This window comes from Billgrantia campisalis (genome assembly GCF_022341425.1).
Lineage (GTDB): Bacteria > Pseudomonadota > Gammaproteobacteria > Pseudomonadales > Halomonadaceae > Halomonas > Halomonas campisalis.
In genome coordinates, this window is sequence record NZ_JABFUC010000014.1 from 1 (window position 1) to 112605 (window position 112605).

The 112605-nt window shown below is 66.0% G+C and carries 106 protein-coding genes, 1 tRNA gene and 1 rRNA gene (1 of these 108 only partly in view); 56 read left to right on the plus strand and 52 right to left on the minus strand.

Annotation, left to right across the window (positions count from 1 at the left end):
- Positions 1-83 (plus strand): 5S ribosomal RNA (rrf, locus tag HOP52_RS19820); the annotation flags it as partial.
- A gap of 305 nt (positions 84-388) precedes the next feature.
- Complete coding sequence (locus HOP52_RS15590; protein ID WP_238978330.1) at positions 389-550, plus strand: hypothetical protein; 162 nt, start codon at positions 389-391, stop codon at positions 548-550.
- A 105-nt stretch (positions 551-655) separates the two neighbouring features.
- On the opposite strand, the gene gdhA is transcribed toward HOP52_RS15590, so the two are convergent.
- The gene (gene gdhA, locus HOP52_RS15595; protein WP_238978331.1) at positions 656-2008 is read right to left on the minus strand and encodes an NADP-specific glutamate dehydrogenase; all 1353 of its coding nucleotides are present in this window, start codon (positions 2006-2008) and stop codon (positions 656-658) included.
- 249 nt (positions 2009-2257) lie between these two features.
- On the opposite strand from gdhA, the gene HOP52_RS15600 reads away from it, so the two are divergent.
- Complete coding sequence (locus tag HOP52_RS15600) at positions 2258-2695, plus strand: DUF2721 domain-containing protein (protein ID WP_238978332.1); 438 nt, start codon at positions 2258-2260, stop codon at positions 2693-2695.
- Positions 2695-3789, plus strand: coding sequence for a 23S rRNA (cytidine(2498)-2'-O)-methyltransferase RlmM (gene rlmM, locus HOP52_RS15605; protein ID WP_238978333.1), 1095 nt, complete (start codon positions 2695-2697; stop codon positions 3787-3789). Before HOP52_RS15600 ends, rlmM begins: the two co-directional genes overlap by 1 nt.
- Before the next feature lie 51 nt (positions 3790-3840).
- On the opposite strand, the gene HOP52_RS15610 is transcribed toward rlmM, so the two are convergent.
- Complete coding sequence (locus tag HOP52_RS15610) at positions 3841-4128, minus strand: antibiotic biosynthesis monooxygenase family protein (RefSeq protein WP_238978334.1); 288 nt, start codon at positions 4126-4128, stop codon at positions 3841-3843.
- Between the two features lie 31 nt (positions 4129-4159).
- Here HOP52_RS15610 and tusA point away from each other — a divergent pair, with 31 nt between their 5' ends.
- Positions 4160-4411, plus strand: coding sequence for a sulfurtransferase TusA (gene tusA, locus HOP52_RS15615; protein ID WP_238978335.1), 252 nt, complete (start codon positions 4160-4162; stop codon positions 4409-4411).
- Between the two features lie 7 nt (positions 4412-4418).
- Here the strand turns inward: tusA and HOP52_RS15620 are convergent, their stop codons facing one another.
- The 3 genes from HOP52_RS15620 to HOP52_RS15630 form a co-directional block, all read right to left on the minus strand.
- Complete coding sequence (locus tag HOP52_RS15620; protein WP_238978336.1) at positions 4419-5141, minus strand: hypothetical protein; 723 nt, start codon at positions 5139-5141, stop codon at positions 4419-4421.
- 143 nt (positions 5142-5284) lie between these two features.
- Positions 5285-6358 (minus strand): DUF3080 family protein, encoded by a 1074-nt coding sequence (locus HOP52_RS15625; protein WP_238978337.1) that lies wholly within the window; start codon positions 6356-6358, stop codon positions 5285-5287.
- On the minus strand, positions 6330-7778 hold the full coding sequence (locus tag HOP52_RS15630) for an MATE family efflux transporter (RefSeq protein ID WP_238978338.1): 1449 nt from the start codon (positions 7776-7778) through the stop codon (positions 6330-6332). The genes HOP52_RS15625 and HOP52_RS15630 overlap by 29 nt, the downstream gene beginning before the upstream one ends.
- 142 nt (positions 7779-7920) lie before the next feature.
- Here HOP52_RS15630 and HOP52_RS15635 point away from each other — a divergent pair, with 142 nt between their 5' ends.
- Positions 7921-8493, plus strand: coding sequence for an elongation factor P hydroxylase (locus tag HOP52_RS15635; RefSeq protein ID WP_238978339.1), 573 nt, complete (start codon positions 7921-7923; stop codon positions 8491-8493).
- Here HOP52_RS15635 and HOP52_RS15640 read toward each other — a convergent pair.
- Positions 8454-9335: a LysR family transcriptional regulator gene (locus HOP52_RS15640; RefSeq protein ID WP_238978340.1), complete on the minus strand. Its 882-nt coding sequence runs from the start codon at positions 9333-9335 to the stop codon at positions 8454-8456. The two genes, HOP52_RS15635 and HOP52_RS15640, sit on opposite strands and share 40 nt — an antisense overlap.
- 107 nt (positions 9336-9442) lie before the next feature.
- On the opposite strand from HOP52_RS15640, the gene HOP52_RS15645 reads away from it, so the two are divergent.
- Together HOP52_RS15645 and HOP52_RS15650 are read left to right on the plus strand one after the other, a co-directional pair.
- Positions 9443-11650 (plus strand): thiamine pyrophosphate-dependent enzyme, encoded by a 2208-nt coding sequence (locus tag HOP52_RS15645; RefSeq protein ID WP_238978341.1) that lies wholly within the window; start codon positions 9443-9445, stop codon positions 11648-11650.
- The gene (locus tag HOP52_RS15650) at positions 11647-12687 is read left to right on the plus strand and encodes an ACP S-malonyltransferase (protein ID WP_238978342.1); all 1041 of its coding nucleotides are present in this window, start codon (positions 11647-11649) and stop codon (positions 12685-12687) included. The genes HOP52_RS15645 and HOP52_RS15650 overlap by 4 nt, the downstream gene beginning before the upstream one ends.
- Before the next feature lie 21 nt (positions 12688-12708).
- On the opposite strand, the gene HOP52_RS15655 is transcribed toward HOP52_RS15650, so the two are convergent.
- Positions 12709-14754 carry a BTAD domain-containing putative transcriptional regulator gene (locus HOP52_RS15655; protein ID WP_238978343.1) on the minus strand — a complete coding sequence of 682 codons (2046 nt, stop codon included), beginning with the start codon at positions 14752-14754 and terminating at the stop codon, positions 12709-12711.
- Positions 14755-14906: 152 nt separating this feature from the next.
- Between HOP52_RS15655 and HOP52_RS15660 the strand changes: the two genes are divergently transcribed.
- Complete coding sequence (locus HOP52_RS15660) at positions 14907-16325, plus strand: FAD-binding oxidoreductase (protein ID WP_238978344.1); 1419 nt, start codon at positions 14907-14909, stop codon at positions 16323-16325.
- A 40-nt stretch (positions 16326-16365) separates the two neighbouring features.
- Here the strand turns inward: HOP52_RS15660 and HOP52_RS15665 are convergent, their stop codons facing one another.
- Complete coding sequence (locus HOP52_RS15665) at positions 16366-16845, minus strand: hypothetical protein (RefSeq protein WP_238978449.1); 480 nt, start codon at positions 16843-16845, stop codon at positions 16366-16368.
- A complete protein-coding gene (locus tag HOP52_RS15670; protein WP_238978345.1) occupies positions 16845-17747 on the minus strand; it encodes a TatD family hydrolase in 903 nt (300 codons plus the stop codon). Before HOP52_RS15670 ends, HOP52_RS15665 begins: the two co-directional genes overlap by 1 nt.
- A gap of 105 nt (positions 17748-17852) precedes the next feature.
- On the opposite strand from HOP52_RS15670, the gene HOP52_RS15675 reads away from it, so the two are divergent.
- Positions 17853-19781, plus strand: a complete 1929-nt coding sequence (locus HOP52_RS15675) for an ATP-binding cassette domain-containing protein (RefSeq protein ID WP_238978346.1) — start codon at positions 17853-17855, stop codon at positions 19779-19781.
- A gap of 175 nt (positions 19782-19956) precedes the next feature.
- Here HOP52_RS15675 and HOP52_RS15680 read toward each other — a convergent pair whose 3' ends face one another.
- Positions 19957-20412: a universal stress protein gene (locus HOP52_RS15680; RefSeq protein ID WP_238978347.1), complete on the minus strand. Its 456-nt coding sequence runs from the start codon at positions 20410-20412 to the stop codon at positions 19957-19959.
- A 106-nt stretch (positions 20413-20518) separates the two neighbouring features.
- On the opposite strand from HOP52_RS15680, the gene HOP52_RS15685 reads away from it, so the two are divergent.
- On the plus strand, positions 20519-21061 hold the full coding sequence (locus HOP52_RS15685; protein WP_238978348.1) for a preprotein translocase subunit YajC: 543 nt from the start codon (positions 20519-20521) through the stop codon (positions 21059-21061).
- 19 nt (positions 21062-21080) lie between these two features.
- Here the strand turns inward: HOP52_RS15685 and slyA are convergent, their stop codons facing one another.
- Positions 21081-21524 carry a transcriptional regulator SlyA gene (slyA, locus tag HOP52_RS15690; RefSeq protein WP_238978349.1) on the minus strand — a complete coding sequence of 148 codons (444 nt, stop codon included), beginning with the start codon at positions 21522-21524 and terminating at the stop codon, positions 21081-21083.
- 123 nt (positions 21525-21647) lie between these two features.
- Entirely contained in the window at positions 21648-22916 is a 1269-nt protein-coding gene (locus tag HOP52_RS15695) for a DUF5924 family protein (protein ID WP_238978350.1), read from the minus strand.
- 200 nt (positions 22917-23116) lie between these two features.
- Between HOP52_RS15695 and fadB the strand changes: the two genes are divergently transcribed.
- From fadB to HOP52_RS15710, 3 genes are all read left to right on the plus strand, one after another.
- The gene (gene fadB, locus HOP52_RS15700; protein ID WP_238978351.1) at positions 23117-25300 is read left to right on the plus strand and encodes a fatty acid oxidation complex subunit alpha FadB; all 2184 of its coding nucleotides are present in this window, start codon (positions 23117-23119) and stop codon (positions 25298-25300) included.
- A gap of 27 nt (positions 25301-25327) precedes the next feature.
- Positions 25328-26506, plus strand: a complete 1179-nt coding sequence (fadA, locus tag HOP52_RS15705; RefSeq protein ID WP_238978352.1) for an acetyl-CoA C-acyltransferase FadA — start codon at positions 25328-25330, stop codon at positions 26504-26506.
- A 153-nt stretch (positions 26507-26659) separates the two neighbouring features.
- Positions 26660-26845: a CCGSCS motif protein gene (locus HOP52_RS15710; RefSeq protein ID WP_238978353.1), complete on the plus strand. Its 186-nt coding sequence runs from the start codon at positions 26660-26662 to the stop codon at positions 26843-26845.
- A 131-nt stretch (positions 26846-26976) separates the two neighbouring features.
- Here HOP52_RS15710 and HOP52_RS15715 read toward each other — a convergent pair whose 3' ends face one another.
- Entirely contained in the window at positions 26977-27438 is a 462-nt protein-coding gene (locus tag HOP52_RS15715; protein ID WP_238978354.1) for a flavodoxin family protein, read from the minus strand.
- Between the two features lie 89 nt (positions 27439-27527).
- On the opposite strand from HOP52_RS15715, the gene HOP52_RS15720 reads away from it, so the two are divergent.
- Complete coding sequence (locus HOP52_RS15720) at positions 27528-28007, plus strand: YbhB/YbcL family Raf kinase inhibitor-like protein (RefSeq protein ID WP_238978355.1); 480 nt, start codon at positions 27528-27530, stop codon at positions 28005-28007.
- 67 nt (positions 28008-28074) lie between these two features.
- Here the strand turns inward: HOP52_RS15720 and HOP52_RS15725 are convergent, their stop codons facing one another.
- The gene (locus tag HOP52_RS15725; RefSeq protein WP_238978356.1) at positions 28075-28842 is read right to left on the minus strand and encodes a class I SAM-dependent methyltransferase; all 768 of its coding nucleotides are present in this window, start codon (positions 28840-28842) and stop codon (positions 28075-28077) included.
- 294 nt (positions 28843-29136) lie between these two features.
- On the opposite strand from HOP52_RS15725, the gene ydiJ reads away from it, so the two are divergent.
- Positions 29137-32352, plus strand: a complete 3216-nt coding sequence (ydiJ, locus tag HOP52_RS15730) for a D-2-hydroxyglutarate dehydrogenase YdiJ (protein ID WP_238978357.1) — start codon at positions 29137-29139, stop codon at positions 32350-32352.
- On the opposite strand, the gene HOP52_RS15735 is transcribed toward ydiJ, so the two are convergent.
- The gene (locus tag HOP52_RS15735) at positions 32346-33296 is read right to left on the minus strand and encodes a GlxA family transcriptional regulator (RefSeq protein WP_238978358.1); all 951 of its coding nucleotides are present in this window, start codon (positions 33294-33296) and stop codon (positions 32346-32348) included. The two genes, ydiJ and HOP52_RS15735, sit on opposite strands and share 7 nt — an antisense overlap.
- Before the next feature lie 85 nt (positions 33297-33381).
- On the opposite strand from HOP52_RS15735, the gene HOP52_RS15740 reads away from it, so the two are divergent.
- Together HOP52_RS15740 and HOP52_RS15745 are read left to right on the plus strand one after the other, a co-directional pair.
- On the plus strand, positions 33382-34293 hold the full coding sequence (locus tag HOP52_RS15740; RefSeq protein WP_238978359.1) for an alpha/beta hydrolase: 912 nt from the start codon (positions 33382-33384) through the stop codon (positions 34291-34293).
- Between the two features lie 40 nt (positions 34294-34333).
- Positions 34334-35206, plus strand: coding sequence for an amidohydrolase family protein (locus HOP52_RS15745; protein ID WP_238978360.1), 873 nt, complete (start codon positions 34334-34336; stop codon positions 35204-35206).
- A 171-nt stretch (positions 35207-35377) separates the two neighbouring features.
- On the opposite strand, the gene HOP52_RS15750 is transcribed toward HOP52_RS15745, so the two are convergent.
- From HOP52_RS15750 to HOP52_RS15780, 7 genes are all read right to left on the minus strand, one after another.
- Positions 35378-36223 (minus strand): nitrilase-related carbon-nitrogen hydrolase, encoded by an 846-nt coding sequence (locus HOP52_RS15750; protein ID WP_238978361.1) that lies wholly within the window; start codon positions 36221-36223, stop codon positions 35378-35380.
- 7 nt (positions 36224-36230) lie between these two features.
- Positions 36231-37559 carry an MmgE/PrpD family protein gene (locus tag HOP52_RS15755; protein ID WP_238978362.1) on the minus strand — a complete coding sequence of 443 codons (1329 nt, stop codon included), beginning with the start codon at positions 37557-37559 and terminating at the stop codon, positions 36231-36233.
- A gap of 78 nt (positions 37560-37637) precedes the next feature.
- Complete coding sequence (locus HOP52_RS15760) at positions 37638-38519, minus strand: glycine betaine ABC transporter substrate-binding protein (protein WP_238978363.1); 882 nt, start codon at positions 38517-38519, stop codon at positions 37638-37640.
- Positions 38520-38565: 46 nt separating this feature from the next.
- Positions 38566-39297 carry an ABC transporter permease gene (locus HOP52_RS15765; protein ID WP_238978364.1) on the minus strand — a complete coding sequence of 244 codons (732 nt, stop codon included), beginning with the start codon at positions 39295-39297 and terminating at the stop codon, positions 38566-38568.
- Positions 39298-39301: 4 nt separating this feature from the next.
- Entirely contained in the window at positions 39302-40462 is a 1161-nt protein-coding gene (locus HOP52_RS15770; RefSeq protein ID WP_238978365.1) for an ABC transporter ATP-binding protein, read from the minus strand.
- A gap of 45 nt (positions 40463-40507) precedes the next feature.
- Complete coding sequence (locus tag HOP52_RS15775) at positions 40508-41173, minus strand: ABC transporter permease (protein WP_238978366.1); 666 nt, start codon at positions 41171-41173, stop codon at positions 40508-40510.
- 197 nt (positions 41174-41370) lie between these two features.
- Positions 41371-42255 carry a LysR substrate-binding domain-containing protein gene (locus HOP52_RS15780; protein WP_238978367.1) on the minus strand — a complete coding sequence of 295 codons (885 nt, stop codon included), beginning with the start codon at positions 42253-42255 and terminating at the stop codon, positions 41371-41373.
- A 102-nt stretch (positions 42256-42357) separates the two neighbouring features.
- Here HOP52_RS15780 and HOP52_RS15785 point away from each other — a divergent pair, with 102 nt between their 5' ends.
- The 4 genes from HOP52_RS15785 to HOP52_RS15800 all read left to right on the plus strand — a co-directional run bounded on the left by HOP52_RS15785 (position 42358) and on the right by HOP52_RS15800 (position 47976).
- Positions 42358-43239: a HalD/BesD family halogenase gene (locus tag HOP52_RS15785; protein WP_238978368.1), complete on the plus strand. Its 882-nt coding sequence runs from the start codon at positions 42358-42360 to the stop codon at positions 43237-43239.
- An 87-nt stretch (positions 43240-43326) separates the two neighbouring features.
- Positions 43327-44610 carry a M24 family metallopeptidase gene (locus HOP52_RS15790; protein WP_238978369.1) on the plus strand — a complete coding sequence of 428 codons (1284 nt, stop codon included), beginning with the start codon at positions 43327-43329 and terminating at the stop codon, positions 44608-44610.
- Between the two features lie 16 nt (positions 44611-44626).
- The gene (locus tag HOP52_RS15795) at positions 44627-46117 is read left to right on the plus strand and encodes a CoA-acylating methylmalonate-semialdehyde dehydrogenase (RefSeq protein ID WP_238978370.1); all 1491 of its coding nucleotides are present in this window, start codon (positions 44627-44629) and stop codon (positions 46115-46117) included.
- A 938-nt stretch (positions 46118-47055) separates the two neighbouring features.
- Positions 47056-47976 carry a hypothetical protein gene (locus HOP52_RS15800; protein ID WP_238978371.1) on the plus strand — a complete coding sequence of 307 codons (921 nt, stop codon included), beginning with the start codon at positions 47056-47058 and terminating at the stop codon, positions 47974-47976.
- A gap of 28 nt (positions 47977-48004) precedes the next feature.
- Here the strand turns inward: HOP52_RS15800 and HOP52_RS15805 are convergent, their stop codons facing one another.
- On the minus strand, positions 48005-48982 hold the full coding sequence (locus tag HOP52_RS15805) for a ribose-phosphate diphosphokinase (RefSeq protein ID WP_238978372.1): 978 nt from the start codon (positions 48980-48982) through the stop codon (positions 48005-48007).
- A gap of 56 nt (positions 48983-49038) precedes the next feature.
- On the minus strand, positions 49039-49194 hold the full coding sequence (locus HOP52_RS15810; protein ID WP_238978373.1) for a hypothetical protein: 156 nt from the start codon (positions 49192-49194) through the stop codon (positions 49039-49041).
- 104 nt (positions 49195-49298) lie between these two features.
- Between HOP52_RS15810 and HOP52_RS15815 the strand changes: the two genes are divergently transcribed.
- Together HOP52_RS15815 and HOP52_RS15820 are read left to right on the plus strand one after the other, a co-directional pair.
- Entirely contained in the window at positions 49299-49760 is a 462-nt protein-coding gene (locus HOP52_RS15815; protein ID WP_238978374.1) for an archease, read from the plus strand.
- Between the two features lie 14 nt (positions 49761-49774).
- Positions 49775-51205 (plus strand): RtcB family protein, encoded by a 1431-nt coding sequence (locus HOP52_RS15820; RefSeq protein WP_238978375.1) that lies wholly within the window; start codon positions 49775-49777, stop codon positions 51203-51205.
- Between the two features lie 85 nt (positions 51206-51290).
- Here the strand turns inward: HOP52_RS15820 and HOP52_RS15825 are convergent, their stop codons facing one another.
- A complete protein-coding gene (locus tag HOP52_RS15825; RefSeq protein ID WP_238978376.1) occupies positions 51291-51662 on the minus strand; it encodes a Rossmann-fold NAD(P)-binding domain-containing protein in 372 nt (123 codons plus the stop codon).
- 108 nt (positions 51663-51770) lie between these two features.
- Here HOP52_RS15825 and HOP52_RS15830 point away from each other — a divergent pair, with 108 nt between their 5' ends.
- Complete coding sequence (locus HOP52_RS15830) at positions 51771-52139, plus strand: thiol-disulfide oxidoreductase DCC family protein (RefSeq protein WP_238978377.1); 369 nt, start codon at positions 51771-51773, stop codon at positions 52137-52139.
- 1 nt (position 52140) lies between these two features.
- Here HOP52_RS15830 and HOP52_RS15835 read toward each other — a convergent pair whose 3' ends face one another.
- The 6 genes from HOP52_RS15835 to HOP52_RS15860 form a co-directional block, all read right to left on the minus strand.
- Complete coding sequence (locus tag HOP52_RS15835) at positions 52141-52563, minus strand: secondary thiamine-phosphate synthase enzyme YjbQ (protein WP_238978378.1); 423 nt, start codon at positions 52561-52563, stop codon at positions 52141-52143.
- Positions 52564-52763: 200 nt separating this feature from the next.
- Positions 52764-53645, minus strand: a complete 882-nt coding sequence (locus HOP52_RS15840; RefSeq protein WP_238978379.1) for a glycine betaine ABC transporter substrate-binding protein — start codon at positions 53643-53645, stop codon at positions 52764-52766.
- Between the two features lie 55 nt (positions 53646-53700).
- Positions 53701-54432 carry an ABC transporter permease gene (locus HOP52_RS15845; RefSeq protein WP_238978380.1) on the minus strand — a complete coding sequence of 244 codons (732 nt, stop codon included), beginning with the start codon at positions 54430-54432 and terminating at the stop codon, positions 53701-53703.
- Positions 54433-54435: 3 nt separating this feature from the next.
- Entirely contained in the window at positions 54436-55596 is a 1161-nt protein-coding gene (locus HOP52_RS15850; protein WP_238978381.1) for an ABC transporter ATP-binding protein, read from the minus strand.
- A 42-nt stretch (positions 55597-55638) separates the two neighbouring features.
- Positions 55639-56304: an ABC transporter permease gene (locus HOP52_RS15855; protein WP_238978382.1), complete on the minus strand. Its 666-nt coding sequence runs from the start codon at positions 56302-56304 to the stop codon at positions 55639-55641.
- A gap of 269 nt (positions 56305-56573) precedes the next feature.
- Positions 56574-57512 (minus strand): 2-dehydropantoate 2-reductase, encoded by a 939-nt coding sequence (locus HOP52_RS15860; protein WP_238978383.1) that lies wholly within the window; start codon positions 57510-57512, stop codon positions 56574-56576.
- Positions 57513-57737: 225 nt separating this feature from the next.
- Between HOP52_RS15860 and HOP52_RS15865 the strand changes: the two genes are divergently transcribed.
- From HOP52_RS15865 to HOP52_RS15875, 3 genes are all read left to right on the plus strand, one after another.
- Positions 57738-59318, plus strand: coding sequence for a thymidine phosphorylase family protein (locus HOP52_RS15865; RefSeq protein WP_238978384.1), 1581 nt, complete (start codon positions 57738-57740; stop codon positions 59316-59318).
- Positions 59318-60223 carry a ribose-phosphate diphosphokinase gene (locus tag HOP52_RS15870; RefSeq protein WP_238978385.1) on the plus strand — a complete coding sequence of 302 codons (906 nt, stop codon included), beginning with the start codon at positions 59318-59320 and terminating at the stop codon, positions 60221-60223. The genes HOP52_RS15865 and HOP52_RS15870 overlap by 1 nt, the downstream gene beginning before the upstream one ends.
- 97 nt (positions 60224-60320) lie before the next feature.
- Positions 60321-61253 (plus strand): hypothetical protein, encoded by a 933-nt coding sequence (locus HOP52_RS15875; protein WP_238978386.1) that lies wholly within the window; start codon positions 60321-60323, stop codon positions 61251-61253.
- A 22-nt stretch (positions 61254-61275) separates the two neighbouring features.
- Here HOP52_RS15875 and HOP52_RS15880 read toward each other — a convergent pair whose 3' ends face one another.
- Positions 61276-62241 carry a zinc metalloprotease HtpX gene (locus HOP52_RS15880; RefSeq protein ID WP_238978387.1) on the minus strand — a complete coding sequence of 322 codons (966 nt, stop codon included), beginning with the start codon at positions 62239-62241 and terminating at the stop codon, positions 61276-61278.
- A 191-nt stretch (positions 62242-62432) separates the two neighbouring features.
- On the opposite strand from HOP52_RS15880, the gene HOP52_RS15885 reads away from it, so the two are divergent.
- The 3 genes from HOP52_RS15885 (at position 62433) to HOP52_RS15895 (ending at position 65175) form a co-directional block, all read left to right on the plus strand.
- Positions 62433-63083 carry a hypothetical protein gene (locus HOP52_RS15885; RefSeq protein ID WP_238978388.1) on the plus strand — a complete coding sequence of 217 codons (651 nt, stop codon included), beginning with the start codon at positions 62433-62435 and terminating at the stop codon, positions 63081-63083.
- 173 nt (positions 63084-63256) lie between these two features.
- A complete protein-coding gene (locus HOP52_RS15890) occupies positions 63257-64465 on the plus strand; it encodes a Na/Pi symporter (protein ID WP_238978389.1) in 1209 nt (402 codons plus the stop codon).
- 26 nt (positions 64466-64491) lie between these two features.
- The gene (locus tag HOP52_RS15895) at positions 64492-65175 is read left to right on the plus strand and encodes a phosphate signaling complex PhoU family protein (RefSeq protein WP_238978390.1); all 684 of its coding nucleotides are present in this window, start codon (positions 64492-64494) and stop codon (positions 65173-65175) included.
- Here the strand turns inward: HOP52_RS15895 and HOP52_RS15900 are convergent.
- From HOP52_RS15900 to HOP52_RS15915, 4 genes are all read right to left on the minus strand, one after another.
- Positions 65172-66905, minus strand: coding sequence for a M14 family metallopeptidase (locus HOP52_RS15900; protein WP_238978391.1), 1734 nt, complete (start codon positions 66903-66905; stop codon positions 65172-65174). The genes HOP52_RS15895 and HOP52_RS15900 overlap by 4 nt on opposite strands.
- A gap of 96 nt (positions 66906-67001) precedes the next feature.
- Positions 67002-67907: a complex I NDUFA9 subunit family protein gene (locus HOP52_RS15905; protein ID WP_238978392.1), complete on the minus strand. Its 906-nt coding sequence runs from the start codon at positions 67905-67907 to the stop codon at positions 67002-67004.
- A 134-nt stretch (positions 67908-68041) separates the two neighbouring features.
- Complete coding sequence (locus HOP52_RS15910) at positions 68042-68245, minus strand: putative motility protein (protein ID WP_238978393.1); 204 nt, start codon at positions 68243-68245, stop codon at positions 68042-68044.
- Between the two features lie 72 nt (positions 68246-68317).
- A complete protein-coding gene (locus tag HOP52_RS15915) occupies positions 68318-68791 on the minus strand; it encodes an Lrp/AsnC family transcriptional regulator (protein ID WP_238978394.1) in 474 nt (157 codons plus the stop codon).
- A gap of 145 nt (positions 68792-68936) precedes the next feature.
- Here HOP52_RS15915 and HOP52_RS15920 point away from each other — a divergent pair, with 145 nt between their 5' ends.
- Entirely contained in the window at positions 68937-69872 is a 936-nt protein-coding gene (locus HOP52_RS15920; protein WP_238978395.1) for a DMT family transporter, read from the plus strand.
- 37 nt (positions 69873-69909) lie between these two features.
- Here HOP52_RS15920 and HOP52_RS15925 read toward each other — a convergent pair whose 3' ends face one another.
- Positions 69910-70950 (minus strand): TAXI family TRAP transporter solute-binding subunit, encoded by a 1041-nt coding sequence (locus tag HOP52_RS15925; protein WP_238978396.1) that lies wholly within the window; start codon positions 70948-70950, stop codon positions 69910-69912.
- Between the two features lie 389 nt (positions 70951-71339).
- Here HOP52_RS15925 and HOP52_RS15930 point away from each other — a divergent pair, with 389 nt between their 5' ends.
- From HOP52_RS15930 to HOP52_RS15965, 8 genes are all read left to right on the plus strand, one after another.
- A complete protein-coding gene (locus HOP52_RS15930; RefSeq protein ID WP_238978397.1) occupies positions 71340-72923 on the plus strand; it encodes a putative bifunctional diguanylate cyclase/phosphodiesterase in 1584 nt (527 codons plus the stop codon).
- 317 nt (positions 72924-73240) lie between these two features.
- Complete coding sequence (locus HOP52_RS15935; protein WP_238978398.1) at positions 73241-73705, plus strand: SUF system Fe-S cluster assembly regulator; 465 nt, start codon at positions 73241-73243, stop codon at positions 73703-73705.
- A gap of 87 nt (positions 73706-73792) precedes the next feature.
- Complete coding sequence (gene sufB, locus HOP52_RS15940; RefSeq protein WP_238978399.1) at positions 73793-75235, plus strand: Fe-S cluster assembly protein SufB; 1443 nt, start codon at positions 73793-73795, stop codon at positions 75233-75235.
- Positions 75236-75425: 190 nt separating this feature from the next.
- Complete coding sequence (sufC, locus tag HOP52_RS15945; RefSeq protein WP_238978400.1) at positions 75426-76178, plus strand: Fe-S cluster assembly ATPase SufC; 753 nt, start codon at positions 75426-75428, stop codon at positions 76176-76178.
- Positions 76175-77539 (plus strand): Fe-S cluster assembly protein SufD, encoded by a 1365-nt coding sequence (gene sufD, locus HOP52_RS15950; RefSeq protein ID WP_238978401.1) that lies wholly within the window; start codon positions 76175-76177, stop codon positions 77537-77539. The genes sufC and sufD overlap by 4 nt, the downstream gene beginning before the upstream one ends.
- Positions 77540-77542: 3 nt before the next feature.
- Positions 77543-78802, plus strand: coding sequence for a cysteine desulfurase (locus HOP52_RS15955; RefSeq protein WP_275298237.1), 1260 nt, complete (start codon positions 77543-77545; stop codon positions 78800-78802).
- A gap of 8 nt (positions 78803-78810) precedes the next feature.
- Positions 78811-79383, plus strand: coding sequence for a putative Fe-S cluster assembly protein SufT (gene sufT / locus HOP52_RS15960; protein WP_238978402.1), 573 nt, complete (start codon positions 78811-78813; stop codon positions 79381-79383).
- Positions 79384-79403: 20 nt separating this feature from the next.
- Entirely contained in the window at positions 79404-80111 is a 708-nt protein-coding gene (locus HOP52_RS15965) for a SanA/YdcF family protein (RefSeq protein WP_238978403.1), read from the plus strand.
- Between the two features lie 19 nt (positions 80112-80130).
- On the opposite strand, the gene HOP52_RS15970 is transcribed toward HOP52_RS15965, so the two are convergent.
- From HOP52_RS15970 to HOP52_RS15985, 4 genes are all read right to left on the minus strand, one after another.
- Positions 80131-80574 (minus strand): hypothetical protein, encoded by a 444-nt coding sequence (locus tag HOP52_RS15970; RefSeq protein ID WP_238978404.1) that lies wholly within the window; start codon positions 80572-80574, stop codon positions 80131-80133.
- Between the two features lie 88 nt (positions 80575-80662).
- A complete protein-coding gene (rimK, locus tag HOP52_RS15975; protein WP_238978405.1) occupies positions 80663-81571 on the minus strand; it encodes a 30S ribosomal protein S6--L-glutamate ligase in 909 nt (302 codons plus the stop codon).
- Positions 81572-81606: 35 nt separating this feature from the next.
- Complete coding sequence (locus tag HOP52_RS15980) at positions 81607-82044, minus strand: ATP-dependent zinc protease family protein (RefSeq protein ID WP_238978406.1); 438 nt, start codon at positions 82042-82044, stop codon at positions 81607-81609.
- 33 nt (positions 82045-82077) lie between these two features.
- The gene (locus tag HOP52_RS15985; RefSeq protein ID WP_238978407.1) at positions 82078-83112 is read right to left on the minus strand and encodes a DUF3549 family protein; all 1035 of its coding nucleotides are present in this window, start codon (positions 83110-83112) and stop codon (positions 82078-82080) included.
- A 257-nt stretch (positions 83113-83369) separates the two neighbouring features.
- Here HOP52_RS15985 and HOP52_RS15990 point away from each other — a divergent pair, with 257 nt between their 5' ends.
- Both HOP52_RS15990 and HOP52_RS15995 read left to right on the plus strand, forming a co-directional pair.
- Positions 83370-83702 carry a YqcC family protein gene (locus HOP52_RS15990; protein WP_238978408.1) on the plus strand — a complete coding sequence of 111 codons (333 nt, stop codon included), beginning with the start codon at positions 83370-83372 and terminating at the stop codon, positions 83700-83702.
- Between the two features lie 11 nt (positions 83703-83713).
- Positions 83714-84208, plus strand: coding sequence for a gamma-glutamylcyclotransferase family protein (locus HOP52_RS15995; RefSeq protein WP_238978409.1), 495 nt, complete (start codon positions 83714-83716; stop codon positions 84206-84208).
- 26 nt (positions 84209-84234) lie between these two features.
- Here HOP52_RS15995 and putA (HOP52_RS16000) read toward each other — a convergent pair whose 3' ends face one another.
- The 4 genes from putA (HOP52_RS16000) to HOP52_RS16015 form a co-directional block, all read right to left on the minus strand.
- Positions 84235-87900, minus strand: a complete 3666-nt coding sequence (putA, locus tag HOP52_RS16000; RefSeq protein WP_238978410.1) for a bifunctional proline dehydrogenase/L-glutamate gamma-semialdehyde dehydrogenase PutA — start codon at positions 87898-87900, stop codon at positions 84235-84237.
- 89 nt (positions 87901-87989) lie between these two features.
- Positions 87990-89480 carry a sodium/proline symporter PutP gene (putP, locus tag HOP52_RS16005; RefSeq protein ID WP_238978411.1) on the minus strand — a complete coding sequence of 497 codons (1491 nt, stop codon included), beginning with the start codon at positions 89478-89480 and terminating at the stop codon, positions 87990-87992.
- Positions 89481-89979: 499 nt separating this feature from the next.
- Entirely contained in the window at positions 89980-90606 is a 627-nt protein-coding gene (locus tag HOP52_RS16010) for an OmpW/AlkL family protein (RefSeq protein ID WP_238978412.1), read from the minus strand.
- 215 nt (positions 90607-90821) lie between these two features.
- The gene (locus HOP52_RS16015; RefSeq protein ID WP_238978413.1) at positions 90822-91406 is read right to left on the minus strand and encodes an OmpW/AlkL family protein; all 585 of its coding nucleotides are present in this window, start codon (positions 91404-91406) and stop codon (positions 90822-90824) included.
- A 297-nt stretch (positions 91407-91703) separates the two neighbouring features.
- On the opposite strand from HOP52_RS16015, the gene HOP52_RS16020 reads away from it, so the two are divergent.
- Positions 91704-92000, plus strand: a complete 297-nt coding sequence (locus tag HOP52_RS16020; RefSeq protein ID WP_238978414.1) for a hypothetical protein — start codon at positions 91704-91706, stop codon at positions 91998-92000.
- A gap of 87 nt (positions 92001-92087) precedes the next feature.
- On the opposite strand, the gene putP (HOP52_RS16025) is transcribed toward HOP52_RS16020, so the two are convergent.
- The 6 genes from putP (HOP52_RS16025) to HOP52_RS16050 form a co-directional block, all read right to left on the minus strand.
- Positions 92088-93566 (minus strand): sodium/proline symporter PutP, encoded by a 1479-nt coding sequence (putP, locus tag HOP52_RS16025; protein WP_238978415.1) that lies wholly within the window; start codon positions 93564-93566, stop codon positions 92088-92090.
- Positions 93567-93609: 43 nt separating this feature from the next.
- The gene (gene putA, locus HOP52_RS16030) at positions 93610-96801 is read right to left on the minus strand and encodes a bifunctional proline dehydrogenase/L-glutamate gamma-semialdehyde dehydrogenase PutA (protein ID WP_238978416.1); all 3192 of its coding nucleotides are present in this window, start codon (positions 96799-96801) and stop codon (positions 93610-93612) included.
- Positions 96802-96964: 163 nt separating this feature from the next.
- Positions 96965-97786 (minus strand): helix-turn-helix transcriptional regulator, encoded by an 822-nt coding sequence (locus HOP52_RS16035; protein ID WP_238978417.1) that lies wholly within the window; start codon positions 97784-97786, stop codon positions 96965-96967.
- Between the two features lie 50 nt (positions 97787-97836).
- Positions 97837-98217, minus strand: a complete 381-nt coding sequence (locus HOP52_RS16040; protein WP_238978418.1) for a hypothetical protein — start codon at positions 98215-98217, stop codon at positions 97837-97839.
- Positions 98218-98296: 79 nt separating this feature from the next.
- Positions 98297-98370 (minus strand) — tRNA-Gly (locus HOP52_RS16045).
- A 402-nt stretch (positions 98371-98772) separates the two neighbouring features.
- Positions 98773-99180 carry a CBS domain-containing protein gene (locus tag HOP52_RS16050; protein ID WP_238978419.1) on the minus strand — a complete coding sequence of 136 codons (408 nt, stop codon included), beginning with the start codon at positions 99178-99180 and terminating at the stop codon, positions 98773-98775.
- Between the two features lie 217 nt (positions 99181-99397).
- Here HOP52_RS16050 and HOP52_RS16055 point away from each other — a divergent pair, with 217 nt between their 5' ends.
- The 10 genes from HOP52_RS16055 to HOP52_RS16100 all read left to right on the plus strand — a co-directional run bounded on the left by HOP52_RS16055 (position 99398) and on the right by HOP52_RS16100 (position 108330).
- The gene (locus tag HOP52_RS16055; protein WP_238978420.1) at positions 99398-99880 is read left to right on the plus strand and encodes a YqaE/Pmp3 family membrane protein; all 483 of its coding nucleotides are present in this window, start codon (positions 99398-99400) and stop codon (positions 99878-99880) included.
- A gap of 162 nt (positions 99881-100042) precedes the next feature.
- The gene (glpK, locus tag HOP52_RS16060) at positions 100043-101548 is read left to right on the plus strand and encodes a glycerol kinase GlpK (protein ID WP_238978421.1); all 1506 of its coding nucleotides are present in this window, start codon (positions 100043-100045) and stop codon (positions 101546-101548) included.
- A 92-nt stretch (positions 101549-101640) separates the two neighbouring features.
- Entirely contained in the window at positions 101641-102510 is an 870-nt protein-coding gene (locus HOP52_RS16065; protein ID WP_238978422.1) for a carboxylate/amino acid/amine transporter, read from the plus strand.
- Between the two features lie 59 nt (positions 102511-102569).
- Complete coding sequence (locus tag HOP52_RS16070; protein WP_238978423.1) at positions 102570-103451, plus strand: NAD(+) kinase; 882 nt, start codon at positions 102570-102572, stop codon at positions 103449-103451.
- Positions 103452-103461: 10 nt separating this feature from the next.
- On the plus strand, positions 103462-104448 hold the full coding sequence (locus HOP52_RS16075) for a metallophosphoesterase (RefSeq protein WP_238978451.1): 987 nt from the start codon (positions 103462-103464) through the stop codon (positions 104446-104448).
- 239 nt (positions 104449-104687) lie between these two features.
- Complete coding sequence (locus tag HOP52_RS16080) at positions 104688-105536, plus strand: rhomboid family intramembrane serine protease (RefSeq protein WP_238978424.1); 849 nt, start codon at positions 104688-104690, stop codon at positions 105534-105536.
- Positions 105537-105549: 13 nt separating this feature from the next.
- Positions 105550-105834, plus strand: a complete 285-nt coding sequence (locus tag HOP52_RS16085) for a YeaC family protein (RefSeq protein WP_238978425.1) — start codon at positions 105550-105552, stop codon at positions 105832-105834.
- Between the two features lie 49 nt (positions 105835-105883).
- Positions 105884-106684: a DUF2797 domain-containing protein gene (locus tag HOP52_RS16090; protein ID WP_238978452.1), complete on the plus strand. Its 801-nt coding sequence runs from the start codon at positions 105884-105886 to the stop codon at positions 106682-106684.
- Positions 106685-106762: 78 nt separating this feature from the next.
- Positions 106763-107758: a zinc-dependent alcohol dehydrogenase family protein gene (locus HOP52_RS16095; protein WP_238978426.1), complete on the plus strand. Its 996-nt coding sequence runs from the start codon at positions 106763-106765 to the stop codon at positions 107756-107758.
- A 134-nt stretch (positions 107759-107892) separates the two neighbouring features.
- Positions 107893-108330: a CopD family protein gene (locus HOP52_RS16100; RefSeq protein WP_238978427.1), complete on the plus strand. Its 438-nt coding sequence runs from the start codon at positions 107893-107895 to the stop codon at positions 108328-108330.
- A 41-nt stretch (positions 108331-108371) separates the two neighbouring features.
- Here the strand turns inward: HOP52_RS16100 and HOP52_RS16105 are convergent, their stop codons facing one another.
- Positions 108372-108890: a DUF2231 domain-containing protein gene (locus tag HOP52_RS16105; protein WP_238978428.1), complete on the minus strand. Its 519-nt coding sequence runs from the start codon at positions 108888-108890 to the stop codon at positions 108372-108374.
- A gap of 57 nt (positions 108891-108947) precedes the next feature.
- Here HOP52_RS16105 and coxB point away from each other — a divergent pair, with 57 nt between their 5' ends.
- The 3 genes in view from coxB to HOP52_RS16120 are tightly spaced (each overlapping or abutting the next) and all read left to right on the plus strand, a layout consistent with a single transcriptional unit that may run on beyond the window.
- Entirely contained in the window at positions 108948-109955 is a 1008-nt protein-coding gene (coxB, locus tag HOP52_RS16110; protein WP_238978429.1) for a cytochrome c oxidase subunit II, read from the plus strand.
- Positions 109952-112477, plus strand: coding sequence for a cytochrome c oxidase subunit I (gene ctaD / locus HOP52_RS16115; RefSeq protein WP_238978430.1), 2526 nt, complete (start codon positions 109952-109954; stop codon positions 112475-112477). Before coxB ends, ctaD begins: the two co-directional genes overlap by 4 nt.
- Positions 112474-112605, plus strand: partial view of a hypothetical protein gene (locus HOP52_RS16120; RefSeq protein ID WP_238978431.1) — the 5' end (the start) only. Its footprint extends 216 nt past the window's final position; 132 of the gene's 348 nt are visible here — the first part of the coding sequence; it begins with the start codon at positions 112474-112476; its stop codon lies beyond the right edge, outside the window. Before ctaD ends, HOP52_RS16120 begins: the two co-directional genes overlap by 4 nt.

The following is a 112605-nucleotide window of genomic DNA, read 5'->3' on the forward strand; positions in this document are numbered from 1 at the left end:
CCCATGCCGAACTCAGCAGTGAAACCGCTCAGCGCCGATGGTAGTGTGGGGCTTCCCCATGCGAGAGTAGGTCATCGTCAGGCACTTATTTCGACAAAACCCCGGCCATTGGTCGGGGTTTCGTCGTTTGGGGGCTTCCCATGGAGAGTCCCGGAGCCCGGCGCGATCATCGTCAGGCACTTCTTCAGAAACCCAGCTTCGAAAGAGGCTGGGTTTCGTCGTTTGGGGGCTTCCCCATTACTGCATAATCTATCGTGACAACAGCCCCGGGCTCATTCGAGCTCGGGGCTGTTGTCGTTTCGGGGTCAAGGGTAGCAGAGATTAGACTTTAGGATATAGACAAAGGTATAATGCACTGCAGCATACACCCTGATCCGAGGACCTAGCCATGAGCCATGCCAAGATGACCTTTCCCACCATCTGGGATCAGGCCGATGCCCGTCGCCCCGTTGTCATGCCCCTGCTGCGTGGCGTGTGGCGCGGGATGATGAAGCTTGCCGAAGCTCAGTGCCGGGCACAGAGTCGCCGGGGCTTCCTTCCGTACGTTTGATGGCTGTCCCCGCCCCGTAAACTGAGCGGGTTGGTCGCAATACAGAAAAGCCCGGGCCGTAAGGACCGGGCTTTCTCGATCGTGCAGGCAGCGCCGTGTCGGGACTTACACCACGCCTTGATCGATCATGGTGTCGGCGACCTTGCGGAAGCCGGCGATATTGGCGCCGAGTACCAGGTTGGTCGGCTCGCCGAACTCCTCGGCGGTGTCGGCGCACTGCTGATGGATATTGGCCATGATCTCCTTCAGCTTGGCGTCGACCTTTTCCAGCGGCCACTGCTGCATGCTGCTGTTCTGGGCCATTTCCAGCTGGCTGGTGGCGACCCCGCCGGCGTTGGCGGCCTTGCCGGGGCCGTAGGCAATCTTGGCGTCCAGGAAACGATCAACGGCGGCGGCGGTGGAGGGCATGTTGGCGCCTTCGCTGATGCAGGTGACGCCGTTGCCGAGCAGGGTCTCGGCATCCCCATCGGTCAGCTCGTTCTGAGTGGCGCAGGGGAAGGCAACGTCGGCCGGGATGCGCCATACCGCATGGCCGTCGGCCGGGTAGTCGTTAGCCGGGATGTAGCTGGCCTCGGGATGATTGGCCAGGTACTCCTCGAGGGAGGCGCGCTTGACCTCCTTGAGCTCTTTGAGCAGGTCGAGATCGATGCCCCGCGGGTCATGGATGGTTCCGCGGGAGTCGGAGCAGGTGATGGGCGTGGCGCCCAGCTCGTAGAGCTTCTCGATGGTGTAAATGGCCACGTTGCCGGCGCCTGAGACCAGGCAGGTCTTGCCTTCGATGCTCTCCCCGCGGGCCTGGAGCATGTTCTGGGCGAAGTAGACCGCCCCGTAGCCGGTGGCTTCCTTGCGACCGATGGAGCCGCCCCAGTCGAGCCCCTTGCCGGTCAGGACACCCTCGTAGCGGCCGGTGAGACGCTTGTACTGGCCGTAAAGATAGCCGATCTCGCGGGCGCCGACGCCGATATCGCCGGCCGGCACGTCGGTGGTCGGGCCGATGTGGCGGTATAGTTCGGTCATGAACGACTGGCAGAAGCGCATGATCTCGCCGTCGGACTTGCCCTTGGGGTCGAAGTCCGAGCCGCCCTTGCCGCCGCCGATGGGCAGGCCGGTGAGGGCATTCTTGAAGATCTGCTCGAAGCCCAGGAACTTGATGATCCCGGAGGTGACGCTGGGGTGGAAGCGCAGGCCGCCCTTGTAGGGGCCCAGGGCGGAGTTGAACTGGACGCGATAGCCCTTGTTCACCTGAACCTTGCCGGCATCATCGGTCCAGCAGATACGGAACATGATCTGGCGCTCCGGCTCGACGATCCGCTCGATGATGCTGTGGTCGTGGTAGTGGGGGCTGCGCTCGAAGAGCGGGCGCAGGCACTCCAGCACTTCTTCCGCGGCCTGGTAGAACTCGGTCTGGGCGGGGCTGCTTTTCTTGAGGCGCTCGAGGGTGTCGTGAACGTAGGGCATGGTGGGTTCCTGTCGAAGAAGTGTCGCGACACTATAAGCCATGCACCATTATGCAGCAAACGCATAGGCCATGTCGGGATTAGACATTGATATGAGGCGAAATCGCTTCAAAATCCCCCAAACACGTGCACCACTATTGAGCATTAATAATCTTTCATAGACTGTAATTTAACGATGGCGTATCTCGGCACACGTCCGGGAACAGGACTGGTATCATGGGCGCCCCATTTTTGCTGGAGCCCGAGCGCCGTGACGCTGACGACACCGGCCCTGTTGTTTCCCGCCATTTCTCTGCTGTTGCTGGCCTATACCAACCGCTTCCTGGTGCTGGCCCAGCTGATCCGCAAGCTGGCTGAAGAGGAGCGCAGCCAGCATCAGGAGGTGACGGCCCGCCAGCTCCCGATGCTGCGCAAGCGGATTTCCCTGACCAAGCGCATGCAGGTGGCGGGGGTGCTGAGCTTTCTGCTCTGTACCCTGTCGATGTTTGCGCTGTTCCTGGCGTTCGAGCTGGTGGGCATGGTGCTGTTCGGCGCGAGCCTGATCACCCTCTCCATCTCGCTGGTGTATTCGCTGTGGGAGGTGATGCTGTCGACCAATGCGCTCAACGTCCAGTTGCAGGATATCGAGGCGCTCGGCGGCTCGCGGAAGCGAGCCGCGTCGTCTCGTGGCAGCCGGGAGGAGACCTGATGAAGGATGTTGCGAAGGAGCGTGACCGGCAGGCACCCGACCGCCTGGTGCTCTATTGTCGCCCGGGCTTCGAGGCGGATCTGGCCGCGGAAGTGACGGCGCGGGCGGAGGCGCTGGGCTGGCAGGGGGAGTGCGACGCCATGCCGCTGGCCGGGTATGTCAGCTACTCTCCCCGGGATGCGCGCCCGGTCAACCTGCTGCATCGAGAGCTGCCGCTGGTGCAGCTGATCTTTGCGCGACAGAGCCTGGTGGGGCTGCCGCCATTGACACTGTCGCGGGATAACCGGCTGGCGGCGATTGTCGATCAGGTGGTGGCCAGCGGCTGGAGCTTCGACTCGATCCTGCACGAGACACCGGACACCAACGAGGGCAAGGCGCTGTCCGGGCTGATCAAGGCGCTGACCCGGCCGCTGGCGTCGACGCTGAAGAAGCGCGGGGCGCTGCGGCGCAGGGCGGCGGGGCGGTGGCTTCACCTGCTGTGGTGCGACGGCGACCGGGTTCAACTGGGCATGAGTTTCCCCGGCAACCGCAGCGAGCTGCCCGGCGGGATTCGCCGTTTGAAGTTTCCGTCGGGGGCGCCGAGCCGCTCGACCCTCAAGTTGGAGGAGGCCTGGCACGAGTTCGTGCCGAAGGATGAGTGGCCGCAGCGGCTGGGCGAGGGGATGCAGGCCGCCGACCTGGGGGCGGCTCCGGGCGGCTGGACCTGGCAGCTCGTCAACCGAGGCATGCACGTTTATGCCATCGACAACGGCCCCATGGACAGGCAGCTGATGGCCACAGGCATGGTGGAGCACCTGCGCGAGGATGGCTTCGCCTGGGCGCCGCCCGGTCGGCTGGACTGGCTGGTCTGCGATATCGTCGACAAGCCGACCCGGGTCACGGCCATGGTCGAGCGCTGGCTGGTGCGGCGCTGGTGTCGCGAGGCGGTATTCAACCTGAAGCTGCCGATGAAGCGGCGCTGGGAGAGCGTCTCGGGCTGCCTGGCGGCTCTGGAGAGTGCGCTGGCGGCAGCCGGCGTGAGTGCCGAGCTGCGCTGCCGCCACCTGTATCACGACCGCGAGGAGGTCACGGTACACGTCAGGCTGTTGGATTGAGGCGCTCCGCCAGCCTGACCTGCCGAATTGAAGAGAGTGGCAAGGGCGCGCTCAGTAAGAAGGCTCGTAGACGCGAATGCTCTCGTCCTCGGTCAGCAGCGGCAAGATGCGCTGCATGACGCGGGTGCGTTCCTCGCTGGTGTACCACTCCTTCCAGGCGCGCAGGTCGCGCCACTTGGTGATCATCAGACGCCGATCACTGTGGCCCAACTCGACGAGGGTCTCGCCGCCGACGAAGCCCCTGGCGCCCAGCGACCAGCGCATGGCCTCGCGTGCGGCTTCCTCGTACTCCTCTTCCAGGCCAGGCATGATGCGACGTTCAATAATGATCTTTATCATCTAAGCTGCTCCCTAACACCGAGGTCGATCGATGGCTGAAACCGCCGACTCCCTGCCCGACTACCAGGCCGAACTGGATACCACCGGACTCTACTGCCCGGAACCGATCATGCTGATGCACAACAAGGTGCGCGACATGCGGTCCGGCGAGGTGCTCAAGGTGGTCGCCACGGATCCGGCGACCACCCGCGATGTGCCGAAGTTCTGCAGCTTCCTGGGCCATGAGCTGCTGCTCCAGCAGGAGTCGGGCGGACAATACCGTTACTTTATCCGCTTGGGCTGATGCACCGCTAGTCCTTGGGAGCTCCGGGCGAGGTCGTCGAGTTGGGAATCACCATCAGTGCCAGGGCCTCCAGCGTGCCGGGGTCCTGTTCGCGTATCCGATTGGCGATGTGGCGCTGGAAGAAATAGACCACCCGGTGGCGGCTGTGGCCGGTGTAGAGGCAGGGGTCTCCGGGAAGGATCGGGGTGGTGTCGATCAGGGTTTCGTCGGCCAGCAGGGCCTCGATGCCGCCATCATTGTAGAGGCGCCAGCCGAACACCTGCTTGAGCTGCCAGGGTTCCTGGCTCTCGTTGATGCATAGGGCATGGGTGCCCAGGGTGTCGGGGAGCTGCTGGATCAGGGTGACGTCCCGGGTTTCCTCGTAGTCGAAGTAGGCGGCGGCGTGTTCCAGCTCGAATGCCTTGTGGGGGGGCGCCGTTTCCAGCAGCTCCTCGGTTTCCGGGTCGCGGTAGCCGACGAAGCAGCCGTGCTCCGGGTCGTCGAGCTGCTGGCAGGGAGTGAGCGCTTCCATCCAGGGCACCAGGCCGACGACTTCCCCGTCTTCGCGCAGGCCCCAGGCGAGGATCGGCATGCCGTAGAGGGAGTCGGGGTCGGATGCCAGGCTGTAGACCATTTCCAGGCCATCGAGCTCCGGTGAAAGGCGCACCAGGCGCTGCCTGGCTCTGTGCCGCTGACGCATGGTCTCCAGGTCGATAACCTGGGCAGGGCGGGGTGACAGTTGGGTACCCATGATCTACCTCCAGGTTCTGCACGGTCCGTGTCGGTCACGGCAACAGCAAGGCTGACGGTATCGGCGCATGCCACCTGCCTCCACCAATAGCATAGAGTGGCCATGCAAGTTAAGCCTGGAGAGCGATTTTCACGGACCGCGACTCACGGGCAGCGCTCGGCCAGGGTTCGCCAGTGGTGGCGGTGCGTCTCAAGGGCCGCGCGATAGGCGGGCAGTGGCGCCTCGGGATCCGCCAGGGAGAGCCAGTGCCGGCGGTACTCGGCCACGGCCGTGGGCGGTTCGATATGGCTGTCCAGCAGCTCCTCCACGGCGCCCAGCCAGCGCTCGGCGAGGGTCTCGAGCCGGGTCAACCAGTCGGTCGTCGGCTGGGTTTCGAAGCGGGCCCTGAGCTCGGTGCCAGGGGCGTCCAGCCCCCGGCAGGTATCGGCTCGCGAGAGACGCGCCTCGAGCAGGGCGTTGGCCTCGCCAAGGCGCTGTTCCGCCAGCATCAGGGCGCGCAGCACTTCGGCGGTGAGTGGTCGGGAGCGCAGCGTTTTGAGGTGGTTTTCCAGGGTGGAGGAGTCGTGCTGCCACTGGGGGTTGAACTGGTTGAGGGTGGCCTCGCGCAGCCAGGCGATCGCGCTGAGCTGGGTCTCGACGGCCGCGGCATCGTCGGGCTGCAGCGGTGAGCTGGCCCGGGAGAAGCTGCCGGTCCACTCCTCGGAGTCGAACAGGCTGTTCCAGCTGACTCGCGGCAGCTGCTCGGTCTTGGTCTCGGTCAGGCGGGTCAGGCGCTCGCGATGGCTCTCGCTGAGCGTCTCGGGGATCTCGCTATGCTGGCAGGCATGCAGCCGCCGCCACAGCTCGAGCTCGTAGAGCCAGCGCTGGCTGGGGGGTGCCACCCGGCCCAGCTGGTTGTTGCGCTCGGCCACCAGCGAGGTGATATGGCACTCGCGCAGCGCATAGACGTTGAGCAGCCCGTCACGGGTCTCGGAGACCTCGAAGAGGCGCTCGTCGCGCGCGGGGAAGGCGCCGATATTGCCGGGCGAGGCCGGCTCGGGTGCCGGCAGGTCGAGGGCGCTGGCGAGCTCGCGCTGGTAGTCCTGCAGCAGGGCATCGCCTTCTCCGCTTCCCCCGCAGCCGACCAGCAGGGCGGTCAGCAGCAGTGCCGCCAGCGGCGGGAGGCGCCGCGACGCGGCTTCCGGGGGGCTAGCTTCTGGGAATCTCGATCTTTCCATGGGCCACTCCGCTCGCCATGCGCCGCAGCCGTTCGCCCAGCAGCAGCGCCGCCACGCTGAGCCCGGCAATCAGGCCGACCCAGTAGCCGTGGACGCCCATGGGGGCCAGCCAGTCGAACAGCCCATGGGTGCCCAGCCAGTGTCCGCCGCCCAGGCCGACCAGCCAGTAGGCGATCAGCGTGATCACCATGATCACCCGGGTATCCTTGTAGCCGCGCAGGGCACCGGCCAGGTTGACCTGCAGCGAGTCCGATACCTGGAAGATCATGGCCAATATGACCAGCGAAAGCGTCAGGCGTTGCACCGCCTGGTCGTGGGTATAGAGCGCGATCACCGGCTCGGCGGTGAGCCACAGCACCAGGCAGTTGAGCCCGGCCACCAGCAGGCAGAGCGCGATGCCGTTCCAGGCCACCAGGCGGGCGAGCTCGGGGCGCTGCTGGCCCAGGGTGTTGCTGACCCTGACCGTCAGCGCCATGCTCAGCGACAGCGGCAGCATGAACAGGATCGAGGTGTAATTGAGCGCCACCTGGTGGGCGGCCACCGTGACCTCGCCGAGGCTGGCGATGAACAGCGCGATCAGGGTGAACAGCGTCACCTCGACGAAGATCGCCACGCCGATGGGCACGCCGACGTAGAGCAGCTCGCCGATCATTCGCCAGCGTGGCGGGGTGGGGGAGCGCCACAGGGCGACATCGCCGTAGGCGCGGGAGCGCCGGGTATAGGCGATCATGGCCAGGCACATCACCCACATCGACAGGGCAGTGGCGATCCCGCAGCCGAAGGCGCCCAGCGCCGGCAGCGCCTGGACCCAGGCCGGCAGCCAGTCGCCGAACAGCCCGGTGAGGCCGTCGCCGCCGTAGATCAGCACGAAGTTGCTGGGCACGTTCACCCCCAGGCCGATCAGGCTGATCCACAGCGAAGGGCGGGTGTGGTTCATGCCGTCCGAGAAGGCGCGCAGCGCCTGGAACAGCGCCACCCCCGGCATGCCGAAGGCCACCGCGGCCAGGTAGGCGGCCGAGCGGGTGGCCACCTCGTCGGGAACCGCCATCAGGCGAAAGATCGGCATTACCGTGAACCACAGCAGCAAGGCGGCCAGGGCACCCAGCGCCAGCGCCACCCACAGCGCCTGGTGCACGTTGGGGCGGATGCCGGCGGTGCGCCCGCCGCCCAGCAGCTGGGCGACGATGGGGGTCAGGCCCATCAGGGTGCCGGTCATGAACAGCATCAGCGGCAGCCACAGGCTTGAGCCTACCGAGACCGCGGCCAGGTCGGTGGCGCTCAGGCGCCCGGTCATCATCACGTCGGTGACGCTCATGCCGGCCTGAGCCAGCTGGGCGCCACAGATCGGCAGGGCGAGGCGAATCAACGGCCGCGTTTCCGTGCGGCTGGCGCTCAGCAGGTCGGTGAAAAACGTTGCCAAGGGGTGCGCTCCATGCAGGCGAAGACGGGGGGCCACGGCGTCTTGCCGCGCCGGTAACCGCCTATCCTAACAACCGTTGGCGATGTTCGCCCGCCGCTTCGCGTCCTATAATGCTCGCCTCTCAGCGACCCCTGGAGCCTGCGTGACACATCGACTCGACGACATCATCGCCCTGTTCGACGGACTCTTTGTGGATACCTATGCAACTCGGCTGGTGCGTGGCGGCGACGAACCGCTCTATCGGCCGGCCGATGCCGACTGCCCCTTCCATCGGGTGATCTTCGCCCGCGGCTTCTACGCCAGCGCCCTGCATGAGATCAGCCACTGGTGCATCGCCGGCGAGCGGCGCCGCCGGCTGGAGGATTACGGCTACTGGTATCTGCCCGACGGACGCAGCGCCGAGCAGCAGCGCGACTTCGAAGCGGTGGAGATCGCCCCCCAGGCGCTGGAAATGCTGCTGTCCCGCGCCTGTGGCCATCGCTTCCATGTCAGCGTCGACAATCTCGGCGGCGACGCGGCGGTGGACCGCGGGGCCTTTCGTGCCCGGGTCGAGGCCCGGGCCGCCCGCTATGAGCGCGAGGGGTTGCCGCACCGGGCCGCCGCGCTGTGCGTGACGCTGCACGGCTACTATCGGCGCGGTCTCGCCCGGGAGCAGGCGGTGGCCGCGGGGCGCGCTCAGCTGTCGGCCGGCGTGCCGGCGGCGGCTCCGCTCTGAGCGCCGGTGTGCCAGGCCTCGCGACCCAGCGCCAGCAGTGGCGCCAGCGCGGGGGAGCAATGACGCGCCGGATAGGCCACGCCGACGGTCTGGGCGATGGCAAGTCCGCGTAGCGGGCGGCACTGGACGTCGTGGCGCTCGAGAATCTCTGGCCAGGCGGGGACCAGCGAGGCGCCCACCCCGGCCGCCACCAGCCCCAGGGTGTACTCGATGGTGCGCAGGTGGGCACGCACCTGGCAGCGGATGCCGGCCCCGTCGAGCGCCTCGGCGAGCCGTTCCATGGCCGCGCAGGGGCGGCGCCAGACCATCGGCAGGCCCGCCAGGTCGTCGAGCGCGACGCTGGCGTGGCGGGTGAGCGGGTGGCCCGTGGGCAGCGCCAGGCGATAGCGGTCGTGCCAGATCGGCTGGAAGGCCTCGCCGGGCGCCAGGTCCTGCTCGCCGATGATGCGGGCGTCGCAGGGCTCCTCGGGGTTGACCAGGGTCAGGGCCAGGTTCTCGCTGCGGCCAATGACCTCCTTGAGCAGAGCGGTCATGCGGCTCGCGCCCAGCGAGCGCATCAGCCCCAGGCGCACCGGGGTCGCGGGCGCGGGCGTGCGGAACTGTCGGGTGATCGCTTCGAGGTCCTCGCTGACCCGGCGGGCCAGCGGATAGAGGCGGTGCCCCTCCTCGGTGGCAGTGATGCCGCGGCGGTGGCGTTCGAACAGGGCGGTGCCCAGCCGCGCCTCCAGCTGCGCCAGGGCCGTCGAGATCGAGGGCTGAGCCACGTGGCAGCGCCGGGCGGCGGCGCTGATCGAGCCGCCTTCGTAGGCGGCGATGAAGTAGCGCAGGCTGCGCACATCCATAAGTCATGCCTATATCTGATCCAGGATATCGATATTATCCCTTTGCCTACCGGTCGCGCTAGGCTGTAGACACTCCCCCTTGTGAATGCCGACAGGAGCCCGCTACCGTGGCCGATTCTCTGCCCCAGGAGACGCTGTTCTTCAATGCCCTGCGTTCCGACGACTGGCCCGAACCCGAGCAGGCCTGGACGCTCGATGAGGTCGAGCTCAGCCCCGCCGGCCTGGCCGAGCTGTTCGAGTCCCAGCTGATGAGCCGCCATCTGGACCTGCATGCCCGCCGCCTGCAGGCGCGCGGCGAAGCCTTCTACACCATCGGCAGCGCCGGCCACGAGGGCAACGCGGCCATCGCCGGGGCCTTGCGCCCCACCGATCCGGCCTTTCTGCACTATCGTGACGCCGCCTTCCTGCTTCAGCGCTCCCGCCAGGTGCCCGGCCAGACGCCGCTGTGGGATCTGCTGCTGAGCTTCGCGGCCTCGGCCGAGGACCCCATCTCCGGCGGCCGGCACAAGGTGCTGGGCTCGAAGGCGCTCGCGGTACCGCCCCAGACCAGCACCATCGCCTCGCACCTGCCCAAGGCGATGGGGGCCGCCTATGGCCTCGGCCTGTGGCGACGCCTGGGCGGCGGCGGCGAGTGGCCCGCCGACAGCGTGGTGGTGTGCAGCTTCGGCGATGCCTCCTTCAATCACTCCACCGCCCAGGGCGCGCTCAACGCCGCCGGCTGGGCCGCCTACCAGGGCAGCCCCATGCCGCTGGTGATGGTCTGCGAGGACAACGGCATCGGTATTTCCACCCCCACCCCCGAGGGTTGGGTGGAGGCCAGCATGCGGGCACGCCCCGGCTTTCACTACCTGAGCTGCGACGGGCTCGACCTGCTGGATACCTGGCGGGCCGCCCGGGAGGCGGTGCGCATCGCCCGTCGCCACAAGCAGCCGGTGTTCCTGCACATGCGCTGCGTGCGGTTGTTCGGCCACGCCGGCTCCGACGCCCAGCAGGCCTATCTGGCGCCACAGCGGATCAAGGCCGACGAGGCGCGAGACCCGCTGCTGGTCAGCGCCGGCCTGCTGCGGCGCCACGGCGTGCTGGACCGCGACGCCATCGCTGAGCTCTACCGGGAGCTCGGCGAGCGCGTGGCCCATGTCGCCGAGCAGGCGATCCGCCGGCCCAAGCTGGAAACCGCCGCACAGGTCATGGCCAGCCTCGTGCCGCCGGCGCGGCCGCCGCGCATCCGCCCCTGGCAGGGCGAGGTGGACGCGACGCCGGCCCCCATGGCCAAGCTGCTCAACCAGGCGCTGGCGCGCTTGATGGATCGCTATCCGCAGCTGGTGATGGCCGGCGAGGACATCGGCCGCAAGGGGGGCGTCTACGGGGTCACCCAGCGGCTGCAGGCGCAGTTCGGCCCGCACCGGGTGATCGACACCCTGCTCGACGAGCAGAGCATCCTCGGGCTGGGTATCGGCCTGGGCCACAACGGCCTGGTGCCGATACTGGAGATCCAGTTCCTGGCCTATCTGCATAACGCCGAGGATCAGCTGCGCGGCGAGGCGGCGACGCTGAGCTTCTTCTCCAACGGCCAGTACACCAACCCCATGGTGGTGCGTATCGCCGGGCTCGGCTACCAGAAGGGCTTCGGCGGCCATTTCCACAACGACAACGCCATCGCCGTGCTGCGCGACATTCCCGGCCTGCTGGTGGCGTGCCCTTCCAACGCCGCCGACGCCGTCGGGCTGATGCAGGAGGCGGTACGCCTGGCCGATGAGGAGCAGCGCGTGGTGGTCATGCTCGAGCCGATCGCGCTCTACCATAACCGCGACCTGCTGGAGGAGGGCGATCAGCGGTGGTGCTTCGCCGACCCGGGTCCCGAGCACCGTCTGCCGGTGGGCGAGCTGGGCCAGTGGGGAGCGGGGCGGGATCTCGCCATCGTGACCTATGGCAACGGGGTCTACCTCTCGCGGCAGGCGGCGGCGCGGCTGGAGGCCGAAGGCATTGCGCTGCGCATCGTCGACCTGCGCTGGTTGACCGCCATCGACCATGACGCCGTGTATCGCAGCGTCGCCGACTGTGGGCAGGTGCTGGTCGTCGACGAGTGTCGGCGCAGCGGCTCGCTGAGCGAGGAGCTGATCACCGCCCTGGTGGAGCGGGGCATGGCGGGTCACCGCCTGCACCGGCTCACCGCCGAGGACAGCTTCATTCCGTTAGGGCGGGCCGCCACGGTGACGCTGCCCTCGGCGGATGCCATCGCCCTGCGGGCGCGTGCCCTGGTGGTCGAAGCCGGCAGTGTGGACCAGAAGACGCTGACAGGGAGCCCGCAAGCATGAGCCAGACACCTGAACGGCTGCTGATCGTCTGCCCCGGACGGGGCACCTACACCCAGGCGGAGTGGGGCAGCCTGACCCGCTATGCCGGCGACGCCGACTGGCTGGCGCGCTTCGATGCCCAGCGCCGCGAAGCGGGGCTGCCGACGCTTAGCCAACTCGATGCCGAACTGCCGTTTCGGTCGCGCCTGCACGGCCGCGGCGAGCATGCCGCGCCGTTGATCTACGCCTGCGCGCTGGCCGACCTGCTGGCCATCGACCGCGAGCGCTATGAGATCGTCGCCATCACCGGTAACTCCATGGGCTGGTACATCGCCCTGGCGGCGGGCGCCGCCCTGGGGCAAGAGGCCGCCTTCGAGCTGATCGGCACCATGGGGCAGATGATGCAGGAGCGCCTGGCGGGCGGGCAGCTGCTCTACCCCTGGGTCGACGAGCAGTGGCGCCCTCGGTGGGACAAGCGGCGGGAGCTGCTGGCGCTGATCGAGCGGCTGCACGGCGAGCAGGGCGCCGAGCTCTATCTCTCCATCGAGCTGGGCGGCATGCTGGTGTTCGGTGGCAACGAGGTGGGCCTGTCGCGGCTCGCCGAGGCGCTGCCGCCGCTGGAGCGCTTTCCGCTGCGCCTGCATCAGCACGCCGCCTTCCATACCCCGCTGCAGCGGGAGGTGCGCGATGCCGCCCGCCAGCGCCTGCCGGCGACCCCCTTCCGGGCCCCCGAGGTGCCGCTGATCGACGGCCGTGGCCATATCTGGACGCCCTGGAGCAGCGATCCGGTCGCGCTCTGGGATTACACCCTGGGGGATCAGCTGGTGACGCCCTATGACTTCACCGCGGCGCTGCGGGTCGGGCTGCGCGAGTTTGCGCCGGATCGCGTGGTGATACCCGGGCCGGGCACCAGCCTGGGCGGCGCCACCGCCCAGGCGTTGATCCAGCTCGGCTGGCAGGGGCTGGACAGCAAGACGGCCTTCCAGGCCCGCCAGGCCGAGGACCCCGTGCTGATCGGCATGGGCATCGAGGCGCAGCGTCGGCGGGTGGTCGGTTAGCGGTCCAAGCGCGGCCGGCGCTCACTCGAAACCCGCCTTGCGTAGCCCTTCAAGGTAGTGCTCGGCGTCGGCAGGACGTCGATAGGGGTCCAGTGCCGCCAGCCAGTCGAGACAGCTGATGTGCTTGGGAAAGGTGCCGCGCGCCAGCTGGTAGCGGTAGTGGCGATAGACGGTGTCGCGGTGGCTGGCGCCCCGTTGCGGGTGGCCCATGTGGGCATAGGTTGCGGCGATGAAGGCTGGGGTGTTGCAGAAGGCCTGGGGCGCGCATGCCAGGGTGTCGATGGCCTCGTCATACAGATGTGCGCTGAAGAAGGCGATCCCGGCCATGCCGGCATACCACTCCGGGCGGTAGGGTGCGAGACGCAGCGCCTGGCGGGCGGCTGCCACTCCACGCTCGGGATGGCCGATCAGCGCCAAGGCGAAGGAGGCGTGGGCCAGCACCTCGCTATCGTTGGGGTTAAGGGCCAGTGCCAGCGACAGCTCGCGCTCCGCGGCCGCGTACTGCCCATCGTAGAGCTCGGCCACGCCCAGCATGCAGTGGGCACGGTGGTCGTTGTCATCCAATGCGACTGCCTTGCGGCAAAGTGCCAGGGCCTCCTGCTGCAGGAAAACCCAGTGATGCCAGGAGTGACAGGCCCACTCATTGAGATGGGCGAGGGCCAGACCGACATAGGCACGGGCGAACTGCGGGTCCTTGGCCAGTGCCTGCTGGAAGTGGCGACGTGCCTCGTGAATGGCCGTCAGGTCAGCTCGGCGCAGGGCGTGACGACCGCGCAGCCAGAGGTCGTAGGCCTGCCAGTCCCGGGGCGGCCGGCGACGGGACTGGGCCAGGCGGTCTTCGGTGATCTGTCCGACCAGGCAGCCGACGATGTGGCGGACCAGCTCTGCCTGGACGTCGAAGAGTCCGTCGAGCCGGCAGTCAAAGCGCTCCGCCCAGACCTGGCGTGAATGGGGCGTGGCGACCAGTCGGGCGGTGATCGCAAGCCGCTGGCCGCGCTGTTGAAGGCGTCCCTCCAGAAGATACTCCACGCCGAGTTCACGGCCGATCTGTTCCGGAGAGGCCTGGCTATGGCGATAGGCCAGGGCGCTGGTCGGGGCGATTACCTCTAGCTCGCCGAAGCGGCCAAGCTCGGTGGCGAGGTCCTCCGCCATGCCGTCGCCAAGGGCGGGAGGAAGCCGTGTCCCCTCGCATGGCAAGAAGGCCAGGACGGCGAGCGAAGGGCGCTCGCTGGCAGGGCGGCGCCCGCGCTCGCGTGCCGCAGCGGCCGTTGCGATCACCCTGCGGCTCTCAGGCGGGTCATCGCTTTCGCGGGGCACGCTGCGCGAGTCGTCGTCGGGCAGCAGCGCCAACAGCTCCGCCTTCAGCTGCTCGGTCTCCGGAGCCGGGGCGACGCCGAGTTCATCGGCCAGTCGTTCGCGGCAGCGACGGTACTGGGTGAGCGCCGCACCGATCCGGTCCTGGTACAGGTAGAGCCGGATCAAAGTGCGCTGCACACCCTCATCCAGGGGGTCATGGTCCAGCAGCCGCAGGGCCAGCTGGATGCCGGCATCGATGGCGCCGGTAAGCACATAGTGGTCGAGCAGTCGATGCATCAGCTGCGCCAGCGCCTCGTCCAGCCAGCTGCGCCGCTCCATCAGCCACGCCTCGAAGGGCTCCTCGCCAGGGTCCAGGCCTTCCAGGAAGGGGCCGCGATAGAGCGCCAGCGCACGCTCGAGGGTCTCCGGCGTCCCGTCGGCCAGCAGCCGCTCGAAGGTGTCCAGGTCCACCCACGTCGTACAGGCCTTGAGCCCCACCGCCTGGCCATCGAGCGTCAGGCACTCGCGCGCCGACGGTGGCAGCGCCGACTGTAGGCGCGACAGGGTCTTGCGCAGGTTGGCGCGGGCTCGCGACTCGGGCATGGCATCCCACAGCAGCCCGGCCAGCTTGCTGCGTGAGTGTGGCCGGCCGGGAGGCGCCGCCAGGTAGGCGAGCAGTGCCGCGGCCTTGCGCGTCGGAACAGCGACCGGCTCGCCCTCGGCCGTTTGGCAGGCGAACTCACCCAGCAGCGAGACGTGCAGACGCGTCATGGCCATCTCCCTCCTGCCCCAAGCCTAAGCGCTGTTGTCGCCCTTCGCTAGGCGTTGGCGCTCCCTGTCACGACCCGGTCACGCTGCGGGGACGCGGTTTGGCTATCCCTGAAAAGACACACGCCAGATCACTCCCTGGATGAGGAGGAGCCATGATGGATATCAGACAGCAGACCGGGCCCAGCGCCTTGTCGAGCGATGCGATCCGGACGCTCGGGGAGCGGCTGCATGGGGCTCTGATCCTGCCCGATGACCCGCGCTATGACACGGCACGGCGGGTCTACAATGCCATGCATGATCGCCAGCCGGCGCTGATCGTCGAGGCGGCCGACGTGGCGGACGTGATGACGGCCGTGACCTTTGCCCGACAGCAGGAGCTTGCCCTGGCCGTGCGCGGTGGCGCGCACAGCCTGCCCGGGTTCGGCACCTGCGACGGCGGGCTGGTGCTGTCCCTCGAGCGCCTGCGCGGCATTCGAGTCGATCCCGAGGGCCGCTGTGCCCGTGCCGAAGGCGGCTGCACCTGGGCCGACCTCAACCACGCCAGCGCCGCCTTCGGCCTGGCGACGACCGGTGGGATCGTCTCCACCACCGGCATCGCCGGCCTGACCCTGGGCGGGGGGTTCGGCTTTCTGGCCCGGCGCTGCGGGCTCGCCTGCGACAACTTGCTCTCGGCCGACGTGGTCACCGCCGACGGCGACTTCCTGACCTGCAGTGAGCGCCGCCATGCCGAGCTGTTCTGGGCGATTCGCGGCGGCGGGGGGAACTTCGGGGTGGTGACCTCATTCGAGTACCGTCTGCATGCGGTGAGCGACATTCTCGGCGGGCCAACTTTCTATCCGCTCGATGCAGAGGTGATGCGTCACTACCGGGAATGGATCGCCGCGGCTCCCGAGGCGCTGGGCGCGATCCTGGGCATCACCCTTGGCCCACCGCTGCCGTGTCTGCCCGAGAGGTGGCACGGTCAGCCGGTGATTGTGGTGCTGACCTGCTGGAGCGGGCCACCGGCTGAGGATGCCGCGGTCCGCGAGCAGCTTGCCGAGCTCGGCCCCGTGCTTGGTCAGGCGGTCCAGCGTATGCCCTATCCGGCGATCAATACCCTGTTCGACGAGCTGCTGCCCGCGGGGCTCTACCACTACTGGAAGGGCTGCTTTAGCCGCTCACTCACCGACGCGGCGATCGCGGAGTACATCGAGCATGGGGCCCGAACCCCGTGCCTGGAGAGTGCGACGCTGCTGTTTCCCCTGGATGGCGCCTGCCGGCGGGTCGCCGAGGACGCTACGGCGTTTGCCTTCCGGGATGCCGACTTTGCCACAGCGGTCGGGGCGAGCTGGCCGGACCCCGCCGACAGCGAACGCAACATCGCCTGGGCTCGCGCCTATTATCAGGCGCTCAGGCCGCATTCCGAGGCGGGGGGCTACGTGAACTTCATGTCCGCCGACGACGCGGGGCGAGTGCGCGACAACTACCGCCAGCACTACGCGCGGCTGGCCGCGATCAAGGCGCGCCATGATCCGACCAACCTGTTCCGACTGAACCAGAACATCGCGCCAGCCGGCAGTGATTCGGCTTGAAGTGGCCTGAGTCGGCCTGGCGCACAGGTGGATGGGCCGGTCAGGCCTGTCCACCCAGCCGCTGGTGCAACTGCAGCATCACCGCCACCTCGTGCTCGGGGCGCAGCGGCTCGAGGCCCAGTTCGCCGAACAGCTCGCCCCGGGCGCGGGTCCACTCGCCGCCGTCCAGGTCGGGGTAGAGGCTGTCGGCCGGTGCCAGCTCGACGAAGGGGTCGATCCCGAAGGTATCGAAGAGTCGCGCCAGGGCGGCCTCGTCATCGCTCACCCCGGCGGTGAAGAGGGTGGCGTTGAAGTGGTCGTTCTCCAGCTCGCGGATCACGTCCAGGGGGCTCACGCCGAAGCTGTTGAGCTCCTCCATGCTGTAGCCGTTGAGGGCGTTCATCTCGTCGTCCAGCCAGCCGTCGTCGGGCTGGATCAGGGTGTGCTTGATGCGCCCGTCGGGGAGTACCCAGGCGATCGCCAGGGGCAGCTCGCCATCCTCGCCGGTTTCCACGGCAATGAATCCCGGGATCTCTTCCATCATGTGCTCTCCTGCCGGTGGTCCGGCGCTGCGCTGTCCTGTTGCCGCGGGTCCAGGCGGAAAAAGGCCGTAGCGGTGGTCGTGGTGGCCGTGGCCAAGTCGGCTTCGTCGATGCCCCGCCAGTGGGCGATTTCCCGCACGATCCAGGGTAGCAGCGCCGGTTCGTGTCGCCTGCCCTTGAGTTTGGCAGGTAAATTGCGCGGCAGCAGGTAGGGGCAGTCGGTTTCCACCATCAGCCGGGTGAGCGGAATCGCGCCGACCAGGTCGCGCAGGTGGTGGCCGCGACGCTCGTCGCAGATCCAGCCGGTCAGGCCGATATGCAGGTCCAGGTCGAGATAGCCGTAAAGCGTCTCGCGATCCGCGGTGAAGCAGTGGATCACTGCGTGACCGATATCGTCGCGCCAGGCGTGGAGCATCTCACGCATACGCCGGCCGGCGTCGCGCTCGTGGACGAACAGCGGCAGGCCGCTCTCGGCGGCGAGTCCCAGCTGTGCCTCGAAGGCGCGCTCCTGCTCGGCCGGCGTCGAGAAGTTGCGGTTGAAGTCGAGCCCGCACTCGCCCACCGCCACCACCTCGGGCTGGCGGTGCAGCTCGCGCATGGCGCGCGCAAGCTCGCCGCTCCAGCGGCTGGCGTCGTGGGGATGAACGCCGGCAGTGGCGTAGAGCCCCGGGTGTTCTCGTGCCAGCGCCACGGCCTGCTCGGCGTGCTCGCGGTCGGTGCCGGTGAGAATCAGGGTGGTAACGCCGGCGGCCCGCGCCCGCCCGATCACCGCCTCCAGGTCGCGGTCGAAGCTCGCGTGGGTCAGGTTGGCGCCGATGTCCACCAGCGGGGCCGGGGAGCGAAAGCGCAGCGCCTCGGGCAGGGCAGCGCCGCCGCTGTCGGGGGTAGCAGTCTCGTGCATGGCCGTGCTCAGTCTCCGGGGGCGAAAACCCGCTATTGTCACATGCCCGGTCGAGGCCCGCCATGCGTTACACTAGGGCGCTCGATGACTGGATGAGGACTGCGCGTGACCCTGCTACGTCTGGAACGCCTGCAACTGGCCTATGGCAACCATGTTCTGCTCGACGGCGCCGACCTGGTGCTCGAGCGGGGGGAGCGGCTGGCGCTGGTGGGCCGCAACGGCACCGGCAAATCGACCCTGCTCAAACTGGTGGCCGGCGAGATCCTCCCCGATGGCGGCAGCATCTGGCGTGCCCCGGGGTTGAAGATCGGAGTGCTCGACCAGGACCTGCCGGATGCCAGCGGCGAGACCATCTTCGACGTGGTGGCCCAGGGGCTGCCCGAAGCGGGGGCGCTGCTCTCGGAGTATCACCACCTGATTCACCAGGACGACCCGGACATGCGCCGCATGGCGGCGCTGCAGTCCCAGCTCGAGGCCATCGACGGCTGGTCCTTCCACCAGCGCATCGACGTGGTGCTGACGCGCCTCGGGCTGCCCGAAGACACCGCGATGGCGGCGCTCTCCGGTGGCTGGCGCCGACGCGTGGCGCTGGCCCGGGCACTGGTGGCCGAGCCCGACCTGCTGCTGCTCGACGAGCCCACCAACCACCTGGACCTGGACACCATCGCCTGGCTGGAGGAGCAGCTCGCCGCCTTCAACGGCGCGGTGCTGTTCATCACCCACGACCGCACCTTCCTGTCGAAGCTGGCCACGGCGATCCTCGAGCTCGACCGTGGGCGCCTGGGGCGCTACCCCGGCGACTACGCCAGGTATCAGGAGCAGAAGACCCACGAGCTGGAGGTCGAGGCCCGCGAGCACGCCGAGTTCGACAAGAAGCTGGCCCAGGAGGAGGCCTGGATTCGCCAGGGAATCAAGGCGCGGCGGACCCGCAACGAGGGGCGCGTCCGGGCGCTGGAGCAGATGCGCCGCGAGCGCAGCCAGCGCCGCGAGCGCCAGGGCAAGGCCTCGCTGTCCGTCGACACCGGTGAGCGCAGCGGCAAGCGGGTGGTGGAGCTCAAGGGCGTCAGCCACCGCTACGGCGACGAGACGGTGATTCGCGACCTCTCCCTGGAGATCCAGCGCGGCGACCGCATCGGGCTGATCGGCCGCAACGGGGCGGGCAAGACCACGCTGCTCAAGATCCTGCTCGGTGAGCTGGCCCCCAGTGAAGGTGAGGTTCGCCTGGGCACCAACCTGCAGGTGGCCTACTTCGACCAGCTGCGCGCCGGGCTGGAGCCTGCGAAGAGCGTCTACGACAACGTGGCCCAGGGCAGTGACCGGGTCACGGTGGGCGGCAAGGACAAGCACGTCATCAGCTACCTGCAGGACTTCCTGTTCACCCCCGAGCGCGCCCGTCAGCCGGTCAAGGCGCTCTCCGGCGGCGAATCCAACCGGCTGCTACTGGCCAAGCTGTTCACCCAGCCGGCCAACGTGCTGGTGCTCGACGAGCCCACCAACGACCTCGACGTCGAGACCCTGGAGCTGCTCGAGGAGCTGCTGCTCGACTTCGACGGTACTCTGCTGCTGGTCTCCCACGACCGCGCTTTCATGGACAACGTGGTAACCGGGGTGCTGGCCTTCGAGGGCAACGGCCGGGTGCGCGAGTACGTGGGCGGCTACAGCGACTGGGTGCGCCAGGGGGGCAAGCTGCCGCCGGCGCCCTGGGAGGGCGCCGCGCGCCAGCGGGCGGAGCCCGTCGCCGATGAGGCGGCAGCGACGCCCGCGGCCGAGGCGCCCCGGGCCGCCGCGCCGGCCAGGAAGGCCGCCAAGCTCTCCTACAAGCTGCAGCGTGAGCTCGACGGCCTGCCGGCCGACATCGAGCGGCTGGAGAGCGAGGTGGCGGCCTTCGAGGCCAGGGTGGGCGATCCCGCCTTCTACCAGCAGGAGGCCGATACCATCACCGCGACGCTGCAGGCGCTGAGCGACAAGCAGGCCGAACTCGACGCCGCCATGGAGCGCTGGATGGAGTTGGAGGCCCTGGCTGCGGGGGAATAGCAGGGCCAGTTGAAGCGGGGCCAGGGAGCGGTGTGGAAGGTTGGACCCTGTGGGAGGCCGGCGTGGGAGGCCGGCTTTGCCGGGCGAAGGCGCCGTCAGGCGCCCAGTTTGGGTAGCGCTACGCGCTGCTTCGTCGAAGCGTCGCACCGGAGCTGAAGCGCCCTCCCACAAGATGTTACTCGGCGCTCTTCTCCCCCTTCTTCCCCACCCGCACGGCCAGCACGTCGCACTGGGCGCCGTGCAGCACGCCGGTGGAGGTGGAGCCGAGCAGCAGGGCGAAGCCATGACGGCCATGGGAGCCGACCACGATGAGATCGACGTCGTGCTCCTCGGCGAAGCGGTGGATCTCGGTATCCGGCATGCCGACCACCACGTGCTGGTTCTCCTTGGCCACGTGGGCGTCGGCGATCTCGGCCAGGCGCTGCTTGGCGTGCTCGTCGAGCTGGTCCTGAATGCTGGTGAGGTCCATGGGGATATCGCCTCCATAGGCGAAGCCCAGCGGCTCCAGGGTATGCATGATCGAGAGCTTGGCCTGGTTGCGCTCGGCGATCTGCAGGGCGCGCTCCAGCACCTTGTGGGAGTCCTTGGTCAGGTCGACGGCGACCAGGATATGGCGGTATTCATTGCTCATGGCAGGCTCCTGTGAAACGAATTGGGTGCGGTGAACATGCCTTCACTCTAGGACGTGCGATGAGCGAGGACAACGACTTGCGTCAAGATTCATTCAGGAGATACCGATGGTTTGGTTGCTGATACTGTTCGTGCTGCTGCTGATGGTCTCGCCGGTGCTGTGGCTCAAGCCCAGCCCGCGACAGCGGCGCATCGCACCGCTGCGCAGTGCCGCCATCAAGGCCGGGGTACAGGTGAAGCTGGAGTCGCCGCCGCTGCATGGTATTTCGACCGCCATGCCGGGCTATCGCTGGTCCTATCCCCAGGACGCGCCTGGGCCGCGCTTCGTGCTGGTGCGAGACAGCGAGGCCAGCGATGCCCTCAAGGCCTTCATTCCCGGCTGGCGCTGGCGCATCGAGCCGCTGCGGCCGCTGCCCGAGGCGGCACGCAAGCCGCTGGAGGCGCTGCTGATACGCCTGCCCCAGGATGCGCTGGTGATCGAATCCCGCGAGCACGGCATCACGCTGTGGTGGTGGGAGTCCCAGGGGGCGGAGCGGTTTCTGACCTATGTCGACGATTTCCGCCAGCTGCGCGATGCCCTGGCCGGACGCGCCGACCGCCACGAGGGGCCGCGCCCCTTCGGCCACGCCGAGGGGGCCGCACCGGAGTGACACGAGCCGGCGGCAGGTCTCAGCCGTCGCTTTCCCGGGTCTGGATCTCCAGGCCGTTGTTCTCGATATGCGCCAGCAGGGCGTCGAGCTGGCCTACCTCGGCGTCGCTCAGGCCGTCGAGCATTTCGCGGCGCGCCTGGGTGACCACCTCGTCGATCTGCTCCAGCAGCGGGGTGGCCTCCGGAGTGAGAAAGACGCGCTTGGTGCGGCGGTCCTGCTCGCAGGGGCGGCGCTCGATCAGACCCTGCTCGGAGAGCTGGTCGAGGGTGCGCACCAGCGACGGCGCCTCGACGCCAATGGCCCGGGCCAGGTCGCACTGGGGCTGGCCGTCGCCCAGGCGCCACAGATGGTAGAGGGTGATCCAGCGGGTCTGGGTCAGGCCCAGCGGTGCCAGTCGCCGGTCGATGATCGCTCGCCACAGGCGTGGCAGGCGTGACAGCCGGAAGCCGATGTTCTGGTGCATGGGACTCTGCATTCACGTTGATGTTGCCGAATTGTCCGGAGCCGGTGCGTGTAATGCAAGCCGCGGGGTGCGGTATTCCCGGGCTGCTCGGGGCATGCCGGGCACCGGATGTGTGCCTTGTCCCTATTCTGATCCTCCGTTTGCCTCCGCTGGCGCCGCCGTATCGTTGTTCCGTTCTGCCGCCGCCCGGGGCCCGGGCTCTGCCTGAGATGCGTCCGGCGCTGGCTCATCGGACACGACCTGGCCGGGGCGGTTGCCGGGAACCAGTCGTCGCAGGTCCAGCCCGGGCAGGCCCGGCGGCAGCATCGCCTGGCCATCGGCGAGGGTGGCCTGCGCCGCCTGTTCCGCGACCCTGAAGCGCAGCATGCCGATACGCTGGCCACTGTCGGTCATCACGTCCACCCGCCAGCGTCCCGCAGGCTTCTCGGGGAAGTTCAGCTTGTGGGTCCAGGCCCGGTAGCCCTCCTGGCGCCCGCCGTGAATGGTCAGCTCGATCCGGTCGATTCGCTCGTTCTCGTGGTACCACTCATGAACGATCTCCTCGCGCAGCCCCCGGGGGGCACGAATCGCCGTGAAGGCGTAGAGCCCCTGTGCGGTCAGGGTCTCCGGGGTTAGCCGGGCACTGCCACGCGGGCTGCGCGCCGCCTCATCGAAGTCGGGCGACAGGGCGCTGGCGGAAAGCCATAGGTTGGCCGGCGGTACCCAGACACGCCCGACCCAGGCCAGGCTGGCCAGCAGTGGCAGCACCAGCAGTAGCGTCCCCCAGCGGCCCGGGGTCATCGGTCTGAGCAGCTGCCACAGGCTGGGCAGGCTGAACGCCAGCATGGCGCCCAGCGCCAGCTTGAGGCTTGCGCCGGTGGTGAGCTGGAACATGATGGGCAGGGTGACCAGCACCACCAGGAACACGCACTGGGCGTGAAAGGCGAAGTAGAGCCAGCGGGCACGGTCTGCCAGCCGGTAGTAGAGCGGGTCGAGGACCGAGAGCAGGGCCATGGCCAGAATCAGCAGGGCGAACAGCGCCTGGCCGCTGCTCCAGACGGTGGTGGCGAGCACGAAGGGTAGGCAGAAAAACAGCGTTTCCTGATGCACCATCTGGGTGATGAAGGTGGTGACGCCACGGGGCAGGCTGGGGTGGCCGCGACGCAGCAGCAGACGGCCGATCAGGCTCTCGGAAAGCAGCAGTACCCAGGCCAGGAGCATGCCAAGTGCCAGTACGACGCCCAGCCATTGCTGGCGGTCGACCAGAAAGAAGCTGCCCAGCCCGGCCAGAAAGGCGAGAGGCGGCCATAGCCAGCTCCAGGGGCGGGCGCGCTCGACCAGCCGCTCGATATGCCCCTGCAGCCGGAGGGCGTGGGGCGTCTTCGGCGGTGCGGGCGTGTCGGGTGAGCTCATGGGGCCTGGGTCGGTCAGGGGGGAGTTGCCATCCTAGCAGTCGGCTGGCGGTGGCGGGAGTCGCATACCGCCGACAGCGTGGCGCCGGATGCTAATCAGGGCTTGACGAACCGGGCCGACTGGACCAAGCTTTGAAAATCAAACGGCCGTATGAAATCGGGCACTCCTCCAATGCCAACCCTCTGTGTGGAGATTCGTGGATGATCTATCAAGGCAATGCCATCACGGTGGCGCGCGGTACCCAGAACGGGGGCGACGACATCGCCACGCTCACCTTCGACCTGAAGGATGAATCCGTCAACAAGCTCTCCAGCGCCGTGGTCAAGGAGCTGGGCGAGGCGGTCAAGGCGATTCAGGCCGTAAGCGGCCTCAAGGGGCTGGTGATCGCCAGCGGCAAGGAGGCGTTCATCGTCGGTGCCGACATCACCGAATTCCACGGGCTGTTCGACAAGGGCGAAGAGTATCTGGTGGAGATGAACCTCAAGGTTCACGACATCTTCAACGCCATCGAGGATCTGCCGTTCCCCACCGTGACCGCCATCAACGGCCTGGCACTGGGCGGTGGCTGCGAGGTGCTGCTGACCACCGATTTCCGTGTCATGGGCGAGAAGGCCAAGATCGGCCTGCCGGAGACCAAGCTGGGTATCCTGCCCGGCTGGGGCGGCTGCGTGCGCCTGCCGCGCATGATCGGTGCCGACAACGCCATCGAGTGGATCGCCGGCGGCACCGAGAACAAGGCCTCGGCCGCGCTCAAGGTTGGCGCCGTCGACGCCGTGGTGCCCAATGAGCAGCTCGAGGCCGCGGCGCTGGATATCCTGGCCCGCGCCAACCGTGGGGAGCTCGACTACCGAGCGCGCCGTGACGAGAAGACCAGCCCGCTCAAGCTCAACCCCATCGAGCAGATGATGGCCTTCGAGACCGCCAAGGGCTATGTGGCCGGCAAGGCGGGGCCCCACTACCCGGCCCCGGTCGAGGCAATCAAGGTCATCCAGAAGGGCGCCGGTGAGGAGCGCGGCCGGGCCCAGGCGATCGAGGCCAAGGCCTTCGCCAAGCTGGCGCTGAGCAGCGTCGCCTTCAATCTGGTCGGCCTGTTCATGAACGATCAGGTGGTCAAGAAGAAGGGCAGCAAGTACGAGAAGCAGGCGCGTCCGGTCAAGCAGACCGCGGTGCTGGGCGCCGGCATCATGGGCGGTGGCATCGCCTATCAGAGCGCTTCCAAGGGTACGCCGATCCTGATGAAGGACATCAAGGACGAGGCCATCGAACTGGGGCTTAAGGAGGCGCGCAAGCTGTTCGCCAAGCAGGTGGAGCGGAAAAAGCTGTCCACCGAGCAGATGGCCGAGAAGCTCTCCAACATTCGTCCGACCCTCTCCTACGGTGACTTCGGTCACGTCGACCTGGTGGTCGAGGCCGTGGTCGAGAATCCCAAGGTCAAGGAGGCGGTGCTCACCGAGGTGGAAGGCCTGGTCGGCGAGGACACCATCCTCACCTCCAACACTTCGACCATCTCGATCACGCGCCTGGCCCAGAATCTCAAGCGTCCGGAAAACTTCTGCGGCATGCACTTCTTCAACCCGGTGCACCGCATGCCGCTGGTCGAGGTCATCCGCGGCGAGAAGACCAGTGACGCCGCGGTGGCGGCCACCGTGGCCTACGCCCGTGCCATGGGCAAGACGCCCATCGTAGTCAACGACTGCCCGGGCTTTCTGGTCAACCGCGTGCTCTTCCCCTACTTCGGCGGCTTCAGCCAGCTGGTCGAGCAGGGCGCTGACTTCCAGCGCGTCGACAAGGTGATGGAGAAGTTCGGCTGGCCCATGGGGCCGGCCTACCTGCTCGACGTGGTGGGCATGGACACCGCGGTCCACGCCGGCGAGGTGATGGCCGAGGGCTTCCCGGAGCGCATGGGTAGCCTGGGCGGGGCGGGCGAGAAGAGTGCCATCCAGGTGATGGTCGACAATGAGCGCCTGGGCCAGAAGAACGCCAAGGGCTTCTACGCCTACGAAGAGGACAAGAAGGGCAAGCCGAAGAAGGTCAGCGACGAGGCGGCCCATGCGCTGGTCAAGCAGGTGGTGAAGGCAGAGAAGAAGTTCTCCGACGACGACATCATCGCCCGCATGATGGTGCCGCTGTGCCTGGAGACGGTGCGCTGCCTGGAAGACGGCATCGTCGAGACGCCGGCCGAGGCCGACATGGCGCTGATCTACGGCATCGGCTTCCCGCCGTTCCGCGGCGGTGCGCTGCGCTACATCGATGCCATGGGCGTGGCGGCGTTCGTCGAGCTGGCCGAGGGGCTGGCCGAGGAGCTCGGTGCGCTCTACGCGCCCACCGACAAGCTGCGCGAGATGGCCAAGTCCAACGACACCTTCTACGGCAAGAGCGCCTGAACCCACCGCGAACAGGAGTAGCGAAAGATGAGTTTGAACCCGAGAGATATCGTGGTGGTCGACGGTGTGCGTACCGCCATGGCCAAGGCCAAGAACGGTGCCTTCCGCCACGTGCGCGCCGAGAACCTGTCCGCCGCGGTGATGCAGGCACTGTTCGATCGCAACGCCAACCTCGACCCCAGCGAGGTCGACGACGTGATCTGGGGCTGTGTCAACCAGACCCTCGAGCAGTCGATGAACATCGCCCGCAACGCGGCGATCATGACCGGGATTCCGCGCAGCGTGCCGGCCCAGACGGTCAACCGCCTGTGCGGCTCCTCGATGACCGCGCTGCATATCGCCGCGGCCAATATCAAGGCCGGGATGGGAGACTTCTATATCATCGGCGGCGTCGAGCATATGGAGCACGTCTCCATGACTCATGGCGTCGACGTCAACCCGGCGGCCAGCAAGTATGCCGCCAAGGCGGCAATGATGATGGGCCTGACCGCCGAGCTGCTGGGCAAGATGCACGGCATCAGCCGCGAAGAGCAGGACAAGTTCGGCGTGCGCTCCCACCAGCGCGCCCAGGCCGCCATGGAGCAGGGCCTTTTCGACAATGAAGTGATCGGGGTCGAAGGCCACGATTCACGCGGTTTCCGGGTGCGGGTCGATCGCGACGAGGTGATTCGTGCCGACGCCAGCCTGGAGAAGATGGCCGAACTCAAGCCGGTCTTCGACCCGCGGAGTGGCACTGTCACCGCCGGCACCTCCTCGGCGCTGTCGGTGGGCGCTTCCGGCATGGCGGTGATGAGCTACGAACGCGCCCAGGCGCTGGGTCTGGAGCCGATTGCCAAGGTGCTCTCCACCGGGGTCGCCGGCTGCGACGCCTCCATCATGGGCTATGGCCCGGTACCGGCTTCGCAGAAAGCGCTCAAGACCGCCGGCCTGACCGCCGACGATATCCAGACCGTCGAGCTCAACGAGGCCTTTGCCGCCCAGGGGATTCCGGTGCTCAAGGATCTCGGCTTCCTCGACGCCTTGGACGACAAGGTCAACCTCCACGGCGGCGCTATCGCCCTGGGCCACCCCCTGGGCTGCTCCGGGTCGCGGATCTGCACCACCCTGCTCAACGTCATGCAGCAGCAGCAGACCAGCCTCGGTCTGGCCACCATGTGCATCGGCATGGGCCAAGGCGTCGCAACGGTGTTCGAGCGGCTGAAATAAGCCTCTACTGTTGAAGTCAGTACGTCCCGCGGTAGCCGGTGGCCCCGCCCTTGTTGGCGGGGTCACTTGCGTTAGAGGCGTTGACGAGTGGGGTGATGAGCAATAAGATGCATTTTTTATGCATCTTATAGAATCCACTGCGAGGTGACGCTCATGAGCCGGCTCAAGGACCTGTTCAAGAAGGACAAGGCAGAAGACAAGCAAGTCGTGCAGACCCAGGAGCCGGTTCCGGCAACAGCCTCGGGTTCGGACGCCAACGCGGGCGAAGCGGCCAGCGCCGAGGCAGAGCAGAAGGCGAAGCATGGGGAACCGGGCGTTTGCTGCGGATCCTGTCACTGACCCCGGCCAGCGCTTGGTAAGATAGCCATCGACGAACGATGAGCAGCGGGCATGCCCTTCCAGGCATGCCCGTTTTTCCATGGGCGTGGGATGCGTCCAGTGTCAGGCTGCTGCGCTGCTGCGCTGCTGCGCTATAGCACGCCTGCCTCGAGCCCTGCGGCCAGATAGAGACCCAGTTCCTCCACCTGACCGACGAACTCTTCCTGCCATTCGCCGCGCAGGGTCAGGGGATGCTGGGCCCACTTCCAGCGCAGGCCGGTGACGATGCTTTCCACCGCGCGACGGGTGCCGGTGCCGTCACGGCCGGCGCGTATGTAGAGCGCACAGGGCAGGCCCTGTTTCTCCTCGAGGATCGGGTAGTAGCTGCGGTCGAAGAAGTCCTTGAGCGCCCCGCTCATGTAGCCCAGGTTCTCGGGGGTGCCGAGGAGGATGGCGTCGCAGGCACGCACGTCATCGGGGCCCGCTTCGAGTGGCGACTTGACCACGACTTCGACGTTATCGATATCCGGGTGCCGGGCGCCGCGCTCGGCGGCCTCGCGCAGCTTGAGCGTATTGGGGGAGGGCGCATGGGCCACGATCAGCAGTCGTTTCATGTTTGACAGTCTAGCGACTTTTATCAACGCTGCGGTCTGCGATACTCAATGAGTACCTTATCCTTTTCGGACCACGGAGGACTCCTGCAATGGCATTTGCCCTGTCGAACATGCAGCTGGAAAGTGCGGCCTTCCCCGCCGGTGGCGCCATCCCGGCCAAGTACACCGGCGAGGGCGACGACATCTCGCCGCCGCTTAGCTGGCGCGATGCCCCGGAGGGCACCAAGGGCTTCGCGGTGATCTGCCACGACCCCGATGCGCCGCTGGTGCAGCATGGCAGCTATGGCTTCGTGCACTGGGTGCTCTACAACATTCCGGCCTCCACCAGTTCGCTGGAAGAAGCCACCGCCGTGGGCACCCGTGGCAAGAACGACTTCGGCAAGCACGGCTATGGCGGGCCCATGCCGCCCGAGGGGCACGGCCTTCACCAGTACTACTTCTGGGTGCTGGCCATGGACAAGCCCACCGACGATCTGCCCGAGGGGCTGAGTCTGCACGATCTGCTGGTGCGGGTGGAGCCGCACCTGATCGGCATGAACCGTCTGGTGGGCACCTACCAGCGCGGCTGATGGGGCGCCGAGGCCCCGCCTACGCCGACCCGCCGAGTGGTGGGCTCTGCGGGTCGGACAGCGAGGGTCAGGCGCGGGCCTTGAACCTCAGCCGCACACAGTCGACGGTCCAGTGGCCATGGCTGTCGCACAGGCTCGGGGCGAGCCAGGCCACGGCGTTGTCGAGTATCGCCTCGCGTAGATCTTCATCCAGGTCGTGGAGGACGGGGGCTGCAAAGGATGCCAGCCAGCGGCTCATGCCGCCGGGCAGCGGCATGGGCTGTGGAATCAGTTCGATGCGCTCGACCGTGAAGCCGGCGCTGGTGAGCATCTCGCGGTACGCCTCTATCGTGGGAAAGTACCAGGGAAGCCGCTCTGCGGCGCCGATGCCACGAAATTCCAGGGCGGCAATCAGCGCAGTGCAGACCGCCGCCACATTGCCGTGGCCGCCAAGCTCGGCGACGAAGCGACCTTTCGGTTTTAGCGCCCGGCGTACCCCGGCGATCACCGCCTCGTGATTGTGCAGCCAGTGCAGGGCGTTGCTGCTGAATACGGCATCGAACTCATGATCGAAGGGCAGCTGATGGGCATCCAGCTGCCGTGCCTGCAGTCCGCGGGCCCGTGCCGCCTCGACCATCCTGTCGGAAGCATCGATCCCGACCAGCTGGGCGCGAGACTTGGCCAGGATTTCCGTCAGGGTGCCGTCGCCGCAGCCCAGCTCCAGGATGCGTTCGCCGGGACGGGGCGCCAGCAGCTTCACTGCGGCATCGCTCGTCGTGGTCATCAGGTCGGCAAGACGGGCGGTGTCGTGAGCCCTCTGGGCCTGTCCGGGGGCATAGTGTGCTGTCTGGGTCATGACGCCTCCGTTCACGGGCGGTGATATGTCTGTCTTGAGATCAGCATAACCCATTGTGTTTGGGATAGGGGCCCTCCCCAACTCGGTCTGGCGTGTCGCCTGCTCCTGGGGCGGTAGGGCGGTTGATGGTGCGCTGAGGCTCGTCTTCGCCAATGCTACAAAGCAGCGGGTGCTTGCGGATTGGTCGATGCTTTTTCCAACGTCATGATGTTATCCAGGTATGACGCATTCGTGTGCTTGATGGTGTCACCCACATGATTCCATGAGTCGACACTCTCGGTTTGTGGCCTGGTCATGATCGCACGTCTGAACCCCGCTTCTTCTTCGAGTCGGATCGGCTCTACCTACCTGCGCTTTCTCGAGGCGCTCAAGGCCGCCGGCTTCGAGGGCGAGATCGCCCCGGACTACGCCGACCGCACGGTGCTGGCCACCGACAACTCCATCTACCAGCGCCTGCCCCAGGCAGTGCTCTACCCCAGGCACGGCGAGGACCTCGCCCGCATCGCCCGCCTGGCCGCTGACGAGGAACACCGCCAGGTGGCGCTCGCGCCCCGCGGCGGCGGCACCGGCACCAACGGCCAGTCGCTCACCGACGGCCTGGTGGTGGATGTCTCCCGGCACATGAACCAGATCCTCGAGATCGACGTGGAGAACCGCCGGGTACGGGTCCAGGCAGGCGTAGTCAAGGACCAGCTCAACGCCGCGCTCAAGCCCTTTGGTCTTTTCTTCGCGCCGGATCTCTCCACCTCCAACCGCGCCACCATCGGCGGCATGATCGCCACCGATGCCAGCGGCCAGGGCAGCTGCGAGTACGGCAAGACCCGCGACCATGTGCTCGAGCTCGAGACCCTGCTGCTCGGCGGCGAGCGGCTCGTGAGCCGCCCGGTGGAGGAGGCGGAGCTGGCCACGCTGTGTGCCCGCGACGACATTATCGGCCGGGCCTACCGCACCGCCCGGGAGATCATCGACACCCAGGCGGAACAGATTCGCGCCATCTTTCCGCCGCTGAACCGCTGCCTGACCGGCTACGACCTGGCGCATCTGCGGGACGCGCACGGCCGCCTGGACATCAACAGCCTGCTGTGCGGCGCCGAGGGCTCGCTGGGCTTTCTCGACGAGGCGGTGCTCAACGTGCTGCCGATCCCCAAGCACTCGACCCTGGTCAACGTGCGCTACGCCGGCTTCATGGACGCCCTGCGCGACGCCAAGGCGCTGATGGCAAGCTCTGCCAAGCCTACCTCCATCGAGACGGTGGACGACAAGGTGCTGTGGCTTGCCATGGAGGACTTCGTCTGGGACAGCGTGGCCGAGTTCTTTCCCAGCGCGGATAGCGACGGGGATGGCGACGGCGAGGCCGGCACCGCCACGGCCACCCGCCAGGCCGCGGCGATTCGCGGCATCAACCTGATCGAGTTCAACGACGACGACCCCGACCGGCTCAGTGAGCGAGTCGAAGCCTTCTGCCGCCACCTGGAGGCGGACGCGACGGTGGAGCGGCTCGGCTATACCCTGGCCGAAGGGCGCGCCCAGATCCAGAAGGTCTACGCCATGCGCAAGCGCGCCGTGGGCCTGCTCGGCAACGCCAAGGTCGATGCCAAGGGCGAGAAGCGCCCCATCCCCTTCGTGGAGGACACCGCGGTGCCGCCGGAGCACCTGGCGGATTTCATCAGTGAGTTCCGCGCCGCCCTGGATGCCCGCGGCCTCGCCTACGGCATGTTCGGTCACGTGGACGCCGGGGTGCTGCACGTGCGCCCGGCCATCGACATGAAGGACCCCGCGCAGGAGCGGCTGATCCGCGAGGTCTCCGACGAAGTGGCCGCGCTGACCCACAAGTACCACGGCCTGCTGTGGGGCGAGCACGGCAAGGGGCTGCGCTCGGAGTACGCCCCCAAGTTCTTCGGCGCCCTCTACCCCAGCCTGCAGCGGGTCAAGGCCGCCTTCGACCCCCACAACCAGCTCAATCCGGGCAAAATCGCCACGCCCCATGCCGACGGAGCATCGGGGCCAGGGCGCAGCGAAGAGAGCATCAAACTCATCGACCCGGGCCTTTCGACCATCGACGGCGTACCCACCCGCGGCCAGTACGACCGCACCATCGACGAGCGGGCCTGGCAGGCCCACGCCGCCACCGTCTACTGCAACGGCAACGGCGCCTGCTATAACTACGACCCCGACGACGCCATGTGCCCGTCGTGGAAGGCCACCCGCGATCGCATCCACTCGCCCAAGGGGCGCGCCAGCCTGATCCGCGAATGGCTGCGCCTGCAGGGCGCTGCCGGGGTCGATCTGGTGGAAGAGTCGCGCAAGAAAAAGGCCGAGGGCGCCTGGGGCTTCGTGCGCGACCTCCCCAAGCGCACCCTCAACACCCTGCGCCGCAGGCGCCAGGCCGACTTCTCCCACGCGGTCTACGACGCCATGGCCGGCTGCCTGGCCTGCAAGTCCTGCGCCGGCCAGTGCCCGGTGAAGGTCAACGTGCCCGACTCCCGCGCCCAGTTCCTGGAGGTCTACCACGGCCGCTACCTGCGCCCGCTGCGCGACTACCTGATCGGCGGCACCGAATTCATGATGCCGGCGCTGGCACGGATTGCCCCGCTCTACAACGCGGCGCTCGGTCACCGCCTGGTGGACCGGCTGTTGGCCGGCCCCATCGGCCTGGTGGACAGCCCCAAGCTCTCCCGGGCCCGCTTGACCAAGCAGCTCGAGGCCTGGGGCGTGGCCGAAGCCACCCCCACCTCGCTGGGCCTGCTCAGCGAGGCCCAGAAGGCGCGAAGCGTGGTGATCGTGCAGGACGCCTTCACCAGCCACTTCGAGGCCGAGCTGGTGCTGGACATCGTCGAGCTGCTGGCCCGGCTCGACGTCAAGGTGTTCGTGGCGCCCTATTCGCCCAACGGCAAGCCGCTGCACGTGCAGGGCTTTTTGGGCGCCTTCGAGCGCACCGCGGAAAAGCAGGCCAAGCGGCTGCGGGCGCTGGACGAGTTCGGCGTGCCGCTGGTGGGTATCGACCCGGCCATGACCCTGACCTACCGCCAGGAGTACGTGAAGGCGCTGGGCGCCGACGCCGTGCCCGAGGTGCTGATGCTGCAGGAGTGGCTGGTAACCCTGGCCCGCCGGCTGGTGCCGGCGGGGCTCGACCTGGCCGGCGCCGGGATCGAGGACCCGGGCTACCGGCTGCTCTCCCACTGCACCGAGACCACCAACGCCCCGGGCAGCCCCAAGGCGTGGCAGCAGCTGTTCGCCGCCTTCGGGCTGGAGCTGGAGCTGCTGAGCACCGGTTGCTGCGGGATGTCGGGCACCTACGGCCACGAGGCGCGCAACCGCGAGACCTCGCAAACCGTCTACGCCCAGTCGTGGCAGCCCAGGGTGGAAGACACGGCCAACGCGGGTAGGCTGCTGGCCACCGGCTACTCCTGCCGCAGCCAGGTCAAGCGCTTCTCCGACACCGCCCTGCCCCATCCGCTGCAGGGGCTGCTGGCGGTGCTGCGGCAGGGCGAATGCATGATGTCTCAGTGATGGCGCCGTTGCTTGGGAGAAATAGCAAAGCGCTTACGGTAGCATTTACTGAAATGTGAGGTCGATGAGAACCCTGTGGCCGTAGCAATATCGATAATGGACATCGATGTATAGCGAAGTAGTTTGTCGCCATGATCCAGGCGAAGGTTAAGATAATAGATGGCAGGGCTGACATCAAAGTGATGGTTAAAAAGCCGCTGAAGCTGGCGATGAGAGGTGCCGACCAATGACGCGATATGCTCACAATTGATGGTGTCTTCTAGATGAGACTCCATGATCTTTATCGCAGAGACAAGCGCTTGGTTATGAATGCCGAGGCGCGCCTCATGTGACATTCTCTGCTTTTCATGGGAATCGCGAATAGTGGGGTGGATACACTGCTCAGCAATCTGGTGGCTCAGGTGGATGCCCTGCTGCCTTTCAATCAAAGATAGCATCATGTCCAATCCAGCCGTGCCGCCAGAGCAGGTCATGATGCCATTGTCAATCTCGAAGAGCTCGTTGGATACGATCAGGTCAGGGTGCTCTTCCTGCAGGCTGGCCTGATTTTCCCAGTGAATGGTACAGCGCTTGTGGTGAAGTACGCCCGACTTGGCGAGCAGGGTGCTGCCCGTTGAGGTGGAGCCCAGCAGCCGTCCGCTCCTGCTGACGGCTCTCAGCCACTGGAATAGCCTTTCATCGGCGATCAGGTTGGTTCCCATCCCCGCCACAAGAATGATGGCATCGAGCCTTTGCCACTCATCCATGCGAAGGGTGGGTGAGAAAGGCAGTCCGTTGCTGGCGAAGATGGCTTGGTCATCCAGGCTCATCAAGTGCCACTCATACAGCGTCTTTTCACTCATGCGGTTGGCAATTCTCAAGGGCTCGATGACGGAGCTGAATGAGAGCATCGCAAAGCTTGGGAAAAGCACGAACCCGATATGGAATGAGGTGTGGGATGTCATGATGGTTGTCTAGTGTGTCGTGTTGATGATCTTAACGGTGCGCCAGCTATCGCAATATGTCAATGCCGATTCGGGCAGGACATGAATGAACATGCTGGAGTATATGATGAACGCCGAAAGCGTCTCGATTGTCAGTGATGGCTTCAAGCTGGATGGTACCTTCTATTGGGAAGAGGGCGCCCTTCGTGACGATGCACCTCTTGTAATTGTCTGCTCTGGTTTTACCGGACTGAAGCACATCCACCCCGAGCGCTTCGCACGATATCTAACCAGAGAGGGGTATCTCACTTTTGGTTTCGACTACCGTGGATTCGGTGACAGTGAGGGCGAACAAGGGAAGGTCCTGCTGGAAGAGCAGGTGCGGGATATTGCCAATGTCGTCGCCTATGTCGCCGCACACGCCAAGCGCGAGAATCGCAAGCTGGTGTTGGCCGGCTGGGGCATGGCCGGGGGGTTGGTACTCGATGCCTTCGGGCACGCCGAGGATCTGGTCGATGGCCTCGTATGCATGAATGGTTTCTATGATGCCGTGCGTGTGCAAAAGGCATTGCGCGGTGAGCTTGGCTGGAAATCTTTCCGCCACTTCATGAATGAGGAGCGTCTGCGACTGGCCCAGGGCGGCGAGGCACGCAAGCTCGATCCCTTCGATATCTATCCCCTGGATCCGATTTCCAAAGGGTATGTCGATGAGGTGCTGTGGAAGACGCCGGGCTATGGCTTGACATCCGATCTGGATTTCGCCGATTCGCTGATCGCCTTCAAGCCGGAAGCCAGTGTCGATGAGCGTTTTTCCAACACGCCGCTGCTGATCGCTCACGGCGCAGAGAATGACCTGCATCCGGTCAGTGAGGCAAGGGCGCTATATGCAGCCTATCCCGGCCCCAAGTCGCTCTACCTGCTGCCGGAAGGGGGGCATACGGAGTGGATGCTGGACGAGGATCCCAAGTTCCAAGCCTTCGCTGGTCGTGTCGATGCATGGCTGCAGCAGTCACTCTGATGAACGATAGCCGAAGCCGGCGCTGTTGAGGAGCGGCAACATGATTCCCTTGTGTTCGGCGGCAGACCCCGATGTGCGCAGACCTTCCTTCACCGCCCCGTCCGGGGCGGTGGATTGTCATGCGCACGTATTCGGTCCGGAAGGTCGCTACCCCTATCACCACAATCGCACCTACACCCCTCCGGATGCGAGTCTCGAGCAGTATCTCGCGCTGCATGAGGCGCTCGGCATCGAGCGCGGGGTACTGGTGCAGCCCAGCGTCTATGGCCTCGATAATTCAGCGACCCGTGATGCCTTGAGCGAACTGCGCCGCCGCGGCCTCGACTACAGGGGCGTCGCGGTGGTAGATCGTGATGTTTCCGATGTGGAGCTTGATCGGCTTCACCGGGAAGGCTTTCGTGGAGTCCGCCTGAACCTGCTGTTCAAGGGCGGGATCGACTGGCAGGATCTTGAGCAACTGGCGCATCGCCTGGCAGAGCGAGAGTGGCATCTGCAGTTCCTCCTCGACGTGTCGCAATGCGAGGCACTGGAAAGCCGACTGGCTCGGTTGCCGGTGCCGGTGGTGGTCGATCATATGGGGCACATGCCCTGTGAGAAAGGCATCGACCATCCCGGCTTTGCCGCGCTATGCCGTCTGCTTGCGCAAGGGCTGGCCTGGGTGAAACTGTCGGGTGCATACCGCATTACCGATCATGCGGTCACGCCATTTGAGGATGTGGTGCCGTTCGCCAAGCGGCTGCTGGATGCCAACCCCGAGCGCTGTGTCTGGGGGTCCGACTGGCCACACCCGCATATTCCCGTGCCCATGCCCAGCGACGGGGACCTGTTCGAGGAACTGGCCCACTGGGCGCCCTCCGCCGAACTGCGGCGGCGTGTTCTCGTCGACAACCCGGAGCGGCTCTACTTCCGGTGAGGGCCTAAGCCCTGGTGACCCGCGCAGCCCTAGGTTGCGCGGCGCTTCGGCGTGTGCCTGTCATTGCCTAAGGAGGACCGGGTAGCTCTCGTCGCCACGCTGATGACCACCGTCTCGCTCAAGCGACCACCTTACTGATCGCCGAGCGGTCAAAGTGGTTGATGGCGCGAGCTATCGGCGTGGTCGCGAGAGCAACTCACGAATCAATGGGCTGTCGGCGTCACGCTGGGTGGGTAGCTCGAAGCGAGCCTTGGCAATGGCGGTGCGCGATAGCTGCGCCGTGATCAAGGCTTCGCCTGACTCTGCCTCGGCCAGGGTCTCGCCGCGAGGACCGAGAATGCGTGAGCCACCCCAGAAATGGCTGCCCCCTTCGGGGCCATAGCGGTTAGCCATGATCACGGGCGTACCGTAGGTCATGGCATAGAAGCGTATGTTCAGTAGCCAGTTCTGCTCGTTGGAAAATTCCTCGCTGACGATGCCTGAGGCCGAGTTGATCGGCGCACACAGCACGGTAGGGCGTGCCAGAAGGGCGGCATGCACGAGTGCGGGATTCCATAGATCGGCACAGATCATCTGGGTCGATGTCCAGCCGGGACACACTTGCGCAAAGGTCAGCTCTTCGCCATGGCAGAACCATTTTCCCTCTTCGAGGCCACCATAGGTGGGCAGGTTGAGCTTGCGGTGCACTGCCAGAATCTTGCTGTCCTGGAGAATGGCCAGGGCGTTGTAGTACTCGCCTGGACTGGCCTCCTCGACGAATCCGACTACGGTCTGCATATTGCCGCAGGCCTGTGCCAGTGATGCCAGGCGGGGGTCTTCCAGCGGCATGGCCACCTGCATCACGCGACTGGCAAGCCCATAGCCGGTCAGCGAAAGTTCGGGGAAGACGAGCAGTTCGATCCCTTGTCGGCGAGCCTCCTCGATGATGCTCAGGTGGTGTTCGATGTTGGTGTCCACTTCGCCGAGCATGCTGTTGATCTGGGCGGCGCCAACGAAAAGTCGGTCTTGGTAGTGCATGGCAACCTCAATGAGTGTTCTGGGTGATTGGCCCGGGGGCTTGCAATAACACGAGCAGATCATGTGCCGAGTGCTGCTCCAAGTGCGAGACGGTGTCGTAAATCCGTTCAGCACGCGCGCCGAGTACCGGCTCCGCCAGGCGATAATACTTGTCCTCGAGTTCGGCATTCGAGAGAGGGTTGTGCGGGTTGCCTCGGGCCTCGCAGGGCTCGCTCTGAAAGACTCGGCCGTCGGTCAGGTAAAGCTTGACCTGGGTCCAGCGCTCTGCGGGAAAACGCTGGTTGAAGTCGGCACTCTCGTGAATGATCACCCGTCCAGCCAGGCCTATCAGTCTGGAGTCATGGAGGGAGTGGGTCACGCAGGCGGCGTCCACACGGCCATATGCCAGTGCACAGGCCACCGACCAGGGCAAGCTGTACTGGGCCTGCTCGGTCGTGCGGGGATGCACTGTATGCAGGCGTTTGGCTTCGTGAAACGTGTGGACTTCTATATGCTCCACGAGCTCCGGGGTGCGGGCGTCCTGGGGGAGAGACAGGATGGCCTCAACGGCGGGCTGTGCCCAACGACAAATCGGATAGGCCTTGAAATATTGTTCGTGTAGATACCAGCGCTCGCCCAGGTCGCGCCACACTTGGGCGACTTCGGGCGAGGTGGCGCTCAGTGCTGGTGCCCCGGTGAAGTCATCTCGGGCCAGCAAGGCAGCCGAAATCCCTGTCAGGGCGCCCCATCCCGAACCGTCCTTGAGCATCGTCGGGTGGTCGATGCAGCGCATCATCTGGCTGCGTGGGCCGTAGAATTCGGCGATCCCGAGTGCATGATGCAGCCGCGTGCTGTCCAGCTTCAGTAATCGGGCTGCCACGGCGGCCACGCCCAGGGCATTCCAGGCCCCAGAGGTATGATAATCGGGGCTGGTGGCATGAAGGGCGATACCCGCTCGGGTGGCGACTTCATAGCCCAGCGCCAGTAAACCGAGAAACTCGCTCCCCGATAGCCGTTCCACTTCAGGGAGGGCCAGCAGCCCGGGTAGCAAGGCCACACCGGCATGGCCCTTGGTCAGTGCCTGGCCGTCATGAGCATCGAGGGCATCGATCAACCAGCCGCCATGCAGTGCGGCCCCACAAGGCGAGGCGTGCCCTTCAGCGAACAGCAGCGGCCGTACGCCACCATATTGAGCGATGGTGAAGCGGCGGGCAGGGGCGGTCAGAGGCGTCAGCGTTGCACCGGCCGCCACCCCCAGCAGGTCCAGCAGGCATCGCTTGGCCTGTTGCAGATGCGCCTTGTCCAGTCGAGATGGGCATACCTCAGAGATCCAGTTCAGTCCCTCGTCGATACTCATGTCCATTCCTGGTTGATGGAGCAGGCAAACGTAGTGGGTCGCCCATAGGCGACCCGAAAGAACCCGGCATGCCTAAGGTCAGAGCAGGCCTTGCTCATTGAGGAACTGATAGGCGACGGTCTCGACGGTCTCGCGACGAACATCGACTCGTGCGTTGAGCTCGGCCATGGTGTCATCATCCAGGTGGGCCGAGAGGGTGTTCATCTGTTCTGCTAAGTCCGGAAATGCATCCAGGGTTTGCTGGCGTACCACCGGAGTCAAGGCATAGGACGGGAAGAAATCCCGGTCGTCTTCCAGCACTTGGAAGTGGAAGGCGGGGATGCGGCCGTCGGTGGCGAATACTAGGCCGACATTGACCTGGCCGTCGCGCAGTGCCTGATAGACCAGGCCGGAGTCCATGCGGCTAACATCGCGGCGGCCGACCTGGAAGTCATAGGCTTCCATCAGCGGGCGCCAGCCATCGTCGCGGGCGTAAAACTCTGCGTTGAGGCCGAAGCTCAGCTCCTCGCCGTTGTTCACTGCCGCCGCCAGCTCGGAGAGCGTTTGGATGTCGCGCTCTTCGGCCTCGCCGATGCGCATCGCTAGGGCATAGGTATTATTGGCAGCAGAGGGGGCGAGCCAAACCAGGCCCTTCTCGGCATCTAGCTCCTTGACGCGTTCATAGGTCTCCTCGGGACCCAGCCGTTCGCTGATGTTGTTGTAGGTGATCAGCGAAGTGCCGGTGTATTCCCAGTAGAGATCAATCTGGCCATTCTCCTGCGCCTGGCGAAGCACCGCCGAGCCCATGCCGGCACGGGTGTTGACGTCGTATCCCAGATTTTCCAGGTACTGACCCGTCATGCTAGCGATGATCTGCTGCTCAGTGAAGTTCTTGCCGCCTACGGTGATATCGGCTGCTTGAGCCGTTGTCATGGCACTTGCCAGAGCCAAGCCGGAGAGTAGGGTGGTCAGCTTTTTCATGGGTCTTGCTCCTATTGTTGTCTTCAGTGTTGCCGTTGACTTCGCTTCAGGCCCTCGCGGGGTTGACCCCGCGAGGGACCAGAACGAATGCGATAAAAGCGATCAGCGCGTCGACCACGATGGCCAGCAGTGCGGTGGGAATAGCCCCGGCCAGCATCATCACCGGGTTGTAGAGATCGATGCCGGTGAAGATCAGCTCGCCAAGCCCGCCGGCACCGATCAAAAATGCCAACGGGACCGTGCCCACGTTAATGGCCAGGGCGGTGCGAATGCCGGCGAAGATCACATAGAGGGCATTGGGCAACTCGACCCTGAACAGGCGCTGGGTGGGGGACATGCCGATGCCGGCGGCAGCCTCCATCAAGGCCGGGTTGACGCCCTTGAGCCCGGTATAGGTGTTTCGGGCGATGGGCAGCAGGGTGGCCACGAAAAGGCCGAATACCGCCGGGACCGTGCCGATGCCGAGAAAGCTCATGGAGAGTGCCAGAACTGCCAGAGTGGGGATGGTGGTGCCCACGTTAAGTACCTGCATCAGTGATTCGGCGGAGCGAGTCATACTGGGACGCGACAGCACCACGCCCAGTGGAATGGCGGCCAGGATCGCCAGGCCGCCCGATACCGCTGTGAGCCACAGGTGCTCGCCCATCAAGAACTGGATGTCGGGCAGGTAGAAGAGGAAGTCGTCAATGATGCCACTCGAGTGACTCCACACTCCAATCAAGAAGATCGCTAGCAGGGTCAGCGCGCTCAGCGCCCCTTTCATGGTCTGAATGGGCATGGGCTCACTCCTCCGAGATGGGGGCGGTCGACATGGGGTTGCCTTGCTGAGCGCGGAAGCGAGAGCCTAAGTGGTGGGTCAGCGCCCGCTGGGTGACCTGACCGCAGACCCGTCCCTGGTCGTCAATGCAGGGTAGCCAGGTGATATCGTGTGCCAGCATCAGGGAAGCGACGGTGCGCAAGTCGTCATCCAGGCCCACCATTGCCGGCACATTCTGGAAATGGTCGCGGCAATAGCCCTTGGTCGTCTGGGCCACCGAGCGCATCACCATACCCGCCGGCTGCTGCTGGTCGTTGACCATGAGAATCGCGGTTTCATAGCCGAAGTCATCGCTCATTGCGAGCGCTTTTTCGAGACTATCCTCCGGGGAAACTGTGCCAATATCCCGAGTGGCGATTTCGCGTGCCTTGACCAGGTTGAGGCGCTTGAGTGCCCGGTCGCTACCGAGAAAGGATTCAACAAAGCTGTCTTTTGGGTCGGCGAGCAGGTCATCGGGGGAGGAGTACTGTACCAGCTTGCCTTCACGAAACACGGCGATGCGATCGCCCATCTTGATCGCTTCATCGATGTCGTGGCTGACGAACATGATGGTCTTCTTTAGCGCCTGCTGCATCTTGAGAAACTCGTCCTGGATCACCGCCCGATTGATCGGGTCGATGGCGCCGAAGGGCTCGTCCATCAGCATCACCGGCGGGTCGGCGGCCAGCGCCCGAGCGACGCCGATGCGCTGCTGCTGCCCGCCCGAGAGCTCGCTGGGATAGCGCTTGAGGAAGGCGTCGGGTTCCAGGGCGATCATGGCCATCAGCTCGCGGGCCCGTTCACGGTATTTCGCCTTGTCCCAGCCCAGCAGCCTGGGTACCGCCGTGATGTTCTCCTCGATGGTCATGTTGGGGAACAGGCCGATCTGCTGGATCACGTAGCCGATATTGCGGCGCAGGGTCTGGGTATCCATCCCGGTGGTGTCTTCGCCGTCGATGAAGACCTTGCCGGAGGTGGGCCTTACGATGCGGTTGATCATCTTCAGGGTGGTGGTCTTGCCACAGCCGGAGGGGCCGAGCAGAATGCAGATCTCGCCGCTGGGCACCTCCATGTTGATATGATCGGCGGCCACTACGGCGCCTTTCTGTGTATCGAAGACCTTAGTCAGGCTGTCCAGTCGAATCATGGTGTTATCCTTGTCTGGTGGGCTGAAGAGAGCGCAATAAGCCAGTCAGGCCATGGAGGCGTCACGTTCCATGCCCCTGGGCGTCAGGCGCTTCTGCAGCGCCAGCAGGGAGAAATCAACGATAATTGCCAGCACGCTCACTGCCACGGCGCCGACGATAAGCTGGCGTGGATCCGACTGGGAGATGCCGCGGCTGATGAAGGTGCCGAGACCGCCCGCGCCGATATAGGCGGCGATCGCCATGACCCCGATATTGAGCACTACGGCCGTGCGCACGCCAGCCATGATCACCGGTATCGCCAGCGGTATCTCCACCAGGCGGAGGCGCTGGTTGGGGCTCATACCGATCCCCCGGGCGGCCTCACGCAGAGCCGGGTTGACGTTGTTGATGGCAGTATAAGTGTTGCGGATGATCGGCAGCTGAGAGTAGAGCAGCACCGCGATCACCGCGGGCACATAGCCGATGCCATGGCCGAAGATGGATAATACCGGGATCATGATGCCGAACAGGGCGATCGAAGGAATGGTGACGATGATGGAGGCTATATAGAGTACGTTACGGGCTAATCGCTCATTCTTGGTAATAGCGATCCCGATGGGTACGCCGGTTAGAGTGGCGATGCCCACGGCCACGCCTACCAGGGCAATATGTTCCAGGGTGCGTGTAAACAGCAGCTCGAAATTGGCAAGCGTGTAAAGGATCAATTCCATACAGGCGCCTCGGTCAGGTTGTGGTTGTGTTGTCCTGTGAGGCACCTAGCCTAGGGAGGCGCGACCCTGCGAACTAATCAGTATCGGACATAAAACATAATGATCTGGCCATGGGGGGCAAAAGGCCCTGTATCGTGGTTTGGCGTGGCAGGCAGTTTTTCACCTGAGGGGGCAGGAGCTAGCAGAGAGAGAACGGATCAGTGGGGTGCGTCGCTTGGTTCCGGCGACGCGACGGCGTCGCTGCCGGTGACGATGCTTTCAAGCTCTTGGCAGAAGGCTTCAAGCGCCTCACCGCTGTGTCCAGGCCGACGATGCAGTTCGATTTCCACTTGGCCCAGGGGCGGCAGACCCTCTTTCTCGCCGACGATTCGACACCCGGCCGGTATGCTCCGAGGTGTCTTGACCGTCATGGCCAGGCCCGCCTGTACCGGCAGGTTGATGGCGGTGGGGGATTGGCTCGTGTAGCGCAGTTCCCAGCGTCGCTCATTGCGGCCCAGCGCCGAGAGGGCGTGGTCGCGAAAGATACAGCCCTCCGGGTTGAGGGCCAGCGGCAGGGTATCCCACGCCTGCGGTTGGCGATCCTCGGCCACTACCCACACCATCGGCTCCCACCCCAACAGGTGGCCCGACTGGGTCGGGGCGTGTCGCACCGACAACACCACGTCCAGCAGGCCTTCCTGAAACAACTTGACCAGCGAGGCGCTGATATCGCAGCTCATCTCCAGGCGGGTATCAGGAAAGCGCGCGGCATAACGTGGCAGCAGATGAGGCAGGTAGGTCGTGGCCTGCTCTTCAGACGTGCCGAAGCGGATCAGCTCCCCTTGCTGGCGCTCACCCAGCACCGCCCTGGCCTCATCCTCGAGCTTGAGCATCTGCCGGGCATAGGGCAGCAGTCGTTCTCCAGACGCGGTCAGCAGCACACTGCGGCTGGTTCTCTCGAACAGGGCCTTGCTCATCTGGTCCTCGAGTCGCTTGATCTGCAGGCTGACCGCTGACTGGGTGCGGTGCAGTACCTTACCAGCGGCACTGAATCCCTGGCATTCGGCGACGGTGACGAAGGCGCGGAGGAGGTCGGTATCCATATGCAATGAACTTTTGAAATAGGTGGCATCTTAACTATTCATTTTTATTATGGGGGAGTGGTTACTACCCTGTCCAGTATGTTCCCGGAACAGGAGACACCCATGGCGATGACAACATCACTCGAAGCCAAGCATTCTCTTGATGGCCTGATCGATCTTGAGTGCTACCCCATCGACAACCTGGACAGCCAGGCGGGTCGTGAGCTGATCGACAGCTGCCGTCGTCAGCTCGATGAGGACGGCTGCGTGGTACTCAAGAATTTTGTGCCTGAAGAGGCACTGTCGCGGCTGGAGCGCGAGACCGAACGCCTCTCGCCGGAGGCCCACTATAACCAGACCGAGACCAATCCCTACAACAGCGCCGGCGATCCCGCGTTACCGGCCAGCCACCCACTCAATCGCTTCGATGATCGTACCAACGGCTTCGTGGCCGGTGACCGGATCGATGGCGACACCATCATTCGCCAAGTCTATGAGCATCCCGGATTCCAGCGCTTCATCGCTGCCGTGGTGGGCATGGAGGAGATCCACCGGTATGCCGATCCGCTGGCCGACCTGGTGGTCAACGTGCTGCGCGAGGGCTGTCAGCACCCCTGGCACTACGACACCAACGAATTCATCGTCACCATGATGACCCGCCAGTCTCACGGCGGAGGCCGCTTCGAGTATGCGCCGGGTATTCGTAGCCCCGAGGGCGAAAACTTCGCCGAGGTTGAAAAGGTGCTCGACGGTGACCGCACGCGGCTCAAGAGCCTCGACCTTCAGCCAGGCGACCTGCAGGTGTTCTTCGGCCGCTACTCGCTGCATCGCGTGACCCCGGTTGAGGGCGACAAGGAGCGCCACACCGTGATTTTCGCCTATGCCAAGGAGCCGGGCTTCATCGGCCGGCCCGAGCGCGCCCAGCGTATCTTCGGGCGCATGGCGCCGATCCACGAGAAGCTTCTGAAAGAAGGTATGAACCGCAGCGACAGCCTGGCCGATTGAGCCTGTTCTCTCGTTCCCTCTTCGAATCGACTTCAATGGCCGCCGATCCCGCGCGGTCACTGCCCTGACGACATAGCGAGAATTTCCATGAGCATCGTAGAGTCAGAAAAACTGACCGACAGCGAACCGGAGCATATTCCGGTCGTGCCGTCTGCCCCCATGGCAAACGGCGACAGCATTCCCACCGCCTTCGATCCCAAGCAGCTGCGCGCCGGGCGCCTGGCGCGCCTGAGGGCCATGATGGCCGAGCAGGGCTACGCCGCCCTGGTGCTGTTCGATCCCAACAATCAGCGCTACGCCACCGGCTCGCGCAACATGTTCGGCTACTTCCTGCGCAACTCAACGCGCTACGTCTATGTGCCGCTGGACGGCCCGATCATTCTCTTCGAGTACCCGGGCAGCGCGCATATCTCTACCTGGCTGGAAACCATCGACGAGTCGCGCACTTCCAAGGTGGTGTGGTCGGCGGTGAACCAGCGCGACAACCTCTCCTCCGATCCCTTCGGTGTGGAGATCGCCGAGCTGGTGGAGGAGCACGGCCGCGGCAACCGGAAGGTCGGCCTGGACCGCTGTGCGCTCAACCTGGCTCGTTCGCTGGAAGCCCAGGGGCTGGCTGTCTTCGACTGCATGCAGGACACCCTGCACTGCCGGCGTATCAAGACCCCCGAGGAGATCGCCTGCCTGGCCCAGTCAATGGCGGCAAGCGAAGCCTCGGTGGCCGAGGTGGAGTCCGCTATCAAGCCCGGTGTCACCGAGAATGAGCTATTCGCCATCATGTACGGCGAGGTGATCCGGGGGGGCGGCGAGTTCATCGAGACCCGCCTGCTCAACTCCGGGCCGCGCACCAACCCCTGGTTCCATGAGGCCAGCGATCGCAAGATCCGCCCCGGCGAGCTGGTGGCGCTGGATACCGACACCATCGGCTGCCACGGCTACTACTCCGACTTCTCGCGTACCTTCCACGTCGGCCCAGGCCGGCCCAGCGCCTACCAGCGCGAGCTCTATCGGATGGCCTATGACCAGGTGCACCACAACATGGGTATCCTCAAGCCCGGCATCAGCTATCGCGAGATCGCCGAGCAGGCCTGGAAGATCCCCGAGCGCTTCCTGGATCGCCGCTACCCGTCGATCATCCACGGGGTGGGCATGCACGGCGAGACCCCGCTGGTGGCTCACCACATGGACTTCGACCGTTTCTCCAAGGACGGCATTCTCGAGCCCGGTATGGTGGTCTCGGTGGAGAGCTATATCGGCGAGGTCGGTGCCGCCGACGGCGTCAAACTCGAGGAAGAGGTGCTGATCACCGACACCGGAATTGAGAAGCTCTCCCGCTACCCCTTCAGCGAGGTGCTGCTCGGCCGTGAATACTGACGCACAAGGACGCGAGATGCAGACCCTGACCCACTGGATCGGCGGTGACCCCCAGCCCGGTGACCGCTACCTGGACGTGAGCAATCCCGCCAGCGCGGAGGTGATTGGCCGCGTGCCCCTGGCTGACGCCGCGACCGTCGAGCATGCCATCGAGGCCGCCCGGACGGCGCAGCCGACCTGGCGCGATACGCCCCCGGCGAAGCGTGCCCAGGTGATGTTTCGCTTCAAGATGCTGCTGGAGCGCGACGCCGACGAGCTCTGTGCGCTGATCAGCCGCGAGCACGGCAAGGTGCTCGAGGACGCCATGGGCGAGCTCAAGCGCGGCATCGAGAACGTCGAGTACGCCTGCGGCGTGCCGGAGCTGCTCAAGGGCGAGTATTCCCATAACGCCGGCCCGGGCATCGACACCTGGTCCAACCACCAGCCGTTGGGCATCGTCGCCGGCATCACGCCGTTCAACTTCCCGGCCATGGTGCCGCTGTGGATGTTTCCCATGGCGCTGGCCTGCGGCAACGCCTTTATCCTCAAGCCCTCCGAGCAGGTGCCCTCGGCGTCCCTCAAGATGGCCGAGCTGCTGGAGGAAGCGGGCCTGCCCGCGGGTCTTTTCCAGGTGGTACACGGCGACCGGGAGGCCGTGGAGGCGCTGATCGACGCCTCCGACGTGAAGGCGCTCTCCTTCGTCGGCTCCACCCCGGTGGCCAGGGCGATCTATCGTCGCGGCGCCGACAACGGCAAGCGCGTCCAGGCCCTGGGCGGGGCCAAGAACCATGCCGTGGTGCTGCCGGATGCCGATCTGGACAACGCCGCCAGCACCCTGATCGGTGCCGCCTACGGCAGCGCCGGCGAGCGCTGCATGGCGATCTCGGTGGCGGTCTGCGTGGGTGATGCCACCGCGGATGCCTTGGTGGCGCGGGTCAGTGAGCAGGCGCGCACCCTGAAGATCGGCCCCGGCACCGAGGCGGGCCTCGACATGGGCGCCCTGGTCAACGCCGCCCACCGCGACAGGGTGGCCGGCTATATCGAGCAGGGCGCAGCGGCCGGCGCCGAGCTGGTGGTCGATGGCCGACAGCATCCGCTGGTCGATCAGTCCCCGGGCTATTTCCTGGGCGCCACCCTGTTCGACCGGGTCACCCCGGAGATGAGCATCTATCGCGACGAGATCTTCGGCCCGGTGCTTTGCGTGGTACGGGTCGAGACCTTCGAGGTGGCTATCGCACTGGTCAACGCCCACCAGTTCGGCAACGGCACCTGCGTGTTCACCCGCGACGGCGAGGCCGCACGGCGCTTTGCCGACGCCATCGAGGTGGGCATGGTAGGCATCAATGTACCGCTGCCGGTGCCGGTGGCCTTCCACAGCTTCGGTGGCTGGAAGGAGTCGCTGTTCGGTGATCTCCACGCCTACGGCCCCGACGCGGTGCGCTTCTACACCCGTCGCAAGGCGGTCTCCCAGCGCTGGCCCGCCCGGGATGCCCAGGAACGCGCCCAGCTGAATTTTCCCTCCAACTGACGCTAACCCCCGTTGACCTGGGCACTCCCATCGCCCATCCCCAGCGGATGGGCGATGTGCTTTCCACCTTGCTGCCAATTCCTGCGGCAGCGACCTCCTGTTCCCCTCCTGCCGCTCGTGCGATTGCCTGACTCGACTGACCGCCATGTTGATGGGCCATATCGAGCAAGTCACCACTAACCAAACTAGCGAGATTCCCCGGCTGCCGGGCAACCTCAGGGCATTACGGCTACCATGGGGCCATGGTCGGTCATATGACGAGATAGCGGGGCATGCAGCAGGCAGTGGTTCAGGTGGGGCAGGCGGGCATTGAACCCGTCCATGGCAATGACCGTCGTAGGTGAGCAGCTTGCTGCGCGATGGAAGAGCCGGTTTCGACCGAGGCTGTGTGAAAACTCCCGAGCCGCCTAGAAGATGGCGCCCGTACGCGAAATTTGGAGAAGTTTTGCAATGGAGATGCCTCAGGATGAGCGAGAGGGCGCCATTTTTGACCATTTTTTGACCGGACCGAGGCTCACCGAGCCAGGCCAAGGGAATGCTTCCCAGAGAGGCATTTCTCTTCATCCCCGAAAGCAACGAATACCGCTGCCCTGCGGGAGAGCGACTGATCTGGCGTTTCAAGAATATTGAAAAGAATTAGACGCTGCATTGGATTTTTTGGTTTTCACACAGTCTCGGCCACGAGTGGTCGAAGGAAGCTGCTGCTGGTCTGGACGAGGGCGAGGAGGTGATCCGAGATGCCAACGGCAACCCGGAGTTCGTCAAGAAGGTGTGATATCCATTCGCCACACCGGGAGAGAGCATCCATGGCCAAGGATTCATCCAGTAACCCCGCCGCGGACGGGCACGAAGTCCCGCTTCGGGACAAGGTCACGTTTCTTTCGAGTGCCCGGGCCTATCCCGGGTTCGAGGGAGAGGTAGATGCCAGGGAGACCCACATGGCCTGGGTCTTCCTGACTGGGGATCGCGCCTACAAGCTCAAGAAGTCCGTCGAGTACAAGCACCGCGATTGCCGCTTCCTGGGCGCCCGCGAATTTCTGTGTCGCGAGGAGGTTCGCCTCAACCGTCGCCTGGCCCCGGAGATCTATCTCGGGGTGGTGCCGTTGAGGCTCGATCCCGTCGGCAGGCTGGCGCTCGATGGGGAGGGGGAGGTGGTCGACTGGCTGGTCGTGATGAAGCGACTGCCCGAGCACCTCCTGCTGGATATCGCACTGGCGCGGGGCACCGTCACGAAGTCCCGGGTCACCCGGGTCGCCGACAGGCTCGCGGACTTCTATCGGGGGCTCGAGCCGGTCGAGATGTCGGTAGCGTCATATCTGGATCACTTCGTGCGCGAGCAGGACAGGAACCGGGAAGTCATCGGTGATACGCGATTCTCGCTGTCGAGGGATGGGGTTGAGGTAGTGCTGGGTCGGCTCGACCGCCTCCTCGAGGAGGAGCCTGACCTTCTGGGGGATCGCGTTCGTCAGGAGCGGATCGTCGAGGGGCACGGTGACCTGCGCCCCGAGCATGTCTGCCTGACCGAGCCCCCGATTGTCATCGATTGCCTCGAATTCAGCCGCTCCCTGCGGCTGGTGGATCCTTTCGACGAGTTGAGCTTCCTGGGACTCGAGTGCGCCCGGCTGGGGGCCGCCTGGATCTCCGAGCAGCTGGTCAGCGAGTGCGCCCGGGCGCTCCGGGACCGGCCATGCAGGCGGTTGCTGGCCTTCTACACGGCGTATCGTGCTTGCCTCAGGGCACGTCTGACGCTCTCCCACTTGCTCGAGCCGGACCTGCGCACCCCGGACAAGTGGGAGCCGCAGGCCCGGGAGTACCTGGCCCTGGCGCAGCGATCCTGCCGCGAACTGGATGCCTGGTAGCCTGACCCCCGCGTTGAGGGTGCCGCCGTTACGCCGGGCCCTCGAGCAGCTCGGTGAGCGAGCCATTCTCATGGGTCCGGCGGATCGCCTCGGCAAACAAGGGGGCGGCGCTGACCACCTCCAGGTGTTGGCGGGCCACCTCGGCATTAAGGCGGGTCGGTGGGACGGTGTCGGTGACGATGATCTTCGCCAGCTGCGGGTCGCTGATCACCCGGCCGGCATCGCCGACGAAGAGGCCGTGTGCTGCCAGGCCGTACACTGCCAGTGCGCCGTGGTCCAGGCAGGCCTGGGCGGCGCGCAGCAGGGTGCCGCCCGTACTGATCAGGTCATCCACGACCAGCACGGTGGCGCCGTCGACCTCGCCGGCCAGCAAGGTGCCGCTGACCCTGCCCTCGCTGCGGCGCTTCTCCATGTAGGCCGAGCCGATCTCGCGACCCAGCATGGGCTCGAGCATTTCCCTGAAGCCCTGTGCCCGCTTCACGCCGCCCGGGTCGGGGGAGGCCACCACTAACGGCCCGTCGCCGCAGCGCTCCCGCATGTGAACGGCGAACAGGCGGCGCGTATCGAGGGTATGGGCGGGGCAGCGAAAAGCGTTCTGGAAGGCGGCGGGATTGTGGACGTCGAGGGTCATGACGGCGTCGATGCCCATGGCCTCGAGCAGCACGGCCAGATAGCGGGACGTGAGTGGGTCGCGTGACTTGGTCCGGCGGTCCTTGCGCGCATAGGCAATATAGGGAGTCACGGCGGTGACCCGCAGGGCTCCCGCGTCGCGGACAGCGCCCAGGAAGAACAGCAGCCGGCAGAGCCGCTCGTTGACCCCCTGTTCTGGGTCGCCATTGAGGCTCTGCAGGACGTAGACATCCTCACCACGCACGCTTTCCAGCGAGCGCGCCTTGTGCTCGCCGTCCTCGAAGTCGCGTTCTTCGTGTTCGGCGAGCGAGATGCCAAGCGCCTGCGCCACCTTCTCGCCGAAGGGTCGGCTGGCGTTGAGGGAGAAGAGTTTCATGCCCTGCAGCATAGACGCTGGGTACCGCGTTTGACGAGCAGAAGGGTGGTCGGTGGTCAGGAGCCGGAAGGCACCAGGCACTCCGGCAGGCTGTCGCGCAGCGAGCGGACCCGCTGGTCCATGCGTCCCGGCAGGAAAGGCATCTCGATGTTCGGTTCGTGGGCCAGCATCCGCTCGTCGTAGAAAGCGATCACGCTGTTCTGTTGGGCCACAATGCAAACTCCACGGGTGTGCAGCGAAAAGGCGATTCAGTCAAGTGTCTGGCTACAGCATAACAGGGTCTACACTCAATCTGATTCACCCACGGGGCGCCCGGATGACAGACTGCCATGCCAAAGGGTCGGTGCAGGGTGCCGGCTGGTCGTTGCTGCCACATGATGCCGATGTGCTCGTGAACGGCTGGGGGGCGACCCTCGAGGCCGCTTTCGAGCAGGCGGCGCTGGCGTTGACGGGGGTGGTGACCGATGCCCTCGTGGCCCCCCGGCAAGCGCTGAGTGTCAGCTGCTCGGCGCCGGATCGCGAGCTGCTGCTGGTCGAGTGGCTCAACACCGTCATCTACGAGATGGCCGTACGGGGCATGCTGTTCTGTGGTTTCCAGGTGGCCATCGAGTCCCTGCCCGTCGGGGGGTACCACCTGAGTGCCACCCTGTTCGGTGAACCCCTCGACAGGGTGCGCCATGCGCCGGCCTGCGAGGCCAAGGGGGCGACCTACACGGCATTGCAGGTGAGCCGGTCGGCGGCCGGCGGCTGGTCGGCTAGCTGCGTTGTCGACGTCTGAGGAAGGAGAACCGAATGGACCCCTCGCGTCTCACTCGGGTCGACGAGACTACCTGGCGGATTGAACCGACCGGCCTCATGCGCGTGCCGGGCATCCTCTATGCAGATGAGGCGCTGATCCGCGGCATGGACGACAAGGTCTACGAACAGACCGCCAATGTCGCGACCCTGCCCGGCATCGTGCAGGGGGCCTTCGTGATGCCGGACGCCCACTGGGGGTATGGCTTTCCCATCGGCGGCGTGGCGGCCTTCGCCCCCGAAGAGGGCGGCGTGATCTCCGCCGGAGGGGTCGGCTTCGATATCTCCTGTGGGGTGCGCAGCATGCATACCGGGTTGACGGTGGCTGATATCCGCAAGGCACAGGTGCCGCTGGCGGATGCACTGCTGGCGCGGATTCCCGCTGGGCTCGGCAGCCAGAGCGGTATCTCGCTGAGTCGCCATGACATGGAGGCCATGCTCCACGGCGGAGCGGTCTGGGCCGTGAAGGAGGGGTGGGGGGAGTCGAAGGACCTGGAGCGCATCGAGGAGGGTGGCCGCATGGCCGGTGCCGATCCGGGTTGTGTCTCGGCTCGCGCCAGGCAGCGGCAACGCCGGGAGATGGGGACCCTGGGTTCCGGCAACCACTACCTGGAGGTGCAGGCGGTCGAGGAGATCTTCGATGACCGGGTGGCCACGGCCTTTGGGCTGGCGCCGGACGCCGTGCTGGTGACCATTCACTGTGGTTCCCGAGGGCTGGGCCATCAGATCGGTACCGAGTTCCTTCGCGACATGCTGCCGGCCGCATCGGCGGCCGGTATCCGCCTGCCGGACCGGGAGCTGGCCTGTGCCCCGATCGACTCGCCTGTTGGCCAGCGTTACCTTGGAGCCATGCGTTCGGCCATCAACTGTGCCCTGGCCAACCGGGAGATCCTCGGCCACTTCGCCCGGGAAGTCTTCGCTGCTGTCTTTCCCGGCTCCACGCTGGACCTGCTGTTCGATGTCTCGCACAACACCTGCAAGGTGGAGACCCATGTGGTGGATGGGCAGCCGCGCCGGCTCTTCGTCCATCGCAAGGGCGCCACTCGGGCCTTCGGGCCGGGGCATGCCGACCTGCCCGAGGCGCTGCGACGGGTCGGCCAGCCCGTGCTGATTGGTGGCAGCATGGGCACGGGCTCCCATGTGCTGGTGGGTGCCGGCTCCGGCGAGGAGCGGGCGTTCAGCTCTGCCTGCCATGGGGCCGGCCGGGCCATGTCGCGCCATGCGGCACTCAGGCGGTGGCAGGGCCGGGCGGTCATCGACGACCTGAGGCGACGCGGCATCCTTGTTCGCAGCGCATCGCTGCGCGGGGTGGCCGAGGAGGCCCCCGGCGCCTACAAGGATGTAGACCAGGTGGTGCTCGCTGCCGAGCGGGCCGGGCTGGCTCGGCGGGTGGCGCGCCTGCGCCCGCTGATCTGCATCAAGGGTTGAGGTGGCTTCCTCCTGCCAGTGGCGACAGGCACCCCGGCAGGCTGTCGCGCTTCAGGTGGGCCAGTACTAGGGTGAGGATATCGCCTTAGCGCATCACGTTCGGCCCGCCGAACAGGCGGATCAGGGCACGGGCGACGTCCACCACATGCACCGGCTGCAGCCGAGTCTCGCCCTGGCCGAACAGCGGGATCACCGGCAGCCGGGTGAGGCCCGAGAGGATGGAGAGGAAGGCGTCATGCGGGCCGAACAGTACCCCGGGGCGCACGATGATCGCCCGGGGGAAGGCATCGAGCACCGTGGCCTCGCCCCGGGCGCGTACATAGGCCGAACTGGAATCGGTGGTGGCCCCGATGCCGGAGATCTGCACCAGGCGCTCGATACCGGCCTGGCTCGCCCGAAATGCACAGGAACAGGCCCAGCTGAACTTCCCCTCCAGCTGACGCCGACCTGCTCGCACGAGCCCTCCCATCGCCCATCCCCAGCGGATGGGCGATGACGTTTGGTGAACGGCATCGGCTGAGCAGGGTCTGCTTGATAGCCCTGCCATAGAGAAGGAGGTGCTCATATGTCCGAACAGCTACCGCTGAAGGTCTATTACGATGGCATCTGCCCCGGCTGCCGGCAGGATCGCACTCGCTACGAGCGCTGGGCGGGGGAAGCCGGCCGGCAGGTGATGTGGTGCGACGTGACTGAGCACCAGGATGTGCTGCGAGAGAAGGGCGTCGATCCACAAGCGGCACTTCTCTCCCTGCATGTGGAGGAGGGCGGGCGCATCATGGAGGGCATCGACGCCTATATTCTGTTGATGCGCCGGGTGCCGCGCCTCAGGCCCCTTGCCTGGCTGATCGGCCTGCCGGGGCTCAAGCCGGCGCTGCGCTGGCTCTATGATGGCTGGGTCAGGCGACGCCTGGCGCGGGAGGGGCGCCTGCCCTGAGTCAAGATTCACCCTGCAGGGTGGCGACCAGCCGGCGCGGCCCGCCGTGGTCGCGGTGCTCGCCAAACCAGATACCCTGCCAGGTGCCCAGCGCCAGGCGTCCGTCGCGTACCGCCAGCGTTAGCTGAGTGCCCAGCAGGCTGGCGATCACATGGGCCGGCATATCGTCGGGTCCCTCCAGCGTGTGCCGGAAGTAGGGCAGATCGCCCGGCACCAGGCGGCGCAGGAAGGCGTCCATGTCATGGCGCACGTCCGGGTCGGCGTTCTCGTTGAGAGTCAACGACGCCGAGGTGTGCTTGAGCTGTAGGTGCAGTAGGCCGACTCGGCAGTCGGCCAGCTCTGGCAGGGCGCCCAAGACCCGGCCGGTGATCAGATGGAAGCCTCGCTCCACGGCGGGCAGTCGTATCTCCTGTTGGTGCCACATCTCGGTCTCCTTGCGCCTGGAGTCTGCGTTTACCCGACGTCAGTGAGCGGTTACCCCATGGATCCGCTCGTTGGCGTCGTGGCAATCGGGGCAAAAGGGGGCTCCTGGATAGTACATGTGCGCCTCCCATGACGGCAGAAGGCCGCCAGAGAGGCGGCCTTCCATTGCGGACTTCGATTATGCCAGTGCGGCTAATGACCTCAAAGCAGCTCGTGCTCCTCGAGAAAGCTCTGGGCCACGCGCTCGATGGTCTGGCGATCGACATCGACCCGGGCGTTGAGTGTCGCCATTGTCTCATCGTCAAGCAGGGCGGAGAGGGCGTTCATCTGCTCCTCGAGTTCGGGGAACTCGTCGAGGGTCTCCTGGCGCACCACCGGTGTCAGGGCATAGGCCGGGAAGAACTTGCGGTCGTCCTCCAGTACATGAAAGTCGAAGGCGGGAATGCGGCCGTCGGTGGCGAATACCAGGCCAACGTCCACGTTGCCATCGCGCAGCGCCTGGTAGACCAGGCCGCTGTCCATGCGGCTGACGTCGCGACGACCGACCTGGAACTCGTAGGCCTCCATCAGCGGACGCCAGCCGTCGTCGCGAGCATAGAACTCGGCATTCAGACCGATCTCCAGCGCCTCGCCGTCGTTGATGGCGTTGGCCAGGTCCGAAAGCGAGTGGATGCCGCGCGCCTCGGCGTCATCGGCACGCATCGCCAGGGCATAGGTGTTGTTGGCCGCGGAGGGGGCGAGCCATACCAGGCCCTTCTCGGCATCCAGCTCCTTGACTCGCTCATAGGTCTCCTCGGGACTCAGTCGTTCGCTGATGTTGTTGTAGTTGATCAGCGAGGTGCCGGTGTACTCCCAGTAGAGATCGATCTGGCCGTTCTCCTGGGCCTGGCGCAGGACCGCCGAGCCCATGCCGGAGCGGGTGTCCACATCATAGCCGAGCCCCTCCAGGTACTGACTAGCCATGGTGGAGAGGATCTGCTGTTCGGTGAAGTTCTTGCCGCCCACCGAGATGTCAGCGGCCTGAGCAGTGGTCATTGTGCCGGCCAGGGCCAGGCCGGTGAGGGTGGTCATCAGATGTTTCATGGGGCGTTCCTCTTGTTGCTTGGGTGTCGGACGTTGTCTGAAGGATGAAGTGGGCTCAGGCGCGGGCCGGATTGACGCCGCGCGGTACCACTACAAAGGCGATGAAGGCGATCACGGCATCGACGACGATTGCCAGCAGCGCGGTGGGAATGGCACCGGCCAGCATCATCACCGGGTCATAGAGATCGATCCCGGTAAAGATCAGTTCGCCCAAGCCACCAGCGCCGATCAAAAACGCCAGCGGTACCGTGCCCACGTTGATGGTCAGGGCGGTGCGCATGCCGGCAAATATCACATAGAGGGCGTTGGGCAGCTCCACCTTGAACAGCCGCTGGGTAGGCGACATGCCGATGCCGGCAGCGGCTTCCATCAACGCGGGGTTGACGCCCTTGAGCCCCGCATAGGTGTTACGGGTGATCGGCAGCAGGGTGGCCACGAACAGACCGAATACCGCCGGCACCGTGCCGATGCCGAGAAAGCTCATGGAGAGCGCCAGGACGGCCAGCGTCGGGATGGTGGTGCCGACATTGAGCACCTGCATCAGCGATTCGGCCCACCGCGCCATGCTGGGACGCGACAGCAGGATGCCGAGCGGGATGGCGACAGCGATCGCCAGGCTGCCGGACACGGCGGTCAGCCATAGGTGCTCGCCCATCAGATACTGGACATCTGGCAGGTACCAGAGGAAGTCATCGATGAGCCCGCTCGAGTGGCTCCATACCCCGGCGAAGAAGATCGCCACCAGCAGCAGTGCGCGCAGGGCCCCTTTCATGGTCTGAATGGGCATCGATCACTCCTTGATGGCGATGTCGGGGTTCTGAGCATTGCCTTGGCGTGCACGGAAACGTGCGCCTAGGTGGCGAGTCATGGCCCGCTGAGTGATCTGACCGCACACCTTGCCGTCTTCATCCACACAGGGCAGCCAGGTGGTATCGTGGGCAAACATCAACGAAGCGGCTTTTCGCAGGTCGTCATCCAGTCCAATCATCGCCGGCACCGCCTGGAAATGGTCGCGGCAGTAGCCCTTGGTAGTGCGGGTGACCGAGCGGTTGACGATACCGGCGGGCTGGCGGTGATCGTTTACCATCAGGATCGAGTTCTGGTAGCCGAAGTCGTCGATCCGGGTCAGGGCGTTCTCCAGGGTGTCGCCGGGGGAGACGGTGCCGATCTCGTCGGTGACGATATCGCGCACCTTGACCAGGTTGAGTCGCTTGAGGGCCCGATCTTCGCCGAGGAAGGACTCCACGAAACTATCCTTTGGGGCGGCCAGCAGGTCGTCAGGGGCAGAGTATTGCACCAGCTTGCCCTCGCGGAAGACGGCGATGCGGTCGCCCATCTTGATCGCCTCGTCGATGTCGTGGCTGACGAACATGATGGTCTTCTTGAGCGCCTGCTGCATCTTGAGAAACTCGTCCTGGATCACCGCCCGATTGATCGGGTCGATGGCGCCGAAGGGCTCGTCCATCAGCATCACCGGGGGGTCGGCGGCTAGCGCTCGGGCGACGCCGATGCGCTGCTGCTGCCCGCCCGAGAGCTCGCTGGGATAGCGCTTGAGGAAGGCGTCGGGTTCAAGGGCGATCATCGCCATCAGCTCACGGGCACGTTCGCGATATTTCGCCCTGTCCCAGCCCAGCAGCCTGGGCACAATGGTGATGTTCTCCTCGATGGTCATGTTGGGGAAGAGGCCGATCTGCTGGATCACGTAGCCGATATTGCGGCGCAGGGTCTGGGTATCCATCCCGGTGGTGTCATCGCCGTCGATGAACACCTTGCCGGAGGTGGGCTTCACAATGCGATTGATCATCTTCAGAGTGGTGGTCTTGCCGCACCCGGAGGGACCGAGCAGGATGCAGATCTCGCCGGGGGGCACCTCCATGCTGATGTGGTCGGCGGCGACCACGGCACCCTTGGGGGTATCGAAGACCTTGGTCAGGTTATCGAGCTCAATCATGTGGTTTCCTTGTCAGGGGCGAGGGGCGTTATGAGTGGGCGTTCAGGCCGTCTCGGCGGCACGCTCCATGCCCTTGGGCGTCAGCCGTTTCTGCACGTAGAGCAGGGTGTAGTCGACGATGATCGCCAGCACGCTGACTGCTACCGCGCCGACGATCAACTGACGCGGATCCGACTGCGAGATCCCGCGGCTGATGAAGGTGCCGAGACCGCCCGCGCCGATATAGGCTGCGATCGCCATGACCCCGATATTGAGCACCACGGCGGTGCGTACCCCGGCCATGATCACCGGTACCGCCAGCGGGATCTCCACCAGCCGCAGCCGCTGGTTGGGACTCATGCCGATCCCCCGGGCGGCCTCACGCAGGGCCGGATTGACGTTGTTGATGGCGGTGTAGGTGTTACGGATGATCGGCAGCTGCGAGTAGAGCAGCACCGCGATCACCGCGGGCACATAGCCGATGCCGTGGCCGAAGATCGACAGCACCGGAATCATGATGCCGAACAAGGCGATCGATGGGATGGTGACGATGATCGAGGCCACATAGAGCACCCAGCGCGCAGCCCTCTCGTTCTTGGTGATGGCGATCCCGATGGGGACGCCGGTCAGGGTGGCGATGCCCACGGCCACGCCCACCAGGGCAATATGCTCGACGGTGCGGGTGATCAGCAGGTCCAAGTTATCCAGTGCGTACTGAATCAGTTCCAAGTGCGGTCTCCTCTTGAGACGACCGCCGGTCAAGCCGGGGCCGCTGTCCCTGCCCCCGCGGCGAGGAAGCAACTCGATTGCCGGGGGCGCTCCAATGAGGGCGGTGGAAGGTGAGCAGGGTGCGACAAATTGCCCCGCTGCAGCGTCATCAGCTTAGCAGAGCCTTCTATCCATTTGGTTTGTTGATGGATGACGATGCTCAATGAATAGAATTGATAGTACTGATACTCCAGGCAGTGACTGCCCATGATGGGACGTGTTGGCTCTTCCTAGCCCTCCACTTCCTGCCGCGCCGACTGCTCCTGGGGCAGCAGGGCGGCGTAGATCACCGCATTGATCGGTGTCGGTACGCCGGCGGCCTGTCCCAGCCGAACCACGGCGCCGTTCTGGGATTCCAGCTCGGAGGGTCTGCCCGACTCGATGTCGCGCTGCATGGAGGCGGTGCTGTCGGCCGGCAACGCATCGATGAAGCGCATGGCGCGCTCGGCGGCATCGTCGGGGAAATCGACGCCCTGGGTGCGGGCCACGGCGTCGATTTCCTCGAGCATCTGTTCGATCAGCCGACGGGTTTCGGGCAGCGCGCGGGTCACGCCGATGGGCGCTCGGGTTACGCTGCCGATGCCGCTCATGGCGCAGATGAACAGGAACTTGCTCCACAGCGCGACCTGGATGTCGTCGGGGATCTCGGCGTTGACCCCCCGTGTGCCGTCGAAGGCGGCCTTGAGTCGCATGACCCGCTCACTGGTGCGGTTGTCGCGCTCGCTAAAGCGCACGAAAGGATCCACGCCAGCGTGGCGGATCTGGCCCGGGGCCTCGCGCCAGGCGAGAATGCCGCACAGGCCTTCCAGCACGGCCTCCACTCCCAGCACCTCCTCCAGGGTGTTGGCGGCTTCCACGCCGTTCTCCAGTGGCAGCACGAAGCTGTCGGGGCCGACCATCGGACGGATGGCGGCGGCCGCCTCGCGCACCTGCCAGGCTTTCACTGCCAGGATCACGCAGTCCACTTCGCCTACGCTTGCCGGATCGTCGCTGGCCTGGGCCGGGTGGATGGTGACGTCGCCCTTGATGCTCGTGACCCGAAGACCGTCTCGGCGGATGGCGGTCAGGTGCTCGCCGCGGGCAATGAAGGTGACGTCTTCGCCGGCTTCTGCCAGCCGGGCCCCGAAGTAGCCGCCGACCCCGCCGCTGCCCATGATCGCGAATTTCATGTTGACTCCTGCACAGGGATGGTTCGCCTTCTGTCAGCCTACACCCGAATCGCCGTGTCGACATGGCCGCGCTGGTGGAGTGGGGCCTGTTGATCGCCGCCCGGCTGACGTATCGGGTGCCGGATGTCGATGACGCTTCTGAGCGGCGCTGCTAGGATGGGTCTTCGTTGATGACCACGTGACCGGGGCCGGCCGCTGCCGGCTTTTGCGACAGGTAAGGCCGCCGTGAAGAAGAGAACATCCCCCGCCGAGGCGCTGGACGCTACCCTTTCGCCCCTCGCCTTGAAGCGGGTGGGCATCGACACCTACCGTGAGAATGTCGCCTACCTGCATCGCGACTGCGATCTCTATCGGGCCGAGGGGTTCCAGGCGCTCTCCAAGGTGGAGGTGCGCGCCAACGGCCAGTGTATCCTGGCGAGTCTCAACGTGGTGGACGATGCGGCCATTGTGGATTGCCAGCAGCTGGGGCTCTCCGAGGATGCCTACGCCTCGCTGGGGGTGGCGGAGGGCCAGCCGGTCAGCGTCTCCCAGGCCGAGCCGCCGAGTTCGATTCCGGCCCTGCACCGCAAGCTAGCCGGCGAGCGCCTGTCCCGCGATGATTTTCGTACCATCATTCGTGACATCGCCGAGCTGCGCTACTCGAAGATCGAGCTGACCGCCTTCGTGGTGGCCTGCGACCGCGGCGAGCTGGATCGCGAGGAGGTGTTCTACCTCAGCGATGCCATGGGTCGGGTGGGCCGACGCCTCGACTGGCATGAGCACCCGGTGGTGGACAAGCACTGCATCGGGGGCATTCCCGGTAACCGCACCTCGATGCTGGTGGTGCCGATCGTGGCCGCCCACGGCCTGCTGTGCCCCAAGACCTCGTCACGGGCGATCACCTCCCCGGCGGGCACCGCCGATACCATGGAGGTGCTGGCCAATGTCGACCTGCCGTTCGACGAGCTCGGTGAGATCGTACGCACTCATCGCGGCTGCCTGGCCTGGGGGGGCACCAGCCAGCTGTCGCCGGCCGACGACGTGCTGATTTCGGTGGAGCGGCCGCTCTCCATCGACTCGCCGGGCCAGATGGTGGCCTCGATCCTCTCCAAGAAGGCCGCCGCCGGCTCCACGCATCTGCTGCTCGACATTCCCGTGGGCCCCCACGCCAAGGTGCGCTCGATGCCCGAGGCGCGCCAGCTGCGCAAGCTGTTCGAGTTCGTTGCCAAGTGCATGGGACTCACCCTGGACGTGGTGATTACCGACGGCAGCCAGCCCATCGGCCGCGGTATCGGTCCGGTGCTGGAGGCCCGCGATGTGATGCGGGTGCTGACCCACCACCCCGAGGCGCCCATGGACCTGCGCCAGAAATCGCTGCGTATGGCGGGACGCATGCTGGAGTTCGACCCCGACGTGCGCGGCGGCGATGGTTTCGGCATCGCCCGGGATATCCTCGACTCCGGCCGTGCGCTGGAAAAGATGCAGGCGATCATCGCCGCCCAGGGGGCCAAGCCCTTCGACCCTGAGGATCCGCCGCTGGCGTCGCAGCGCTTCGAGGTCATGGCCAAGGAGAGCGGCGTGGTCACCGGTATCGACAACCTCAAGCTCGCGCGTATTGCCCGGCTGGCCGGTGCGCCCAAGGCCGCCGGCGCCGGGGTCGATGTGCTCGTGCGTATCGGCGATAGCGTTCAGGCGGGCCAGCCGCTGTATCGCGTCTACGCTGCCTATCGCAACGAGCTGGCCTTCGCCTATCGCGCCAGCGAAAGCGGCAGCGGGATCGGCGTCGGTAAGCCAGAGGCAATCACCCGCTTGAACGTGGAGTTCTGATGAGTCCTGTAGTGCTGTATTTCGAGGATGAGGCGACGGCGGCACAGCGCCTAGCCGCGGCCGCCGGTCTCGCTGCCCGGTCCGTGGCGCGTCACCGTTTTCCAGACGCCGAGCTCAAGCTCACCCTGCCCTTCGCCGAAGCCAGTGATGTCCCCGGGACGCTGGTGATCTACCGCAGCCTCGACCGGCCCAACGACAAGCTCATCGAGCTGCTGCTGCTCGCCCGTCACGCCCGGGGGCAAGGCGTTGCGCAGCTGGTGCTGGTGGCGCCCTACCTGGCCTACATGCGCCAGGACATTGCCTTTTGCCCCGGCGAGATCGTTAGCCAGACCATCGTCGGCGGCTTCCTGGCCGAGCTGTTCGATGCGGTGATCACCGTGGACCCGCACCTGCACCGCATCGAGCGTCTCGACCAGGCGATTCCCATCGACCATGCCATCGCGCTTTCCGGCGCGCCGCGTCTGGCCGAGCTGATCGCCGAGAAGCGGGAGAGTCCGCTGCTGCTCGGCCCCGACGAGGAGGCGCTGCAGTGGGTGGCGCAGGCCGCCGAGCTGACCGGCTTCGACCATGGCACCTGCCGCAAGACCCGTCACGGCGACCGCGACGTGGCGATTGCGCTGCCCGAGTTCGAGGTGGCCGGCCGCCAGGTGGTGCTGATGGATGACGTGGCAAGTTCAGGACATACCGTGGCGCGTGCCGCCGAGGCGTTGCTGGCGGCGGGGGCCGAGTCCGTGGACGTGGCGCTGACCCACGCGCTGTTCGCCGAGGGTGCCGTCGAGGTGATCCGTGCCGCCGGGGTCGGAGAGGTCTGGAGCACCGACTGCATCGCCCACCCGAGCAACGCCATTCCCATGGCGCCGCTGCTGGCCGCGTCGTTGGCACCGCTGCTGCGAGAGTGGCGCTAGCTTGCCGAGGGCCTGTCTTCACCATCGAGATGCACGACGCGCTCGGCAGTGTGTGCGGCTACGCTAGAAGTATCTCCCATGGCAGCCCCGAGTCCCGATGAGCCGTTGTCCTGTAGCCTGGATGATCTGGTCGCCCAGTCAGGGCGGTCGAAGCAGGCGGCATCGCCGTTCCGCCCTGCGGAGGCTGCTGTTCGTTCTGCTGCTGGCCTGCTGGCCGCTATCGTCGGTGCTGGCTCAGGAAACGCTGCGCGAAGAGTGGGGGGCGGAGGTGGCTCGCTCCCCCTTAGCGGAGCCCATTCATGTGGCCTCCGAAGAGCGGCGCTATTCGATCAGCGGCAGCGTCCACGCACGAATCAATGAGCCCTTCGATGGGCTTGCGACGGTGCTGGGTTCCGTGGCGGCCTGGTGTGACATCCTTTTTCTGCATCCCAACGTCCAGGCCTGTCTGCATGACGACGGTGAGGCACCCGCCGCGATGCAGCTCTATGTGGGGCGACTCGAATCGCCGCTGGCAGCGGCCGAGCGGCTCGAGCTTCGGCTGCGTGTGACCGCCGTGGGGGAAAACTACCTGGCGATCCGGCTGGAGGGGAGTAGAGGCCCCTATGGCACGCGTGAGTTCCTGTTGCACCTGCAGGCGATTCCCGACGAGGCTGGGCACAGCCTGATGTACCTGCGTTATTCTCTGGCGTTCGGCGCCCCGGCGCGGCTAGCCCTGAGGGCCTATTTCGCTCTGGGGGGCAGGCAGCGCGTTGGGTTCAGCGTCGAGGCGATCGGCGCCGATGGTGAGCCGCGCTTCGTCGGGGGCGTACGTGGCATGATCGAGCGCAACGTCATGCGTTTCTATCTGGGGCTGGTGGTGCATCTCGAGACCTTGGCGGTCCCCGAACCCGAGCGGCTTGACGCACGCCTGGCGGGCTATTTCGCGGCCACGGACCGCTACCCTCGCCAGCTTCGCGAGTTGGACGAGGCGAGCTACCTGGCCCTGAAGCATCGCCAGCATGCCGCTCAGCAGGCCCTGCGCCCGCGGTGAGCGGCCAAGAACGCAGGACCGCCTATCGCCGTCTCACGATCCAGTAGCGCCGACCCAGCGGGCCGGGACGTTCGGTGATCACCGGCGACCCGGTATCGGTGTGACGGAAGAGCGGCGGCCGGCCGTCATCCGCTGTGTCTTCACCGAGTGCCAGCAGTCGGCGAATACGCTCCCGGGTGGGAGGGTGAGTGCGCAGCCAGTCGAGCCAGGCCGGCGGGTGGCGGCCGAACAGGCTCTCCAGCCAGGCACCGTGGAAGCGTTCCAGCACTTCCAGTGCCGAGGCCAGGCCCCGGGGGTCGCCGGTCAGGGCCACGGCATCCAGGTCGGCGGTGTATTCCCGATTGCGCGACAGCGCAAGCTGCAGCAGCGAGCTGACCGTGGGGGAGAGGGCGACCACCAGCAGCGCCAGCCAGGGGATGCCGATGTCGCCGCGAATCATCATCGGCACCATCATGATCAGCACCACCTGAACCAGGGTCGCCACCCACAGGGTCAGCCGGGACATGGCGGCCGCCATCGACATCACTCGGGTGTCATTGTGGCGCAGGTGACTGACCTCGTGGGCGAGCACGCCGGCGAGCTGGCGCAGCGACAGGGTGCGCAGCAGGCCCTCGGTCAGCGCGATACCGCCGTCGCGTCGGTCTCCCACGGCAAAGGCGTTGAGGTCGGGGGAGGGGGCGTAGTAGAGACGGGGCGGGAGCGACAGGCCGGCGCGCCGATAGAGGGCATCGAGCACCCGGTAGAGTTCGGGGGCCTGATGGCGCTGCAGCAGACCGGCGCCGGAGCTTGCCAGAATCAGCCGTGCCGGCACCCAGCTGCTGAGATAGACCGCCATCAGTACCGCCGCCAGGCAGATCAGTACACCGCCGACACCGGCCAGCAGGTAGCCTGGCACCGACAGCACCAACGACAGGCCCAACAGGATCAGTAGCGTTTGCAAGCCGTTCTTGAGGCGGCTTCGCCATAGCCGGTACGGTTGAATCTTCACCTTGCCCTCTCGTTCCCGGTGGTTGGTAGGGTGCCTTGAGTGGCGGTGCGTCGCTGGAGGTCTACACTGGACGGTGGCGCGGCAGACGGTTGACCGTTGACCCTCTTCTGCCCTGTGATTCTCCTGCCCCACATACTTCAGGATGGGGCAGTAAGATGAGGAATAACAACCGAAAAGGAAGTGTATTCAACATGGATCCAGTTTACTTGGCCTTGGGGCTGGCAGGCGCAGCCCTGCTGCTCGCGTTGGTCTGCGCGGTTCTATATATCAAGGTTCGCCGGCCGGCGGCACCTCTCGATGCCCAGGTGAGCCACGACCCAGATGAGTCATCGCAGCCAGAGGCGAACAGCGATGATTCGGCCGAAGATGGGCGAAGCGTGAGCACCGCCGCCACTCCCCAGGCAGGTTCCGAGACAACCTACCGCCGTTTCCAGGTGACGGACGGCACTGACGTCCAGCAGTGCCTGTTCGTGGTATTCGACTGGCCGGCCAAGGACACCAATCGCCGGCTGACAAAGCGGCTGGAGGCCTACGGCGCCCGGTACGATAGTGGCCTGCAGGTCTACGTGATCCGTGACACTCAGGTTGGCTACAAGCTGACAGTGGCCAACGCCTCGCCGCCCGGTGACATGCCGCCTTTGCATGAGGAGGGCGAGCATCCCATCGTCAACGGGATCTCCATTCTGGTGCACTTCATCAATAAGCGGCGTGTGGCACATAGCCCGGACACCTTGATCGATTTCACCCTGTCGGTGGCCGAGATAGGCGGTCAGATCCTGGATGCCGACCGTCAAGCGGTCACCGAGGAGGACTTTGAGCGGCTACGGCGTGCTTCGGCCTGAGGCCACGCTGGCGGGTACAGGGAGTCTCCTGGGTGACTGCCACCGGTGTGTCGCCCCTGTCATGACAGCGATGTCATGAAACTGTCACACTATGCCGCTACCGTGCGCCCCTGAAACTTGGGTGTCACGCGCCCGTCATCTCCCACGTGTACACTGGAAGCGGCCCATCGCCTATGCGCAACTCCGACCCCTCATCGTTGCCTGCCGGTCAGTCGGCGCTCTCCCGCGAGCCTGTCCGTGAGCCTCCGGCCTGGCTGCGTGGCCTCTACGCCGGTCTCTGCCTCTACCTGTTCCTCGCCGCCCTCAACGTGCTGGGCTCGGGGCTGGGCACCTTCGGCCACGCCAGCGACTTCCTGACCCAGCTCTTCGCCTATGGCGAGAACCCCTTTATCGCGCTGCTCGCCGGGGTGCTGGTCACCATGGTGGTGCAGAGTTCGTCGTTCACCTCGGCGCTGATCGTGACCCTGGTGGCCAGCGGCGAGATGACGTTGGGCACGGCGGTGTTCGCCATCATGGGGGCTAACATCGGCACCGCGGTGACCGGCGTGATCGTGGCCCTGGCCAACGTTCGCATCAAGCGCAACTTCCGCCGCTCCTTCACCGCTGCGCTGATGCATGACTTCTTCAATATCCTCACGGTGCTGGTGGTCTTTCCGCTGGAGTTGATCACCGGGCTTTTCCACGAAGCGGGGCGTGGCATCTTCAGCCAGCTGGCTGGCTGGCTGACCCAGCTGATCGGCCTCGAGGAGGTGGCGCGACCCAACAGCCCCATCAAGGTGATCACCGCGCCGGTGGTCGACCTCTTCAACGGCATCGGGACGCTGTTGATGCCGACCCCGGCATCCCAGGGATTGATGGTCGCCGGGCTGGGCATGCTGCTGATGTTTACCGCGCTGATCTTCATGGTGCAGAACCTGCGCGGCGCCCTGCTGCGCCACATGGATGGGCTGTTTCGCACCTACTTTTTCCGCAGTGACCTGCGCGCCTACGGCGTGGGCGTGATCTCCACCGTGCTGGTGCAGTCGAGCACCATTACCAGCAGCCTGATGGTGCCGCTGGCCGGGGCCGGGGTGGTGCGGCTGCGTCGGGTGCTGCCGTTCATGATGGGGGCCAACCTGGGGACCACCGTCACCAGCGTGCTGGCGGCGACCGCCAATCCGGTGGCGGCGGCGATGACGGTGGCGCTGTTCCACGTCATCTTCAACCTCACCGGTACGGCCATCTGGTGGCCGCTGCGCTATATCCCGCTCAAGGTGGCGGCCTGGTATGGCCGCCTGGCCAGCCGCCAGACGCGCTATGCGTTTGTGTTCCTGATTGGCGTATTCTTGGTAATACCGCTGCTGGGAATCGGCATCATCGAACTGTTCACGAGCCTGCGCTGAGCGCGGCATACCCGGAGTTACTGCCCATGTTTCGACAGCTGTATAGTGCGCTCACCTCGGAGAACACCATCAACCTGGCCTTCGAGGATCTGACCGGCATGCTGGAGCACGGTGCCTGGATGTTTGCCCGGGCCAACGATGTGCTGCACAGCACCGCACCGGCGGACGAAGTGCGCCAGCCGCTCTATGACCGTGACCAAGCCATCAATGAGCTGGAACGCTCGATTCGCCGCAAGGTGCTGCGCTACCTCACCGTCAATCCCGGGCACGATGTGGCCATCTGCCTGGCGCTGATGAGCGTGGCCAAGGACGCCGAACGCATCGGCGACTACTGCAAGAATGTCTTCGAGGTGGGCCACTTCTACAGCGAAGGCTTCCATGTCCCGAAGTATCAGCGGCCGCTGGATGAGATGGCGGAGCAGATGACCGACATGTTCGACATGGTCATTACCGCCACCCGCGACTCCGACGAGGAGCAGGCGCGCCAGGCGCTTGCCCGGGCCGTCGAGGTGCGCCAGCGCTGCGATGGGCTGATCGAGGCGCTGTTCGCCGATGAGGGCCAGATCGAGTTCCATGAGGCCGTGGCCTACTCGCTGCTGGCCCGACACTACAAGCGCGTGGCGGGGCATCTTGCCAATATCGCCACCGCCGTGCTGGGGCGGCTGGAGGATCTGGACTTCTATCCCGACGAGGACGACCCGTCTCTCTAGCCGGGCGCCGCGCCGGGGACCCACAGCCGGTGAATCAGCTCCCCCAGCCTCGGGCTGCCAAAGCGTAGCGTGATTTCCCCTTCGCCCTGAATCAGCCAGCGCACGCAGGTGCGGTGGCTGCTGCCTCGAGAGCGCTGGAACCAGGGCATCTGGGAGGCCTCGCCCAGTCCTTGGCCCCAGCCCTCCAGGTGGCCGAGTCGCCGGTGCGCCTGGTCGGGGTGTATCAACCGGCAGCCCCTGGTAGCGGCGCGAGCCTCCAGGCCGGTGTTCCAGGGGCGGTCGCGGGCGGCATTGAGCCCGTAGCTGGGCAGGTAACCGTGATTGCCTAGCGTGACCGCCAGCTCCCAGTGTCTCTCGCCCAGCGGTGTCCAGTGTATCCCCTCTATGGTCAGGCGCGGCAGTAGTGAGGCGACGCGTAGCCAATAGGCGGCTAGGCCGTCGCAGATCGCCGGCAGGATCTCCGGAGGCGGGTTCCAGATGCCGATGGAGGGGGTAATCCCACCGACTTCCACCGCACCGAGCTGGGGATGGTCCAGGGGCCGCCAGGGCTGGAAGAGGCGTTGCTGGTTGTGGGCGGCATCCCACTGCGCCAGGTGCACCATATCGGTGCGCTCGAAGGCGGTGTAGTGGTCCACGAAGCGGCGGGGGCGCGGACGCCCCAGCCGCTGGAAGAGGTCCCAGAGTTCACAGACCACGGCGATGCAGCCCCGCTGATGGTAAGCGAACTCGGTCAGGTCGCCGTGCAGCGGCGTTTCCGGCTGATAGGTGAACTCCTCGTAGCTGCTGACGGTGGGGTAGCCGGCCAGCGACTGGCCCCAGGCGTCGAGTTGGCGATAGAGGGCCAGGTCCTGCTGGTCCATGCGGCTGTCCGGGGCGTCGATCCGTGGACGGATGAAGACGCCGCCGAAGGTGTGCAGGTTCAGCCAGGCATAGAGGTTGGGGTTGGCCAGGGCGAAGTCGATGACGGCCTTGGTTTCGGGCTCCGAGCCGGGGTAGTGGCCGGCGCCGAGCTGCTCGGGTTCGGGCTGCCAGCCCCATGGGAAATTGCGATTGAAATCCGGGGTATCCCGCAGCCAGTCCGGATCGGGAATCGTCTCGCCGTCCCACGCCTCGATGAGGCCTTCGGGGTAGAGTCGCCAGTAGGGAGGCGGGTCCTCGACCCGACGGGGCAGCATCAGGCCGGGAATGTCGGTCGATTCGACGAAATCGCCTGCCGGATCCTGAAGGCGCAGGTAGCGGCACAGGCCGTCACCGTCCAGGTCCTGGGGGCGCCAGCGCGGCGTGTCCGGGGCATCCGCGCTGCGCCGCGGGGCCGAGCGCACGAAGCCACCGTGGCGGATCACCTGTTCGGCGCCGTCCGGTGAGACGCGCGGGCAGACGTGGAAAAGCACGCCTTGCAAGAATTGGCGCAGGTGCTCGGGCAGGCCATGGGGCAGCGCGGCGGGTTCGCTGTGCAGGGCCAGCGCCGCTTCGGCCACGGCCAGGGCGACGTTGGAACCGGCCAGCTCCGTGCCGTGCATGTTGCCGTCAACCCAGACCGCGGGTCGGCGCCGCTCGGGCTCGGGGCCGATGGTCAGCACCCAGATGTCGCGTCCCTCGGGAGAGGTGCCGATACTCTGCAGGTGGGCCAGGTCAGGGTAGCTTCGGGCCCACTCCTGAAGTTGATGGGTCAGCGCCTCAAAGCTCAGATACTGGTGCCGAAAGCGGCCGTTGAGTATGTCCAGTTCCATCGCAATACCTCGGCGGTCGACGGCGTCGGGTCAAGGAGGCCTGGCTGCAGTATGGCGCAGTGTTCGCAATGGGGGGAGTCGAGACGGCCGGGTTCGTCACGACGCGGCCGGCAGGCACTCCGGCAGGCTATCGCGCAGGGCGCGTGGGGCGATACCCAGCTCGGCGAAGCTGCCGACTGCCTCGCTGACGCAGTTGTCCTGCTGCATCAGGAACACCTGATCGCGGGTCAGCGGTGGGTTGGGCAGCACTGAGGCGAGCAGTGCCAGCAGGTGCCATAGCGGAAAGGGGATTGGCAGCAGCGGGCGTTCCCGCTCCAGGTAGGCCAGCAGCAGGGCGAGGATGTCGCGATAGCGGATCACCTCGGGCCCGCCCAGCTCGAACAGTCGCCAGCGGGGCGGGTTGCCGCCCAGTAGTCGGACCACGGCGCGGGCCACATCCACCACATGGACCGGCTGCAGGCGGGTCTCGCCGCGGCCGAACAGCGGAATCACCGGCAGTCGGGCAAGCCCTGCCAGGGTGCCGAGGAAGGCGTCGCCGGGGCCGAACAGGACGCTGGGGCGCACGATGACCGCCTTGGGGAACCCCGCGATGACTTCTGCTTCCCCCTGGGCCCGGGCGCGCACATATGACGAGGGGGAGCGTGAATCGCTGCCGATGCCGGAAACATGCACCAGTTCCTCGACGCCGGCGTCCCTGGCCAGGCGGGCGAGCCGGCCGGCTCCCTCGACGTGAATGGCGTCGAAGCGCGCCTCGCGGCTCTGCACGTAGAGACTCACCGCGTTCACCACACCGCCGGCGCCGTCCAGGGCGTCGGCGACGCTGGCCTCATCACGGATGTCGGCGTGGATCAGCGACAGCGGGTCGCCCTCTTGGGCCCATGCCGGCAAGACGGGCCGTCGGGCGGCGATGCGCACCGCCTGGCCGGCATCCACCAGTTCATGAACGATGGCGCTACCGAGAAAGCCGGTGCCGCCGAACACCGTGATTGGGCCGCTGGGCATAGGGGTCTCCCGTCGAGGATGTCGCGAACCAGTCCAGGGGGTGGCGACCATTATGCCCGTTGTGACGGCTCGGGGTGAGCCCGGGAGGGAGAGGGGGAGAGCAAAGGGCCCGAGGCGAGTCGGGCCGAAGCGAGTCAGGCGTAGGTGTTGACCAGGGTGCCCAGGTTGCCTTCACTCGCCAGCTGCGGGTCGGCGGTGGCCGATTCCATCAGCGCGGTGACCTGATCCTTCTGGTTATCGAGTGCTTCCTTGAACACCTGCATCTGGGCCTGCTGGGCGGTCTGGGCCTGCTGGAGGACCAGGGACTGGCCCACGGCGCTGATGACGGCGGAATCCATGTCACGCCTCCTTGTCGATGAATGCTGCCCCAGCCTACCAAGCGGGTGTCGGCGGTTGCAAAGCCAGGCCGGTCAGCGGCTCGTCAGCGGCAGTGGACCGTTCTCCTTGACCGCGCGAATGGCGAAGCTGCTGTCCAAGGTGTTGACCATCGGCAGCTTCTGCAGGCGACGGACCCACTGCTCGTAGCCGCGCAGGTCGGCGCTCACCACCTGTAGCAGGTAGTCGAAGGCGCCGGAAACCGTGTGGCAGTTGATCACCTCCGGCATGGCGCGCACTGCGGCCTCGAACTGCTCGACCAGCGTGTCCTGGTGCTGACTGAGGCGCACCTGCACGAAGATAGAGATGCCGAGCCCCAGCTTTTCCTTGTCCAGCACGGCGCGGTACTGGGCGATCAGCCCCTCTTGTTCCAGGCGGCGGATACGCCGGGCGCACGGCGAGGGAGTGAGGCTGACCCGCTCTGCCAGTTCGGTAGTGGTCAGCCGGGCATCCCGCTGCAGGGCATCGAGCAGCTGGCGATCGATTCGGTCGAGGGGCGTGATGGACATGGAATGGCTCATAATGGCGAATCGATGAAGTTACTTGGCTCGTTCAGCCAAAAATCAGGTGAAGTCTGGGGGATTTTGCCCGCCCGCGCCAGTCGAGTTGGCGCACACTGGTGGCTCCTCATCCTTTCAGTCGAGCCTGTTGCCCATGACTCTCCGGACCCCGTCGCTCACCGATGTGCAGCCGCTGCTTTCCAGCCGCTCCCAGCGCCTGCTGGGTTATGGCGCCGCCCTGGGCATGGTGCTGATCTGGTCATCTTACTTCCTGTCGTTGCGCCACGGCGCGCTGTCGCCCATCGGGCAGTTGGACATGACGCTGTTTCGCTATGCGGTGCCAGGGCTGCTGCTGCTGCCGCTGCTGATCCAGCGCTGGTCGGCGATACGCCGGGTTCACCCTGTATGGCTGGCTGGCATGGTCCTGGGGGCGGGTCTGCCCTTCTTCCTGCTGGGGGCCATCGGCATGGGCTGGGCGCCGGTGGCTCAGGGCAGCACGCTGATTCCGGGCACCGCGCCGCTGTTCGTCACCCTGCTGGCGGTAGCGGTATTTCGCCAGCCGCTGTCGCGCTGGCGTCGTCTGGGGCTCTGTGCGGTACTGGCCGGCGTTCTCTGCCTGCTGTGGGGTGGCCAGGCCGAGGGTGCCGCCCTGGGGCGCGGCCAGGCGCTGTTTCTGGTGTGTAGTTTGCTGTGGGCGCTGTTCACCGTGTCGATGCGCCAGAGCGGGCTCAGCGCCCTGGAAGCGGCGGCCGTGGTGACCGTACCCAACGGCGCGCTCGCGGTGCTCTACCTGCTGGCGACCGCCACCCCCCTGACGCTGGGCAGCGTACCCGGCGATGAATGGCTGCTGCAGCTGCTGGTGCAGGGCGTGGCCGTGGGGCTGGGGTCGAGCTTTCTGTACGGCTTCGCCATTCGCCAGCTGGGTGCCGAGATCACCTCGTCGATCGGTTCGCTGACCCCGGTGTGTGCCACCCTGATGGCATGGCTGCTGCTGCAGGAAAGCATCACCGCCGCGACCGCCCTGGGCATGGCCCTGGTCAGTCTGGGGGTGGTTATTGCCAGCGGGCTGTTGCAGCGTTGGGCGAACTGAGCAAGGGCGGTTCTGGCACGGGCGGCAGGCGCTGGTGTTATGACTCCGGCGCCGCGGCTTCCTCCGCTTCCTCCGCTTCCTCCGCTTCCTCATCATCGTCCTCGATCCAGCCGCGCTCGCGGTAGTAGCGCAGCGCCCCCTCGTGGAGCGGCGCCGACAGTCCGTCGCGGATCATGCCCTCGGGTTCGAGCAGCGAATAGGCCGGATGGAAGCTGGTGAAGCGCTTGAAATTCTCGAAGACGCTGGACACCACCGCATAGACCTCGTCCGGGTCGCTGGCTTCGCTGGCGACCAGGGTGGCGCGCACGCCGAAGGTTTGCACCGCGGGCTGGTCGCGGGAGTAGACGCCGGCGGGAATCTCCGCGAGCGTGTAGTAGGGGGCGTCCTCGAGCAACGCGTCGACGTAGGGCCCCTCGACGCCGACGATGGCGGCATCGCACAGATCGATGGCCTGGCGGATGGAGAGGTCCGGATGGCCCACGGTGTAGACCATGGCATCGATGTTGCCGTGGCAGAGTTCCAGCGATTGTTGCTCGGCCGGCAGCTGATTGACCAGCGCGAAGTCGTCCAGCGTCCAGCCCTTGGCGGCCAACAGCTGCATCATGGTGGCGCGCTGCCCGGAGCCGGGGTTGCCGATGTTGACCGCCCGCTGCTCCAGGTCGTCGAAGCCCTGTATGCCGGCGTCACGGCGCACCACCAGGGTAAAGGGTTCGCTGTGCACCGAGAACAGCGAACGCAGCGAGGTATCGGGGCCTGCACCGGCAAAGCCCTCAATGCCCTCCACGGCATAGTACTGAAGGTCTGACTGGGCCAGGGCGATGGGGACGTCGCCGGCACGCACGGCCCGCAGGTTGGCCTCCGAGCCTTGCGAGGGCCGGGCCTGGCAGCGGACTTCCAGCAGGCGGCAGATCGACTGGCCGGTGAGGTGATACACCCCGGTGGGGCTGGCGGTAGCGATCACGATCGGATCGTTGGCCTGGGCGGCCGGCAGCAGCGGCAGGGCCAGTGCGATGAGGGTCAGGCCGCCGGCGAGGCGACCGACGCGGGGCAGTGGTTGCTTGACGTGGGCGTGACGCATGGTGCTCTCCCGCTGCGGCGATTCCGGTATTGGCTCCGGAGTCTGAGGTCAGTGTTGGCCACTCACGGCGCTATGTGCAAAGTCTAGCAGGTCGGTCAGCGCCGGACCGTAAGCGAAGTGATCATCGCCCTACCTAGAAGGGGGCTGTCGGACGCTGGCGTATTGTGCTCATTAGAAAAAAGTGTACTATAACGTTTAAGCACTTTGATGTTTGCTAATAGGGTGCTCGACCATCATCTTTGCAATAACCCTCTGCACCACCCGCTAGGAATGGAGGTCTCGTCATGAGTGGGGGGCTCAGAAGGCTGCAGCGTGAGCTGTTGTTTATCGCCCGCTGGAGAGCCTGGCCAACTCCCGCCAGGCACGCCTTGCGTGTCGCGGGGCTAGTGATGCTGCTGGCCGCCGGTGCCATGATTGTCTATCTCACCGGCGGCACGCGCTTTGCTTATCCCTACTTGATGCTGATCCCCGTGCTGCTGGCCGCGGCCTGGTACGGGCTGCCCGGGGCGCTTCTCACGGCGGTGGTGGCTGGGCTGCTGATGGCAGCCACTCCCTTGAACGTGCTCACCGGCGAACAGCAGGAACCCCTAAACTGGCTGATCCGACTGGCGCTTTATCTCCTCATCGGCGGTTTCGCCGGCTGGCTGTTCTCACGGCTGCTTCAGATCCATGCCGAGCGGGATGCGGCGGCGCGTACCGACCCGCGTGTCGGTCTGCCCAATCAGGTTGCCCTGGAGGAGGACCTGGCCGGACTGCTCGCCCGGATGCCGCGCCGCGACGGCAAGACTGTGGGGCTGATTTTGATCCGCATCTCCGATATCGGCGAGATTCTGGAGGCCATGGGGGCCGACGCGTCCGATGCCCTGATGATCGCCATGAGTCAGCGCCTCGGCCACCAGGAGTTGGTGCAAGGTATCTACCGTTTCAGTGGGGCGGAGCTGGTGGTGCTGCTATGGCCGATTGACCGCGACGGTCTGGAGCGTGTCGCCGAGCATTTGGTAGCCGCGGGCGAGGAGAACCTCACGGTGCAGGGCATCCCCATACGTGCCCAGCTGGTGCTGGGCAGCAGTATGCCGCTGGGCAAGGAGGCCGGACCCGGAGAGCTGATTCGTGAGGCGCGGATTGCGCTGCTGGCGGCTTCCGAAAAGCAGCGTTCTCACTGCCACTACTCTCCCGATTTCACGCGTCGAACGGTGGAAACCATCAAGCTGATCGCTCGAGTGCGGCGTGGGCTGGAGGCGGGGGAGTTCGAGCTGCACTATCAGCCCAAGCTGAGACTCTCGGATGGCCAGATCTGTGGCTGTGAGGGGCTGATCCGCTGGCGCGATGACAGGGGCGAGCTGATCTCCCCGGCTATGTTCATGCCCAAGGTGGAGAGCACCACCTTGATTGCCCCGGTCACCCGCTTCGTGATTCGAGAGGCTTGTCGGTATGCCGAGCGCTTCGGGGGCGCGGTCAGTATCAATGTCTCCGCTCACAATCTGCAGGATAAGGCCTTGCTTGGCTATCTCGAGTCGCTGGTGGAGCAGTCTGGTATACACCCGTGGCAGTTGGAGGTCGAGATCACCGAGACGGCGTTAATGCAGGATATGGTGGCTGCGAAGCAGGCGCTGGAGCGTATCCGCAGCTTTGGCATCGGCGTTAGCATTGACGACTTCGGCACCGGGTTCGCCTCCTTCGAGTATCTGCGTCATCTGCCGATTACCGGGTTGAAGATCGATCGCGCCTTCGTCAGCGGCCTGGAGGACGACGAGAGACTCCGCAAGCTGATGACCTGTCTGATCGACGTGGGGCATGCACTGGATCTGTTGGTCACTGCGGAAGGCGTGGAAACCCAGGCGCAGCATCGCATTCTACGTGAGCTGGGCTGTGATCAGGCCCAGGGCTTCCTGTACACCAAGGCCTTGCCGGCCGAAGAGTTGACCGCCTGGCGGCGAAGCCATGAGCAGCGCGCCGGTTCCATTCACTCGTGATGTATTCCACGCTTGCGGACGTCGCGCTTCCCTTGTTTAGCCTCTTCCCCTCTTGACCCACTTTGTTTTTTATCTCCCTGCTGCGTGGTGCTGTGTGTAACGCCCCACTGCGGTGGTCTCAGGCCATGCCAAGCCTGAGCGAAAGGTGAGAATGATTGTTATTTTTACTCTATTGGCGGTGAACGTGTCGCTATCCTGCCGCTTCCCGCAGGGAACCCGCCGCGGGGCTTCACATCGAAACCATACAGGACTAAAATGGTCCCCAATCGAACGCGAGGCCCTTGCGGGGCTCGTCGGTGAATCCTCTGGAGTCAGGCATGCTCAAGCTTTCCCGGCTGACCGACTATGCCGCGGTGGTGATGGCGCAGATCGCCCGCCACCCGCAGCAGCCCCACGCCGCGGCGGAACTGGCCGAGGCCGTGCAGCTGCCGCATCCCACGGTCTCCAAGACCTTGAAGATGCTGGTACGTGCCGGGCTGCTGGAGTCACGGCGAGGCGCCCAGGGGGGCTATTCGCTGGCGCGACCGGCATCGCACATCACGGCGCGGGACATCATTACCGCCATCGAGGGGCCGGTGGCGATGACCGAATGCAGTCATGCCGACGGCGACTGCGACCTGGCCAGCGTGTGCGGTGTGGCCGACAACTGGCAGCGGGTGTCGCTGGCGATTCGCACCCTGCTCGACAGCGTGACCCTGGCCCACCTGGCCGACACCGCGCCGATCAAGCTGCCGGTCCAGCTGCCCATACAGAGCATTAGCCTGGCCTCCGACACGGCCTGAGGCATCGCGACCCGGTTCCCATACGAATCATCATCACCCAGGCGAGCCCGGCGTTCGCCAGCCCAACCGCCCGGGAGGGGAGACATCATGGCAAGTCAGGAAATGGAACAGCTCGTCCGTCGCGACTACAAGGAAGGCTTCGTGACCGACATCGAGAGCGATACGGTTCCGCCCGGTCTCGACGAGAGCACCATCGCCTTCATCTCCAACAAGAAGGGTGAGCCGGAGTGGATGCTGGAGTGGCGCCTCAAGGCCTACCATCAGTGGCTGAAGATGACGCCGCCCTCCTGGGCGCACCTCGACTATCCGCCCATCGACTACCAGGCGATCTCCTACTATAGCGCGCCCAAGCGCCCCGAGGATCGCCCCCAGAGCCTCGACGAGGTCGACCCCAAGCTGCTCGAGACCTACGAGAAGCTGGGCATTCCGCTGCATGAGCGGGCGGCGCTGGCCGGCGTGGCTGTCGATGCGGTCTTCGACTCCGTCTCGGTGACCACCACCTTCAAGGAGAAGCTCCACGAGGCGGGGGTGATCTTCTGCTCCATCTCCGAGGCGATCCGCGAGCACCCCGAGCTGGTCAAGCAGTACCTGGGCACCGTGGTGCCTCAGGGCGACAACTACTTCGCGGCGCTCAACTCGGCGGTGTTTACCGACGGCTCCTTCGTCTTCGTGCCGGAAGGCGTGACCTGCCCGATGGAGCTGTCTACTTACTTCCGCATCAACGCCGCCAACACCGGCCAGTTCGAGCGCACCCTGATCATCTGCGAGAGCCGTGCCCAGGTCTCCTATCTAGAGGGCTGCACCGCGCCGATGCGCGACGAGAACCAGCTGCATGCCGCGGTGGTGGAGCTGGTGGCCCTGGACGACGCCTACATCAAGTACTCCACGGTACAGAACTGGTATCCCGGCGACGAGAACGGCAAGGGCGGCATCTACAACTTCGTCACCAAGCGCGGCGACTGCCGCGGCGACCGCTCGCGGATCAGCTGGACCCAGGTCGAGACCGGCTCGGCGATCACCTGGAAGTATCCCTCCTGCGTGCTGCGCGGCAAGCAGAGCGTCGGCGAGTTCTACTCGGTGGCGGTGACCAACGGCCGCCAGCAGGCCGACACCGGCACCAAGATGATCCATATCGGCGAGGGGACCCGCTCCTACATCGTCTCCAAGGGGATCTCCGCGGGCAGGAGCAACCAGTCCTACCGCGGCCTGGTCAAGGTCGGGCCGCGGGCCAAGGGCGCGCGCAACTTCACCCAGTGCGATTCGCTGCTGATTGGCGATACCTGCGGCGCTCACACCTTTCCCTATCAGGAGATCGGCAACAGCAGCGCCACCGTGGAGCACGAGGCGACCACCTCGAAGATCGGTGAGGACCAGCTGTTCTATTGCCAGAGCCGCGGTATCTCCGAGGAGGACGCGGTGAGCATGATCGTCAACGGCTTCTGCAAGGACGTCTTCCAGGAGCTGCCCATGGAGTTCGCCGTCGAGGCCGAGGCGCTGCTCAATGTCACCCTCGAAGGCGCCGTTGGCTAGGCGCTATTGCGCTCGGTCACTCTGCGTTGGAGGCCCTCCTCGGCATGCTCATTGAGCAGCAGTCAACTCCGCTGCACTCGTCGGGCCTCCGCCTTGATTGACCGTCGCTCATCACGCGCCTAGGGCGTTGAGGAAAGCATTCATTTTTTGGGTCGCCACGGCGGCTCACCAAGATCAAAAGGTAGTCAAGATGCTCGAAGTCAAGGATCTGCACGTCACCGTCGAGGGCCAGGAAATCCTCAAGGGCCTGAGCCTGACCATCAAGGCCGGTGAAGTTCACGCCATCATGGGCCCCAACGGGGCCGGCAAGTCCACCCTGTCGGCGGTGATCGCCGGCAAGGACGGCTACGAGGTGACCCAGGGCACGATCACCTTCGAGGGCCAGGACGTGCTGGAGATGGAGGTCGAGGAGCGGGCCCGGGCCGGCCTGCTGCTGGGCTTCCAGTACCCGGTGGAGATCCCCGGGGTCAAGAACATCTACCTGCTCAAGGCCGCCCTCAACGCCCAGCGCGAGGCGCGCGGCGAGGGCGAGATCCCGGCGCCGGAGTTCATGAAGCTGATCAAGTCCCGGATCGCCGAGATGAAGATGGATGCCAGCTTCCTGCAGCGCGCCGTCAACGAGGGCTTCTCCGGCGGCGAGAAGAAGCGCAACGAGATCCTGCAGATGCTGGTGCTGCAGCCCCGGCTCGCCATGCTCGACGAGATCGACTCCGGGCTCGACATCGACGCCATGCGCGTGGTCGCCGACGGCGTGAACAGCCTGCGCGCCGAGGATCGCGGCATTCTGCTGGTGACCCACTACCAGCGCCTGCTTGACTACATCGTGCCCGACAAGGTTCACGTGCTGGTCGACGGCCGCATCGTCAAGAGCGGTGACGCCGAGCTGGCCAAGGAGCTGGAATCCCGCGGCTACGACTGGGTCCTGGAGGAGTCCGCGGCATGAGCGATGTTCAGACCTTTCTCGATCGCCTGGCCGAGCGCACCGAGACGCGTCGCCAGGCCCACGGGCCAGAGCCGACCTGGATCGCCGCCCGGCGTCAGGCGGGCGCCGCCCGCTTCGAGGCGCTGGGGTTTCCGACCCGTCGCGTCGAGGAGTGGAAGTACACCGACGTGCGCCCCATCGCTGGCGGCGACTTCGCGCTGGCCGAGACGGCCGATTTCTCGCCGGCCGCGGCGGCGGCGCTGACGCTGCCCCTCGATGCGCATCGGCTGACCTTCGTCGACGGGGTGTTCTCCGCCGAGCTGTCGCAGCTCGATGGCCTGCCCGCCGGGGTTGCGCTGCTGCCGCTCTCCCAGGCGCTGGACGAGAATCACGAGGCCGTGGGCGGCCCGCTGGGTCGGCTGACCGGGGTGGAGTTCTCGCCCTTCGCGGCGCTCAACACCGCCTTCATGGAGGAGGGGGCCCTGCTGCGGCTGGCGCCGCGGACCGTGGTGGACAAGCCGATCATCCTGCAGTTCCTGTCCCGGGCGGGTGAGACGCCGGTGATGAGCCATCCGCGCATCCTGGTGGAGGCCGGTTCGCGCAGCCAGGCGACGGTGATCGAGCATCATCTGGGCGAGGCGGATGCCGCCAACTTCACCAACCTGGTGGAGGAGATCATCCTCGACCGCGGCGCGAACCTCACCCACTATAAGCTGCAGGAGGCGCCCCTTGGCGATCTCCACGTGGCCAGCATCCACGTGGAGCAGGGCCGCGACAGCCGCTATACCTCGTTCAACCTGAACCTGGGGGGCGGCTTGGTGCGCAACGACCTGGTCACCGACTTGAACGGCGAGGGCGCCGAGGCGAACTTCAACGGCCTGTTCTTCGGCCAGGGCCGCCAGCACGTGGACAACCATACCCTGGCCAACCACAACGCGCCGCATACCTACTCCAATGAGACCTACAAGGGCATTCTCGATGACCGCGCCCGCGGCGTGTTCAACGGCAAGGTGATCGTCAAGCGCGACAGCCAGAAGATCGAGGCCTATCAGAGCAACGCCAACCTGCTGCTCTCCGACCGCGCCGAGATCGACACCAAGCCCGAGCTCGAGATCTACGCCGATGACGTCAAGTGCTCCCACGGTGCCACCACCGGTCAGCTCGACGAAGAGGCGGTGTTCGCGCTGCGTACCCGCGGTCTCGATGAGCAGACGGCCCGCGGTCTGCTGACCCTGGCCTTCGCCGGCGAGGTGATGGAGCAGGTGGCGCTGGACGCCGTGGCCGAGCGGGTAGAGCTCGCGGTGGCGGGCAAGCTGCCCGAGCGCTTCAATCTGGCCGGGCTGGTGGAAACCGCCGTGGCCCTGCACGAAGACGAGGAGTAAGCCATGACCGAGCTGGCCACCCAAGGCGTGATCGACACCCGAGTCCTGGACGTGGCCGGGGTGCGGGCGGACTTTCCGATCCTCGAGCGGCGGGTGCACGGCAAGCCGCTGGTGTATCTCGACAACGCCGCCACCAGCCAGACGCCGCGCCAGGTGATCGAGACGCTCAGCGACTACTACAGCCGCTACAACGCCAACATTCACCGCGGCCTGCACACCCTGGCCGACGAGGCCACGGCAGCCTTCGAGGGCACCCGGGAAACGGTGCGCGGCTTTATCAATGCCGCCGAGCCGCGCGAGATCGTCTTCACCCGCGGCACCACCGAGGCGATCAACCTGGTGGCCAACAGCTGGGGCCGGGCCAACCTCGAGGCCGGTGACGAGGTGCTGGTCTCGCTGCTGGAGCATCACTCCAACATCGTGCCCTGGCAGCTGCTGGCCGACCAGTTGGGCATCGTGGTCAAGGTGATTCCGGTGGATGAGCGCGGCGTGCTCGACATGGAGGCCTATCGCGCCCTGTTCACCGAGCGCACCCGGCTGGTGGCGGTCAACCATGTTTCCAACGCCTTCGGCACGGTCAACCCGGTGCGTGAGATGGCCACCATCGCCCATGCTCACGGCGCGCGGATCCTGGTGGACGGCGCCCAGGCCGCGCCGCACCAGCGGGTCGATGTGCGCGAGATCGACGCCGACTTCTACGCCTTTTCGGGGCACAAGGTCTATGGCCCCACCGGGGTCGGTGTGCTCTACGGCAAGGCGGCGCTGCTCGAGGCGATGCCCCCCTGGCAGGGCGGCGGCGAGATGATCAAGACGGTCTCCTTCGAGGCGCCCACCACCTTCGCGGGTATTCCCCACAAGTTCGAGGCGGGGACCCCGGCCATCGCCGAGGTGATCGCCCTCGGGCGTGCCCTGGAGTGGGTCGGCGGCGTGGGGCTCGAGGCGATTGGCGCCTGGGAGGCGCGGCTGCTGGCCCATGCCACCGCGGCGGTGTCGCGTATCGATGGGCTGCGCATCCTGGGCACGGCGCCGGACAAGGCAGGGGTGCTGTCGTTCGTGGTCGACGGGGCCCACTCCCAGGACATCGGCCTGCTCATCGACCAGTTGGGGGTGGCGATCCGCACCGGCCACCACTGCGCTCAGCCGCTGCTGACCCAGTTCGGCGTGGATGCCACCTGCCGGGCCTCCTTCGCCGCCTACAACACCCTGGAAGAAGTCGATGTCTTTGTTGAGGCGTTGGAGCGGGTGATTGGGATGGTGAGGTAAGGAGCGATATGGACACTACCGAGCAGATTTCCGGGCTGCAGAAGGGGCAGACCCTGCCGCTGCAGCGCGACGTGGCGGCCATCTCCATTCCTTTCGGCAAGACCGTCACCCTGCCCGAGGACAGCGTTGTCAGCGTGATGCAGGCCAAGGGCAGCACGGTGAGCGTGGGCTTCGAGGGCCGGCTCTATCTCATCGAGGGCGCCAACCTGGATGCCCTGGGGCTCGAGGCGCTGCCGCGGCCGACCCTGCCCGAGGATGCCACGGAGGAGCAGATCGAGCAGTTCGTCTGGGACCAGCTGCGTACCTGCTTCGATCCGGAGATTCCGGTCAATATCGTCGACCTGGGGCTGGTCTACGGCTGTCGCATCGAGCGGCTGATCTCGGGCGAGCGCATCGTCACCATCCGTATGACGCTGACCGCCCCGGGCTGCGGCATGGGCGATGTGATCGCCGCCGACGCCCGCAACAAGATCCTCGGTGCACCGCAGATCAGCCAGGTTCATACCGAGATTGTCTTCGACCCGCCCTGGAGTCGTGAGATGATGAGCGATGAAGCAAAGCTGGAACTCGGTATGTTCTAGCTCCTCCAGCGGGGACGGGGGTGCGTGCGGTGGCGTGGAAATTCTTGAAGGCGGTGTTGATGGCGCTGGGGGCTTGCCTGCTCCTGGCGTCGCTGCTGTTCGTGGGGGCCAACCTCTGGGTGCTGGGCCAGACGCAAGGGCGCATCGTGCACGAGCTGCCGCTGTGCGGCCCGGATCGGGTGGGGATCGTCTTCGGCACCTCGCACTGGACACGCAGTGGCGTGCGCAACCCCCACTTCGAGGCGCGCATGAGCGCGGCCTCGCGGCTGATTCGCATGGGGCGGGTCGAGCACCTGCTGCTCTCCGGCGACAACCGCACGCGCTACTATAACGAGCCGGTGACCATGTGGCGCGACCTGCGCGGGCGCCAGGTGCGCGACGAGGATATGACCCTGGACTACGCGGGTTTCAGCACCTTCGATACCCTGGTCCGGGCGCGGGATGTCTTCGGCGTGGAGCGGGCGCTGCTGGTAACCCAGGCCTGGCATCTGCCGCGGGCGCTGTTCATCGCCGATGCGCTGGGCCTGGAGGTCACCGGCTGCGCCGCTCCGGCCCGCCCGGTGGCGGGGCTGTGGCGGCTGCAGGCGCGGGAGTGGGTGGCCCGGGTGGCGACCCTTGGTGACCTTTACCTGTGGGGCCGGGAGCCCTACTTCCTAGGGCCGCTGGAGCCTCTGGAGATCGCCCCCCAGGCGTGGCAGCTGCCGGTCGAGGCGCCGCTGGCCGACTAACCGGCAAGGGGCGCGCCGATCAGCGCTGGCGCTGCTTCTGCTGCCGGTAGAGTTCGCGGATCAGCGCCCGGCACTCCTGCCAGCACTGCTCCACAGTGGGCTCCAGGGCGTCGGGGAGGGGGTGGGTGAGCAGGGTGGCAAGCGCCTGCATCAGCACCCGTTCCTGCTCGAGAAGCTCGCCGATGACCACCTGGCTCTCGTTGCCGACGAAGCTCTTTAGCCGGCTCCACAGCCACATGTAGTCGTCGCGCTCGACGTCGGCATCCCGCGGCAGCAGGTTGAGATGACGGCGGGCCTGCTCCCCGAGCTGGCGCATTGCCTTGGCGCGGGCCTCGTAGTGGGGCTTGAGGGCTTCGCGCAGGGACGGTCGCAGGCGCTCCAGATTGTCCTGAAAGTAATCGATACTGTCGGCCAGCGCTTCCAGTACGCTGTCCATCGCCACCTGGCGATTGTCGAGAAACATGAGTGGTCACCTCCTCCGGTGACGCCGATTGTGGGGGGGGCGACACGCTTTTGCCACCCCCTCCGGCAATTATTTCGTCGCAGGCGGCTCAGCCCTTCGGCTTGGGCGGCGTCTTGCGCGAGGCGCCGGCATTCTTTTCGATGTGTTCGATGATCATGCCGGCGATATCCTTGCCGGTGGCGGCCTCGATGCCCTGCAGGCCCGGCGAGGAGTTGACCTCCATGATCACCGGGCCATGGTTGGCGCGCAGCAGATCGACGCCGGCCACCCGCAGGCCCATGGCCTTGGCGGCGCGGATCGCCGTGGAGCGCTCCTCCGGGGTGATGCGGATCACGCTGGCGCTGCCGCCGCGGTGCAGGTTGGAGCGGAACTCGCCCTCGGCGGCCTGGCGTTTCATGGCGGCCACTACCTTGTCGCCGATCACGAAGCAGCGGATATCGGCGCCTTTCGCTTCCTTGATGTACTCCTGGACCATGATGTTGGCCTTCATGCCCATGAAGGCCTGGATCACCGATTCCGCCGCCTGGTTGGTCTCGGCCAGCACCACGCCGATGCCCTGGGTGCCTTCCAGCAGCTTGATGACCAGCGGTGCGCCCTTGACCATGGTGATCAGGTCGGGGATATCGTCGGGCGAGTGGGCGAAGCCGGTGATCGGCAGGCCCAGTCCCTTGCGCGACAGCAGTTGCAGCGAGCGCAGCTTGTCCCGGGAGCGGGTGATGGCCACCGAGTCGTTGATCACGTAGGTACCCGACATCTCGAACTGGCGCAGCACCGCGCAGCCGTAGAAGGTGACCGAGGCGCCGATGCGCGGAATCACCGCGTCGAAGTGCTCGATCTCCTTGCCCTTGTAGTGGATCGACGGGTGATGGGAGACGATGCTCATGTAGCAGCGCAGGGTGTCCACCACCCGGGCGGTATGGCCCCGTTGCTCGGCGGCTTCCACCAGCCGGCGGGTGGAATAGAGGTTGCGATTGCGGGACAGCAGCGCGATGTGCATCTAGGGCTCCGGTTGTCTGGGTGCCGGGGAAGGGGTCAGGGTTCGCCGTGCAGGAAGGCGGTGCCGGGGGCCACCAGCAGCCGACGCAGGGCGCGGCGGCCGAGCAGCATGGGGTGGCGCATGCTGCGTCGGTCGGCCAGGGAGAGTTCCACCATCATCTCGAGCCCGCCCAGCTGCATGGGGGTGCGAATCACGTAGCGCCACTCCGCCTGGCCGTTGGAGCTGGTCACGCGCCGGCGGTCGTGCAGGTGCATGCGGTAGACGTGGGGCGCCGTGCTGGGTCCGCCGCTGCGGGTGGTGAAGCTGACCCACAGGTGGCCCTCCTCCTCGAAGGCTTCGATATCCTCGGCGTGCAGCGCGGAGGTGCGAGCGCCGGTATCGGCCTTGCAGCACAGCGTCAGGCCCAGCGCCGGCAGGGCGACCATTTCGCGACGGCCGATCACGGCCTTGGGGGTATAGGGCAGTTCCTTCATGGCATCGATTCCTGTGTGGTTACCCTAATGGCATCACTCGGCTTGTCGCGTCAGCTCGCGAAGCCGCTTGCCGATGGCGGAGTCGGCGTCGGCTTCGTGCAGCGCCATCAGCACCGGCAGGCGCAGTCGCGGTATCAGCGCCAGGTCGCGTGCCACGGCGGCGAAGTCGGCCCGGGGCTCTTCGGCCAGCCGGGCCAGGTAACGTGTCAGGCGCTCGGCGTGTTCCAGGTGGGACCAGCCGCGGCCGGCGATGGCGGCCAGCAGGTCGGGGCCGCCGGCATGGGGGTCGTCCAACAGCCTGTCGAACCAGTCGCCGGCGATGGCATCTGAGGCACCGCCCAGGGCGCGCACGCAGGCGCAGAAGCTCTCGATATCGCCCCGGGCGGCGGCCTGCTCGCCCCGCGACCGCAGGGCGTGGGCCAATTCATCCGGCACCTCGACATGCTCCAGACAGTAGCACAGCGAGGTGAGCACCTGGTCGGGCAGCTCGCCCAGCCGCTCGGCCAGCGCCTGGCTGCGTTCGGCGTCCAGGCGCACCGCGAAGTCGGCCAGCCCCTGCAGCCCCAGCGCCTGCCAGTCCAGCGTCTGCTGTCCGCTGAGGTAGTCCTCCACCGGCTCCAGGTGCTGGCTGGCCGGTAGTCCCATGTCGTATCGGGCGCGGGCGTGAAGCATGGCCTGGAAGGGCAGCGAGGGCGTGAAGGCCAGCGGGTTGTCCTGCATCAGGTTGTCGATGGCGCCGTCGTCGGGCTGCCCGACCCGCTGCACGCCGCGTCCCAGGGTCTCCAGCAGCCGCTGCAGGAAGGCGTCGCGGGGTGCCGCCACCAGCTGGCCCTGCTCGTCAAGCGGCAGTGCCAGGAACCAGATCACCGGCTCGGGCATGTCGCCCAGCCGAAATACCAGCCCTAGGCGCGCCTGACCCTGCCAGGGTGCGGGCCAGGGATGGTCGCCCGCCTCGAAGCCTGCCAGGGTTGCCAGGGCGAAGGGCTCGACCCGGCGGCCCAGGTGATAGGCGCGGACCTCGGCGCCGGTGCGGACGAAGAATTCGTGAAGGGTAAGGATTGGCTGCATGTCGGCTCCCTCGCTTGAGGGTGCACTCTACCGTGGTCGCCGGGGGCTTGTCAGCCACCCGCGGCGCCTGCCCGCTGTCGCGATTGGTCATGAAATGATCGTCTCGCCCAGACGCCCCTGACATGGGGGCTCGGCATGATTTTCCAGAGATTATCCACAGGCTCATGCAGTCTATCTGTGTACAGAGCGGCGCCGGCGGGGTGGCCAGCGGCGCAGTGCAACGGGATAATGGAGGTCAATGCTAGCGAGGTGTGGATATGACGGTTCACGAGGAGCTCGATGTGGCGCTGAGGCGGCTCGAGGCGACCCTGAAGGCGACCGATATGTGGCGCATGGAGCGCCCCGATGCCGAGGCGTTCGACAGCCAGCAGCCGTTCTGCATCGATACCATGACGCCGCTGCAGTGGCTACGCTTCGTGTTCATTGCCCGGCTCGATGCCCTCATCGAGGTGCGCGGCCCGATGCCGGCGAAGTGCGACGTGGCCCCGGCGATGGAGGCCTACCTGGTCCAGCGGGGCGTGCGCGCCAGAGACCGGCTGCTGATCGCCAAGGCGGTCGAGGAAGTGGACAGGCTGATAACCGAGAATTGAGCGGGAGGCCCATGCCCTACTATTTTGCCTACGGCAGCAACATGAACCCGGCCCGGGTCGAGGCGCGTATCGGCGCCACGCGTCGCGTGGTGCCGGGCGTGCTGCACGACCATGCGCTGCGCTTCGACAAGGCGTCGCGAGTGGCCGGTATCGCCCATGCCAATGTGGCCCCGACGCCCGGTGAGCGGGTCGAGGGGGCACTCTTCGAGCTGCTGCGCCCCGAGCAGATTCAGCTGATGGACCCCTTCGAGGGCTATCCCCATGAGTATGACCGCCATCGGCTGGCGGTGGTCACTCCCGAGGGGGCCATCGAGGCCTGGATCTACATCGCCGCCCCCGGTACCACCGCCGGGTCGTTGAAGCCCGCACGGGAATATCTGGCCCATCTGCTGGCCGGCCGGCCCTTCCATAGCCCGGCCTACCATGCGCGGCTGGCCGCCGTGGAGGCGGTAACCGGCCTCGATGAGGCCGCCCTGGTCAGCTTGGGGCTTTCCCGACATAACTGACCCTTTTTCGGGACCCTCCACAGACGCTAGACAGCCGTCGCCAGCAGGCTGGCGTTCCCGCCGGCGGCGGTGGTGTCGATGCACAGGTGGCGCTCCACGACGTAGCGTTCTGGCGCGATGGTCTGGGTCTCCAGCGACACGATGGGGCCGTCGCGGCGGGCCAGCGCGATCCGCAACTCGCGGGTCCAGTCGCTGGCGCCGGCCGCGGCCACCGCCGCGATGCCGTTGACCGCGCTCAGCGTCTCAGCTGTGACGCTGCCGTCCAGTGCGGCGACGGGCGCCCCGGCTTCACTCAGCGGCTGCACGGCCTGGGCGGCACCGGGCGCGACCAGCACCGCGGCACAGCCCGCACCGAGGGCCTGTACCGCCTGGGCGATGGCGATCTCGAGGGTCGGCCCCAGGCACAGTACCGGGCCCTTCGGATACTGCGACAGTCGGTTGCTCTCCCCCGTCGGCCCCGGCAGCGTCTGCGGCGTCATGTCCAGCGCCGCGGTCTCGGCAAGGGCCTTGCGGATCACGCCGCCCTTGCCGGAAAGCGCCCTGCGCAGCACCTCGACCCGATCGCGCCGCGCCGCCCAGTTGCGCGCGTCGAGCCCGTCGAGGGCCGACTGGAGATCCCCGAGCGTCACGGCATCCCCCTTCGGCGCCTCGTGTTGCTCGGCGGCGGCGGTGCGACGGAAGCGGTTGACGTAGAGCGGACCGCCCGCCTTGGGGCCGGTGCCCGAGAGCCCCTCGCCGCCGAAGGGCTGGGAGCCGACGATGGCGCCGATCTGGTTGCGGTTGACGTAGATATTGCCGACATGAATGCGCTCGACGATCTGCTGCACCCGGTCGTCGATGCGGGTATGCAGGCCGAAGGTCAGCCCGTAGCCCCGGTCATTGATGGCGTCGACCACCTTGTCGATGTCCCGCGCCTTGAAGGTGGCCACGTGCAGCACCGGGCCGAAGATCTCGCGCTCGAGATCCTCGATGCCCCCCACCTCGACCACGGCCGGGGTGACGAAGGTGCCGACGTCCGGCGCGGGCAGCGTCTTGATCACCTTGCCGGCCTTCTGCTGTGCCGCCACATAGGCCGTGATATCGGCCTGGGCCTCGGCGTCGATCACCGGTGAGACGTCGGTGTCGGTATTCCAGGGGTCGCCGATGGTGAGCGCGTCCATGGCGCCATCGAGCATCGTCAGCAGCCGCTCTCGCGCCTCCTCCTGCACGTAGAGCATTCTCAGCGCCGAGCAGCGCTGCCCGGCCGACTGGAAGGAGGAGATCAGGATGTCGCGCACCGCCTGCTCGGTCAGCGCCGTGGAGTCCACGATCATGGCATTCAGCCCGCCGGTTTCGGCGATCAGCACCGCATCCGGCCCCGCGTTCTGCGCCAGGGCCTTGTGGATGATCTGCGCCACCTCGGTCGAGCCGGTGAAGCAGACCCCGGCGATCCGCGGATCGCTGGTCAAGGGCCCGCCCACCGTCGGGCCGTCGCCGGGCAGCAGCTGCAGCGCCGCCTCGGGCAGGCCGGCCTCGCGCATCAGCTCGACGGCTCGCGCGGCGATCAGCGGCGTCTGCTCGGCGGGCTTGGCGAGCACCGCGTTGCCCGCCGCCAGTGCCGCGGCGATCTGGCCGGTGAAGATGGCCAGCGGAAAGTTCCAGGGGCTGATGCAGACGAAGAGGCCGCGGGCGCTGCCGGGCGCTTCCGCCTCCAGCCGCTCGCCCTCATTGGCGTAGTAGCGCAGGAAATCCACCGCCTCGCGCACCTCGGCGATGCCATCGAACATCATCTTGCCGGCCTCGCGGGTGGCGATCACGGTCAGCTCGGCGATGTGCTCCTCATAGAGGTCGGCGGTGCGGCGCAGCACCTCGGCCCGCTCGGCCGCAGGCCGCGCCGACCAGTCGCGGAAACCCTCCTCGGCGGCGTCGAGAGCGGCCGTCACCTCGTCCCCGGTCGCCTCATGCACCTGGCCCACCACCCGCGAACCGTCGGCGGGGGAGAGGGCATCGCGGCCCGGTCCCTGGGGTGCCGGGCTTCCCGCCAGCATGGGCCCGGCGGTCCAGGTGGTGTCGGCGAATGCCTCCCGCGCCGCCAGCAGCGGCAGGATCGAGGCGGGCTCGTTGATCCGGTAGCCGCGGGAGTTCTTGCGCTCGGGGGCGAACAGCTCGCCGGGCTGGCGAATCATGGGGCTGGCGATGGCGTCGCCAAGCCGCTGCAGCTCGGCCACCGGGTCCTTGGAGACCTCGCTTGGGGGGATCGAGTCGTCCACCACCTGGTTCACGAAGGAGGAGTTCGCCCCGTTCTCCAGCAGGCGGCGGACCAGGTAGGCCAGCAGGTCACGGTGCGCGCCGACCGGGGCGTAGATGCGGCAGTGGGTGCCCTCCGACTGCTTGACGATGTGGTGCAGCGACTCGCCCATGCCATGCAGGCGCTGGAACTCGTAACTCTCCTTGTCGTCGCCGGCCATGGCGACGACGGCGGCGCAGGTATGGGCGTTGTGGGTGGCGAACTGGGGGTAGATGCGGTCACGCCGGTCGAGGAGCAGCTGCGCGCAGGCCATGTAGCTGACATCGGTGTTGACCTTGCGGGTGAAGACCGGGAAGGTCTCGACGCCCATTTCCTGGGCCAGCTTGATCTCGGTGTCCCAGTAGGCGCCCTTGACCAGCCGCACCATGATCTTGCGGTCGAGCCGCTCGGCCAGCTCGTAGAGCGCCTCGATCACCGGCCCGGCGCGGCGCCCATAGGCCTGCACCACGACCCCGAAGCCGTCCCAGCCGGCGAGCTCGGGGTCGTCCAGCAGCGCCTCGATCACGTCCAGCGACAGGTCCAGGCGGTCCTGCTCTTCGGCGTCGATGTTGAAGCCGATATTGGCCTTGGCCGCCTGCTGCACCAGCTCCCGTGCGCGGGGCACCAGGGTCTCCAGCACCGTGTCGCGGTGGGTGTATTCGTAGCGCGGATGCAGCGCCGAGAGCTTGACCGAGATGCCGGGGCTGCCCCGCACGTCGCCCTTGGCCTGCTTGGCGATGGCGGTGATCGCCTTGGCGTAGGCCTGGTGGTAGCGCAGCGCATCGTCGTCGGTGCGCGCCGCTTCGCCCAGCATGTCGTAGGAGTAGGTGTAGCCCTGCTTCTCGAGCTCGCGGGCATTCTTCATGCCCTCCTCGATGGTCTGGCCGAGTACGAACTGGCGCCCGAGGATCCGCATCGACTGGGCCACCGCTTTACGCACCACCGGCTCGCCCATCCGGCGCACCAGGCCGCGCAGCGCCCGCACCGGGCCCTTGGGATCGTCCTCCAGCACCTTGCCGGTCAGCATCAGTGCCCAGGTCGAGGCGTTGACCATTGATGACGACGACTTGCCCAGGTGCGCGCCCCAGTCGGACGGTTCGATCTTGTCGTGGATCAGGTCATCGATGGTCTCCGCATCGGGCACGCGTAGCAGCGCCTCGGCCAGGCACATCAGGCCGACGCCCTCGGCGGTCGAGAGCCCATACTCGGCCAAAAACGCCTCCATCATCGAGGGGGAGGTCTCCTTGCGCACCCGTTCCACATAGTGGGCACCGGCATCGGCCACCTTGCGGCGCTCCTCTTCCGAGAGTCCGATACGCTCGACCAGCCCATGCAGCACCGCTGCCTCATCGGCCGCATAGTGTTCGCGGATGCGCGCCCGAGCCTCGCTCACGTCGCTATTCAGATGGAGCTTTGCCTTGTTCATGGTCGATCTCCCTGGATAACCGGTACGCAGCGTCGATGCGCCGCCTGGAAGGGCTCCCGCAGGAGCCCTCCCACTACGTTGAGTTTCTGTTAGCGGGTGATGTGCTGATATTCACCGGCATCGGCAGTCACGCTGCTCACCACCAGGATGGCGATAAAGGAGGCGATGAAGCCAGGAATGATCTCGTAAACGCCGGGACCGCCCATGAACTCTGCGTTCCAGCCCAGCGTAATCCAGATCATGACGGTGACGGCACCCGTCACCATGCCCGCAATGGCGCCGGCGCCGTTGGTGCGTGGCCACATCAGCGAGAGGATAATCAGCGGGCCAAATGCCGCACCGAAGCCTGCCCAGGCGTTACTGACCAGCCCCAGCACCTGGGAATCCTCGTCAGACGCAATGACGGCTGCCACCAGGCCAACCAGTACGACACAAACCCGGCCTATGGCGACGGTCTCCTTCTCCGATGCCTCTTTACGCAGGAAGAGGCGATAGAAGTCCTCGGTCAGTGACGAAGACGACACCAGAAGCTGGCTGGAGATGGTACTCATGATCGCCGCCAGGAGAGCCGCGTAGAGGAAGCCTGTAATCAGCGGATGGAACAGCAGGTTCGCCAGGACGATGAAGATGGTTTCCGGATCCTGGATATCCAACCCATTGCGGACTGCGTAGGCCCGGCCGAAAATGCCCAGGGAGATCGCGCCGATCAGGGAGATGGCCATCCAGCCCATGCCGATGTTACGGGCAACAGGCACATCCTTCAGCGTGCGGATGGCCATGAAGCGCACGATGATATGCGGCTGCCCGAAATAGCCCAGCCCCCAAGTCACCGCAGAGAGCCACCCGACGAAGGTCAGTCCCGCCGTCCACGAGAGTAGGGTGGGGTCGACTTCGTTCAGGGTCTGTGACGCCTGGGCGAAACCGCCGCCGCCTTCGCCAAAGAGCACAACCGCCGGCATGATCACCAGTGCCAGCATCATGATGCAGCCCTGCACGAAGTCCGTCAGGCTCACGGCCAGGAAACCGCCTACCACTGTATAGATCAGCACGACGCCAAGCGTGATGATGACCCCCATGGCGTAGTCACTCATCCCACCGAAGTTATAAATGCCGGAAAACGCGCTCTCGAACAGCTTGCCGCCTGCCACCAGGCCGGACGCCGTGTAGACCGCGAAGAAGACAACGATGACGATGGCGGATACCGTTCTCAGCGACATTGATCGGGTCGGGAAGCGGTTTGCCAGGAATTCCGGAATGGTGATGGCGTTACCATAGTGAACCGTCTGTTCACGTAGGCGTGGTGCGACCAGCGTCCAATTCAGGAACGCGCCCACCAGCAGGCCGATACCGATCCAGGCCGAGCCCAAGCCAGACACGAATAGTGCCCCGGGCAAGCCCAGGAGCAACCAGCCGCTCATATCCGACGCCCCGGCCGAAAGGGCTGCCACCTGTGGACTGAGGGCTCGGCCCCCCAGCATGTAATCTTCGGATGAAGAGGTGGCTTTGCGCATGGCATAAACGCCGATGGCGATCATGAGCGCAAAGTAACCAACCAGACTGATCCAGACGCCAGTAGCCATGAAATTTCTCCAGTTCGTCAGGGCGGAGCTAGCTCCGGCCGATTAGCGCGCTTACCGTGTAGAACCCGGTATTGGCACGGTCTTATTTTTGTTGACTATGTCTTCCATGTACGCCAAAAGGCGCTACCGCCCGTGATGCCAGCCTCCCAAGTCCCTACCTCATGGCTACCTCCTGTCGTTCCCAAATGCCAGGTGCCAACAGCGATGCACTACCTGAGCCGGCTGCTGTATCGATCCACGCTTCCACTTGCAAAGCGTAGCAGGGAATTCGGGCCGTCGGCCTTAGGCCCAGTATTCGATGGACTGATACCACCCTCGGAGAGCCGACGCAGGGCCCCATGACCGCATCGCCCCAGCAGCTCTCCTTTCGGCTCATGGGGGCCAGGCGCCGGGACTATTCCGACGCTCGACGCTCGACGGTCGACGCTCGCCGCGCGGCACTCCCTTGCAACGCAAAAAGGCCCGCCGGTGGCGGGCCTTGTCATGGCGTGCTGGTCGATTAGAAGCGGTAGCTGATGCCGGCCATAAAGGCCCAGGGGTCGATGCTCACCTTGCCCAGATCGTTTCCGTCCAGGCTGGCATCGGTGTCGATATCGATATACCAGGCGGCGGCGTTGAGGGCCCAGCTGTCGTCGAGCAGCACGTCCAGGCCCAACTGCCCGGCGGCGCCCCAGGAGCTGCTCAGGTTCAGGTCGCCCAAATCACTGGATTCACTAAAAAAGGTAGTGTAGTTCAGGCCGATGCCGGCGTAGGGCTGCAGCATGGCATCGCTGCCGCCCAGCGGGTAGTACTGCACGGTCACCGTCGGCGGCAGGTGCTTGGTGGAGGCCAGGGTGTCGCCGTTGAGCTTGATGTCGTGCTCGAAGGGCAGCGCGGCCAGCAGTTCGATACCGATCTTGTCGTGGACGCGGTAGCCGAAGGTAAAGCCCAGGGTGGTGTCGCTGCGCACGTCGACGTCGATGGCGCCGTCGGCGAGGGTGCCGTTGTTGCTCTTGGGGTTGACGTGGGCGACGCCGACTCGGGTGAAGAAGTCGCCTTCGCCGTAGGCCATGACCTGGGCGCTGGTGGTGATGGCCGCGGCGGCAAGGCCTGTGGCGAGCAGGGTGGGAAGGGCGATCTTGCGCATGGGCGACTCCTTGTCGGTACGCATATTGGCGATAGCGGCGCGAGCCGCAAAGGTGATAGCGCAATCCTACCCAGCTTATGGCGATGAATTCTTGATCCAGCGCAATAGTTGCATTCGACAACAAAAGTGGCATTTATAATGCTTGTTATGCCGTTTCTACCTACGAAAACGCCGGACCCAAGGGCCCGGCGATATGCAAGCAGGTTCGCTGCGAATCAGAAGCGGAAGGTCACACCGCCGCCGATGGTCAGCGGGTCCACCTTGGCCCTGCCGATTCGGTCGCCGTCTACGGAGAGGCGAGACTCCACGTCGGCGTAGTTGGCGAAGCCGTTGAGCAGGAAATGATCGGTGACCGCCAGGTCGACGCCCAGCTGGCCGACGGCGCCGTAGCTGCGCCGCGCATTGATGCCTGTCGGCTCGCCGGAGAAGCGAGTGTAGTTGAGGCCGGCACCGGCATAGGGCTGCACGCGAGAATCGAGCCCCCCCAGCGGGTAGTAGTTGACCATCAGATTGACCGGCATACGGTCGATGGTTTCGCCACCATCGATGGTGTGCTCGATCTTCTCGGAGCTGTTCAGCTCGATGCCGACGTTGTCGTGGAACAGGTAGCCGGCGCCAAAGGTAAAGCCCGTTTCCCCGCTGCTGATGGTATCGAGCACGCCGTTGTCGGAGCGAGTGTCGGTCTTGGCGAAGCCACCGCGTACGAAGGTGTCGCCGGCGCTATAGGCCAGAGCGACCTGGCTGGCGAAGAGACAGCCGGCGGCGATCATGGCGGTGGGAATCAGTCGGTTAGCTCTCATCAGGGGAATCCTCCAGGTTGGGGACGTGACGAGTCGAGTGGGGCCGGATGATGCATGCCGGCTGCATTGGACAAAATGCATTATAGGAACGCTGTTTCTAAAAGTCTTGTAAAATTATTCAATGGCTTTGAACGAGGTGATATGAGCAGTTTATGAGGTTTGGTTAGATTATGTGGATGTTCTGCATATTGAAGCGGGGTTCGCTGTATAAGAAATGCTGTGATGCAGTGTGAGCGATTCGCCATCCCGCGCGCTATCGTCTTGACTGGGGGCTGGGTATCGAAGGGAGGAGAGCCGATGAGAAGCGATGTGCAAGCGCGACCCGACTGGGTGGCGCTGGTGGCGATGTTGGTAGCGGCCGCGCTGGCGCTGTGGCTATTGCTGCGCCCGGAACTGATCAGTGCGCTGCCCATGCCGGTGCGCCTGCCGCTGATCGCTCTGGGGGTCTGGGCTCTGGGGGCCGCCTTCATGCGCCCGCTGGGGCTCGAGCTGCGACGCCACTGGCAGCGGCGGGCGGCGTCGCCGCCGTGGAGCCTGGTGGCCCTGGGCGTCTTTACGCTGATCCTGCTATTGCGAGCGCTGTGGCTGACATGATCTGGCCACCACGTGAGGGGTGTGAAAAAACGACAGGCCGCCAAAGAGGCGGCCTGTCGAGTCGAGCCTAAATCGCTCAGTGGCGGATCAGGGCTCCGCGAAGGTATCGAAGTCGGCGGTCACCCGCAGGTTCGGCTCCTCGGTAGCCAGGCTTGCCGCCACGATGGCGATGTAGGCGAAGATCACCCCGGGGACGATCTCGTAGAGGTCGAACAGCCCGCCGGAGAGTTCGGCCCAAATCACCACGGTCACGCCGCCCACCACGATGCCGGCCAGCGCCCCCCACTTGTTCATGCGCCGCCAGTAGAGCGACATGATCAGTGCCGGACCGAAGGCGGCGCCGAAGCCGGCCCAGGCGTAGGCGACCAGGTCGAGCACGGTGGCGTCGGGGTTCAGGGCGAGCAGGTAGGCGATCACGGCGATGCCGATCACCGCGAAGCGGCCGACCCACACCAGCTCGGTCTGGCTGGCGTCCTTGCGGAAGATCGCCTTGTAGAAGTCGTCGGTCAGCGCCGAGGAGGAGACCAGCAGCTGGGAGTCGGCGGTGGACATGATGGCGGCCAGGATGGCGGCCAGCAGGATACCGGCGATCACCGGGTGGAAGATCAGGTTGACCATCACCATGAACACCGTCTCGCCATCGGCCAGATCGCGCTGCACATAGCCCACGCCGAGCAGGCCCACGGCCACGGAGCTGATCAGGGCGATGGCGGTCCAGGAGACGGCGATGCGCCGAGCGGTGGGGATGTCGCGGTCGCTGCGAATGGCGGCGAAGCGGGCCAGGATGTGCGGCTGGCCGAAGTAGCCCAGGCCCCAGGCCAAGGAACTGACGATACCGATGAAGGTCAGCGCCTCGCCGGTGGAGGCGTCGCGGAACCAGGCCAGCATGTACTCACTCTCGGCGGCGAGCGCCGCGCCGGCGCCTGCGGTACCGCCCAGGTCGCTGAAGGCGATGATCGGCACGATGGCCAGGGCGGCGGCCATCATCAGCCCCTGGATCAGGTCGGTCCAGGAGACCGCCAGGAAGCCGCCGAAGAAGGTATAGGAGATGACCGCGATGGTGCCGATGGTCACCGCCAGGGTGTAGTCATAGCCGAATACCGTCTCGAACAGCCGGCCGCCGGCCACCAGGCCCGAGCTGGTATAGAAGAGGAAGAACATCAGAATGAACAGCGCCGAGATCACCCGCAGCAGCTGCGTCTTGTCCTGGAAGCGGTTGGCGAAATACTCCGGCAGGGTCAGGGAATCGCTGAGCTTGAAGCTGTAGAGGCGCAGGCGACGCGCCACGACCAGCCAGTTGAGCCAGGTGCCGACCAGTAGGCCCACGGCGATCCAACTCGCCGAGATGCCGCTGACGTAGGCGGCCCCGGGCAGGCCCAGCAGCAGCCACCCCGACATGTCCGAGGCCCCGGCGGAGATCGCCGAGGTCCAGGGCCCTAGCGAGCGACCGCCGAGGATGTAGTCGGAGAGGTTGGTGGTGCGCATGTAGGCGACGATACCGATGCCCAGCATCAGCAGCAGGTACGCCACGAAGGTAAAGCCGATGGCCATGTTGTTCTCAATCATATGAGAGTTCCTTCAGTGTTGTTGTGGTTCCAGTCATGAGTGCTCACTCATCTCCCAGCGCAAGCAGTGACGCATTGCCGCCCAGCGCGGCGGTGTTGTTGGTCACCGTTTTTTCCGTGGCGAAGCGCAGCAGGTAGTGCGGTCCGCCGGCCTTGGGGCCGGTGCCGGAGAGGCCCTGGCCGCCAAACGGCTGTACGCCGACAACGGCGCCGATGATATTGCGGTTGATATACACGTTACCAACCCGGATTTTCTGCGCTATTTCATCGGCAAAGGATTCGTTACGGCTGTGCACGCCGAAGGTCAGGCCGTAGCCGCGACCGTTGATCGACTCGATCACCTTGTTCAGCTCGCTGGCCTTGTAGCGCACGATATGCAGCACCGGGCCGAACTGCTCACGCTCCAGCGCCTCGATGCCGTCGATCTGGAAGGCCGCCGGGGCCACGAAGGTGCCGTTGGCGGTGTACCGCGGGTCGAGTCGGGTTTCGGCCAGCAGCCGGCCCTCGCCCTTGAGCGTCTCGATATGCGCCATCAGCCCCCGACGGGCGTCCTCGTCGATCACCGGGCCCACGTCGGTGCCCAGGTCGCGGGGATCGCCCACGTGCAGTTCCGCCATGGCCCCTTCGAGGATCTCGATCACTCGGTCGGCCACGTCGTCCTGCAGGTAGAGTACCCGAAGCGCCGAGCAGCGCTGGCCGGCGCTCTGGAAGGCCGACTGGATCACGTCCACCACCACCTGCTCGGGCAGGGCGGTGGAGTCGACGATCATGGCGTTCATGCCGCCGGTTTCGGCGATCAGCGTTGGCAGCGGCGCGTTCTCTCGGGCGGCCAGGGCGCGGTTGATGATCTGGGCGGTGTCGGTGCCGCCGGTGAAGACCACCCCGGTGATGCGCGCATCGCGGGTCAGCACGCTGCCCACGGTGGGGCCGTCGCCAGGCAATAGCTGGACGACGTCGCGGGGCATGCCGGCCTCGTACAGGAGCTCGATGACCCGGTGGGCGACGATGGAAGTCTGCTCGGCGGGCTTGGCCAGCACGGTGTTGCCGGCCACGGCAGCGGCCACCACCTGGCCGCAGAAGATCGCCACCGGGAAGTTCCAGGGGCTGATGGCGGCGAAGACGCCCTTGCCGGAGAGCATCAGCTCGTTGGATTCGCCGGTGGGCCCGGGCAGGGCGGTGGGCTCGGCGAACATCGCTTCGGCGCGCATGGCGTAGTAGCGGCAGAAGTCCACCGCCTCGCGGATTTCATCGACGCCGTCGGTGAGCAGCTTGCCGCCCTCCCGGGAGCACAGCGTCATCAGCTCGGCCATGTGGGTTTCCATCAGATCGCCCAGGCGGCGCACGATGGCGGCCCGCTCGGCCACCGGGGTGGCGTCCCAGCGCGGGAAGGCGGCCCAGGCGGCATCCACGGCGCGGGCGGCCTGCTCGGCGCTGGTCCACTGCACGCTTCCGACCCGCTTGTTGCGATCAAAGGGGCTGGTTACTTCGTGGGTATTGGCCGGATCGGTGGCCACCTCGAAAGCCAGCAGTGGACGCGCGCTATAGGCCTTGTCCATGAAGCCGGCCATGGCGTCCATCAGCGGCTGGTACTGGCTGCGCACATTGAGATTGACGCCGCCTGAGTTGCGTCGACCCTTGCCATAGATGTCCTGGGGCAACGGAATCTTCGAGTTGGTGTAGCGGCTGTGCTGCTTGAGCGCCTCCACGGGGTGCACGCAGAGCGACTCCACCGGCACCTTGGGGTCCACCAGCTGGTGGACGAACGACGAGTTGGCGCCGTTTTCCAGCAAGCGGCGCACCAGGTAGGGGAGCAGGTCCTTGTGGGCGCCCACCGGGGCGTAGATGCGGCAGTAGGTCCCCTTGGGGGCGCGCTTGAGAGCGGCCTCGTAGAGCGCCTCGCCCATGCCGTGCAGCCGCTGAAACTCGAAGGCGCGATCGGCGGCATTGGCCTGCTCGAGGATGGTGCTGATGGTGTGGGCGTTGTGGGTGGCGAACTGGGGGAAGATCCGCCCGCGGGTGTCATCGGAGAGCAGGAAGCGGGCGCACACCAGGTAGGCCACGTCGGTGGCCGCCTTGCGGGTGTAGACGGGGTAGCCGTCGACGCCGAGCTGCTGGGACTCCTTGATTTCGCTGTCCCAGTAAGCGCCCTTGACCAGACGCAGGGGGATCTCGTCGCCCTGACGGTCTGACAGGCGGTTGAGGTAATGCAGGGTCGGCAGGGCGCGCGTCGAGTAGGCCTGCACCACCAGGCCGAAGTGGCCCCATCCCCGGCAGCTGTCGCTTTCGTAGACGGCTCGGAACACCTCCAGCGACAGCTCGAGGCGGTCCACCTCCTCGGCATCGACGGTCAGCGCCACGTCGCGCTCGCGGGCCATGTCGACCAGCTGGCGAACGCTCCCCACCAGTTCGCGGAGGATCTGCTCGCGGCGGCCGAACTCGTAGCGCGGATGCAGCGCCGAGAGCTTGATCGACACCGAAGGCGCCGGGGTCTTCGCCGACAGGCCCTGGCTGGTCTTGCCGACCCGCTCGATGGCCCGGGCATAGTCGTCGAAGTAGCGCTTGGCGTCGGCGCGGGTGCGGGCGGCTTCGCCAAGCATGTCGTAGGAATAGGTGTAGCCCTTGTCAAACAGCGGCTTGGAGCGCTTCAGGGCCTCGTCGATGTCGCGGCCCAGTACGAACTGCTTGCCCATGATCTTCATGGCTTCGACCATGGCCCGGCGAATCACCGGCTCGCCCATGCGGTTGACCAGCTTGTTGATAAAGCCGCTGGGCTTGCCCTCGCGGGGCTTGTCGAGCGTCACCACCCGGCCGGTCATCAACAGGCCCCAGGTAGAGGCGTTGACCATCCAGGAGTCGCTCTGGCCCATGTGCGCCTTCCAGTCGGCGGGGCCCAGCTTATCCTCGATCAGTGCATCGGCGGTGGCCTTGTCGGGAATGCGCAGCATGGCCTCGGCCAGGCACATCAGCATCAGGCCTTCATGGGTGTCCAGGCTGTACTGCTGCAGCAGCTCGTCGATGGTGTCTACCGCGGTGTCCATCTCGCGAACGTCGCGAACGAGTTCCGCCGTCTTGCCGGCAATGCGCCGAAAGTCGTCGGTGTCGGCGCTCAGTACCGCGATCAGTTCGCCGACGAAGGCGTCTTCATCGACGACGTAGTGTTCGCTGACGCGCGCGAAGAGCGTGTCGAGATCCTGCTGCCAGGTGGCGGTGTCCAGCATCTTGTTGGAATCGAGCATGAGGTATCCCCCGGGTATGACCCGTTTGCTAAGGCATCACCACGGCCGCGTTCGGGCGGGCTGCCCGGGGCCAGTGGGTTTTCCAGAGAGTAGGGGGCCGCTCGACTAACTGCTTGTCGATTCCGGGGGTAAGTTTGTCGATTTCGCGCGTGGCGACAGTGGTTTACGACTTAAGTCGAATGCTGTGTGACGTGTCACTGTCAACTTTCAGGCGTCCGAGGGGCTGCTGGCGCAGCTTGCTGGGGGGGCAGCCGAAGGTACGCCGGAAGGCGTGGGACAGGGCGCTCTGGTGGGTGAAGCCGGTGGCGGCGGCGACGTCGGACAGCGGCATGCGGCTTTCCAGAAGCAGCTGCCTTGCCCGGTTCAGGCGCCGGCTGCGAACGTACTGCCAGGGCGAGACGCCGGTCTGTTCGCGGAAGCAGCTGCGAAAGTGTGCCTCGCTCAGGCACGCCTGGGCGGCCAGGTCGCCGACCGTCAGGGGGCTGGCCAGGTGCTGGTCGATGTAGCGGTCGAGCTTGGCCAGGTCGAGCCGCTGCAGGGCCGGAGGCGGCGCGCTGTTGCCCAGGCGGGCGTGCAGGCAGCCGAGCAGGGTGGCGGCCAGACGATCGCTCTGGAGCGGGTCGTGGCGATCCGGCGGCAGGCTGGCAAGCTCATGGAGCAGGAAGTCGAGATAGCGCTTCAGGGGATCATCGAGATCGAAGAAGCGCGGGGCATCGAACAGGCGCACCAGTTCATGGTGGTGGCCGGTCAGCGAGGGGGCCTCGGCGGGCAGGTCGAGGATCAGCTGGCGGTTGTCGCCCTGGCCGACATAGTAGTGCACGTGATTGGCCGGCACGATGCAGCCCGAGAGGGCCGAGATGGCACCGCCCAGCCCCTCGATCTCGAATTCGGCCTGGCCCCGCAGCCCGATCACGATCTGGTGGTAGTCGTGAGCATGATGCTGGGTGGCGGTATCGAGAGGGATCTGGCGAATGGCACTGGGCATGCACGCTCCCCGCCTGGGTGTCGAAGCGCTACAGTATAGACGATGCCCGGTCAGCGTTCATTGTCTTGCTCTTGCTGGCGTTTGAGCCGGGTATGGGCGGCCAGGTGGTCGCGTAGCGCCGCCAGCTCCTCCTGACCCGTTGCGTCCAGCAGCGGCTTGCCCTGGGCAATCTGCCAGCGGCGGCCGTGCTCGCTCATCAGTCGCTGGGCACGGCGGCGAACGCCGTCCAGATACTCGTCATGACGAATCGGGTAGCCGACGATGGCATTCCACTCATTCTCGCTGATACGGCTCTCCAGGGCCTTGTCGAAGGCCTCCAGGAGGTGCTCGGGCTCGGTGCGGTAGCGCGGGGTGCGCGAGAACATCAGGATCAACACCATGCCGCCGATGATCAGCAGGCAGACGGCGAAAATCAGCAGGAAAAGCGCCATGGAGCCGCTCCAGGAGCTCGTGTCGCTGGAAGCGCAGGGCCGATAAATGCAGGCAAGGCAAGTTGACACGAGAAGAGATTGGAGCGGGTGAAGGGAATCGAACCCTCGTCTTAAGCTTGGGAAGCTTCTGCTCTACCATTGAGCTACACCCGCAAGGCGGTTTCGATAGTAAAACCAAATGGTTGCCGCTTGCAAGCTGTCTCCCTACCTGGCGTTTCGCTTTTTTCCGATTTTCCCTGGTAAGTGCCTGTTTTGACGTTCTCGCTCGGGGCGCTGTCGCCTGCCATGGGCGGCGGGCCACCCCGAGGTGAGCGAGTCGGCCATGCCGGGGGGAAAAACCTGCCACGGTGCGCGAACTTTCTGGCGAAGGAGTGTCATATTGAGTACAGACAACAGCGCGATGGCAGTCGCTAACACTGTTGCTCTGGCTCGCAGTTTCGATCTTGCCGCCCATGCTCCCATGTGGCGGCTTTCTTTTGCGCGCGGCTTCTCCGTGAGCGTGCCAGACGCGACGACGCCCGGCGCGCGGCCAGGCGTCGTCAGCGGCTTGACTGCTCAGGCGCGGCGCATGCGCAGGATCGCGGTTAGCACGTCGCGCCGGGTGACGATGCCGACCAGGCGCTCCTGCTCGGTCACCGGGTAGACCTTGGGCTTGGAGCCGAGCATCTCCTGGGCCAGGTCGGTGATGCTCTTGTTGGGTGTGACCGAGAGCACCTCGTGGCGCATCAGTTCTCTCACCAGCGGTGGCTCCTCGTTGAGGTAGGCGCTCTCCAGCAGCTTGCCGAGCACGTCCTGCTCGGAGATGAAGCCGATCAGGTGGTCATGGCTGTCGACCACCGGGACCCCGGGGAGCCGGTGCAGTGCCAGGCCTTCGGCCAGGGTCGTGACCGACGTATTGGCGGTGACCCGATAGCAGTCGCGGGACATGATGTCGCGAACGATAGTGGGGGCCTTGCTGGGCATGGCGGATCTCCTTGTCCATGGTTCGGATGCGTTCAGCATAGCCGACAGCCGGTGCGCCGGTCTGCCATCGGTTAACACTTTTACCAACGCTGGGAGCTGTCTGCGTTGGAACCCGGTAAAGGAGCGAGGGCTCCAAATTAGGAAAACGCTTGTACATGGCAGGGGCGGCCGTCCAGTCTGACAGTCGACTGCTGCTTGCCGTCACCGGGAGGTCGCGATGGATGCACGGGAATACATGGCCAAGAAAGGCATCGGCGGTGGCCGTGATGAGGAGCGGCCCAACACTCTCGAGGAGAAAGCCTGGGCCCGTGCCCGCGAGGCCGGTGATCATCGGCCGCGGGCGGGAACGCCCTACGATTGGGAGGACTGGGAGCGCTACCATGACGAACTCGCTGAGGGAGCCGAGGAGATCGAGCAGAAGATTGACCACGAGGCCCACCCTGCCCTCGCCCACGCCGAGGCCAAATCCGCCGCGGGCGCCGGCGGTGAGGTGACGACAGCGGCTGCCACGCCCGCTGTGCCTCCTCATCCGGCGGTTCGGCTGGCGTTCAAGACGCTGGCCGTGCTGCTGCCCCCGCTGGCCGTTGGCCTGTCGCGCGGCGGGCCCAAGCGCCTGATGGTCAATCTGCTGTTGACCCTGCTCGGTTGGCTGCCAGGGGTGGTGCATGCGCTGCGCTGGCTGCGCCGTGGGAGCGGCTAACGGAGTTCTCTCGGCTGTGGGTCGGGCCCAAGGGACATTGCACCGAGGCCGAGACTCGAGCGTCTCCGGTGTCTGCGGGCTTTCTTGTATGCTGCTGATATGACGCCCTGCGGCGTGTCGGCAACCATTGCCCCCACTACCGTTCGTCTCGAGGAGATAGCCATGGAAAAACAGTACATCCTGTCGTTCGATCAGGGCACGACCAGCTGTCGCGCCATCCTCTTCGACCGGGACGCCCGGATCGTGGGCATCGCCCAGAAGGAGTTCACGCAATATTACCCCACCCCCGGCTGGGTGGAGCATGACGCCATGGAGATTTGGGGCAGTCAGATGGGGGTGGCCCGCGAGGTGCTGGAAACCCAGGGCATCAAGCCCTCCCAGGTGGCCGCGATCGGCATCACCAACCAGCGCGAGACCACGGTGGTCTGGGATCGCCATACCGGCAAGCCCATCCACCCTGCCATCGTTTGGCAGGACCGCCGCACCGCGCCGCTGTGCGACGAGCTCAAGGAGCGGGGGCTGGAAGACTATATCCGCGAGACCACCGGCCTGGTGGCCGATGCCTACTTTTCGGGAACCAAGATTCGCTGGATCCTCGACAACGTCGAGGGGGCACAGGAGCGGGCGGAGCGCGGCGACCTGCTGTTCGGCACCATGGATACCTGGCTGGTCTGGAACCTGACCCGCGGCGAGCGCCACGTCACGGATTACAGCAACGCCTCGCGCACCCTGCTCTACAACATCCGCACCCTGGAGTGGGATGCACGCATGCTCGACGAGCTGGGCATTCCGGCCGCCATGCTGCCGGAGGTCCGTCCCTCCAGCGAAGTCTACGGCACCACCGGCGCCGAGATGTTCGGCGGCGCCCGGGTCCCCATCGCCGGTATTGCCGGCGACCAGCAGGCGGCGCTGTTCGGCCAGGCCTGCTTCGAGAAAGGCATGGTCAAGAACACCTACGGCACCGGCTGCTTCCTGCTGATGAACACCGGCGACACGCCCGTGCCGTCCAAGTCCGGCCTGCTCACCACCATCGCCTGGGGGCTGAACGGCAAGGTGGAATACGCCCTGGAAGGCGCCATCTTCATCGCCGGGGCGGCCGTGCAGTGGCTGCGCGACGAGCTCAAGCTGATCGACTCGGCCGAGGACTCGGAGTACTACGCCGGCAAGGTGGAGGACGCCGGTGGCGTCTATGTGGTGCCGGCCTTTGCCGGGCTGGGGGCGCCCTACTGGGACATGTACGCCCGCGGGGCGATCTTCGGCATCACCCGGGGCACGCGCAAGGAGCACATCACCCGGGCCACCCTGGACTCACTGGCCTACCAGACCCGCGACGTCATCGACGCCATGCAGGCCGACTCCGGCATCACCCTCAAGTCCCTGCGGGTGGACGGCGGCGCCGTGGCCAACAACGTCATGATGCAGTTCCAGGCCGACATGCTGGGCGTCAACGTGGAGCGCCCCAGGGTCACCGAGTCCACCGCCCTGGGGGCGGCCTACCTGGCCGGCATCGGCGTGGGGTTGTGGACCCAGCAAGAGGTGGCCGGCAAGGTCGAGCTGGAGCACACCTTCGAGCCGCAGATGGACGCCGAGTGCCGCGAGCGCAGCTACAAGGGCTGGAAGAAGGCCGTCCGGCGCACCATGCACTGGGAGCGGGACGACCAGGAGTGAGCGCCTCCGGACCTGGTGGCCCTCGGCGGCATTGATGTGGGCCTGAGACCGGGTATAAACTCCGTCAACTTTTTCAATGGCTGGAGTTAACCGTGGGCTATCTCATCGGCGTCACCGCCCTCTGGGCCTTCTCATTCTCGCTGATCGGCGTCTACCTGGCCGGCCAGGTGGACAGCTACTTCGCGGTACTGGTGCGGGTGGCGCTGGCGGCGTTGGTGTTCCTGCCCTTTCTGCGGCCCTCCCTGCTCAAGGGGCGCCAGCGCCTGGCCCTGATGGCCCTGGGAGCCGTCCAACTGGGCGTGATGTACATCTTCTTCTATCAGTCCTTCCTGCTGCTCTCGGTGCCGGAGGTGCTGCTGTTCACCATCTTCACGCCGCTCTATGTCACGCTGCTCGACGACGCCCTGTTCGGGCGATTCACGCCCTTCTACCTGCTTACCGCTGCGCTGGCGGTGCTGGGCGCGGCGGTGATCCGCTACGACGGCGTCGACGGTAGCTTCTGGCTGGGTTTCCTGGTGGTGCAGGGGGCCAACCTCTGCTTCGCCCTGGGCCAGGTGGGCTATCGACGGCTCTCCGTCGAGCTGCCGCCGGCGCTGCCGCGCTACAGCGTCTTCGCCTGGTTCTATCTGGGTGCCATGGTCGTGGCGCTGCCGGCGTTCGCGCTGCTCGGCAATGCCGGGGCCATGCCCACCACCGGCGTGCAGTGGGGCGTGCTGGCCTGGCTGGGTCTGGTGGCGTCGGGCCTTGGCTACTTCCTCTGGAACCTGGGCGCCACCCGGGTGGATGCCGGGGCCCTGGCGATCATGAACAACGCCCTGGTTCCCGCCGGCCTGCTGGTCAATCTGGTGATCTGGAACCGCGACGCCGACCTGTTGCGTCTGACGCTGGGTGGCGCCATCATCGTCGGTTCGCTGCTGCTCAATGAGTGGTGGATTCGCCGTCGGGTGCCTGCCGCTGCTTGAGTTTGCTGGGCTCGCGGCCAGCCGCCATAATGAGCGGCCGTGATCCGAGAGGCCAGGGAATGCAAACCTTCAAGAACATCGGGCTGATCGGTCGCCTGGGCAGCGCCAAGGTGGTCGACACCCTCAAGCGGCTGATGCGCTTCCTCGACGAGGCGGGCTACCACGTGATCGTCGAGGACCGTACCGCCACGGTGCTGCTCGACCACGGCCATCCCGAGGCCAGCCGTCGCACCCTGGGCGAGCTGTGCGACCTGGTCATCGTGGTGGGCGGCGATGGCAGCCTGCTGGGGGCGGCGCGCACCCTCTGCCACAGCGGCACCCTGGTGCTGGGCGTCAACCGCGGGCGACTGGGCTTTCTCACCGATATCTCGCCGGACGAGCTGGAGGAGCGCGTCGGCCACGTGCTGGCCGGCCAGTACGAGGTGGAGGAGCGCTTCCTGTTGGATGCCGAGCTCTATCGCGATGATACCCTGGTCGGCAACGGCGATGCGCTCAACGAGGTGGTGCTGCACCCGGGCAAGGCGGTGCGCATGATCGAGTTCGAGCTGTTCATCGACGGACAGTTCGTCTACAGCCAGCGCAGCGACGGCCTGATCATGGCCACGCCCACCGGCTCCACCGCCTATTCACTGTCCGGCGGGGGCTCCATCATGCACCCCAAGCTGGATGTCATCGAGCTGGTGCCGATGTTCCCGCATACCCTCTCGAGCCGGCCGATCGTCATCGATGCCGCCAGCGAGATCCGCGTGCACATCGGCGAGACCAACCAGACCTATCCGCATATCAGCTGCGACGGCCAGACCCGCGCGGTGGCCAAGCCCGACGATGTGCTGGTGGTGCGGCGCAAGCCCCAGCGAGTGCAGCTGGTGCATCCGCTGGGCCATAACTTCTATGAGGTCCTGCGCAGCAAGCTGGGCTGGAGCAACCGCCTGGGGGACTGAGGTGACGGCAATCGAAGGCTACGACCTGATCGGCGACGTGCACGGCTGTGGCGCCACCCTGGCCGCGCTGCTGGAGAAGCTCGGCTATCACCAGCGCGGCGGCGTCTACCGCCACCCACGCCGGCGGGTCATCTTCCTCGGCGATCTCATCGACCGCGGCCCGCGGATCCGGCTGGCGGTGACCATCGCCCGCCGCATGGTGGAGGAGGGCGAGGCGCATATCGTCATGGGCAACCATGAATACAATGCCCTGGCCTATTGCCACCGGGCGCCCCGGCGGCTGGGGCGTGAATGGCTGCGCGACCACTCGCCGCGCCACAATCGCATCATCAAGGAGACCCTGGATCAGTACCGCGATCATCCCGCCGAGTGGGAGGATACCCTGGCCTGGTTCCTGGAGATTCCGCTGTTTCTGGAGTTTGCCGGCCTGCGCGTCGTGCATGCCTGCTGGGATCAGCCGCTGATTGATGCCCTGCGCCAGGAGCACCCCGACGGGCGTATCGACGAGACCTTCCTGGAGGCTTCGGTGGACCCCGCCACCCAGGCGTTCCGGATCCTCGATCGACTGACCCGGGGAACGCACATTCCGCTTCCTCAAGGCACCGAGATCCACTCCGGCGACGGCTTTACCCGGCGCAGCTTCCGTGCCCATTTCTGGGCCCGCGACCCGGTCACCTGGGGCGATGTGGTCTTCCAGCCCGACAACCTGCCCGGCGACCTCGAGGCGCGGACCCTGAGCGACGCCGAACGGGCCCGGCTGAGCTACTACGGCCCCGAGCAGCGGCCGCTGTTCATCGGCCACTACTGGTGCGAGGGGATTCCCGCGCTGCCCGCCGCCAACGTGGCCTGCCTGGACTACAGCGCAGTGAAGTTTGGCCGCCTGGTGGCCTACCGCTGGAGCGGCGAGTCGCGCCTGGACGCCAACCACTTCGTCTGGGTGCGAGTGCCGCGGGAAGAAGAGGCGCGGCCCTGCCCCTGGGAGATCGAGTTCGACTAATGGGGCGCGCTGTGGCGCTTGCCAATGGGTATACAATTTATTACATGATTTTTTCGTCCCGGCGTGAACTTCCCCCGGCGCCGTCCATCAGAGTAAGTGTTCCCTTGAATGATCCCTTGCTCTTGTCCGGCGGCCCCCTTCCGCCGGATTTTTTCTGTGCGTGGGTAGTGTGCCGGCGCATTGTCGCGGCGGCTCGCTCATCGCATGATTGGGCCAGGCGCCAAACTCAGGGAGAGCTAATGTACCGCGTCATGCTGTTTCCCCACGATGTCGACACCCGCGACCTGCGCCAGGCGCTGTGGGCCCATCGCATCGGCCACCGGTTCACCGAGGAGGCCGAGGGCCAGGTGCTGTGGCTGGCCGACCCCGACCAGCACGAGGCCATGATGCAGCTGCTGTCGCGTTGGCAGCGCGGCGAGCGGGTCATGCCCGAGCGACGGCGCCGGCCCGTGGGCGGCGCCTCGCTGGCGGTGCCGTTCCGCCAGGCCCCGGTCTGCGCCACCACCCTGGGGCTGTGTCTGCTGGTGTTCGCGCTGATGGCGGTGATGGGCGACATCGTGGTGGCCATGCTGACCATCGTCCCCATCGGCATCGTCAACGGCAGCCTGGCCGTTGGCAGCCTCGGCGAGGCGCTGGCCTCCGGACAGGTGTGGCGGCTGCTGTCGCCGGCCTTCCTGCACTTCGGCTGGATGCACCTGATCTTCAACATGCTGTGGCTGTGGTACTTCGGCCGCCAGGTCGAGGCCTTCCACGGCTCACGACGGATGCTGCTGCTCCTGCTGGTGGCCGGCATCGGCGCCAACCTGGCCCAGTACGCCACCGGCACGGTGCTGTTCGGCGGCATGTCCGGCGTCGACTACGCGCTGCTGGGCTATGTGTGGCTGATGTCGCGTCGCGCGCCGGGAAGCGGCTTCTTCGTGCCGCAGATGCTGGTGGTGTTCATGCTCGGCTGGATGGTCTTCACCATGACCGATGCCGCCGGCGCGGTGGGGTTCGGCAACGTGGCCAATGAGGCGCACTTGGGCGGGCTGGTCGTGGGCCTGGCGCTGGGCTGGTATTATTCGAGCAAAGCCCGATTTCGGCAGTGACAGGACCGATTCCATGAGTGATATGACCTTCGAGAGCATGATCCAGCAGATGACCCCGAGCATCTATGAGAGCCTCAAGCAGGCGGTGGCGCTGCGCAAGTGGCCCGACGGACGCAGGCTGACCGCGGAACAGACCGAGCTTTGCCTGGAGGCGGTGATCCGCTATGAGGTGGAGAACGGTGTGCCTGAGGCCGAGCGGGTCGGCTACCTGGAGCAGCGCACCTGCGGCAGTGCCAGCTCCGGCGCCGATGTGCCGCCGGAACTGGCCGGCTTGGCCAAGAACGCCGCCGGTGACTGAGGTGGAAAGGATCGATACCGCCGCTTCCGTGCGGGGCTGTCTGAGCAAGATGGCCATCGAGCCCGGTGCGTCGGGTGAGTCGGCGCGCTACACCCTGCGTGCCGGCGACCAGCGCCTGGACCTCAACGCCAGGCTCGGCGAGCCGCTACGGCTGGCCTGGACCGGCGCCATCGCCTGTACCCACTGCGGGCGGGCAACGAAGAAGAGCTTTGCCCAGGGCTACTGCTACCCCTGCTTCAAGCGCCTGGCCCAGTGCGACACCTGCATCATGAAACCCGAGCTCTGCCACTACTTCGAGGGCACCTGCCGCGAGCCCGAGTGGGGCGAGCGCCACTGCTTCCAGTCCCATGTGGTCTACCTGGCCAACGCCTCCGGGCTCAAGGTGGGCATCACCCGGGGCACCCAGGTGCCGACCCGCTGGTTCGACCAGGGGGCGGTGCAGGCGCTGCCGATCCTCGAGGTGGACAGCCGTCAGCAGTCGGGCTTCGTCGAGGTGCTGTTCAAGGAGGAGGTGAGTGATCGCACCAACTGGCGGGCCATGCTCAAGGGCGAGACCCAGGCGCTGGATCTCGTCGCCGAGCGTGACCGCTTGCTGGCGCGGCTGGAGGCGGGCCTGGCCAACCTGCGCGAGCGCTTCGGCGCCGAGGCCATCCGCCTGCTCGATGCGCCGCCGGTGACCCTCGACTATCCGGTGCTCGAGTACCCCACCAAGGTGGTCTCCCACAACCTCGACAAGACACCGGCGATCGCCGGCACCCTGCTCGGCCTCAAGGGGCAGTACCTGATCCTCGACAGCGGGGTGATCAACCTGCGCAAGTACACCGGTTACGAGGTCGAAGTCTCCGTCTGACCGCTGACCGCTAACCGGTCTTCGGTCGCCCTGCGACTGGGCTATGCTCCGGGTGTGTATCTGCCACAGGAGCTCCCCATGAGCGAGATGCGTGCCATGCGCCTGCATGCCCCGGGCCAGCCGCTGGTGCTGGAACGGATTCCCCGTCCCGACCCTGGCCCGGGGGAAGTGCAGTTCCGGGTGCTGGCGTGCGGGGTCTGTCGCACCGACCTTCACGTGGTCGACGGCGAGCTTAGCGAGCCGACGCTGCCGCTGATTCCCGGCCACGAGATCGTCGGGGACATCACCGCCCTGGGGCAGGGCGTCGATGATCTGCAGGTGGGGCAGCGGGTCGGGGTGCCTTGGCTGGGCGGCACCTGTGGGGCCTGCGAGTACTGCTTGGCCGGCCGCGAGAACCTCTGCCCCCAAGCGCGCTTCACCGGCTATACCCGTGACGGCGGCTACGCCGAGTATGGCGTCGCCGATGCGCGCTACTGCTTTTCGCTGGATGCCGAGGACCCCCAGGCCGCCGCTCCGCTGCTGTGCGCTGGCCTGATCGGCTACCGGACCTGGCGCCTGGCCGGCGGGGAGCAGCCCCGACGGCTAGGCATCTACGGCTTCGGGGCTGCTGCCCATATCCTCGTCCAGCTTGCCGTGGCCAAGGGGCAGGCGGTGTATGCCTTCACACGCCCCGGCGATGACGATGCCCAGGCCTTTGCTCGGCGGTTGGGAGCGGTGTGGGCCGGCGACAGCGACCAGGCTCCCCCAGAGCCTCTGGATGCGGCACTGCTGTTCGCTCCGGTGGGCGAGCTCATACCCCTCGCGCTTTCCCAGGTGCGACCCGGGGGGAGCGTGGTATCGGGCGGTATCCATATGTCCGATATTCCAAGCTTTCCTTACCGCCTGCTGTGGCAGGAGCGCAGCCTGCGCTCGGTGGCCAATCTCACCCGCCGCGATGGCGAGGAATTCCTGGCCCTGGCGCCGCGGGTGCCGATCCTGACCGAGACCCGAGCCTATCCGCTCGAACAGGCCAACCAGGCGTTGGATGACCTGCGCCAGGGGCGTCTGTCCGGCGCCGCCGTGCTGATGCCCTGACCGAGGTGGCGGCCCTGGTCGAGCGGGCTTGAACAGCGGCTCCGTTAGTGGCTGGCCTGGCCCACTTCGATGGCGTTGGCTAGGGTGAACAGAGTGGGCTCCACCAACATCGGTTACTGCGCAAGGATGCTGTTATGCCTTGGCTCAAGTTTCTGCACATCGTTGCGTTGGTCATCTGGTGCGGGGCGCTACTCTACCTGCCGGCCCTGCTCTGCCAGTGCCTGTCCCGATATCGCGACGCCACCTTCGGCACCGCAGCGCCGTCCTTGCTCCGCACCTTTTTCAACGCCCTGGCTACGCCCTCGGCGCTGGTTGCCATCATCTCGGGCACGCTGCTGTTCCTGCTCCACGGCCTGCTGGGGGGGTGGCTGATCTTAAAGCTGGTGGCGGTGGTGGGCATGGTGATCAGCCATGCCCTGCTGGGATGGCTGGTCATACGGCTGGAGGCGGGCAGCGAGCGCTGGCTGGCAGCCGGGGCGCTGGGCTGTGCGCTGCTGGCCGGGCTGAGCATGCTGGCGGTGTTCATGCTGGTGCTGACCAAGCCGCTGGACTGGAGCGGAGGGCTACCATGAGCCGTCACTGGATCGCGGACCGGGCAAGGTCGCGCCGGGCATCACTCTTCTTCCAGTTCCTCCAGGGCGTGGTCCAGGTCGACGCCCACGGCGTGCTCGTAGACCAGCTGGCCACCGAGAAAGCCGGCGAGCGCCACCAGACCGGCGGTGAGCAGCGACAGGCCGAGTCCCCAGGGGAAAATGGCGCTGGCGTCATGAAAGCGCAGCAGCCAGTTCAGCGAGGCGAGCGACAGCATCATTACCGCAATGATGGCGTGACACCAGCCGGCCACCAGACGCCGGACCTCCTTGATGGTGGTCAGATCGATGAGGCCGATCAGGCTGGCGACCCAGCCACCGAAGGCGCCCACCCCGGCCAGCCACAGCCCGGTCCGGGCCCAGAAGGGGTCGTCGGTGTAGAGATAGCCGAGATCGCTGGCCACCAGCGCTATCAGCATCGCCACCGGAAAGTGAATCAAGACCGGGTGCAATGGGTGCCCGGCGATGGCGGCGTGGCTTCTGATGGTGTGATGCACCGTACCCCGCGGTGTTCGGGTCGCGCGCTGACGTGTCCTGGCCATGGAGCCTCCCCGGATCGTGACAATCGCTCTCTTCGCATTCAAGGTGCCGGCCGAGCCGTGGTCAAGTCGATTCGCCAACGCCCGCTGGCCTGGGCCGCGCCCCTGGGGCTCGGTTTGGCCGGCTGCGCCGGCGATACCTCGATCCTCGACCCCGCGGGGCCGGCGGCCCGCGACGTGGCCCTGGTGTGGTGGGGCATGCTGGCCTTCTTCACCCTGGTCTTCGTGGCACTGGTGGTGCTGTGGCTCTACACCTTCCGTGGCGGCAGTCGCCCCGAACGTAGTGCCGAGGACGAACGCCGCATTGGCCGACACTGGATACTGGGCGGCGGGATCCTGCTGCCCGGGGTAACCATCGTGGTCTTGCTCGCCTGGGGCGTTCCGGCGGGGCAGCACATGCTGCCGCTGCCCATCGGAAAGCCGCCGATGGTGATCGAGGTGGTCGGCCATCAGTGGTGGTGGGAGGTGCGCTACCCCGATGCCGAGGGGGGAGAGGTGGTCACCGCCAACCAGCTGGTGATGCCGGTGGGCGAGCCGGTGGATTTCCATGTCACGGGGGCGGATGTGATCCACGCCTTCTGGATTCCCCGGCTCGGCGGCAAGATCGATATGATTCCCGGGCGTATCAACCGCATCCGGCTGGAAGCCGAGGTGCCCGGTGTGTTCGGCGCCCAGTGTGCCGAGTTCTGCGGTGCCCAGCATGCCAATATGCGCCTGCATGTGGAGGCCATGCCGCGGGAAGAGGTCGAGGCCTGGCTGGCGGCGCGGCGGCCTGAGCCGGCGCCGACACCGGAGCATGCCGAGGCGCGGGAACACTTCCGTGAGCACTGCGCCGATTGCCATCGTGTCGCCGGTGTCAGCGAGGGTGACGTGGGACCCGACCTCAGCGATATCGGGGTCCGGGCGACCCTGGGGGCCGGGGTGATGGCCATGCAGGAGGGCGCCATCGCCGACTGGCTGCGCCACCATCAGGCATATAAGCCCGGCAATCGCATGCCCGCCCATGATGACATCGACGCCGAGACCCTAGAGGCGATCGGCGCCTGGCTGGAGACCCTTCAACCATGAGCGAGACCTCCACGCCCCGTCGCGACCCCGAGGAACTGCATCGAACCCTGGATGAGGTCTGGGCCAACCCGCGGGGTTTCCGGGCGCTGACCGTCGTCAACCATACCACCCTCGGCCTGCGCTTCATGATCACCGGCCTGGTGTTTTTCCTGATCGGCGGGGTGCTGGCGATGCTGATACGCGCCCAGCTGGCGCTGCCGGATCAGGACTTCCTCTCGCCGGATCTCTACAACCAGGTCATGACCATGCACGGCACGGTGATGATGTTCCTGTTCGCCATCCCCATGCTCGAGGGGCTGGCGATCTACATGGTCCCCAAGATGATCGGCGCCCGCGATCTGGTCTGCCCACGACTCACCGCCTTCGGCTACTTCTGCTACCTGTTCGGCGGGATCATCATCATCTCCAGTCTGCTGCTGGAGATCGCCCCGGAAAGCGGCTGGTTCCTCTACACCCCGCTGAGTTCCAGCGAGTTTTCGCCGGGTCCGGGGTCCGATTTCTGGCTGCTGGGGGTCACCTTCGTGGAGATCTCGGCCATGGCCGCGGGGGTGGAACTGGTGGTGGGGATCCTGCGCACCCGCACCCAGGGCATGTCGCTGACCCGGATGCCGCTGTTTGTCTGGTACATCCTGGTCATGGCATTCATGATCGTGATGGGCTTCCCGCCGCTGATCCTGGCCAGCATCCTGCTGGAGCTGGAGCGCGCCGTGGGTATGCCCTTCTTCGTGGTGGAAGCCGGTGGCGACCCGGTGCTCTGGCAGCATCTATTCTGGTTGTTCGGCCACCCCGATGTCTACATCATCTTCCTGCCTGCGGCGGGGATCGTCTCGACGCTGATTCCGGTGTTCGCCGGGCGTCCCATCGTCGGCTACAGCTGGGTGGTGGCCGCCGTCATTCTCACCGGCTTCGTCAGTTTCGGGCTCTGGGTGCACCATATGTTCACGGTGGGCATTCCGCAGCTGGCCCAGACCTTCTTCTCGGCCGCCAGCATGCTGGTCGCGATTCCCACCGCCATTCAGATATTCGCCTGGCTGGCCACCCTATGGCTGGGCAAGCCGCGCATGACTTTGCCCATGCTGTGGATCCTGGGCTTTCTGATCATCTTCGTTATTGGTGGGCTGACCGGTGTCATGCTGGCCCTGGTGCCCTTCAACTGGCAGGTCCACGACACCCATTTCGTGGTCGCGCATCTGCACTATGTGGTAGTGGGTGGCATGCTGTTTCCGCTGGTCGCCGGTGCCTACTACTGGATGCCGCTGCTCTCCGGACGGCTGCCCTCCGAACGCCTGGGGCGCTGGGGCTTCTGGCTGACCTTCCTCGGCTTCAACCTGACCTTCCTGGTCATGCACTGGACGGGGCTCTTGGGCATGCCGAGGCGGGTCTACACCTATGACACGACCATGGGCTGGGATCTCTTCAATCTGATCTCCTCGGTGGGTGGCTTCATCCTGTCGGTGGGCATTGCCATGGTGATCGTGGATTTCGCGCTGCATTTCCGCTTCGGTCGCCGGTCACCCCGCAATCCCTGGCACGCCGATACCCTGGAGTGGGCCAATACCATGCCACCGACGAATTACAACCTGGTCAGCCTGCCGGCGGTCCACAGCCGCCATCCCCTCTGGGACGACCCGGATCTGCCGCGCAGCACCTCCGCCGGCGAGCATGGCCTGGCAGGGACGACATTCGGTCGGCGCGAGATGTGGGGCAGCGATCCCCTGACCGGCCAGGTCCGCGAGGTGGTCCATGTCCCCACCAACAGCTGGTGGCCGGTAAGCGCGGCGGCTGCCCTGGCGGTGGTCTGCGTGAGCCTGCTGGCGCGTGTCTATGTGGTGGCCGGGCTGGCCACCCTGGTCGCGGTGGTGGTGCTGCTGTACTGGTCCTGGGAGAACGGTGCCCACCCCCGGGCCTCGGCGAGTGACGAGGTGGCCCCCGGCGATCCCCCGCTTCACTCGCGCACCCTGGACGGCCCGGGGCGCTGGGGCATGGGGATTGGGCTGCTGGCCAACGGCGCGCTCTTCCTCTCGCTGCTGTTCGGCTGGTTCTATCTCTGGACCGTCTCGCCGCAGTGGCAGATGCCCGACGCCTCGCCGCTGTCGCTGCCGCTGCTGCTGGCCGGCGGAGTCGTGCTCACCGCCGCGGCCCTGTGGTTGGAGCGGCTGGTGCGCGGCCTGCGCCGTGGCCATGACCGGGGCCTGGCGTTCGGCCTGTACGGCACGGCCGCCCTCGGCGCGCTGCAGCTGGTGCTGCTTGTGGTCCTGCTGCGCCAGGCGGAGCTGGCCCCCACCGCCAGTGCCCATGATGCCGTGGTGACGGTGGCGCTGATCTACGGGCTGATTCACTCCGGGCTGGCGACGGTACTGGTGCTGCTGCAGGGGCGGCGGGTCGGCTATGGCTACGTCAGCGCCCGGCTGCCCTACGAGCCGCTGGTGGTGGTGCAGCTGTGGCGCTATCACCTGGGCGTCTACTGGGTGCTGGTGGCCGCCTTCTGGTTGCTGCCGACGCTGATGGGAGGAAGCGCATGATGGCTCGCCTGCCCCTGACGCACCCGTTGCACCTGGTCATTGGCATGATCCTCTGGAGCCTGTGGTTCGTGGCCTTCTATGGTGGGCTCTCGGTGGCCTGTGCCGTGGCGCCGCCGGACCCGTTGCAG

What these genes read in the sequence shown, in the direction of transcription:
- rlmM (WP_238978333.1), top strand. Translation starts at nt 2,695, where the DNA reads ATGAAGGATGTTGCGAAGGAGCGTGACCGGCAGGCACCCGACCGCCTG.
- sufD (WP_238978401.1), top strand. Translation starts at nt 76,175, where the DNA reads ATGAGCGATGTTCAGACCTTTCTCGATCGCCTGGCCGAGCGCACCGAG.
- HOP52_RS15745 (WP_238978360.1), top strand. Translation starts at nt 34,334, where the DNA reads ATGATTCCCTTGTGTTCGGCGGCAGACCCCGATGTGCGCAGACCTTCC.
- HOP52_RS16085 (WP_238978425.1), top strand. Translation starts at nt 105,550, where the DNA reads ATGAGTGATATGACCTTCGAGAGCATGATCCAGCAGATGACCCCGAGC.
- HOP52_RS15750 (WP_238978361.1), bottom strand. Translation starts at nt 36,223, where the DNA reads ATGCACTACCAAGACCGACTTTTCGTTGGCGCCGCCCAGATCAACAGC.
- HOP52_RS15805 (WP_238978372.1), bottom strand. Translation starts at nt 48,982, where the DNA reads ATGAAACTCTTCTCCCTCAACGCCAGCCGACCCTTCGGCGAGAAGGTG.
- HOP52_RS15770 (WP_238978365.1), bottom strand. Translation starts at nt 40,462, where the DNA reads ATGATTCGACTGGACAGCCTGACTAAGGTCTTCGATACACAGAAAGGC.
- ctaD (WP_238978430.1), top strand. Translation starts at nt 109,952, where the DNA reads ATGAGCGAGACCTCCACGCCCCGTCGCGACCCCGAGGAACTGCATCGA.
- HOP52_RS16020 (WP_238978414.1), top strand. Translation starts at nt 91,704, where the DNA reads ATGAGAAGCGATGTGCAAGCGCGACCCGACTGGGTGGCGCTGGTGGCG.
- HOP52_RS15715 (WP_238978354.1), bottom strand. Translation starts at nt 27,438, where the DNA reads ATGAAACGACTGCTGATCGTGGCCCATGCGCCCTCCCCCAATACGCTC.
- HOP52_RS15875 (WP_238978386.1), top strand. Translation starts at nt 60,321, where the DNA reads ATGAGCCGTTGTCCTGTAGCCTGGATGATCTGGTCGCCCAGTCAGGGC.
- HOP52_RS15590 (WP_238978330.1), top strand. Translation starts at nt 389, where the DNA reads ATGAGCCATGCCAAGATGACCTTTCCCACCATCTGGGATCAGGCCGAT.
- HOP52_RS15610 (WP_238978334.1), bottom strand. Translation starts at nt 4,128, where the DNA reads ATGATAAAGATCATTATTGAACGTCGCATCATGCCTGGCCTGGAAGAG.
- HOP52_RS15620 (WP_238978336.1), bottom strand. Translation starts at nt 5,141, where the DNA reads ATGGGTACCCAACTGTCACCCCGCCCTGCCCAGGTTATCGACCTGGAG.
- HOP52_RS16040 (WP_238978418.1), bottom strand. Translation starts at nt 98,217, where the DNA reads ATGGCGCTTTTCCTGCTGATTTTCGCCGTCTGCCTGCTGATCATCGGC.
- HOP52_RS15655 (WP_238978343.1), bottom strand. Translation starts at nt 14,754, where the DNA reads ATGACGCGTCTGCACGTCTCGCTGCTGGGTGAGTTCGCCTGCCAAACG.
- HOP52_RS15780 (WP_238978367.1), bottom strand. Translation starts at nt 42,255, where the DNA reads ATGGATACCGACCTCCTCCGCGCCTTCGTCACCGTCGCCGAATGCCAG.
- HOP52_RS15800 (WP_238978371.1), top strand. Translation starts at nt 47,056, where the DNA reads ATGGCCTGGGTCTTCCTGACTGGGGATCGCGCCTACAAGCTCAAGAAG.
- HOP52_RS15845 (WP_238978380.1), bottom strand. Translation starts at nt 54,432, where the DNA reads ATGCCCATTCAGACCATGAAAGGGGCCCTGCGCGCACTGCTGCTGGTG.
- HOP52_RS16050 (WP_238978419.1), bottom strand. Translation starts at nt 99,180, where the DNA reads ATGCCCAGCAAGGCCCCCACTATCGTTCGCGACATCATGTCCCGCGAC.
- HOP52_RS15735 (WP_238978358.1), bottom strand. Translation starts at nt 33,296, where the DNA reads ATGACATCCCACACCTCATTCCATATCGGGTTCGTGCTTTTCCCAAGC.
- HOP52_RS15650 (WP_238978342.1), top strand. Translation starts at nt 11,647, where the DNA reads ATGAGCCAGACACCTGAACGGCTGCTGATCGTCTGCCCCGGACGGGGC.
- HOP52_RS15720 (WP_238978355.1), top strand. Translation starts at nt 27,528, where the DNA reads ATGGCATTTGCCCTGTCGAACATGCAGCTGGAAAGTGCGGCCTTCCCC.
- sufT (WP_238978402.1), top strand. Translation starts at nt 78,811, where the DNA reads ATGGACACTACCGAGCAGATTTCCGGGCTGCAGAAGGGGCAGACCCTG.
- HOP52_RS15625 (WP_238978337.1), bottom strand. Translation starts at nt 6,358, where the DNA reads ATGGAAAGATCGAGATTCCCAGAAGCTAGCCCCCCGGAAGCCGCGTCG.
- HOP52_RS15990 (WP_238978408.1), top strand. Translation starts at nt 83,370, where the DNA reads ATGACGGTTCACGAGGAGCTCGATGTGGCGCTGAGGCGGCTCGAGGCG.
- HOP52_RS15640 (WP_238978340.1), bottom strand. Translation starts at nt 9,335, where the DNA reads ATGGATGTGCGCAGCCTGCGCTACTTCATCGCCGCCTACGAAGGCGGC.
- HOP52_RS15995 (WP_238978409.1), top strand. Translation starts at nt 83,714, where the DNA reads ATGCCCTACTATTTTGCCTACGGCAGCAACATGAACCCGGCCCGGGTC.
- HOP52_RS15695 (WP_238978350.1), bottom strand. Translation starts at nt 22,916, where the DNA reads ATGAGCTCACCCGACACGCCCGCACCGCCGAAGACGCCCCACGCCCTC.
- HOP52_RS15660 (WP_238978344.1), top strand. Translation starts at nt 14,907, where the DNA reads ATGATGGATATCAGACAGCAGACCGGGCCCAGCGCCTTGTCGAGCGAT.
- HOP52_RS15980 (WP_238978406.1), bottom strand. Translation starts at nt 82,044, where the DNA reads ATGAAGGAACTGCCCTATACCCCCAAGGCCGTGATCGGCCGTCGCGAA.
- HOP52_RS16100 (WP_238978427.1), top strand. Translation starts at nt 107,893, where the DNA reads ATGCCTTGGCTCAAGTTTCTGCACATCGTTGCGTTGGTCATCTGGTGC.
- HOP52_RS15970 (WP_238978404.1), bottom strand. Translation starts at nt 80,574, where the DNA reads ATGTTTCTCGACAATCGCCAGGTGGCGATGGACAGCGTACTGGAAGCG.
- gdhA (WP_238978331.1), bottom strand. Translation starts at nt 2,008, where the DNA reads ATGCCCTACGTTCACGACACCCTCGAGCGCCTCAAGAAAAGCAGCCCC.
- HOP52_RS15815 (WP_238978374.1), top strand. Translation starts at nt 49,299, where the DNA reads ATGACAGACTGCCATGCCAAAGGGTCGGTGCAGGGTGCCGGCTGGTCG.
- HOP52_RS15755 (WP_238978362.1), bottom strand. Translation starts at nt 37,559, where the DNA reads ATGAGTATCGACGAGGGACTGAACTGGATCTCTGAGGTATGCCCATCT.
- HOP52_RS15760 (WP_238978363.1), bottom strand. Translation starts at nt 38,519, where the DNA reads ATGAAAAAGCTGACCACCCTACTCTCCGGCTTGGCTCTGGCAAGTGCC.
- HOP52_RS16035 (WP_238978417.1), bottom strand. Translation starts at nt 97,786, where the DNA reads ATGCCCAGTGCCATTCGCCAGATCCCTCTCGATACCGCCACCCAGCAT.
- HOP52_RS16070 (WP_238978423.1), top strand. Translation starts at nt 102,570, where the DNA reads ATGCAAACCTTCAAGAACATCGGGCTGATCGGTCGCCTGGGCAGCGCC.
- rimK (WP_238978405.1), bottom strand. Translation starts at nt 81,571, where the DNA reads ATGCACATCGCGCTGCTGTCCCGCAATCGCAACCTCTATTCCACCCGC.
- HOP52_RS15680 (WP_238978347.1), bottom strand. Translation starts at nt 20,412, where the DNA reads ATGAGCAATGAATACCGCCATATCCTGGTCGCCGTCGACCTGACCAAG.
- HOP52_RS15765 (WP_238978364.1), bottom strand. Translation starts at nt 39,297, where the DNA reads ATGCCCATTCAGACCATGAAAGGGGCGCTGAGCGCGCTGACCCTGCTA.
- HOP52_RS15985 (WP_238978407.1), bottom strand. Translation starts at nt 83,112, where the DNA reads ATGCAGCCAATCCTTACCCTTCACGAATTCTTCGTCCGCACCGGCGCC.
- sufC (WP_238978400.1), top strand. Translation starts at nt 75,426, where the DNA reads ATGCTCGAAGTCAAGGATCTGCACGTCACCGTCGAGGGCCAGGAAATC.
- HOP52_RS15955 (WP_275298237.1), top strand. Translation starts at nt 77,543, where the DNA reads ATGACCGAGCTGGCCACCCAAGGCGTGATCGACACCCGAGTCCTGGAC.
- putP (WP_238978415.1), bottom strand. Translation starts at nt 93,566, where the DNA reads ATGATTGAGAACAACATGGCCATCGGCTTTACCTTCGTGGCGTACCTG.
- HOP52_RS15710 (WP_238978353.1), top strand. Translation starts at nt 26,660, where the DNA reads ATGAGCCGGCTCAAGGACCTGTTCAAGAAGGACAAGGCAGAAGACAAG.
- glpK (WP_238978421.1), top strand. Translation starts at nt 100,043, where the DNA reads ATGGAAAAACAGTACATCCTGTCGTTCGATCAGGGCACGACCAGCTGT.
- HOP52_RS15740 (WP_238978359.1), top strand. Translation starts at nt 33,382, where the DNA reads ATGAACATGCTGGAGTATATGATGAACGCCGAAAGCGTCTCGATTGTC.
- fadB (WP_238978351.1), top strand. Translation starts at nt 23,117, where the DNA reads ATGATCTATCAAGGCAATGCCATCACGGTGGCGCGCGGTACCCAGAAC.
- HOP52_RS15830 (WP_238978377.1), top strand. Translation starts at nt 51,771, where the DNA reads ATGTCCGAACAGCTACCGCTGAAGGTCTATTACGATGGCATCTGCCCC.
- HOP52_RS15665 (WP_238978449.1), bottom strand. Translation starts at nt 16,845, where the DNA reads ATGGAAGAGATCCCGGGATTCATTGCCGTGGAAACCGGCGAGGATGGC.
- HOP52_RS15820 (WP_238978375.1), top strand. Translation starts at nt 49,775, where the DNA reads ATGGACCCCTCGCGTCTCACTCGGGTCGACGAGACTACCTGGCGGATT.
- tusA (WP_238978335.1), top strand. Translation starts at nt 4,160, where the DNA reads ATGGCTGAAACCGCCGACTCCCTGCCCGACTACCAGGCCGAACTGGAT.
- putA (WP_238978410.1), bottom strand. Translation starts at nt 87,900, where the DNA reads ATGAACAAGGCAAAGCTCCATCTGAATAGCGACGTGAGCGAGGCTCGG.
- HOP52_RS15785 (WP_238978368.1), top strand. Translation starts at nt 42,358, where the DNA reads ATGGCGATGACAACATCACTCGAAGCCAAGCATTCTCTTGATGGCCTG.
- HOP52_RS15920 (WP_238978395.1), top strand. Translation starts at nt 68,937, where the DNA reads ATGACTCTCCGGACCCCGTCGCTCACCGATGTGCAGCCGCTGCTTTCC.
- HOP52_RS15900 (WP_238978391.1), bottom strand. Translation starts at nt 66,905, where the DNA reads ATGGAACTGGACATACTCAACGGCCGCTTTCGGCACCAGTATCTGAGC.
- fadA (WP_238978352.1), top strand. Translation starts at nt 25,328, where the DNA reads ATGAGTTTGAACCCGAGAGATATCGTGGTGGTCGACGGTGTGCGTACC.
- HOP52_RS15915 (WP_238978394.1), bottom strand. Translation starts at nt 68,791, where the DNA reads ATGTCCATCACGCCCCTCGACCGAATCGATCGCCAGCTGCTCGATGCC.
- HOP52_RS15670 (WP_238978345.1), bottom strand. Translation starts at nt 17,747, where the DNA reads ATGCACGAGACTGCTACCCCCGACAGCGGCGGCGCTGCCCTGCCCGAG.
- sufB (WP_238978399.1), top strand. Translation starts at nt 73,793, where the DNA reads ATGGCAAGTCAGGAAATGGAACAGCTCGTCCGTCGCGACTACAAGGAA.
- HOP52_RS15790 (WP_238978369.1), top strand. Translation starts at nt 43,327, where the DNA reads ATGAGCATCGTAGAGTCAGAAAAACTGACCGACAGCGAACCGGAGCAT.
- putP (WP_238978411.1), bottom strand. Translation starts at nt 89,480, where the DNA reads ATGGCTACTGGCGTCTGGATCAGTCTGGTTGGTTACTTTGCGCTCATG.
- HOP52_RS15725 (WP_238978356.1), bottom strand. Translation starts at nt 28,842, where the DNA reads ATGACCCAGACAGCACACTATGCCCCCGGACAGGCCCAGAGGGCTCAC.
- ydiJ (WP_238978357.1), top strand. Translation starts at nt 29,137, where the DNA reads ATGATCGCACGTCTGAACCCCGCTTCTTCTTCGAGTCGGATCGGCTCT.
- HOP52_RS16055 (WP_238978420.1), top strand. Translation starts at nt 99,398, where the DNA reads ATGGATGCACGGGAATACATGGCCAAGAAAGGCATCGGCGGTGGCCGT.
- HOP52_RS15935 (WP_238978398.1), top strand. Translation starts at nt 73,241, where the DNA reads ATGCTCAAGCTTTCCCGGCTGACCGACTATGCCGCGGTGGTGATGGCG.
- HOP52_RS15685 (WP_238978348.1), top strand. Translation starts at nt 20,519, where the DNA reads ATGGTTTGGTTGCTGATACTGTTCGTGCTGCTGCTGATGGTCTCGCCG.
- HOP52_RS16015 (WP_238978413.1), bottom strand. Translation starts at nt 91,406, where the DNA reads ATGAGAGCTAACCGACTGATTCCCACCGCCATGATCGCCGCCGGCTGT.
- HOP52_RS15925 (WP_238978396.1), bottom strand. Translation starts at nt 70,950, where the DNA reads ATGCGTCACGCCCACGTCAAGCAACCACTGCCCCGCGTCGGTCGCCTC.
- HOP52_RS15870 (WP_238978385.1), top strand. Translation starts at nt 59,318, where the DNA reads ATGAGTCCTGTAGTGCTGTATTTCGAGGATGAGGCGACGGCGGCACAG.
- HOP52_RS16105 (WP_238978428.1), bottom strand. Translation starts at nt 108,890, where the DNA reads ATGGCCAGGACACGTCAGCGCGCGACCCGAACACCGCGGGGTACGGTG.
- HOP52_RS15835 (WP_238978378.1), bottom strand. Translation starts at nt 52,563, where the DNA reads ATGTGGCACCAACAGGAGATACGACTGCCCGCCGTGGAGCGAGGCTTC.
- HOP52_RS15910 (WP_238978393.1), bottom strand. Translation starts at nt 68,245, where the DNA reads ATGGATTCCGCCGTCATCAGCGCCGTGGGCCAGTCCCTGGTCCTCCAG.
- HOP52_RS16080 (WP_238978424.1), top strand. Translation starts at nt 104,688, where the DNA reads ATGTACCGCGTCATGCTGTTTCCCCACGATGTCGACACCCGCGACCTG.
- HOP52_RS16090 (WP_238978452.1), top strand. Translation starts at nt 105,884, where the DNA reads ATGGCCATCGAGCCCGGTGCGTCGGGTGAGTCGGCGCGCTACACCCTG.
- HOP52_RS15905 (WP_238978392.1), bottom strand. Translation starts at nt 67,907, where the DNA reads ATGCCCAGCGGCCCAATCACGGTGTTCGGCGGCACCGGCTTTCTCGGT.
- HOP52_RS15850 (WP_238978381.1), bottom strand. Translation starts at nt 55,596, where the DNA reads ATGATTGAGCTCGATAACCTGACCAAGGTCTTCGATACCCCCAAGGGT.
- putA (WP_238978416.1), bottom strand. Translation starts at nt 96,801, where the DNA reads ATGCTCGATTCCAACAAGATGCTGGACACCGCCACCTGGCAGCAGGAT.
- HOP52_RS15930 (WP_238978397.1), top strand. Translation starts at nt 71,340, where the DNA reads ATGCTGCTGGCCGCCGGTGCCATGATTGTCTATCTCACCGGCGGCACG.
- HOP52_RS15895 (WP_238978390.1), top strand. Translation starts at nt 64,492, where the DNA reads ATGTTTCGACAGCTGTATAGTGCGCTCACCTCGGAGAACACCATCAAC.
- HOP52_RS15860 (WP_238978383.1), bottom strand. Translation starts at nt 57,512, where the DNA reads ATGAAATTCGCGATCATGGGCAGCGGCGGGGTCGGCGGCTACTTCGGG.
- HOP52_RS16095 (WP_238978426.1), top strand. Translation starts at nt 106,763, where the DNA reads ATGAGCGAGATGCGTGCCATGCGCCTGCATGCCCCGGGCCAGCCGCTG.
- HOP52_RS15840 (WP_238978379.1), bottom strand. Translation starts at nt 53,645, where the DNA reads ATGAAACATCTGATGACCACCCTCACCGGCCTGGCCCTGGCCGGCACA.
- HOP52_RS15890 (WP_238978389.1), top strand. Translation starts at nt 63,257, where the DNA reads ATGCGCAACTCCGACCCCTCATCGTTGCCTGCCGGTCAGTCGGCGCTC.
- HOP52_RS16010 (WP_238978412.1), bottom strand. Translation starts at nt 90,606, where the DNA reads ATGCGCAAGATCGCCCTTCCCACCCTGCTCGCCACAGGCCTTGCCGCC.
- HOP52_RS15775 (WP_238978366.1), bottom strand. Translation starts at nt 41,173, where the DNA reads ATGGAATTGATCCTTTACACGCTTGCCAATTTCGAGCTGCTGTTTACA.
- HOP52_RS15795 (WP_238978370.1), top strand. Translation starts at nt 44,627, where the DNA reads ATGCAGACCCTGACCCACTGGATCGGCGGTGACCCCCAGCCCGGTGAC.
- slyA (WP_238978349.1), bottom strand. Translation starts at nt 21,524, where the DNA reads ATGCACCAGAACATCGGCTTCCGGCTGTCACGCCTGCCACGCCTGTGG.
- HOP52_RS15885 (WP_238978388.1), top strand. Translation starts at nt 62,433, where the DNA reads ATGGATCCAGTTTACTTGGCCTTGGGGCTGGCAGGCGCAGCCCTGCTG.